General features: G+C 72.6%; 87 protein-coding genes (1 of these 87 running past the window's edge). 47 read left to right on the forward strand and 40 right to left on the reverse strand.

The genetic code is table 11. The features are described 5' to 3' along the window. The first annotated feature begins 200 nt into the window (after nt 1-200). Entirely contained in the window at nt 201-2,021 is a 1,821-nt protein-coding gene (locus WMF34_RS40600; RefSeq protein WP_437991145.1) for a right-handed parallel beta-helix repeat-containing protein, read from the forward strand. Between the two features lie 258 nt (nt 2,022-2,279). After that, the gene (locus WMF34_RS40605) at nt 2,280-2,951 is read left to right on the forward strand and encodes a hypothetical protein (protein WP_437991146.1); all 672 of its coding nucleotides are present in this window, start codon (nt 2,280-2,282) and stop codon (nt 2,949-2,951) included. A gap of 357 nt (nt 2,952-3,308) precedes the next feature. Here WMF34_RS40605 and WMF34_RS40610 read toward each other — a convergent pair whose 3' ends face one another. Beyond that, nucleotides 3,309-3,488, reverse strand: coding sequence for a hypothetical protein (locus tag WMF34_RS40610; protein WP_437991147.1), 180 nt, complete (start codon nt 3,486-3,488; stop codon nt 3,309-3,311). Between the two features lie 255 nt (nt 3,489-3,743). Here WMF34_RS40610 and WMF34_RS40615 point away from each other — a divergent pair, with 255 nt between their 5' ends. Further along, the gene (locus tag WMF34_RS40615; RefSeq protein ID WP_437991148.1) at nt 3,744-4,823 is read left to right on the forward strand and encodes a formylglycine-generating enzyme family protein; all 1,080 of its coding nucleotides are present in this window, start codon (nt 3,744-3,746) and stop codon (nt 4,821-4,823) included. A 206-nt stretch (nt 4,824-5,029) separates the two neighbouring features. Then, nucleotides 5,030-6,067 (forward strand): M28 family peptidase, encoded by a 1,038-nt coding sequence (locus WMF34_RS40620; RefSeq protein ID WP_437991149.1) that lies wholly within the window; start codon nt 5,030-5,032, stop codon nt 6,065-6,067. 21 nt (nt 6,068-6,088) lie between these two features. Here WMF34_RS40620 and WMF34_RS40625 read toward each other — a convergent pair whose 3' ends face one another. From WMF34_RS40625 to gloB, 3 genes are all read right to left on the reverse strand, one after another. Then, nucleotides 6,089-6,997 (reverse strand): NAD(P)-binding domain-containing protein, encoded by a 909-nt coding sequence (locus WMF34_RS40625; RefSeq protein WP_437991150.1) that lies wholly within the window; start codon nt 6,995-6,997, stop codon nt 6,089-6,091. Nucleotides 6,998-7,029: 32 nt separating this feature from the next. Beyond that, on the reverse strand, nt 7,030-8,820 hold the full coding sequence (locus WMF34_RS40630) for a 1-acyl-sn-glycerol-3-phosphate acyltransferase (protein WP_437991151.1): 1,791 nt from the start codon (nt 8,818-8,820) through the stop codon (nt 7,030-7,032). Between the two features lie 66 nt (nt 8,821-8,886). Further along, a complete protein-coding gene (gene gloB, locus WMF34_RS40635; RefSeq protein WP_437546607.1) occupies nt 8,887-9,642 on the reverse strand; it encodes a hydroxyacylglutathione hydrolase in 756 nt (251 codons plus the stop codon). Nucleotides 9,643-9,836: 194 nt separating this feature from the next. On the opposite strand from gloB, the gene WMF34_RS40640 reads away from it, so the two are divergent. Next, nucleotides 9,837-10,859, forward strand: coding sequence for a hypothetical protein (locus WMF34_RS40640; RefSeq protein WP_437991152.1), 1,023 nt, complete (start codon nt 9,837-9,839; stop codon nt 10,857-10,859). Nucleotides 10,860-10,961: 102 nt separating this feature from the next. Then, on the forward strand, nt 10,962-12,116 hold the full coding sequence (locus tag WMF34_RS40645; protein ID WP_437994700.1) for a bifunctional methionine sulfoxide reductase B/A protein: 1,155 nt from the start codon (nt 10,962-10,964) through the stop codon (nt 12,114-12,116). 76 nt (nt 12,117-12,192) lie between these two features. Here the strand turns inward: WMF34_RS40645 and lpdA are convergent, their stop codons facing one another. From lpdA to WMF34_RS40675, 6 genes are all read right to left on the reverse strand, one after another. Continuing rightward, nucleotides 12,193-13,599 (reverse strand): dihydrolipoyl dehydrogenase, encoded by a 1,407-nt coding sequence (gene lpdA, locus WMF34_RS40650; RefSeq protein WP_437991153.1) that lies wholly within the window; start codon nt 13,597-13,599, stop codon nt 12,193-12,195. A 161-nt stretch (nt 13,600-13,760) separates the two neighbouring features. After that, a complete protein-coding gene (locus tag WMF34_RS40655) occupies nt 13,761-14,954 on the reverse strand; it encodes a thiamine pyrophosphate-dependent dehydrogenase E1 component subunit alpha (protein ID WP_437991154.1) in 1,194 nt (397 codons plus the stop codon). A 114-nt stretch (nt 14,955-15,068) separates the two neighbouring features. Next, nucleotides 15,069-15,344 (reverse strand): hypothetical protein, encoded by a 276-nt coding sequence (locus WMF34_RS40660; protein ID WP_012240611.1) that lies wholly within the window; start codon nt 15,342-15,344, stop codon nt 15,069-15,071. Between the two features lie 38 nt (nt 15,345-15,382). Continuing rightward, nucleotides 15,383-15,994 carry a DUF4149 domain-containing protein gene (locus WMF34_RS40665; RefSeq protein WP_012240612.1) on the reverse strand — a complete coding sequence of 204 codons (612 nt, stop codon included), beginning with the start codon at nt 15,992-15,994 and terminating at the stop codon, nt 15,383-15,385. Continuing rightward, nucleotides 15,991-16,947 carry a HEAT repeat domain-containing protein gene (locus WMF34_RS40670; protein WP_437991155.1) on the reverse strand — a complete coding sequence of 319 codons (957 nt, stop codon included), beginning with the start codon at nt 16,945-16,947 and terminating at the stop codon, nt 15,991-15,993. Before WMF34_RS40670 ends, WMF34_RS40665 begins: the two co-directional genes overlap by 4 nt. Nucleotides 16,948-17,072: 125 nt before the next feature. Beyond that, complete coding sequence (locus WMF34_RS40675) at nt 17,073-17,831, reverse strand: hypothetical protein (RefSeq protein WP_193790766.1); 759 nt, start codon at nt 17,829-17,831, stop codon at nt 17,073-17,075. A gap of 168 nt (nt 17,832-17,999) precedes the next feature. Between WMF34_RS40675 and WMF34_RS40680 the strand changes: the two genes are divergently transcribed. The 4 genes from WMF34_RS40680 to WMF34_RS40695 all read left to right on the forward strand — a co-directional run bounded on the left by WMF34_RS40680 (nt 18,000) and on the right by WMF34_RS40695 (nt 22,443). Then, entirely contained in the window at nt 18,000-18,305 is a 306-nt protein-coding gene (locus tag WMF34_RS40680; RefSeq protein ID WP_012240614.1) for a YfhL family 4Fe-4S dicluster ferredoxin, read from the forward strand. Between the two features lie 73 nt (nt 18,306-18,378). After that, on the forward strand, nt 18,379-19,167 hold the full coding sequence (locus WMF34_RS40685) for a hypothetical protein (protein WP_437991156.1): 789 nt from the start codon (nt 18,379-18,381) through the stop codon (nt 19,165-19,167). Nucleotides 19,168-19,373: 206 nt separating this feature from the next. Beyond that, nucleotides 19,374-20,354: a hypothetical protein gene (locus tag WMF34_RS40690; protein WP_437991157.1), complete on the forward strand. Its 981-nt coding sequence runs from the start codon at nt 19,374-19,376 to the stop codon at nt 20,352-20,354. Nucleotides 20,355-20,376: 22 nt separating this feature from the next. After that, entirely contained in the window at nt 20,377-22,443 is a 2,067-nt protein-coding gene (locus WMF34_RS40695) for a protein kinase domain-containing protein (RefSeq protein WP_437991158.1), read from the forward strand. A gap of 113 nt (nt 22,444-22,556) precedes the next feature. On the opposite strand, the gene WMF34_RS40700 is transcribed toward WMF34_RS40695, so the two are convergent. Beyond that, nucleotides 22,557-22,913 (reverse strand): hypothetical protein, encoded by a 357-nt coding sequence (locus tag WMF34_RS40700; RefSeq protein ID WP_437991159.1) that lies wholly within the window; start codon nt 22,911-22,913, stop codon nt 22,557-22,559. A gap of 183 nt (nt 22,914-23,096) precedes the next feature. Between WMF34_RS40700 and hutU the strand changes: the two genes are divergently transcribed. After that, nucleotides 23,097-24,770, forward strand: a complete 1,674-nt coding sequence (gene hutU / locus WMF34_RS40705; protein ID WP_012240619.1) for a urocanate hydratase — start codon at nt 23,097-23,099, stop codon at nt 24,768-24,770. Here the strand turns inward: hutU and WMF34_RS40710 are convergent. Further along, complete coding sequence (locus tag WMF34_RS40710) at nt 24,685-25,647, reverse strand: deoxyribonuclease IV (RefSeq protein ID WP_044967015.1); 963 nt, start codon at nt 25,645-25,647, stop codon at nt 24,685-24,687. The two genes, hutU and WMF34_RS40710, sit on opposite strands and share 86 nt — an antisense overlap. A 283-nt stretch (nt 25,648-25,930) precedes the next feature. Here WMF34_RS40710 and WMF34_RS40715 point away from each other — a divergent pair, with 283 nt between their 5' ends. Together WMF34_RS40715 and WMF34_RS40720 are read left to right on the forward strand one after the other, a co-directional pair. Continuing rightward, nucleotides 25,931-30,514, forward strand: coding sequence for an AMP-binding protein (locus WMF34_RS40715; protein WP_044967017.1), 4,584 nt, complete (start codon nt 25,931-25,933; stop codon nt 30,512-30,514). Beyond that, nucleotides 30,511-31,512 carry an NAD-dependent epimerase/dehydratase family protein gene (locus WMF34_RS40720; RefSeq protein WP_012240622.1) on the forward strand — a complete coding sequence of 334 codons (1,002 nt, stop codon included), beginning with the start codon at nt 30,511-30,513 and terminating at the stop codon, nt 31,510-31,512. The genes WMF34_RS40715 and WMF34_RS40720 overlap by 4 nt, the downstream gene beginning before the upstream one ends. A 44-nt stretch (nt 31,513-31,556) precedes the next feature. Here the strand turns inward: WMF34_RS40720 and WMF34_RS40725 are convergent, their stop codons facing one another. Both WMF34_RS40725 and WMF34_RS40730 read right to left on the reverse strand, forming a co-directional pair. Beyond that, nucleotides 31,557-32,477 carry a DUF2267 domain-containing protein gene (locus WMF34_RS40725; RefSeq protein WP_437991160.1) on the reverse strand — a complete coding sequence of 307 codons (921 nt, stop codon included), beginning with the start codon at nt 32,475-32,477 and terminating at the stop codon, nt 31,557-31,559. A 195-nt stretch (nt 32,478-32,672) separates the two neighbouring features. Next, nucleotides 32,673-36,566, reverse strand: coding sequence for a transglutaminase domain-containing protein (locus WMF34_RS40730; protein WP_437991161.1), 3,894 nt, complete (start codon nt 36,564-36,566; stop codon nt 32,673-32,675). 405 nt (nt 36,567-36,971) lie between these two features. On the opposite strand from WMF34_RS40730, the gene WMF34_RS40735 reads away from it, so the two are divergent. The 6 genes from WMF34_RS40735 (at nt 36,972) to WMF34_RS40760 (ending at nt 45,269) form a co-directional block, all read left to right on the forward strand. Then, on the forward strand, nt 36,972-37,415 hold the full coding sequence (locus WMF34_RS40735; protein WP_157907261.1) for a hypothetical protein: 444 nt from the start codon (nt 36,972-36,974) through the stop codon (nt 37,413-37,415). 87 nt (nt 37,416-37,502) lie between these two features. Continuing rightward, nucleotides 37,503-37,934, forward strand: a complete 432-nt coding sequence (locus WMF34_RS40740) for a hemerythrin domain-containing protein (protein WP_012240626.1) — start codon at nt 37,503-37,505, stop codon at nt 37,932-37,934. A gap of 55 nt (nt 37,935-37,989) precedes the next feature. Next, on the forward strand, nt 37,990-40,866 hold the full coding sequence (locus WMF34_RS40745; RefSeq protein ID WP_437991162.1) for a protein kinase domain-containing protein: 2,877 nt from the start codon (nt 37,990-37,992) through the stop codon (nt 40,864-40,866). A gap of 51 nt (nt 40,867-40,917) precedes the next feature. After that, complete coding sequence (locus tag WMF34_RS40750; RefSeq protein WP_437991163.1) at nt 40,918-41,613, forward strand: class I SAM-dependent methyltransferase; 696 nt, start codon at nt 40,918-40,920, stop codon at nt 41,611-41,613. Then, nucleotides 41,610-42,659, forward strand: coding sequence for a lysylphosphatidylglycerol synthase domain-containing protein (locus tag WMF34_RS40755; RefSeq protein WP_437991164.1), 1,050 nt, complete (start codon nt 41,610-41,612; stop codon nt 42,657-42,659). The genes WMF34_RS40750 and WMF34_RS40755 overlap by 4 nt, the downstream gene beginning before the upstream one ends. A 15-nt stretch (nt 42,660-42,674) precedes the next feature. Further along, a complete protein-coding gene (locus WMF34_RS40760; protein ID WP_437991165.1) occupies nt 42,675-45,269 on the forward strand; it encodes a hypothetical protein in 2,595 nt (864 codons plus the stop codon). Nucleotides 45,270-45,330: 61 nt separating this feature from the next. Here WMF34_RS40760 and WMF34_RS40765 read toward each other — a convergent pair whose 3' ends face one another. The 5 genes from WMF34_RS40765 to WMF34_RS40785 all read right to left on the reverse strand — a co-directional run bounded on the left by WMF34_RS40765 (nt 45,331) and on the right by WMF34_RS40785 (nt 48,780). After that, nucleotides 45,331-46,374 carry a glycosyltransferase family 2 protein gene (locus WMF34_RS40765; RefSeq protein ID WP_044970173.1) on the reverse strand — a complete coding sequence of 348 codons (1,044 nt, stop codon included), beginning with the start codon at nt 46,372-46,374 and terminating at the stop codon, nt 45,331-45,333. 258 nt (nt 46,375-46,632) lie between these two features. Further along, the gene (locus WMF34_RS40770) at nt 46,633-47,058 is read right to left on the reverse strand and encodes a hypothetical protein (protein ID WP_437991166.1); all 426 of its coding nucleotides are present in this window, start codon (nt 47,056-47,058) and stop codon (nt 46,633-46,635) included. 118 nt (nt 47,059-47,176) lie between these two features. Continuing rightward, entirely contained in the window at nt 47,177-47,485 is a 309-nt protein-coding gene (gene nuoK / locus WMF34_RS40775) for an NADH-quinone oxidoreductase subunit NuoK (RefSeq protein WP_012240633.1), read from the reverse strand. Between the two features lie 3 nt (nt 47,486-47,488). Then, nucleotides 47,489-48,004, reverse strand: coding sequence for an NADH-quinone oxidoreductase subunit J family protein (locus WMF34_RS40780; RefSeq protein WP_012240634.1), 516 nt, complete (start codon nt 48,002-48,004; stop codon nt 47,489-47,491). Nucleotides 48,005-48,135: 131 nt separating this feature from the next. After that, a complete protein-coding gene (locus WMF34_RS40785; protein WP_012240635.1) occupies nt 48,136-48,780 on the reverse strand; it encodes a NuoI/complex I 23 kDa subunit family protein in 645 nt (214 codons plus the stop codon). Between the two features lie 287 nt (nt 48,781-49,067). Here WMF34_RS40785 and dapA point away from each other — a divergent pair, with 287 nt between their 5' ends. The 14 genes from dapA (at nt 49,068) to WMF34_RS40855 (ending at nt 71,153) form a co-directional block, all read left to right on the forward strand. Next, on the forward strand, nt 49,068-49,973 hold the full coding sequence (gene dapA, locus WMF34_RS40790) for a 4-hydroxy-tetrahydrodipicolinate synthase (protein ID WP_012240636.1): 906 nt from the start codon (nt 49,068-49,070) through the stop codon (nt 49,971-49,973). A 71-nt stretch (nt 49,974-50,044) separates the two neighbouring features. Beyond that, entirely contained in the window at nt 50,045-50,842 is a 798-nt protein-coding gene (gene dapB / locus WMF34_RS40795) for a 4-hydroxy-tetrahydrodipicolinate reductase (protein ID WP_044970175.1), read from the forward strand. Between the two features lie 105 nt (nt 50,843-50,947). Beyond that, nucleotides 50,948-53,410 (forward strand): hypothetical protein, encoded by a 2,463-nt coding sequence (locus WMF34_RS40800; RefSeq protein ID WP_437991167.1) that lies wholly within the window; start codon nt 50,948-50,950, stop codon nt 53,408-53,410. A gap of 50 nt (nt 53,411-53,460) precedes the next feature. Then, nucleotides 53,461-55,560, forward strand: coding sequence for a glycine--tRNA ligase subunit beta (gene glyS, locus WMF34_RS40805; RefSeq protein WP_437991168.1), 2,100 nt, complete (start codon nt 53,461-53,463; stop codon nt 55,558-55,560). A 234-nt stretch (nt 55,561-55,794) separates the two neighbouring features. Further along, nucleotides 55,795-56,862, forward strand: coding sequence for a DUF2169 family type VI secretion system accessory protein (locus WMF34_RS40810; RefSeq protein WP_437991169.1), 1,068 nt, complete (start codon nt 55,795-55,797; stop codon nt 56,860-56,862). Nucleotides 56,863-56,865: 3 nt separating this feature from the next. Continuing rightward, on the forward strand, nt 56,866-58,149 hold the full coding sequence (locus WMF34_RS40815; RefSeq protein ID WP_012240640.1) for a hypothetical protein: 1,284 nt from the start codon (nt 56,866-56,868) through the stop codon (nt 58,147-58,149). After that, entirely contained in the window at nt 58,146-59,366 is a 1,221-nt protein-coding gene (locus WMF34_RS40820; protein ID WP_437991170.1) for a DUF2169 family type VI secretion system accessory protein, read from the forward strand. The genes WMF34_RS40815 and WMF34_RS40820 overlap by 4 nt, the downstream gene beginning before the upstream one ends. After that, on the forward strand, nt 59,363-60,523 hold the full coding sequence (locus tag WMF34_RS40825) for a hypothetical protein (RefSeq protein WP_012240642.1): 1,161 nt from the start codon (nt 59,363-59,365) through the stop codon (nt 60,521-60,523). The genes WMF34_RS40820 and WMF34_RS40825 overlap by 4 nt, the downstream gene beginning before the upstream one ends. Before the next feature lie 157 nt (nt 60,524-60,680). Beyond that, nucleotides 60,681-61,853, forward strand: a complete 1,173-nt coding sequence (locus WMF34_RS40830) for a hypothetical protein (RefSeq protein ID WP_437991171.1) — start codon at nt 60,681-60,683, stop codon at nt 61,851-61,853. Between the two features lie 15 nt (nt 61,854-61,868). Further along, nucleotides 61,869-62,486 (forward strand): hypothetical protein, encoded by a 618-nt coding sequence (locus WMF34_RS40835; protein ID WP_437991172.1) that lies wholly within the window; start codon nt 61,869-61,871, stop codon nt 62,484-62,486. Nucleotides 62,487-62,514: 28 nt separating this feature from the next. Beyond that, on the forward strand, nt 62,515-64,674 hold the full coding sequence (locus WMF34_RS40840; protein WP_437991173.1) for a type VI secretion system Vgr family protein: 2,160 nt from the start codon (nt 62,515-62,517) through the stop codon (nt 64,672-64,674). 58 nt (nt 64,675-64,732) lie between these two features. Further along, nucleotides 64,733-65,602 carry a hypothetical protein gene (locus WMF34_RS40845; RefSeq protein WP_437991174.1) on the forward strand — a complete coding sequence of 290 codons (870 nt, stop codon included), beginning with the start codon at nt 64,733-64,735 and terminating at the stop codon, nt 65,600-65,602. 74 nt (nt 65,603-65,676) lie between these two features. Continuing rightward, complete coding sequence (locus WMF34_RS40850) at nt 65,677-68,793, forward strand: hypothetical protein (RefSeq protein WP_437991175.1); 3,117 nt, start codon at nt 65,677-65,679, stop codon at nt 68,791-68,793. 761 nt (nt 68,794-69,554) lie between these two features. After that, the gene (locus WMF34_RS40855) at nt 69,555-71,153 is read left to right on the forward strand and encodes a TolB family protein (RefSeq protein WP_437991176.1); all 1,599 of its coding nucleotides are present in this window, start codon (nt 69,555-69,557) and stop codon (nt 71,151-71,153) included. A 42-nt stretch (nt 71,154-71,195) separates the two neighbouring features. Here WMF34_RS40855 and WMF34_RS40860 read toward each other — a convergent pair whose 3' ends face one another. From WMF34_RS40860 to WMF34_RS40875, 4 genes are all read right to left on the reverse strand, one after another. Further along, nucleotides 71,196-72,080, reverse strand: coding sequence for a zinc metalloprotease HtpX (locus tag WMF34_RS40860; RefSeq protein ID WP_437991177.1), 885 nt, complete (start codon nt 72,078-72,080; stop codon nt 71,196-71,198). A 260-nt stretch (nt 72,081-72,340) separates the two neighbouring features. Then, a complete protein-coding gene (locus WMF34_RS40865) occupies nt 72,341-72,994 on the reverse strand; it encodes a hypothetical protein (RefSeq protein WP_437991178.1) in 654 nt (217 codons plus the stop codon). Beyond that, nucleotides 72,991-73,923: an ABC transporter permease gene (locus WMF34_RS40870; protein ID WP_437991179.1), complete on the reverse strand. Its 933-nt coding sequence runs from the start codon at nt 73,921-73,923 to the stop codon at nt 72,991-72,993. Before WMF34_RS40870 ends, WMF34_RS40865 begins: the two co-directional genes overlap by 4 nt. Before the next feature lie 47 nt (nt 73,924-73,970). Next, nucleotides 73,971-76,163: a MopE-related protein gene (locus tag WMF34_RS40875; protein ID WP_437991180.1), complete on the reverse strand. Its 2,193-nt coding sequence runs from the start codon at nt 76,161-76,163 to the stop codon at nt 73,971-73,973. Between the two features lie 152 nt (nt 76,164-76,315). Here WMF34_RS40875 and WMF34_RS40880 point away from each other — a divergent pair, with 152 nt between their 5' ends. Continuing rightward, a complete protein-coding gene (locus tag WMF34_RS40880; RefSeq protein ID WP_437991181.1) occupies nt 76,316-77,728 on the forward strand; it encodes a sensor histidine kinase in 1,413 nt (470 codons plus the stop codon). A 33-nt stretch (nt 77,729-77,761) separates the two neighbouring features. On the opposite strand, the gene WMF34_RS40885 is transcribed toward WMF34_RS40880, so the two are convergent. The 3 genes from WMF34_RS40885 to WMF34_RS40895 form a co-directional block, all read right to left on the reverse strand. Continuing rightward, the gene (locus WMF34_RS40885; RefSeq protein WP_012240653.1) at nt 77,762-78,202 is read right to left on the reverse strand and encodes a hypothetical protein; all 441 of its coding nucleotides are present in this window, start codon (nt 78,200-78,202) and stop codon (nt 77,762-77,764) included. A 33-nt stretch (nt 78,203-78,235) separates the two neighbouring features. After that, nucleotides 78,236-78,652, reverse strand: coding sequence for a hypothetical protein (locus tag WMF34_RS40890; RefSeq protein ID WP_012240654.1), 417 nt, complete (start codon nt 78,650-78,652; stop codon nt 78,236-78,238). 85 nt (nt 78,653-78,737) lie between these two features. Beyond that, the gene (locus WMF34_RS40895) at nt 78,738-79,859 is read right to left on the reverse strand and encodes a site-2 protease family protein (RefSeq protein ID WP_012240655.1); all 1,122 of its coding nucleotides are present in this window, start codon (nt 79,857-79,859) and stop codon (nt 78,738-78,740) included. A 285-nt stretch (nt 79,860-80,144) separates the two neighbouring features. Here WMF34_RS40895 and WMF34_RS40900 point away from each other — a divergent pair, with 285 nt between their 5' ends. Continuing rightward, nucleotides 80,145-82,208 carry a carotenoid oxygenase family protein gene (locus WMF34_RS40900; RefSeq protein WP_157908034.1) on the forward strand — a complete coding sequence of 688 codons (2,064 nt, stop codon included), beginning with the start codon at nt 80,145-80,147 and terminating at the stop codon, nt 82,206-82,208. On the opposite strand, the gene WMF34_RS40905 is transcribed toward WMF34_RS40900, so the two are convergent. Further along, the gene (locus WMF34_RS40905) at nt 82,190-82,810 is read right to left on the reverse strand and encodes a hypothetical protein (RefSeq protein WP_437991182.1); all 621 of its coding nucleotides are present in this window, start codon (nt 82,808-82,810) and stop codon (nt 82,190-82,192) included. The two genes, WMF34_RS40900 and WMF34_RS40905, sit on opposite strands and share 19 nt — an antisense overlap. A gap of 1,034 nt (nt 82,811-83,844) precedes the next feature. Between WMF34_RS40905 and WMF34_RS40910 the strand changes: the two genes are divergently transcribed. Continuing rightward, nucleotides 83,845-84,534 (forward strand): hypothetical protein, encoded by a 690-nt coding sequence (locus WMF34_RS40910; protein ID WP_437991183.1) that lies wholly within the window; start codon nt 83,845-83,847, stop codon nt 84,532-84,534. 216 nt (nt 84,535-84,750) lie between these two features. Here the strand turns inward: WMF34_RS40910 and WMF34_RS40915 are convergent, their stop codons facing one another. From WMF34_RS40915 to WMF34_RS40925, 3 genes are all read right to left on the reverse strand, one after another. Further along, nucleotides 84,751-86,580 carry a glycoside hydrolase family 15 protein gene (locus WMF34_RS40915; RefSeq protein ID WP_044967034.1) on the reverse strand — a complete coding sequence of 610 codons (1,830 nt, stop codon included), beginning with the start codon at nt 86,578-86,580 and terminating at the stop codon, nt 84,751-84,753. A 65-nt stretch (nt 86,581-86,645) separates the two neighbouring features. After that, nucleotides 86,646-87,194 (reverse strand): response regulator transcription factor, encoded by a 549-nt coding sequence (locus WMF34_RS40920; RefSeq protein WP_012240660.1) that lies wholly within the window; start codon nt 87,192-87,194, stop codon nt 86,646-86,648. Further along, nucleotides 87,191-88,492 (reverse strand): sensor histidine kinase, encoded by a 1,302-nt coding sequence (locus tag WMF34_RS40925; RefSeq protein WP_437991184.1) that lies wholly within the window; start codon nt 88,490-88,492, stop codon nt 87,191-87,193. Before WMF34_RS40925 ends, WMF34_RS40920 begins: the two co-directional genes overlap by 4 nt. A gap of 170 nt (nt 88,493-88,662) precedes the next feature. Here WMF34_RS40925 and WMF34_RS40930 point away from each other — a divergent pair, with 170 nt between their 5' ends. Further along, complete coding sequence (locus tag WMF34_RS40930; protein WP_437991185.1) at nt 88,663-89,349, forward strand: hypothetical protein; 687 nt, start codon at nt 88,663-88,665, stop codon at nt 89,347-89,349. On the opposite strand, the gene WMF34_RS40935 is transcribed toward WMF34_RS40930, so the two are convergent. The 4 genes from WMF34_RS40935 to WMF34_RS40950 form a co-directional block, all read right to left on the reverse strand. Next, nucleotides 89,334-89,834: a hypothetical protein gene (locus WMF34_RS40935; protein WP_437991186.1), complete on the reverse strand. Its 501-nt coding sequence runs from the start codon at nt 89,832-89,834 to the stop codon at nt 89,334-89,336. The two genes, WMF34_RS40930 and WMF34_RS40935, sit on opposite strands and share 16 nt — an antisense overlap. After that, nucleotides 89,831-90,211: a phage holin family protein gene (locus tag WMF34_RS40940; RefSeq protein ID WP_437991187.1), complete on the reverse strand. Its 381-nt coding sequence runs from the start codon at nt 90,209-90,211 to the stop codon at nt 89,831-89,833. Before WMF34_RS40940 ends, WMF34_RS40935 begins: the two co-directional genes overlap by 4 nt. A 213-nt stretch (nt 90,212-90,424) precedes the next feature. After that, a complete protein-coding gene (prmC, locus tag WMF34_RS40945) occupies nt 90,425-91,303 on the reverse strand; it encodes a peptide chain release factor N(5)-glutamine methyltransferase (RefSeq protein WP_231864513.1) in 879 nt (292 codons plus the stop codon). Nucleotides 91,304-91,305: 2 nt separating this feature from the next. Then, nucleotides 91,306-92,733: a phosphomannomutase/phosphoglucomutase gene (locus tag WMF34_RS40950; RefSeq protein ID WP_437991188.1), complete on the reverse strand. Its 1,428-nt coding sequence runs from the start codon at nt 92,731-92,733 to the stop codon at nt 91,306-91,308. 263 nt (nt 92,734-92,996) lie between these two features. On the opposite strand from WMF34_RS40950, the gene WMF34_RS40955 reads away from it, so the two are divergent. From WMF34_RS40955 to WMF34_RS40980, 6 genes are all read left to right on the forward strand, one after another. Then, entirely contained in the window at nt 92,997-94,139 is a 1,143-nt protein-coding gene (locus WMF34_RS40955; protein ID WP_012240667.1) for a PEGA domain-containing protein, read from the forward strand. 37 nt (nt 94,140-94,176) lie between these two features. Further along, entirely contained in the window at nt 94,177-94,722 is a 546-nt protein-coding gene (rsmD, locus tag WMF34_RS40960; RefSeq protein ID WP_437991189.1) for a 16S rRNA (guanine(966)-N(2))-methyltransferase RsmD, read from the forward strand. Nucleotides 94,723-95,034: 312 nt separating this feature from the next. Continuing rightward, a complete protein-coding gene (locus WMF34_RS40965; protein ID WP_157907267.1) occupies nt 95,035-95,577 on the forward strand; it encodes an AgmX/PglI C-terminal domain-containing protein in 543 nt (180 codons plus the stop codon). A gap of 10 nt (nt 95,578-95,587) precedes the next feature. Then, nucleotides 95,588-96,007, forward strand: coding sequence for a hypothetical protein (locus tag WMF34_RS40970; RefSeq protein ID WP_012240670.1), 420 nt, complete (start codon nt 95,588-95,590; stop codon nt 96,005-96,007). A 21-nt stretch (nt 96,008-96,028) separates the two neighbouring features. Further along, the gene (gene truA, locus WMF34_RS40975; protein ID WP_231864515.1) at nt 96,029-96,907 is read left to right on the forward strand and encodes a tRNA pseudouridine(38-40) synthase TruA; all 879 of its coding nucleotides are present in this window, start codon (nt 96,029-96,031) and stop codon (nt 96,905-96,907) included. A gap of 79 nt (nt 96,908-96,986) precedes the next feature. Next, nucleotides 96,987-98,189, forward strand: a complete 1,203-nt coding sequence (locus WMF34_RS40980) for an exo-beta-N-acetylmuramidase NamZ family protein (protein ID WP_012240672.1) — start codon at nt 96,987-96,989, stop codon at nt 98,187-98,189. Nucleotides 98,190-98,205: 16 nt separating this feature from the next. Here the strand turns inward: WMF34_RS40980 and WMF34_RS40985 are convergent, their stop codons facing one another. Beyond that, nucleotides 98,206-98,592: an SPW repeat protein gene (locus tag WMF34_RS40985; protein ID WP_012240673.1), complete on the reverse strand. Its 387-nt coding sequence runs from the start codon at nt 98,590-98,592 to the stop codon at nt 98,206-98,208. 442 nt (nt 98,593-99,034) lie between these two features. Continuing rightward, the gene (locus tag WMF34_RS40990) at nt 99,035-99,583 is read right to left on the reverse strand and encodes an HD domain-containing protein (RefSeq protein ID WP_012240674.1); all 549 of its coding nucleotides are present in this window, start codon (nt 99,581-99,583) and stop codon (nt 99,035-99,037) included. Nucleotides 99,584-100,405: 822 nt separating this feature from the next. Here WMF34_RS40990 and WMF34_RS40995 point away from each other — a divergent pair. Both WMF34_RS40995 and WMF34_RS41000 read left to right on the forward strand, forming a co-directional pair. Then, nucleotides 100,406-102,238, forward strand: a complete 1,833-nt coding sequence (locus tag WMF34_RS40995) for an OmpA family protein (RefSeq protein ID WP_437991190.1) — start codon at nt 100,406-100,408, stop codon at nt 102,236-102,238. After that, nucleotides 102,235-103,965 carry a DUF3344 domain-containing protein gene (locus WMF34_RS41000; RefSeq protein WP_012240676.1) on the forward strand — a complete coding sequence of 577 codons (1,731 nt, stop codon included), beginning with the start codon at nt 102,235-102,237 and terminating at the stop codon, nt 103,963-103,965. The genes WMF34_RS40995 and WMF34_RS41000 overlap by 4 nt, the downstream gene beginning before the upstream one ends. A gap of 15 nt (nt 103,966-103,980) precedes the next feature. Here WMF34_RS41000 and WMF34_RS41005 read toward each other — a convergent pair whose 3' ends face one another. From WMF34_RS41005 to WMF34_RS41015, 3 genes are all read right to left on the reverse strand, one after another. Then, nucleotides 103,981-104,979, reverse strand: a complete 999-nt coding sequence (locus tag WMF34_RS41005) for an Rpn family recombination-promoting nuclease/putative transposase (RefSeq protein ID WP_437991191.1) — start codon at nt 104,977-104,979, stop codon at nt 103,981-103,983. 724 nt (nt 104,980-105,703) lie between these two features. Then, nucleotides 105,704-107,686 carry a zinc-ribbon domain-containing protein gene (locus tag WMF34_RS41010; RefSeq protein WP_437991192.1) on the reverse strand — a complete coding sequence of 661 codons (1,983 nt, stop codon included), beginning with the start codon at nt 107,684-107,686 and terminating at the stop codon, nt 105,704-105,706. A 212-nt stretch (nt 107,687-107,898) separates the two neighbouring features. Beyond that, entirely contained in the window at nt 107,899-109,332 is a 1,434-nt protein-coding gene (locus tag WMF34_RS41015) for a hypothetical protein (RefSeq protein ID WP_437991193.1), read from the reverse strand. Between the two features lie 819 nt (nt 109,333-110,151). On the opposite strand from WMF34_RS41015, the gene WMF34_RS41020 reads away from it, so the two are divergent. Together WMF34_RS41020 and WMF34_RS41025 are read left to right on the forward strand one after the other, a co-directional pair. Then, the gene (locus WMF34_RS41020) at nt 110,152-112,473 is read left to right on the forward strand and encodes an SdrD B-like domain-containing protein (RefSeq protein WP_012240680.1); all 2,322 of its coding nucleotides are present in this window, start codon (nt 110,152-110,154) and stop codon (nt 112,471-112,473) included. A 441-nt stretch (nt 112,474-112,914) separates the two neighbouring features. Next, nucleotides 112,915-113,385: a response regulator gene (locus WMF34_RS41025; protein WP_437991194.1), complete on the forward strand. Its 471-nt coding sequence runs from the start codon at nt 112,915-112,917 to the stop codon at nt 113,383-113,385. Between the two features lie 64 nt (nt 113,386-113,449). Here WMF34_RS41025 and WMF34_RS41030 read toward each other — a convergent pair whose 3' ends face one another. Next, on the reverse strand, nt 113,450-115,343 hold the 3' portion of the coding sequence (locus WMF34_RS41030; protein ID WP_437991195.1) for an Eco57I restriction-modification methylase domain-containing protein. It continues 1,025 nt past the right edge of the window; the window shows 1,894 of its 2,919 coding nt (coding positions 1,026-2,919); its start codon lies beyond the right edge, outside the window; the stop codon is at nt 113,450-113,452.

Raw genomic sequence — 115,343 nt, forward strand, 5'->3', positions numbered from 1 at the left:
GCATGACGGCCGCCGCTGGAAGGCGATGTCGCACCTCGCTCGGCCCGCCGCGCGCGGCGCGGGCGGGGCGCGCGCGGGTCCTGGCCGAGGCGCGGGCTCGTCTGGCTGAAGCGCGCGCTTTGGGGTAAGCCGGGGTAGCCAGAGCCGAGCGCCGCACGCGCGGCGCAGCTCGGAGGGGCGGCCTTCCCCGGAGCGTGGAGATGAGAGGATCGACAAGCGTCATCCAGCTGGCCCGCGGCTGCGCGCGCATCGGCGGCGGGCTCGTCGCGGTCGCCGCGCTCGCGTGCAGCGGCACGATCCAGGTCGCGGGGCCGCCGCCCGAGGACGCGGCGCCCCCGCCGGCGCAGGCGAAGAAGCCGCCCGCGCCGGCGGAGGCCCCCGAGGCGCCAGAGCCGCCGGCGCCCGCGGCAGCCGAGCCGTTCGTGACCACGCGGGACTCCGACGAGTGGGTGCGCCAGACGCTGAAGCTGCAGGCGCGCTACGAGCGCGTCCTCGTCGTCGGCGCGCCGGCCCCCGCCGCGATCCGCGTGGCCGCGCTCGATCTGAACGCGCGGGGCGCCGCGGCCGAGCCGCGGGACCTCCCTGTCACGCGCGCGTTCGCCACGCTCCAGGAGGCGGCGGACGCGGCGCGCGGCGGCGACCTCATCGCCGTGTTGCCCGGGACGTACGCGGGGTTCTCGGTTGGCGACAAGCCGAGCGCCGGCCAGGAGCGGTACATCCATTTCAAGGCGATGGGGAGCCCGGGCGAGGTCGTGATCCACCGGGGGTGCGCCGCCGACCCGAACTGGATGATTTACCTGAAGGCAGCGCACCACGTCGTGATCGAGGGCTTCCGTCTCGCTGGCAGCAGCGCGCCTGGCAGGCAGAGCGCGGCTGATCCGAAGGCGGGGATCATGATCGACGGCGCCTTCGGCGAGACCAGCAGGCTCGCGCACCACATCGCCATCGTCGGCAACTTCGCTCATCACCATCGGACGTGGGGGGTTCACTCCACCGACAGCCACACGGTCCTCCTGCAGGACAACCTGTTCGCCTTCTCGGCGGGCGAGCACGGCGCCTACATATCCGACGGATCGGACAACTACGTGGTCCGTCGCAACGTGTTCTTCGGCAACAACGCGAGCGGGTTCCAGGCGAACCTCGATCCGGAGGCCTCGCTCGACGCGGTGCTGGAGCACCCGTCGTTCCGGGATCATCCGCGGAGGGAGCCGACCCGCGCCTGGGCCGCGGAGCTGATGAAGCGCGCGACGGAGCGGTTCGGCGAGCACGGTTTTCCGGACGGCCGCGGCGTGAACTTCATCATCGAGCAGAACGTCATCAACGGCAACGGGCGCAGCGGCGGGGGGGCGATCAACCTCGCGGGCGTGTCGGACTCGGTCGTCCAGAACAACCTCATCTATGGCAACCTCGCCAGCGGGATCGCGCAGTGGGACAACGCGAACCCGTTCGACCGGGCCTATGTGGAGCCCGGCCCGCGCGCTCCGGAGCAGGTGACAGGACCTGACGCGCTGCCGCTCTGGGGCTGCCGCAACAACCTGATCCGCAACAACACCGTGGTGCTGAGCGCGAGGGGCCGGCCCGCGCTCCAGTGCGGCAATGGGAGCTGGGGTTGCCGCCTGCGGAACAACATCCTCGTGAGCGACGCCTCGCCGTCGATCGAGGTGCTGAGCACGAGCATCTACCGGTTCGACGCCGGCCACAACGTGGTGACCCAGGTGAGCTACGGCGGCATGCCGGAGGGGCTGAAGCGCCTCGCGGCGGCGCTGCCGGAGACGCGGGCGATCACGGGCATCACGCGCGCGCGGTTCGCGACGGAGGTGGTGCGCGCGAGCGAGGAGCCGTGGGTGATCCTCGAGGGGGGCTGGTGGAAGCTCAACCCGAACCGGCCGGATTTCAGGCCGAAGCGGTCGTCGAAGATGCTGATCGGGCAGGGCGACGCGCGCGAGGTGCCCGCGCGGGATCTGCTCGGCGTGGAGCGCAGCGGCGCGGAGCTCGGGGCCCTGTCGCCGGGGCCGAGCTGAAGGGAGGCGGCGGCGAGGGATCGTCGAGCGCGGCGTGGCGAGCCGGGGGGCGCGCAGAGCGCGGCCGCACCGCGGAGGGCGACGCCGGGGCCCGGGAGCTGGTCGCGGGGATGCGCGCGCCCGGGCATGGGCTCCTCGGCGAAAAACCTTGCCGGGGGAATGAAGCAGGCGAACGATCCCGCGCCGTCGGGGCAATCACGTGGAACACCCGCGGCGTGCCCAAGGAGAACGGCGATGCGCAGCAGGACTTCTTCTTTGGTGTTCGTATTCTGTCTCGCGGCGGGCGCCGCGTTCGCAGCGTGCTCGGGCGAGACGACGGAGAACCCTGGCGGCGACGGGGGGAGCGGAGCGAGCGGCAGCGCGGGAACGACGAGCAGCACGACAGGGGCGAGCACGACGGGGGCGAGCACCAGCTCGACGACGGCCGCGACGTCGAGCGGAGCTGGCGGGGACGGCGGCGGCGCCACCGTGTGCGAGCAGGCCTGCGACAAGGCAGACGAATGCGGCTTGCCCGTGTGTGACGCCCTTCCGTTCGACTGCGCAGATCCAGCAGCGGAGTGCAGCGCTCAGTGCGTGGTCGGCGCGACGTGCGAGCAGCTCGAGTCGCTGGAAGAGGGCCCCGCGGATCAGGAGCTCACCGACTGCCTGAACGAGTGCCAGGGTAGCGAAGGGGGCAGCGCCGTGGCGTGCCTGAGTTGCGCGAACCAAAACGGCTGCATGGATGCCTGCAGCGACGACATTTCATGTCAGCTCTGGCTACTGTGTGCGCTGGGGTGCATGAGAAACGATCCGCAGCCCCAGTGCTTCAGCGGCTGCAACGCAGACTACGTTGGCACACCGACGGAAGAGATGATTGACGCCGTTTACGCATGCACCTGCACAGATTGCAACGAGAGCTGCAATAGCGCGGTGGATCCGTGCAATCAGTAGGCGATTCAGCACTACTGCTAGAAGTCTGAGGGGGAAGCAAACCGCCATGACGCCAAGAAACCAGGGAAATGGGGGGAATGCCGGGACGGCACTTCTTCTTATCCCGTGGCGACCTTGGCGCCATGGCGGTTTTTCTGCCGATCCGGGGCAACTTCCCGCAGTGGTGTTAGCGCTCGCGGGCTCTGATCGAGCGACCGATCGTCTCGCCCCGGCGAGCTGGCACGCCATTGCAGGATCGCCGGCGAACGAACCACGTGCCGATCAGGCTCGCAGGCGGGGCTACGGCGAGAGCTTCGCGACGAACACGTCTGCACCGCCGTTCGTCGCGAGCGCGCCGCCACCGAAGTCGACGGACTCTCATGCCGTCCCCACGAGCAAAGGATTTCCAGAAGGCTCACTCTTGACGGCGATCGCGGCATCACCCTCAGGACTACCGAATCGTCGGCTCCACAGCGGCACCCCAGCCGCCGTGAGATTCACCACAAACACATCGCCCGCGTCTCCTGACGCAGACAGCTCATCATCACCGATCGACATGACCCCATCGAAAGCCCCAGAATAGTACCGGTTGCCAGCGCTATCGTAAGCAAGCTCTCCACTCCTCACATCGCCCGTGCCACCAAACCACTGCGGGCAAGATGGAAGGGCGCACCGCAATCTCACGCCGCCGCGCGAGACGCGTGTACACTCCGTCCCGTGCCGTCTGCGCCGCCCCGCGACCGCCCCCGGGCTCGCCTGTCGAAGAGATCCTCGCCGCCCCGACACCGCCCGTCACGTCCCGCAGGCTCCGCCTTGCTCGCCGCGCTGGTAGGGCTCACCGCGTGCCCCGTTCCGAACGACGGCGGCGCCGGCCCGGCGAAGAAAGCGGACGCCCCCGGCGCCCCCGCCATGTCGGACGCCGCCGAGGGGACGGCTCCCGCCGCGGCTCCCGCGCTCATAACGCCGGCGTCCGCCGGCAGCGCGCACGCCGGCGCCGCCATCCCGGGCGGCGCAGCGCCCGATGCCACGTCCACCGCGGTCAGCCCGGGCGCCGCCCCCGCAGAGGCGCCCCCGCTCGGCTCGACCGGCGCCCCGCCGCTCGCCCCTCCCGCCCCGCTGCCCGGCCCCTGCCCCGCCGACATGGTCCTCGTCGGCGGCTTCTGCATCGATCGCTACGAGGCGCACCTGGTCATCGACGCCGGCGGGGAGCTCGCCGTCCATCCGCACTTCAAGCGCCCCGAGCCGGGCGTCCGCTACCTCGCCCGCAGCGCGGCCGGCGTCTTTCCGCAGGCGTACATCAGCCGCGTCGAGGCCAAGGCCGCCTGCGTCGCCGCCGGCAAGCGCCTCTGCACGCGGCGGGAATGGCAGCGCGCCTGCCGCGGCAACGGCGCCCACCGCTACCCCTACGGCCCACGCGGCGAGCGCGGGCGGTGCAACACCGGCAAACCCCACCTCCTGCGGGAGGTCTTCGGCGAGCACCCGCCGGGCGGGTGGAGCTACGAGCGACACTTCAACAGCCCTGACCTCGACCAGAAACCAGGCTTCCTGGCGAGGAGCGGCGAACACGCCGGCTGCGCCAGCGAGCTCGGCGTCCACGACATGGTCGGGAACCTGCACGAGTGGGTCGGCGACATGGTCGATGGCGAGCTCGTGATGCGGATGAGCACCGAAGGCGTCGAGCGCCGCGACCAGCCGTGGCACGAGGGCAACGGCGTGTTCATGGGCGGCTTCTTCAGCACGACAAGCGAGCTCGGCCCCGGCTGCTACTTCACCACCATCGCCCACGAGCCGGCCTATCACGACTACTCCACGGGATTCCGCTGCTGCGACAGCGTCGACCTGCCGGCCGCTCCGGGGGCGATCAACGCGAGCCAGCGAGACGGCGGCAGCTGACAGCGCGGCCGGCCGCGACGCGCGGCTCGGCGCCGAGGTCCCCGGCACCAGCAGGCGCGGCGAGCTCGCCCGCGGCGCGATCCCAGCGACGCTGCGCCCAAGGACGGCTGCGGCGCGCTATCACGGGCAGCCCTCTCGGAGGATCGCCCGTCGATTCCTGCCCGCGCCAGGAACAGAGCACCTCCTCCAGATGTCCTGCCCTCTCGATGACCACGAGCGCAGCGACGACCACGGAAGGCGCTCGCGCGATCACGAGGCTTCGCCCCCGCTACGGCCGGTGGGCCGCGGCAGCCGCGGCGCTGCTCCTCTCCAGCCTCGCGGCCATCGGAGCCTGCGTCAGCCAGCCCCTCGTGGCGGCGCTCCCGCCGCCCGCTCCGGCGCTCTTCGCGGACCCCGCGCGCATGGAGCGCGACGTCCGGAGGCTCGTGGAGGAGTTCCGCCCGCGGGGCTATCGGCAAATCGAGCAGCTGGACCGCGCCGCGGCGTACCTGCGCGCCGAGCTCAGCGCCGCCGGAGGACGCGTGGCCGAGCAGCTGTACGATGTCGAGGGGCGGACGTACCGCAACGTGCTCGCCCGGTTCGGCCCGGACTCGTCGGCGCGCGTCGTGGTCGGCGCCCACTACGACGCGGCGAACGACTTGCCGGGCGCCGACGACAACGCGAGCGGCGTGGCAGGGCTGCTCGAGCTCGGGCGGATGCTCGGCCGGACGCCCCTCCGGGGCGAGGTCGAGCTCGTGGCGTTCACGCTGGAGGAGCCGCCCTATTTCCGATCTGAGCACATGGGAAGCGCCCATCATGCGAGCGCGATGCGCGCAGCTGGCGTGAAGGTCCGGGCGATGATCAGCCTGGAGATGATCGGATATTTCACCGACGAAGAGGACAGTCAGGCGTTCCCGCTGGCGCCGCTCTCCATGCTCTATCCCACGAAGGGGAACTTCGTGGCCGTGATCGGCAACCTGGAGGGGCTCTCGCTCGTTCGCACCGTCAAGGGGGCGATGCGCGGCGCGACCGATCTGCCCGCCTATTCCCTGAGCGCTCCGGCGCTCGTCCAGGGCGTGGACTGGTCCGACCACCGGAGCTACTGGGAAGCGGGTTATCCAGCGGTCATGATCACGGACACGGCGTTTCTGCGCAACCGGCGTTACCACACCGACAAGGACACGCCGGATACGCTCGACTACGCGCGCGCTGCAAAGGTCGTCACCGGCGTGGCCCAGGCCGTCCTCGCGCTCGCGAACGAGTGAGCGCGCTGCCGTCACCATGCCTCACGCCGCGAACATCCGATCGAGCACCGCCCTCGGCGCGCCGCCCTTCAGGATCGTCTCGAGCGCCTCGAACACCCCCGCATCCACCTTCCGCGCCTTCGCGAACGCCACGACGCGCGGGATCAGCGGGATCGCCTCCACCCGCAGCCTGGCCTCCGCGACCGCCTCGTCGAGCGTCCGCCCGCGCGCGAGCGCCTTGCCGAGCACCACCTCGGGGCGGCTCTCGAGCCGGATCGAGGCGAGCAGGTCGCCGTAGCCGCCGAGCCCCAGCATCGTCCGCTCCTCCGCGCCCGCCGCGGCGGCGATGCGGGCCGCGCTGTCGACCGCCCTCGAGATGAGCGCGGCGAGCAACCCCGGCCCCGCGCCCGCCTGCTCGGCGAAGCCGACACCGACGGCGAGGCAGCCGACCAGCGCCGACGCCCACTCCAGGCCCTGGAGATCCGGCGTCGTGTAGACGCGGAGCGCCTCCGACTGGAACGCCGCGGTCACCGCGGCGTGGACCTCCGGGAAGCGCGAGCCGCACACCATCGCCGAGGGGCGGCCCTCCCGGAGCTCGTCTTCCTGCACCGGGCCGCCCAGAGCGCCCACCCGGCGCGCCGGGGTCTCCTCGCGCACCAGGTCCGAGACGGTCTTCAGCGCCTCCCCCTCGAGGCCGCGCACGCCGTGGATCACGAGGTGCGAGCCGTCCATGTGATCGCCGAGCGCGCGCAGCGCCGTCCGCGCCGCGTTCGACGGCACCGCGATCACGAGCAGCCGCGCCCGGGCGACCTCCGCGTGGTCCCGCACGATCCGCGGGCCGCCTTTGATCCGCGGCTGCTCGCGGCGCGAGTACAGGAGGACCTCCGCGCCGGTGCGGCTGGCCGCGAGCGCCAGCGCCACGCCCCAGAAACCGCCGCCGATGACCCCCACCGAAGGCGCCGGAAGCGCGCTCCCCGGGGCGCTCACTGGCCACCCCCGGCGCCGTTCATCGAGCCCACGTGCGCGTCCGCCTCGCCCACGCGGGACGAGGACGACGGGGACGACGAAGCGGACGAGGCCGAGCCCCGCGGCTCATCCAGAGGCGGCGGCGACGAGGCGGGCTCGAGCGGCGGGAGCGGCGGCTGGACCTGCAGGCCGGAAGGGACGCCCGGCGGGGCGATGACGTCCCACGCCACCCCGTGGGCGGCGAGGCGGTTCTGGTAGTAAAAGAGCAGGTTGGTGTCGCAGAGCGCGATGCCGTCGGGCCGCGAGTCGAGCACCGGCGACGAGTGGTAGCCCGCGAAGGCGCGCAGCGCGCGCTCGACGATGTCCCCGCCCGAGCCGAGCCGGACGTCCTCCCCCAGCACGATGCACCCCCGCTGCTCGAGCTCGCGCAGCCGATCGCAGAGCGCCACCACGTCGGCCGCGAGGTCGTCGCGCGGCACAGTGAGCACGTCGCGCTGCCGGAGCACCGTGAAGAGATCCGCGGCGGGCGCCTGGCTGCGAAGCCGGGCGAAGCTCGCCGCCGCGACGACGTGCGTCGCCATCACGACCGTGTCGCGCGCGTACGCCCGGCAGATCTCCTCGCCGAGCTCGCGCGCGTACTGGGCGTCGCGCGCCGCGTCGATGACCGCCCTGCCGCCCTGATCCTTCACGTAGCTCGCCGGATCGACCTCGCGACCGCGGGCGTCGAACGAGCGGCCCAGCTCGTCGACCCGGTTGCCGAACGGATCGAGCGGCTCGGAGAAGCGGATGACCACCGCGGCGTTCATCGCGAGGAGCTTGCGCAGGAACGAGGCGATCCGGCCGATGCGGCTCGACTCGTCGTCCTCGATGATGAAGCGGCCCTTGCCGGCCTCGGAGAGGAAATCGGCGATCAGCGTCTCGGCCTCGAGCGTGATGAGGTAGTTGATCGTGGCCGGGACGAAGAAGACGCGGCGCTCGCGGCCGCTCTGCAGCGTCCGCGTGTAGGCCTCGAACGCGCTGCCGACCAGGCCCAGCTTGAGCTTCCGCTCCACGCCGCCCGAGCGGGACCGCGTGCCGCCCGGGAAGAACAGCGAGTGGTAGCCGCGCTCGAGGAGCACGCCCGAGTACGTCTTCAGCACGTCCTTGTAGAGGTTGTGCCGGATGCGCCGGTCGACGCGGTAGGCGCCGAGGTTGTGCATGAAGAACGAGAGGACCGGGTTCGTGAACAGGTTCTTGCCGGCGCCGTACGTGGCGGGCGGCAGGCCGGCGCGCTCGAGGGCATAGCCGAACACGATCGAGTCCATGTTCGACAGGTGGGTCGGGACGTAGACGGCCGTGCCGCGCTGCACGAGCGAGCGGAGCTTCGCGAGCGGGCCCTCCACGAGCACCCGGTCGGCCAGGAGCTCGAGGCTGACGAGCTTGAGCGGGTCGCGGACCACGGTCATGAGCTTCCGCGGCGCGAGCAGCGCGCTCACGACCGGCGGCAGGAGCCGCGACGACAGCTGGTAGACGCGCCGGTCGAAGTTCCCCGCGATGTCCCACGCGTACTCCTCCGACAGCTCCCGCAGGCGGCGGCGGCGCTCGGCGTCGTGCATGCGGCCGAGCGAGCGGGCGAGCCGCTGCCACTCGGCGAGCTCGCGGACGTCCTGCGGCTTGCGGGACCCCTCGAGCCGCTTCGACTCCTGATACGCCGCCTCGTTCATGGCGAGCAGCGGATCCCTCGTGGAGCCGACGACCCGGTCGACCACGGTGCGCACGATCTCGTCGCGCGCGTCGTTGAACCCGAAGATGGGAGCGCGGGAGTCCATGGGCCTAGTCGTATAGAAATCGGACGGCGGGCGCGAGCGGAATACGGCCGCGGGCGACGCCGAAAGTCAGCGGTAATCGTCCTTCGCGCGACGCACGGCGGCGAACACGTCGGACGGCGCGGCCCCCGGGAAGCGCGCCCTCAAACTCGGCTCGCCACAGCGCAGGAACGGGTTCGTCGCGAGCTCGTCGGCCATCGTGCTCCCGACCGTGGGCTCGCCGCGCTCCCGGGCCGCGCGGGCGGCCGCGAGCTTCTTGCGGACAGCCTCGTTCTCGGGCTCGACCGCCTCGGCGAAACGCAGGTTGTTCACGGTGTACTCATGACCGCAGAAGACGCGCGTGTGCGCCGGGAGCGCGGCGAGCTTGGAGAGCGAGGCGTGCATCACCTCCGGCGTCCCCTCGAACATGCGGCCACATCCGGCGATGAAGAGCGTGTCTCCGGTGAAAACAACGTCCTCGACACAATACGAGACGGCGCCGAGCGTGTGGCCGGGGACGTGCAACGGCTGGAGCGTGAGGCCGGCGACCTGGACCGGCGTGCCCTCCTCGACCCGCTCCGTCTGCGCGGGAACGCGCCCGACGTCGCTCGAGTGCGCATAGACCGGGAGGTCGCCGTAACGCTCGCGGAGCGCCTCGTTGCCGCCGACGTGATCGTGGTGATGGTGCGTGTTGACGATGGCGACCAGACTGAGCTTCTCGCGCTCGAGCGCCGCGATGATCGGCTGGGCCTCCGAGGGATCGATGACGATCGCCTCGCGCCGCCCGTCCGCGGCCACGAGGTACGCGTAGTTGTCGCTGAGGCAGGGCACGGGGAGGATGCGCATGAGGCGTCGACTATAGCGGCGCTCCCGGCGAGAGCCGGGGAAAAGGTGCGCGTGGCGCGGTGGATCGCGCATGAGCTCGAGAAAGTTTGAGAATTTTGCGACCGAACCGGCAAGTGGTCCCGAGCGGGACGGCGGGCGGCCTGGCGGAGATCCGCGCGGTGACGCGGGCGCGATGGTGTGGCAGAGGGGCCGGCATGACGTCCGCCGAGCCTTCCGTCCGCTACCGCATCGGCGTCGATGAGAACGGGCTGGGCCCGCGGCTCGGCCCGATGGTGGTGACGGCGGTCCTCACGCGCGTCACGGAGGCGGGCTGGCAGGTCGCCGGCCGCGCCCCTCGCGGCGCCCTCGCCCAGCGGCTCGGCGACTCGAAGCAGCTCGTGGCGCACGGGGATGTCTCGCTCGGCGAGGCCTGGGCTCGCGCGCTGGTCGCGCGCGGCTGCGGCCGCGGCCGTGAGAAGACGGCCAGCGGCGCGTCGTCGGTGGACGAGCTGCTCCACGCCGTCGCGCTCGAGGATCGCCCCGCGCTCCGCGCGCTCTGCCCGAGCCACGTCGAGGAGCAGTGCTGGTCGGCGGAGGGCGAGGCGTTCACCGCGCCCGACGAGCTGGTCTGCGCGATCGGCAAGGACCTCGACAAGCTCTCGGGGAAGGGGGTCGAGGTCGTCGCCGTGCGCTCGGTGCTGCTCTGCGCGAAGCGGATGAACGACGGGGCGCGCGCCGGGAAGAACAGGTTCGTGCTCGATCTCCACGCGATGGAGCGCCTCGTCCTGGAGCTCCGCGGCCTCGCCGGCGCGGAGGTCTTCGCGGTGTGCGGCAAGGTCGGCGGCTTCGGCAAGTATGGCGCCGTGTTCGGCCCGCTCGCGGGGAGGATGCACGCCGTGCTCGAGGAGGGCCGCGCCCGCAGCGCCTACCGCTTCCCCGGCCTCGGCGAGATCGCGTTCGTCCGCGACAGCGACGCCTCGGATCTGTGCGTCGCGATGGCGTCGATGGTGGGCAAGTACGTCCGCGAGGCGCTCATGGAGCGGGTCGCGCGCCATTACCAGCGCGCGGTCCCGGGCCTGCACGGGGCGAGCGGCTACTACGATCCGGTCACGTCGGCGTTCATCGGGGCGACCCGCCTCGTCCGCCGCGCGCGCGAGATCCCCGCCGAGTGCTTCGAGCGGGGCGCCGGCGAGAGCGACGGCGAAAGCGACGCCTCACTCGAGAGCGGCGGCCCGTAGCGCCGAGGCCGGCGCCGCGCGGCCGCGCTCGCCGGGCGAAACCGGCGGCGCCGCGGGGCGTAGGAGGGTTAGGTGCGCTACCCTCGACAGGCCAGGTGGATGATGAAACGGCTCCGCGCTGCTGGTCTTCTCTTCGCGCTCGCCCTCATTGCGTGCGCCGCCGTGTTCGCGTGCTTTCGCGCTGGCGATGCAGGGAGGGCGAGCAAGGTGATTCCGGGGTCCAAGGAGGCTGTGACGATGTCGGACAGAAGCTATCGCAAACCGTCGGATGAGGAGCTGCGCAAGCAGCTCACGCCGCTCGCATACGAGGTCACCCAGCGCGACGCGACCGAGCCGCCGTTCCGCAACGCCTTCTGGGACAACCACGAGGCGGGCCTCTACGTGGATGTCGCGAGCGGCGAGCCGCTCTTCACGTCGCTCGACAAGTTCGACTCGGGCACCGGCTGGCCGAGCTTCACGCGCCCCGTCGAGCCGGAGCGGGTCGTGGAGCGCTCGGACAGGACCCACGGGATGGTCCGAACGGAGGTGCGCTCCAAGGCTGGCAACTCCCACCTCGGGCACGTCTTCGAGGACGGGCCCGGGCCCGACGGGCTGCGCTATTGCATCAACTCGGCGTCCCTCCGGTTCATCCCGCTGGCTCGCCTCGAGGCGGAGGGTTACGGCGCTTATCGGGCGCTGTTCGAGGGCCGCGGCGGGGCGCCTCGGCAGCAAGCGAGCGCGAACGCCTGCGCGGTGCCGGCGCCGGGGGAGGCGCCTGGGTGCCAGACGACGCTGGAGACGGCCGTCCTGGCGGGCGGCTGCTTCTGGGGGATGGAAGAGCTCCTCCGGCAGATCCCCGGTGTCCTCGAGACGGAGGTCGGTTATGCCGGCGGCCGGACGAAGGCGCCGACCTATGAAGACGTGAAGACCGGATCGACGGGCCACGCCGAGTCGGTGCGCATCGTCTTCGATCCCGCGAAGCTGTCCTATGCCGAGCTGCTCGAGAAGTGGTTCTTCCGCATGCACGATCCCACGACGCGGAACCGCCAGGGCAACGACGTCGGGACGCAGTACCGCTCAGCGATCTTCGTCACGACGCCCGAGCAGCGCCGCATCGCCGAGGAGGTGAAGGCGCGCGTCGACAAGAGCGGCAAGTGGCGCGCCCCGCTCGTCACCGAGATCGTGGAGGCCGGGCCGTTCACGCGCGCCGAGGAGTATCACCAGAAGTACCTGGAGAAGTACCCGAGCGGGTATACGTGCCACTTCATGCGCGACTGATGAGGGCGGTGGCCCGCGCCGTCGACTCGATGGTTTCGTCGACGGCGCAGGCTGGTGATGCTCGAGAGCGGGCGGGTCAGCGATTGGCGATGTGGATCGCCGCGCCCATGGCGTGGGCGGCGGCTTCCATCAGCGACTCGCCGAGGGTCGGGTGGGGGTGGATCGTGAGCGAGAGATCCTCGAGGAAGGCCGCCATCTCGAGCGAGAGGGACGCCTCGCTGATCATGGTGCTGGCCTCCGGTCCGACGATGTGGACGCCGAGCACCTGCTTCGTCTTCTTGTCGGCGACGATCTTCACGAAGCCCTCGGTCTCGTTCATGGCCATGGCCTTGCCGAGCACCGAGAACGGGAACTTGCCGATGCTGACCTCGAGGCCCTTCGCCTTCGCCTCCGCCTCGGTGAGCCCCACCGTGGCGATCTCCGGATCGGTGAAGATCGCGCCCGGGATCGCGACCCAGTCCTTCTCGGCCTTGTGCCCCGCGATGACCTCAGCGGCGATCTCGCCCTCCTTCGTCGCCTTGTGCGCGAGCAGGGGCGGCCCGCTGACGTCGCCGATGGCGTAGATCGACGGCACGTTGGTGCGGCAGAACTTGTCGGTGGGGACGAACCCGCGCTGATCGACCGTCACGCCGACCTTCTCGAGGCCGAGCCCCTTGCTGCTCGGCCGCATGCCGACGGCGACGAGCACGGTGTCGACGACGATCGTCTGCTCCTTGCCGTCGACCAGGATCTTCACCCCGACCGAGCCGTCCTTCTGCTTCTCGTACCCGAGCGCCTTGGCGTTCTTGTGGATCGTGCCGCCGCGCTTCAGGATCTTGCGCTCGACGATCTTGGTGCAGTCGGGGTCGACGCCCGTGAGCAGCTCCGGCAGCGCCTCGACGACGATGAGCTCGGCGCCGAACGCCTGGTAGACCATGCCGAGCTCGAGGCCGATGACGCCGCCGCCGATCACCATCAGCCGCTTCGGGACGCGGCGCAGGCTGACCGCCTCCTTGGCGCCGATGATCGTGTCGCCGTCGAACTTGAACGTCGGGATCTCGATGGTCGTCGAGCCGGTCGCGATCACGATCGCCTTGGTCGCCTCGAACTGCTCCACGGAGCCGTCCGCCCGCGTCACGTCCACGCGCTTCGGCCCCACGACCGTGGCGGTGCCGTTCACGACGTCGGCGCCGTTGCCCTTGAGCAGCGACCCGACGCCGCCGGTGAGCTTCTTGACGATGCCTTCCTTCCAGTCCTGCATCTTGTTGGCGTCGAGCTCGACGCCGCTGACCTTGATGCCCATCGCGGCGCCGGCCTGCGACTTCTCGTAGAGGTGGGCGGCGGAGATCAACGCCTTGGAGGGGATACACCCCCAGTTGAGGCAGACGCCGCCGACGTTCTCCTTCTCGATGCAGAGCACCTTCTGCTTGAGCTGAGCGAGCCGGATGGCGCAGGGGTAACCGCCGGGGCCGGCTCCGATCACGATTGCGTCGTAGGTCTTCATCCTTGTCCTTTTGTGCGCTTCGAAGACTGGAACTAGGGGCGCCGGGGTTCGTCAGGCAAGCCCCTCGCCGACAGCCCTGAGGCCGCGCCCGCCACCGCGAGCCGTCCCTGGGTGCCCGGGGCTTACACGACCTCGCAGCGAGGGGAAATCCCTCCCCGAGGTCAGCGCCCGCCGCCGTGCGGCGGCGCTTTCGGGGAGCGCAGGAGCTCTGCGCGCTGGTCGCGCAGGTGCCAGGGCAGCTCCGCGTAGACGTCGTCGAACAGCGTCTCTCGGGCAGGCGGGCCCATCGCCTCGACCTCGGCGACGGCGGCGGCGATCTCGGCGTTGAGCTCCGCCTCGAGGGAGGACTCCGCGGCGTCGTCGAGGAGCCCGCGGCCGGCGAGGTGGCGCCCGAGGCGCAGCAGCGGGTCGCGCTGCGTCCAGCGATCGACCTCCTCCTGCGACCGGTAGCGGCTCGGGTCGTCGCTCGAGGAGTGCGCGCCGACGCGGTAGGTGAGCGCCTCGATGAAGCTGGGGCCGCCGCCGCCACGAGCCCGCGCGACCGCCTCGGAGACGGCGCGGTAGACGGCGATGACGTCGTTGCCGTCGACCCGCACCGACGGCACGCCGTAGGCGCGCCCCTTGACGGCGATCGTCCTCGAGGCCGTCTGCCGGTCCGTCGGCACGCTGATGGCCCAGTGGTTGTTCTGGCAGATCAGGACGCACGGCGCCCTGAAGACCGCCGCGAAGTTCATCGCGCTGTGGAAATCGGGCTCGCTCGTCGCGCCGTCGCCCATGAACCCCACCACCACGGTGCTGTCGCGCCGCAGCTTCGCGGCCCACGCGGCGCCGACCGCCTGCGGGAGCTGCGGGCCGATGCAGCTCGACCAGGACACCTGGTTCACCTGCCGCCCGCTCATGTGCGACGGCATCTGGCGCCCCTGGAGGAGGTCGCCCGCGTTGCCGAACACCTGGGCCACATAGGTGCGGAGCGGGAAGCCGCGCACCAGCATCATCACGCTCTCGCGCAGCGCGGGGAAGATCCAGTCCGTGGGCTCGACCGCGAGCGCCGTGGCGATCGGCGTCGCCTCCTGGCCGGTGCACGCGCCGTAGAAGCCGACCCGCCCCTGCCGCTGGAGCAGGAGCATGCGCGCGTCGAGCAGCCTGAGGCGCTTGATCTCGCGGTACGCGCGCAGCAGCAGCGCGTCGCTGAGGCAGGGGTCGGTCGCGGGATCCAGGGATCCATCGTCCCGGAGGACGCTGAGCAAGCCCTCGTCGGCCCCCTCCCCTGGCCGGGACGTGGGCGCGTGAGGTGGAGGGGCGTCGGCGGCGGACCTCGCGGAGGCGCCGGGCGGCGTGGCTTCCAGCTCGCTCATGACCGGACCATACCGCGAAACGACCGCGCTCGCGGCCCCTTCGGCCCGCGGGGACGCCCCTCCCGCCCCCGCGGCGCGCCGGAGCGAAGCGGCTCACATCGCTCGCGCACGAGCTCAGCCGAGCAGGACGCGGAACATCCGCTTGCTGTCCGAGAGGTAGTAGTAAGCGGCGCGGTCCGCGTCGCCCATCAGATCGAGGATGGCGCGCTCCATCTGATCGGGGCTCAGCGTGTTGGACACTTCCCACGTGTCGGGCGTGACCTCGTCGCCCTGCCACGGTCCGGCGCAGAGCGCGACGAGGCGCGACCGGTTCGCCTCGTCGGCGATCGAGAAGGTGAGGATGTAGTCGTGGTTGACGAAGCCGCTATAGAGCTTGTTGTCACGCGGCATCGGATCCCTCCGTGTCGTGGGCGCGACGCGCGGCGTCCTCACCGCGGGCCGGGCGGCAGCGGGGCGGCCGCTTCCTCGTCGTCGTCCTGCTCGGGGCGGCGCGCGCCGAGCGTGAAGACGTGCAAGAGGACCAGGCTCGCGCCGAGGAACACCTCCGACTTGCTCACGAGCTCGGCGCGGCGATGGACGCGCTCGAGCTCCATGCCGAGCTCCCCCTCGCCGCGCCGGACGCCCTCGCGGTGGAGCGCCGCGATGCGGGGGGTGAGCGCCAGGCCGACGTACGCGGCGCACCCGGCCAACACCATGGCGACGAGCCGGCGCACGCGCGCCGCGCGGCCGGCGCCCTGACGGTACGCGGCCCAGGTGCGCGCCACCTCCGCGCCGAGGAGGATCACCGCGGCGCCGAGCGCGAATTGATCGAAGCGCGCGAACGCCGCGCTCATCGCGTCACCGGAGAAGGGGGCCGGGGCGAGCCGGAAGACGAACGGGGCGGCGCAGGCGCCCAGCGCCACGATGCCGCCGACCCAGGCCCCCGCCGCGAGCGCGGCCACGCTCGCGGCCACGCGATCGATGAGGGAGCGGCGCGACGCGGCGCGCTCCTCGGGGCTCGGGGCGAGGTCCGCCTCGCTGAACTGGGCTCCATCGTTCATGCATCCACCTCCGCAGCGATGGCGGCGAGCGCCTCCTCGACGGCCCCCTGATCGGCCTTCCGCTCGTCTCCCCGCATCGCCGCGATCGCGGCGCGGGCGGCCGAGAGGCGGGCGCGACCGGCGGCCGCGACGGCGAGCGTGCGCTTGTGGCGGTCCCACGCGCCGAGCTCGCTGAGGATGTCGCGGATGGCCCGCTCGTGGCCCATCCGCGCGAGCGCGACGCGCGCGTGCCAGCGCAGCGGATCGCGGCCGAAGCCGAGCCTGAGCCCGAACGCGCGCCGCTCCAGGGCGCTCCGCGAAGCGGCGAGGCCGAGCTCGCCGCAGAGCTCGATGGCCGCGGCCTCGTCCTCGCGATCGACCCCGTCGAGCTTTCCTCCCACGATCTCGGCGAGCACGGGGTGGCCCACCGGATCGCCGAAGCGCGCGGTGACGACCGCCGCCGCCGCCCGGACGAGCGGGGACGCGTGGCCGAGCAGCGCGCGGGCCCGCTCCATGGCCGACGGAGGCAGCTCGCCGCTGGACTCACCCAGCTCCTCGAACATCCGCAGCGCGATGTGGCAGACGAGCGGGTCGTCGTCGTGGGTGGCCTGCATGACGGCCTCGATCGCGTCGGCCTGCTGGGCGCAGACGCGCGGGAACGCGATCACCGCCTGGAACCGCACCTCGGGCCGCTCGTCCGAGAGGGCGCGCCGGAGCCGGCCCGTGGCCCGCATGTCGCCGATCTCCCCGAGCGCCGTGATCGCCATCTGCCGGACGTAGGGATCCGCGTCCTCGACGGCGAGGAGCAGGGCCGGGAGCGCCTCGACGGCCTTCGTGTCGGCGAGGCCGATGGCCGCCGCCGCGCGGACCGCCGCGTGCTCATCGACGCGCAGCACGCCCTCGATCGCGCGCACGACCTGCTCCCGTGCCGTCGCGGCGTACGGGACGAGGTCGCTCACGGCCTCCGCGCGCACGGCGGGCTTCTGCGAAGCGACGTCGCGCAGCGCAGCCTCGAGCGTCCTTTTCGCGGGGGCCGGTCCGAACACGCGGCCAACGCTAGCACGGTCGATGCGCAAAGCCGGGCCGCACGGAGCGGCGCTCAGCCGCCGCCCGAGCCGCCAGCGCCGCCCGAGCCGCCACCTTCGCCGCCCGAGCCGCCGCCGCCAGCGCCACCCGAACCGCCAGCGCCGCCCGAGCCGCCACCTTCGCCGCCCGAGCCGCCTTCGCCCTCCGAGCCGCCGGCGCCTCCCGCACCACCCGACCCTCCAGCGCCGCCGGCGCCTCCTGCGCCCGAGGCCTCCGGCGTGTAGGGGGTCCATTCCTCCGTCTGTTCAGGAGCGGCCCTGCACACGCCAGGCTCGCTCTCGACGCCGCCCGGCGGCTCGCTGGCGACGCTCGACGCAGACGGCGGGTTCGGCAGGCAAGCCCTCGAGCCGTCCGGCCTGGCGTCGACGATCGCGGCGTTGCGCTCGCCCGGCGCTATCCCGGCGGCCTCCTGGATGTTGCCCAGCGCGACGCACGAGTAGCCCTTGCGGCAGTCGTCGTCCTCATCGCAGGTGGCCATGCAGAAGGTCCGCTCGAAGCGCGGCCAGCGGACGTTCTCGAGCTCGCTGCACGCCGGATCGATCACCGGGTTGAACGCGACGCAGACGCTGCTCCCGGAGCAGCTGTCCGGCTCGCAGTTGAAGACCGTGCAGTAGCCGCCAGGCTGCGTCCCATCGCAGAGGAGCTGCTGCTCTGCCTGCACGCAATCGAGCGACGAGGTGCACGGATCGCCGATCTGGGGGCCACATCCGGCGAGCAGCGAGGAGGCGCCAAGGACGACGAGCAGGAGGGCGGGCTCGGTGAGGCGGAGCATCGAGGAGGGCGCTTAGTACCGGCGGGGGCGCCCGCGCGCAAGCGCAGGCCCACGACGCCCACGATGCCGTCCCGGAACCGGCGCTGGCTTCCGCCCGAATTGACACCTTGCGGTCAGGCCTCTACAAACGAGCGGACCGGGGTGACCCCGGAGAACGAAGCGAAGGCCATGGCGACTTACATCACCGAAGACTGCATCAACTGCGGCGCCTGCGAGCCCGAATGCCCGAACGAAGCCATCAGCGAGGGCGACGAGATCTATGTGATCGATCCGGAGCTCTGCACCGAATGCGTCGGCTTCTATGATCACGAAGCGTGCCAGGCCGTATGCCCGGTCGAGTGCTGCCTGCCCAACCCGCAGATCGTGGAGACCGAGGAGGTCCTCATCGCGCGCGCCGTCAGGCTGCACCCCGACGATGGGGAGCTGAAGAAGCGGGCCGCCGCCAACGACTACCCCTCGCGCTTCCGCAAGTAGCGCGCCTCTTCGCGCACGATCGCGTCGCCTCTCCGGCCGCGCTTCCCATGCCTCCGCCGGCACCGTCGGTTCGATGCGGCGCCCGGGTCACACCGTGATCCGGCGCTGGGCCGCAGTGGTCCTCGCGGGTGCCTGCGCGGGCTGCCATGGCAGCGGTCCGCTGCTCCACCCGGCCCACGTCCTCCGTCCGGGCGCCGTGCGCCTCGGCGGCGGCCTGTCGGGTGACATGGTCGTCGCCGGAGCGGCGGACGCAGGGGCGAGCGCCACAGGCCCGGCGACGGCGGAGGGCGCCGCGCGGCGAAAGCTCTCCGAGATCACCGTGTCGCCGGGCGTCGCGCCCTGGGCCAGCGCCCGCGTCGGGATCGCGGGCGAGAACGAAGCGGGGCTGACGTACACGGGGCGAGCCATCCGGCTCGACGGGCGCCACGCATTCCCGCTCGGCGACGCGGCCCTGTCGATCGGCCTCGGCGCCTCGGCGCTGCTCGCGGGCGGGCCGGGCCCCAGCGCAGAGGGGATCGACGTCCACGGCGCAGGGCTCGACGTCCCTCTCCTGCTCGGCTTCCGGTCGGACGCGGATCTCTACGCGCTCTGGTTCGGTCCCCGGCTCGGCTTCGAGCTCCTCGGCGGCGAGGTGCGGCTACCCGCCGCCGGAGCGCCGCTCCGAGGACCGCTCGTCGACGCGTCGGGCCAGCATCTCCAGCTCGGGTTCGTGCTGGGCATCCGCGCGGGCTTCCGCCATGTGCACGTCGCGATCGAGGCCAGCGCGACCTACCACCACGCCGAGGGCGAGATCGCCGGCGATCCGGTCGCGATCGATCAGGGCACCGTCGCCCCGGGCGGCGGCCTCACGGTCACCTTCTGACACGGTCGAAACAAACGCAACGACGTTGCAACGTCGTCAAGCACGACGTCGGAGCGTAACTACGCGTAACCACGCGTAACCACGCGTGACAAGCCGCGGCAAAGCGCGCAAAACGTAGCAAAACGCAAGGATACGGATTCCCTGCCATTTCCGGTGGCAAGCACAGGCGCTTGCCCGGCCGGAGGACCCGTCTTAGACTCGGATCTATGCGTCCCCACGGCGCCCTCGCCACCTCATGCCTGCTCGCCGGTGCGGCTCTCGTCGGCTGTTCGGCGCCTGTCGCGGGCGATGCGACGGAGGTCAACGGGGTGGTCACCCAGGGGGTCGTGCGCGTCGAGCGCGCGATCAACCTGAGCCGGGACGCCGCCGCGGCCGCCACCTCCGGTGAGCTCGACGAGGCCGCGCTGCCGAGCGCGGGCGCCGAGGGAGCGGGGGCGGTCACGAACGTGCTGGCGAAGTTCATGCGGCTCTCGTCCGCGATGGATCCCGAGCTCGCCGAGGGGGCCGTCGGGAAGCCGTTCGTCCTCCCCTCCGCCGGCAGCTGCATGGTCCTCTCGCCCGCCGCCGACGACGAGGCGAGCAGCTTCAGCTCGCTCAGCCCCATCGAGCTCCTCGACGCGGGCGACGTGACGATGAAGACCGAGAGCACCGAGATGCCCCTCGCCGCCCGCGCGTTCCCGGACGTGGGCGCCCTGGTCTTCGGCGTGTTCTACACGTCGCGCGACGCCACCAGCGATCTTCCTGCGCCGGCGCGGTACGTGTTCGAGAGCTCCGGCTCCGGGCAGCTCGACCGGTTCGCGTTCGAGGCCGATGCCCCCGCGGGTCCCGAGGAGGTGCGCATCGGCGACGCCGAGCTGGCCGACGGCGTCGATCTCGACGCAGGGGTCGGCGCGGTCGTGCAGTGGCGCGCGGACGAGGGCGGCGGGGCCGGACGGACGCGGGACATCATCTACGTCGACGTGACCTCGGCCCACGGCGCGACCGTGCGGTGCGCGTTCAAGGACACCGGGCGGGGCGTGATCCCGGGCTCCTTGCTGGATCCCTCGACGCTCGGGCCTCTGCCGGCGAACGCGACGCTCGCCGTTCACCGGACGCGGCAGGTGCCGATCAACACGTCGGGGATCGACCTCGGCGAGGTGCGCTTCGACCTCTCCGTGAACGGCCGAGCGCGCATCGCCGCGCGCTGACGGCGCTCCGACCGACATCGGCGTGGCGTACGAGGATCTGCGACGTCGCGCGGCCGAGCTCGCCGCGATCGGGCAGCGCGACCGCGGCGCCGCGCTCCTCGCGGCGGCCGGCGATCACGCGGGCGCCTCCGAGCTGCTCGAGCGCGTCTGCGACTTCGCCGGCGCGGCCCGGGAGGCGCTGGCAGCCGGGGACCCGGCCCGCGCCGCGCTGATGGCCGCGCTCGGCGGCGACGAGGCGCTCGCGCGCGAGGCGCTCGAGCGGATCGCTTCCACGTCGCCCCGGGACGCCGCGCTGCGCGCCGCCGCCGACCTCGCGGCGCGCGGGTTCTCGCGCCACGCGGGCGCGCTGTTCGCGGCGCTCGGCGCTCACGCGGCGGCCGCGGAGGCGTTCACCGCGGCCCACGACGCGTGCCGCGCCGCCGAGAGCTTCGAGCTCGCCGGCCGCCCCGCCGACGGCGCGCGGGTGCTCGAGGCCGCGCTCCGCCGCCGCCCGGGCGACGCGGCGGCGTGGCTCGCGCTGGGCGAGCTGCTCGCGCGCCACGGCCGCACCGAGGCCGCCGTGCGGGCGCTGCAGCAGCTGCCGCCCGCCGCCGCCGAGCGGGCCCGCGCGCTGCCGCTGCTCGGCCGCTGCCTGAGCGAGCTCGGGCTCGAGGACGCCGCGCGGACCGTCCGCGACGAGCTCGCCCGGCTCGATCCGCCCGGCCAGGAGGCGCTCTCGTCGCGAGGCGCCGCTCCCGGCAGCGCCGCCGCGGGCGCTCCTCCCGCGGGCCCCGCGCCCGTCGGGCCGCTCCTCTTCGGGCGCTACGAGACCCTGCGCGAGGTCACGGCCACGCCCCACGCGCGCGTGGTGGAGGCGCGCGACCGGATCACGGCGGAGCGCGTCGCCGTGAAGATCTTCGCGGGCGCGGCGTTCGGAGCGGGCCGCGACGCGCTCCTCCGGTTCGAGCGCGAGGCGCGCGCCCTCGCCCAGCTCCGGCACCCGAACGTCGTCGCGCTCCGCGCGTACCACCCCGAAGGGCCGGCCATGGTGCTCGCCTGGATGACGGGCGGGTCCCTGATCGAGCGGCTGCGGGGAGAGCCGGTCACGCCCGCGCGCGCCGTCGAGATCGCGGGCGCGCTCCTCTCCGCGCTCGGCGAGGCGCACCGCCTCGGCATCCTCCACCGCGACGTGAAGCCGAGCAACGTGCTCTTCGACGAGATCGGGACGGCTCACCTCGCGGATTTCGGCGCGGCGCACCTCGGCGATCTCTCGTCCACCGCCACGGCGGGCGCGATCGGGACGTTCGCGTACATGTCGCCGGAGCAGCGCATGGGCCGACCGGCGACGCTGGCGAGCGATCTGTACGGCGTCGGCGCGGTGCTCGCCGAGCTGCTCACCGGAGAGCCGCCCGCCCCCGCCGTGCGCGGGCGGCTCGATCCCGCGCCGAGCGAGGTCCATCCGGACCTCACGGCGGCCCACGACGCGGCCGTGGCGGCGTTGCTCGCGGAGGACCCCGCCGCGCGCCCGGCCGACGCGTTCGAGGCGCGGCGCGCGATCACCGCGATGGCCTGGCCAGAGCGCCCGCGGCCGCGGCGGTCGCGCGGGAGCGGCCGGCCCCGATCGAGCGAGGCGCCGCCGGCGACGGCGGCCCGGCTCGCGGCGACCCTGGAGGTCGGCGACGGCCGGGACACGGAGGGGCGCTGGCACGACGCCTGGCTCGATCGCGACGTCCTCGTGCTCCAGCTCGACGACGCGACCCTCGCCCGGGCCCGGGCCTTCGCGCGCGCCGGCCACGCGGCCTTGACGTCCGTCCTCCGGGTCGATCTCGCGAGCGGCGAGGTCTGGGTGGCGCTGCCCCAGGGCCGCGCGCTCGCCGACGAGGCGCGCGCGCTGACCAGGGCCCAGCGCGCGCGCCTCGGCGAGGCCATCGCGGCGCTCCACGCGGCCGGAGGCGCGCACGGGTGCATCGACAGCCAGCACCTTTACGTCCACGACGGCGAGCTCACGCTGGCCTATCCGCGCGAGGCTCCCGGCGACGTGGAGGAGCTCGCGGCGCGGGATCTCGCGGCGCTCCAGGAGCTCGACAGGAACGCGCTGGACGAGCTCTAGAGGAGCTCGACAGGAACGCGCTGGACGAGCTCTAGACCGATGAACGAGGGCGGAGGCGGCGCCAGACGCGAGGCCCGCGATGCGCGGGCGCGGGGGGTGTCCGGAGCGCCGGCTCAGTTCGGCGGAGACGGGGCGGGCGCCGGCTGCGGCGGCGAGATGCGCCCGCCAGGCGAGGTGCAGGTGCCCCCGTACCCGTCGCGCTTGGTGATGTCGTAGCAGCAGTAATCGCCGTCGTACTCGGCCTCGCTGTCGACCGACGCGACCTCGCCGCCGCACGAGTCGCTTCCGAAATAGGCGAGCGCCTCTTCCTGGGAGGGGCATGCCCGCCCGTTCTCGGTCCACTCGATCTCGGTGTATTCGAAGCACCCGACCTTGTCGCACCCCGTTGTCGCGAGGGTGAGCGCCAGGGCTGCGAGCTGGAGGGCCCGGACCGGACAACGCGCGAGGGCCGAACGGATCGTCGAGATCATGGATTCTCCCGGACACACGGGCGCTGCGCGCGCCCCGAGCAAGCATACTCCGGTTCGGACGAAGCCGGCTGCCCCGGAGAGGATCGAGCAGGGTCGCGTCGCGCGGCGGCGTGCGCCTCGCCGCGCGGCGCGGCGGACGCCGCGCCTCCTGGTCGATCAGGACCGGGTGGAGTACACGACAGCATGACGACCGGAGAACAGGGGGCCCGGGTGGTGCGCGCGCCGCGGGGAAGCGAGCGGAGCTGCAAGGGGTGGATCCAGGAGGCCGCGCTCCGGATGCTCCACAACAACCTCGATCCGGAGGTCGCGGAGCGCCCCGACGATCTCGTCGTCTATGGCGGCACCGGGAAGGCGGCGCGATCGTGGGAGGCGTTCGACGTGATCGTCCGCGAGCTCCGGGAGCTCGCGGACGACGAGACGCTCCTCGTGCAGTCGGGCAAGGCGGTGGGCCGCTTCCGCACGCACCCGGACGCGCCCCGCGTGCTGCTCGCGAACTCGAACCTCGTGGGCCGGTGGGCGACGTGGGACGAGTTCCGCCGGCTCGAGGCGCTCGGCCTGACCATGTACGGGCAGATGACCGCGGGCTCCTGGATCTACATCGGCTCGCAGGGCATCGTGCAGGGCACCTACGAGACGTTCGTCGCGGCGCGGAAGGCGCACGCGGCGCGCGCCCCGGGCGGCGGGCGCTGGGTGCTCACCGCGGGGCTCGGCGGCATGGGCGGCGCGCAGCCGCTCGCCGCGACCATGGCGGGCATGGCCTGCCTCGGCGTCGAGATCGACCCGGCGCGCATCGAGAAGCGGCTCCGCACCCGCTACGTCGACGAGCGCATCGACGATCTCGACCGCGCCCTCGACGCCGTCCTCGAGAGCGTCCAGCGCGGGGCGCCGCGCTCGATCGCCCTCTGCGGCAACGCCGCCGACGTCTACCCGGAGCTCGTGCGCCGCGGCGTCACGCCCGACCTCGTCACCGAGCAGACCGCGGCGCACGATCCGCTCGTCGGCTACGTCCCGCCGGGGCTCACGCTCGAGCAGGCGGCGGAGCTCCGCGCCCGCGATCCCGTGGAGTACGTCGCGCGCGCGAAGGCGGGGATGCGGAGGGAGGTCGAGGCGATGCTCGCGATGCAGCGGCGCGGGGCCGAGGTCTTCGACTACGGCAACAACATCCGCACCTGCGCGATGGAGGCGGGCGCCGAGGACGCGTTCGCGATCCCCGGCTTCGTGCCGGCGTACGTGCGCGAGCTGTTCTGCCAGGGCAAGGGCCCGTTCCGGTGGGTCGCGCTCTCGGGCGATCCCGAGGACATCCTCGCCACCGACCGCGCGGTGCTCGAGGCGGTCCCGGGCGACGCCGATCTCCGCCGCTGGATCGAGCTCGCGGAGCAGAAGATCGCGTTCCAGGGGCTCCCGTCGCGGATCTGCTGGCTCGGCTACGGCGATCGCGCGAAGGTCGGGCTCGCCTTCAACGAGCTCGTCCGCGCCGGCCGGGTGAAGGCGCCGATCGTGATCGGGCGCGACCACCTCGACTGCGGGTCGGTCGCGTCGCCGTTCCGCGAGACGGAGGCGATGAAGGACGGCTCCGACGCGATCGCCGACTGGGCGATCCTCAACGCGCTCGCGAACACGGCGGGCGGCGCGTCGTGGGTGAGCTTCCACCACGGCGGCGGCGTCGGGATCGGCAACTCGCTGCACGCCGGGATGGTGATCGTCGCCGACGGCACCGAGGCCGCTCGGCAGAGGCTCGAGCGGGTGCTCACCATCGATCCGGGGATGGGGATCATCCGGCACGCCGACGCGGGCTACGAGACGGCGTGCCGCGTGGCGGAGGAGAAGGGCGTCCGGGTGCCGCACCGGGCAGGGTGACCGGCTCCGCCGCGCCCTCGAGGGCGCGCAGCCGCGCGATCTCCTCCAGGTAGCCGCGCCGCTCCTTCGAGAGCGGCGGCAGCTCGATCACCGCCGGGACGCGCGCGAGCCGCGCGTCGTTCGCGAGGCGCCAGAACGGCGCGAGCCCCATCTCCCCGTCGCCGACGCGCTCGTGCCGATCGACCCGCTGGCCGAGCGCCGCCTTCGAGTCGTTCACGTGCATGCACTGCAGCCGATGAAGCCCGAGCAGCCGGCCGAAGTCGCTCCAGAACCGCTCGTAGCCGGCCTCGCTCCGGAGGTCGTGCCCCGCCGCGAAGGCGTGCTGCGTGTCGATGCAGACCCCGAGCCGCGACCCCTCCGGCCCGGCGCGCTCGATCATCGCGGCGATCTGATCGACGCGGTCGCCGAGGGTCGACCCCTGCCCGGCCGTGTTCTCGATGCACAGCCGCGCGCGGAGCCCCTTCCCGCGAGAGAGCACGATCGACAGGCTCTCGCCGATGCGGTCGAGGCCGGCCTCCTCGCCGAGGCTGCGGTGCGCGCCCGGATGGAACACCACGAAGTCGATCCCGAGCGCGTCGCACCGCGCGAGCTCCTGGAACAGCGCTTCCCGCGAGCGCTCGAGGATCGCGGCGTCGTCAGCGCACAGGTTGATGAGGTAGCTCGCGTGGGCGAGTGTTCGGCCCACGCCCGCGCCCGCGCCGGCCCAGGCCGCGCGCGCGGCGCGAAACGCGGCGATCTGCTCCGCGCTCAGCGCCGGCTCCCGCCACTGGCCCGAGACCTTGGTGAAGATCTGCACCACCTCGCAGCGGTCCTCCCCCGCCAGCGCGATCGCGCGGTGAAGGCCGCCAGCCACGGACTCGTGCGCGCCGAAGATCATGGGCCGCACTGCTTGGGGCGCTTCCCCGCCGCCGGCAAGGCATTGCCCCGAGCCCACCGGATCTGCCACGGCCCCCGCCATCCGCGCGCACCCGCGCGCCCTCACGCAGGCGGGCAACGCCCGGGCCGCCTCGTCCGTCCCCCTGCGATGACCCCGATTCCGCGAGCAAATCGAGCAAACCGCATGCCGGCAGGGCGCGAACCCCGGTTCGCGGCACCTCACCCTTGACGCGTTCCTGCCCAGGCGCGAATTGAGCGGCCTTCCTGGAGTCTCGATGAGCCATATGGGTGTTACGAACGGGGCCGGCGCCGGAGAGGCAGCGCCGGGGTCGCCGGGTGGGGCCAAGGGCGAGGAAACCGCGGCGGCCCCGCCGCTGGTGCCGTCGCACGTGCTCTCGGGCAAGCGGCTCGTGGTGGTCGGAGGGACCGGCTTCCTCGGCAAGGTCTGGCTGGCCATGCTGCTCGCGAGGTTCCCGGAGATCGCCCACATCTACCTGCTCGTCCGGGCCAAGGAGAACCAGTCGCCGGAGGAGCGCTTCTGGTCGCAGATCGTGACCTCGCCGGTCTTCGACCCGATCCGCGAGCAGTACCCCGGGCCCGCCTTCGAGGAGTACCTGCGGCAGAAGATCACGCCCATGAACGGCAACGTCGGCCTGCCGCTGCTCGGGCTGGGCGACCGCGTGGGTGAGCTCACGGGCAACATCGCCGCGGTCGTGAACGTGGCCGGCGTCGTCGACTTCAACCCGCCGCTCGACGAGGCGCTCGAGGTCAACGCGTTCGGCATCAGCAACCTCGTCGAGCTCGCGCGGACCCTCGGGGCCAAGGTGATGCACACGAGCACCTGCTTCGTCGCAGGCTACCGCTCCGGGCTCATCGAGGAGAACCACCCGTCCGAGATCCCCTTCCCCCGCGCCGCGGGCGAGACGTGGTTCGGCGCCGCCTGCCCGAAGCGGACCCTCGATCGGTCGCACTGGGATCCGCAGCGCGAGATCAGCGAGTGCCTCGACCTCGTGCAGCAGGCGCGCCAGCGGTGCGAGGACGCCTTCCGGCAGAGCGCCTTCCTCGACGAGGCCAAGGCCAACCTGGCCGCGCGCAGCGAGCCGTGCCGGGGCAGCGCGCTCGAGAACGAGCTCGCCAGGGTGAAGCGCAAGTTCATCAAGGACCGGCTCATCGAGGCCGGCAAGGAGCGCGCGCTCTTCTGGGGGTGGACCAACATCTACACCTACACGAAGAGCATCGGCGAGCAGGTCCTCGCGAGCTCCGGGCTGCCCTTCACGATCGTCCGCCCCGCCGTCGTCGAGACCGCGGTCGAGTTCCCGTTCACCGGCTGGAACGAGGGGATCAACACCTCGGCGCCGTACCTCTACCTCGCCTCGAAGGGGCAGGTGCAGTTCCCGGGCGACCACGACGTACGGCTCGACCTCATCCCGGTCGACATGACCGCGAGCGGCATGATCGCCTCGCTCTGCGAGCTCATCGAGGGCCGCGCGCCCGCGGTGTACCAGTACGGATCGACCGACACGAACGGCTGCCGCGTGACGCGCTACCTGGAGCTCGCCGGGCTCTACAAGCGGCGGCAGGTGTTCGAGGGGAAGAAGACCTCGCTCTTCGACGTCGTGTCATCCCGGTTCGAGCCGCGCGGGCTGACCCGGCAGCAGTACGGCGCGCACGGCGCGCGCGCCATCGAGGGCGCGCTCCGCGGCCTGGGCGGCCTGCTCAAGACGGCGAGCGTCGGCCCCGCCGCGGCCCTCCTCAAGCCGGCGGCGGCCGCGCTCGAGAACGCCGCCAGGACCGAGCAGAAGACGGCCACGCTCCTCGAGGTCTTCATGCCGTTCGTCGCCGAGGGCGACTGGGTCTACTCCTGCGCCAACACGCGCGCGGCGATGGCCCGCATGCCCCCCGAGGAGCGGGCGCGCTTCGTCTGGGCCCCCGAGAAGATCGACTGGCGTGACTACATCTGGAACGTCCACCTCCCCGGCCTGGAGAAGTGGGCCTTCCCGCTCATGGAGGAGATGCTCCGCCGGGAGATCAAGCCGCTCCGGCCCTACGACAGCCTGGTCGACCTGCTCGACGAGGTCGCCGAGCGCTTCGATCACGCGCTCTCGGTGCAGCGGTTCGAGCAGGACGGGCTCTCGCGCACGAGCTACCGCGAGCTCCGCGACGCGGCCTGCATGACCGCCGCGCGCCTCGCCGCGCTCGGCGTCCGCCGCGGCGACCGCGTGGCGCTCTCCGGCGCGAACCAGCCGGCGTGGCCCGTCGCCTACTTCGGCATCCTCCGCGCAGGCGCCGTCGCCGTCCCGATCGATCCCGGGCTCGACGCGAAGGCGTTCGCGGACGTCCTCCGTTCGTCGACGGCGAAGGTCGTCCTCTGGGACGGCGGCGTGGCGGAGAGGCTCGGCGCCGACGTGCGCGCGGCGCTGCCGAACCTTCACGCCTTCGACATGGTCGGGTTCGCCGAGGGCCAGGTGCCCGACCTGGGCCCGGCGTCCGGCGACGGGCTCGCGCCCCCGGACGTGCGCGTGGGCAGCCAGGACGTCGCGAGCGTCGTCTACACGAGCGGCACGACCGGGGAGCCGAAGGGCGTGCTGCTCACGCACGGCAACTTCACGGCGCTGCTGGCCTCGCTGGCGCCGCTGTTCCCGCTCAAGGCGAGCGACCGCGTGCTCAGCGTGCTGCCGCTCCACCAGACCTTCGAGGTCACCTGCGGCCTGCTCCTGCCGCTGTCGCAGGGCGCGCGGATCATCTACCTCGACGAGGTCTCGGCCGATCGGGTGAGCGACGGGCTGAAGAAGGCGCGCGTCACGGCGATGGTCGGCGTGCCCGCGCTCTGGCAGATGCTGGAGCGCCAGATCGTCGCCAGGGTGAAGGAGCAGGGGCCCGCCGCGGCCACCGCGTTCAGCTGGGCCATGGAGCTGAACCGCATGCTCGGCAAGCGCCTGGGCCTGAACGCGGGGCGCCTCTTCTTCGGCAGCGTCCACGACGCGCTCGGCGGCAACGTCCGCTTCCTCATCTCGGGCGGCGCGGCGCTCCCCAGGGACACGGCCGCCGTGTTCAAGGGGCTCGGCCTGCCGCTCGCCGAGGGCTACGGCCTGACCGAGGCGGCGCCGCTCCTGACCGTCACCAAGCCCTCGCCGGCGGCGAGCCCGGGGAACGTCGGCAAGCCGATCCCCGGGGTGAAGATCAAGATCGCGAACCCGGACGCGAACGGCGTCGGCGAGGTGCTCGCGCGCGGCCCCAACGTCATGAAGGGCTACGCCGACGACCCGGACGCGACCCAGGCGGCCCTCGACGCGGACGGGTGGCTCCGCACGGGCGATCTCGGCAAGCTCGACAAGCAAGGGCGGCTCGTCCTCGTCGGCCGGCAGAGCGAGGTCATCAGCGCGGCGAAGGGCGAGAGCCTGTACCCGGCCGACATCGAGCGAATGCTCGGCAAGATCGAGCACGTCAAGGAGCTCGCCATCGTCGGGATCGACAACGGCCGCGGCGGCGAGCAGGTCGCCTGCCTCGCCGTCCCCACCGCGCCGGGCGCGAAGGACGGCGAGGGCGACCCGGCGCTCGCGCGGGCCGCGCAGCACGAGCGCGCGCTCGACGCGCTCCGGACGGCGATCCAGGCGCTGCCCAAGCCGTGCCACCCCATGGCCGTCCACCTCGACGACGCCGACCTGCCCCGCACCGCGTCCGGCCAGGTGAAGCGCTCCGAGGTGAAGGCGATCGTCACGCGCCTCGCCGCCGAGGCCGCCGCGGCCGGCGCGGGCGCGGCGGCCGTCGCGCAGGACGCCGGCGCGGCGACCGCGGAGCCGAAGGCGCACAGCGCGGGCGACGAGCCGATCCACATCCCCCGCCCGGTGGCCGACTTCGCCAAGCACTGGATGAACAAGGTCCAGTCCGGCTTCTACGGGAACGTCATGCGCCCGAAGGTCTACGGGCGCGCGTTCATCCCGCACAACCGCAACACGATCGTCGTCTCGAACCACGCGAGCCACCTCGACATGGGCCTCGTGAAGTTCGCGCTGGGCAGCTACGGGGACGGCCTCGTCTCGCTGGCCGCGCAGGACTACTTCTTCGAGGGCAACCGCTGGCGGCGCGCCTACTTCGAGAACCTCACGAACCTCGCGCCCTTCGACCGCAAGGGCGGCCTCCGCACGGCGCTGCGCCAGACCGGCGAGATCCTGGACCGCGGGCGGACGGTGCTCCTCTTCCCGGAGGGCACGCGCAGCCCCGACGGCGGCATCCTCGAGTTCAAGCCGGCGATCGGGCACCTCGCGCTCACCCACAACGTCGACATCCTGCCCCTCTACCTGGGCGGCACCTTCGAGGCGCTCCCCAAGGGGCGCACCGTCCCGATCCGCCGCGACCTCGTCGCGCGCATCGGGCCGCCGCTCGCGATCGGCGACCTCCGGCGGCTCACCGCCGGGATGAAGTACGCGGTGGCCTGCCGCAAGGTCGCGGAGCTCACGCAGCTCGCCGTCATCAAGCTCAAGGAGGGCGGCGCCCTGGATCTGAGCCGGGTCGAGAGCATCGATCAGGCCGCCACCACCGCCAAGGAGCACCCGCTCACGCTCCTGTTCCGCGAGCTCGAGTCGAAATACGTGGCGGGGCGGGTCGCCCAGCCGATCACCTACTACGTGACGCTCGGCACGGAGGACGAGGCGAAGTGGACGCTGCGGATCGACGCGGCCAGCTGCGAGGCGCGGATCGGTAAGCCAAGCCAGCAAGCGGACTGTGTCCTCAAGACCACGCCCGAGATATTCACCAAGATCGTCCGCGAGGCCTACACACCGAGCCCGATGGAGTTCATGACGGGCCTCGTGAAATCGAACGACATCTCCCTCCTGCAGACCTTCCAGAAGGTTTTCGACCTCGCATGAGCCGCTATCTCGTCACCGGCGCGACCGGTTTCCTGGGATCGCACCTCGTCACGGCGCTCCGTGGGGGTGGCCATGACGTGGTGGCGCTCTGCCGGGCAGAGGCGCCCGCGCTCGCCGCGCAGGGCGTGGAGCTCCGCCGCGGAGACATCCTCGACGCGGCGTCGGTGCGCGGCGCCGCCGAGGGCTGCGACGGGGTCTTCCACTGCGCCGGGCGCGTCTCGCGGCGCCGCGAGGACGCCGAGGCGCTCTACCGGACGCACGTCGAGGGGACCAAGATCACCCTCGACGCCTGCCGCGACGCGGGGGTGAAGCGCGCGGTGATCGCGAGCACGAGCGGCGTCGTCGCGGTCAGCAAGGACCCGAACGACGTCCGCGACGAGGCGGCGGCGACGCCGATCGACCTCATCGCCGGCTGGCCCTACTACCGCTCGAAGCTGTACGCCGAGCGCGCGGCGCTCGATCGCAGCGGGCCCGGCTTCGAGGTCGTCGCCGTCAACCCGAGCATCCTGCTCGGCCCGGGCGACGTCCACGGCGCCTCGACCGGCGACATCGTGAGCTTCCTCGAGCGCCGGCTCCCGTTCACCCCCGCGGGCGGCCTCTCCTTCGTCGACGCCCGCGACGCGGCCCAGGGCATGGCGCTGGCGATGGACAAGGGCCGCCCGGGCGAGCGCTACCTGCTCGGCGCCGCCAACATGAGCCTGGAGGTCTTCTTCCGCCGCCTCGCGCGCATCTCGGGCGTCCCGGCCCCCGCCCTGCGGCTGCCGCGGAGCATCGCGCTCGCGAAGGCGGGCGCGCACCTCATCGAGCAGGCGCGGAAGCGGCTGCCGTTCGATCTGCCGGTCGATCCCGTGTCGGCCGAGATGGGCCAGCACTTCTGGTACCTCGACGCGACGAAGGCCCGGCGCGAGCTCGGCTGGACGCCGCGCGACCCGCTCGAGACCCTCGCGGACACGGTCGCCGATCTGCGCGCCCGCGGCGTGGTCTGGCCGCAAGCGTAGGTGGAGCGCGGCGCGCGGCCTCGTCGCGCCGGGCCGATCCCCGCTCAGACGGCCCGGCGGAGCGGGGTCGGCGGGAACAGGTCCTTCATGTCGAGCGGGAGCTGACCGCGGAACCCCTCGATCTCCCCCGCGGACACGCTGTCCGCGACGGCCTCGCAGATCGCCTGCAGCACGAAGCCGGCGGCCTCGCGGTCCATGCGCAGCTCGCGCGCGACGTCGGCCTCGATGGTCGCCGTCGTGATGCGCTTGTCCGGCCCGTCGAGGAACGGCTCGAGCGACGGGTGGAGCTTCGAGGGCAGCTGCGCGACGAGGTGCCGCGCCTCCTGGGGCGTCACCCTGCGGCAGAGGCAGCCGAGGACGATCTGCAGCGCGAGCTCCGCGCGGTCGCGCTGCTGGAGGCCGCTGTGGCGCTCGACGGCGTGGATCAGCCGGCCGTAAGCGCTGTCGGCGCGCGCCTTGCGCCGGGTGAGGGCGCGCACGCGGCCGTGCGAGCGCTCCGGGCGCGCGGTCCCCTCGGGGTGCAGCGCGCCTTCCGGCTTGAACCGGGCGGCCACCTCGAGCTGCGCCTTCACGACGGAGCCGGCGGCCTCCGCGTCGATGACCCCATCGGCGAGCAGATCGTCGAGGGTCACGAGGCCGACGGGCCGCCCTTGCTCGGTCACCGGCACGCGCCGACACGCATGATCGCGCATGATGCGCACGGCGTCGTCGATCGACGCGTCGAGCTCGAGCGTCGCGATCTCGTCCGACATGATGTCGCGCAGCATCGTGCTGCGCGCGTCGAGGTCGCCTGCCACGATCTCCAGCGCGATATCGCGGTCGGTCACGATGCCGGCGAGGCGCTGGCCGTCGTGGACCAGGACCGCGCCGACGTGGTTGTCCATCATCGCCCTCACGGCGTCATAAGCGGTCGAGCGCGGGCTAAGAACGATCATTCGCGGGCGTCGGTACTCTTCGAGCGACATGGCGAGTCCCTCCCCTGGGCAGCGCGTTCGGGGTTGTGCGTGCGTACGCCAGGGCGCGGGTAGCCAGAACGGTACCAACCGAGACGGCGCGCGTGGCCGGCGGGTGGACGCGGCGCGCGGGATCGCCGATCGCCGCCGCGAGCGGACGAGCAAGCGCCTGGCGTGCCGCCGGCGCGAGAGGGGCGAAGCCGCTCGTCAGCGGATCGCGCCGCGCGCCCGCGGCGGCGCGCCGGCGCCGCCGCCCGCCCCGGTGTCCGGCGCGCTGCGCGCCTGCTTGCTCGCGGGCGCGACCGGCGCGAGCCGCACCATCCGGTGCAGGAGCCCGTCGACCCGCTGCAGCCAGCCGCGCCAGGCGGCGTACTGCGCCACCGGGATGGTTGACTGATCGAGGATCACGCGCTCCTTCACCACCACGGCGTTCTTGCCGGGCACCTTCGCGAAGGAGATCGTCGCCCGCCCGAACGCGCCGCCGTTCTCGTCGCCGCCCGGCGGGAGCTCGGCGAATGCGTACCCGGGCGGGGCGGTGATCGTGATCGTCCGGCTGTGGTGCCGCGGCGCGAAGCTCGGCGGCAGGACCACCGGCAGCGTGCGCTTCACGAGCGGCGCGAGCTGCGACGTCATCGTGGACGCGCCCGAGAGCGGCACGGAGAGCTCGGCGCCCTCGCGGCGGGCGAGCCCCTCGGAGCGCGCCTCGTACTCGAGCGTCGCCGCGCCGTGCGGGAGATCGGCCTGGAACGCCACCTTGGGCTTCACGTCGACCGTCGGGAACCAGCCGTACGCGAGGTACTGCTCGACCCACTGCGCGCGCGCGTCGGCCTCCGCCAGGTTCGACCGGAGCTCGAACGCCGCGTCGCCGATGTGCCGCTCCTTCGCCGCGAGCTCGCCCGCGCCGGAGGGGAGCAGCGCGATCGTCCACTCGGCGTCGACGCCGTGATCGGCGGGCGAGCTCGCCGGCGTCTCCACGATCTTCGGCGGCCCCTCGTCGACGAACAGCGCCAGCGTGCGCGCGTCCATCGCCGGCAGCGGCCCCAGGCGGCTCTGCGGGCTCGTCGCGTCGAGCCACAGGCCCGGCGCGCCGCCCGCGCCCGGGAGGTAGGCGATGCCGTGATCGAACACCGGGATCGCCGCCACCTCGCTCCGGAGCAGCGAGGGCTGGCCCGTGTAGCGCGTCTGCACCAGCACCTCCGTCGCCTCGATGCCGATCGACTTGAGCAGCGTGATGAGCAGCATCGCCTTGTCGTCGCAGTCGCCCTGGCGCCGCGCGAGGAGCTCCTGCGGGCGGTTCGGCAGCCACCACTCGCCCGACACGAAGTTCACGTACCGGATGTCGTCCGCCACGAAATCGAAGAGCGCCCGCAGCTTTGCCTCGCGCGTGGCCTTGCCCTTGGTGAGCTCCGCGGCGAGCCGGCGGACCTGATCGTCGGGCTCCATGAAGCCGGCGACCGCGCCCCGGTACCACTCCCGGAAGTCGTGCCAGCCGTGGAACGTCGAGCCCACGACGACCGGCAGCACCTCCGCGAGGTGCGGGGCGAGCGGCTCCTCGGGCACCTCGGGCGGGTCGTCCCAGATGTACCGCGTCACCTGGCGGCCGTCCTTCTCGGACCTGAGCACCCGCTCGGCCTTGCCGTTCAGTACGTCGATCGCCAGGGGATCGCTCGCCGGCGAGTCGACGACGACCTCGTTGTAGAGGATCGGCCGCGTGTCGGTCGAGCCGACGTAGTCGATGAAGTAGAACGGCGCGTCGCCCCGGCGGCCGACGGGGCCCCGGGTCCACGAGCGCACCGCGACCTCCACCACGTCCCCCGCCTTGAGCTCGGGCCAGCGCACGAACGGCTTCTGCCCGCCCGCGCCCTGCTCGTCCGGCTGCGCCACCGTGCCGTCCTTGCGGTGGACCCGCGCGAGCAGGAGCTCCGTGTCCTCCCCCTCGGCGGGGATGTCGCGCTCGTAGAGATCCTGATCGGTGCGCGGCTCGATGACGATCTCGCGCGCGTAGTGCATGAGCTGCGAGACGCGCTTGTCCGGGTGGTACGTCACGACGCGCACCCAGTGGAGCTGCCGGTCGGCCACCTCCCCCTTCTTCGCCGGGGTCTGCCGGGCGCGCGCGAGGAAGACGCCGGGCGCGACGAGGTGCTGCTCGTCGCGCATGCGCTGCCGGCCCGGCGCGCCGGCCGAGCCCTCGCCGAGGCGGAGCGCGAGCTCGGCCTTGAGGTACGGATCGCCGGGCGTGAGGTCGCGCGCCCGCGCGAGCGCGGCCGTGGCCACGCGCGACGCGGCGGCGTTGGCCTGCTGCCGCGCGCCCGCGCCGCCCGCGCCGCCCTCCCGGACCGCCGCGAGCGCCTGGAACGCGGCGGGCTGGTTCGGCGCGACCTGCGTCGCGTACGACAGCACCTCGCGCGCCCACGCGACGCGGCCCGCGTCGTGGAGCGCGCGGCCGATCCGGATGACGTCCTCGGCCGACGTCTGCTGCGCGAGCGCCCCGGCGGCCGCCACCTCCAGCGCGGCGCCGCCGTCGGGCTCGAACGCGAGCACGTAGGGCGCGCCCCGCGACTCGGGCGCGATCTCGGCGAGCCTGCGCGCGGCCCGCAGCTCGAGCGCCGGGTCCAGCCGGGCCGCGGCCGCGATCTCCTGCCAGACGACGACCGGCGTCCGGTCCTTCTGCTCGCGCTCGACCGCGAGCAGCTCCTCGAGCCCGGCCCGCGTGAGCCCCGCCGTCGCGAGCTTCTTCTTGACGAGCGCCCTGAGGACGCGCGCCTCGGGATCGCGCGCCGCGCGCAGCGGCTCCTCGCGGAGCGCGGCCGCGGCCCAGTCGACCCGCTCCGAGGCGAGGTGGGCGGCGACCAGCCGGCGCTGCGCGAACGCCGCGGTGGCCCGGTCCTTCTCGGCGAGGCCCCGGGCGCGCGCGGCCTCGAGCCAGCCGCTGCGGTTCGCGCCGAAGGGCGACACCCACCCCGCCAGCGCGAGCGCGTCGGCGGAGATCCCGGGCGACCGCGTCACGCGATCGAGCAGCCCGGGCGCGCGGGGCGACCGCTGGTCGTCGGCGCCCCCGAGCGTGCGCGCCACGACGGCCGTGAGGATCTGATCGAGCGACTGCGACGCGCCCGCGTCGAGCGCCCTGTCGAGCGCCGTCGCGACGGCGGTCGCGGCGCGCGCGCCTGGCGGCAGCTTGAGCGGCGTGAGGTCCGACGAGGTCGCGAGCGCCACGGCCCGGCGGTCCTCGTCGGTGAAGCGCACGCGGACGCGCCCCTCGTCGGCGATGGCCCCGGTGCACACCTTGAGGGCGAGCAGGTGATCGCCGGCGGGCGCCTCGATGCGCGCGGCGATGCGGTCGAGCACGAGGCGCTCGTGCGCCGCGTCGCTCGCGGCGACGTCGGCGCCGTCCCACAGGAGCCGCACGGCGCCGGTCGCGGCGACGTGAGCGAGGATCGGCTTGCGATCGAGCGCGGCCGGGACGGTCACGCGCGAGGCGAGGTACGTGCAGGTCTCGGTGCGCGGATGGATGTAAAGATCGAGCGGCACGCCGCGCGCCGTCGACGCGGCGGGCAGCGCCCTGCGCCACGCCACGTCGTACACCCCCCAGGCGTAGCGGGCGCTCATGTCCGAGAAGCGCTGGCCTTCGGCCTCGGGCCCCTCGCGGAGCGCGAGCCCGCCGCCCGAGTTGTCCTGAAACGGGCCGAGGACGGCGAACGCCTTGACGAGCCCGGACGGGTCCGGGGGCGCGTCGTACGAGACGGCGCGCGCGCCGGGCCACGTCGCCGCCGGCGGCTCCGGGGCGAGCGAGGCGGCGAGCCAGCGCGCCTCGTCGGCGAGCGGCGAGGAGGACGCCCCGATCTGCGCGAGGCCTTCCCGTGCGCGGCCCTGCGCGGCGCGGTCCGCGAGCGCCGCCGCGATCACGAGCCCGGCGAGCGCGTCGTCGCCGCCCCGCCGGGCCCGGGTCAGCGCCGCGCCGAGCATCTCGTCGGGCGTCGCGGCGGTCCACCGCAGCGGCAGCACGATGGGCGCGCGCTTCTCGGACGCCGGCGCGCTGCCCGCCGCGGGAGCGCCCGCCCCCGCCTTCGCGCCTACCGGACGCAGCGTCGGCGCGCTGCCCACCGCGGGCGCGCTCGCGCCTCCCGGACGCGGCGACTGTGCGCTGCCCGCCGCGGGCGCGCTCGCGCCTCCCGGACGCGGCGACTGTGCGCTGCCCGCCGCGGGCGCGCTCGCGCCTCCCGGACGCGGCGACTGTGCGTTGCCCGCCGTGGGCGCGGCGGCGATCGCGAGCAGCGCGGCGAGCCACCCGCCCCCGCGGAGCGCGCGGGCGCGCGCGCGTCGATCTCGTCCTCGTCGATCCCGTCGATCTCCCCCCGGCGAGCTGCGCTCCATCGAACCTCGCTTCCCCGCCACGGCATAGCGCGGGCCCGATCGCGGCGCGAGCGCGGCGATCGCGCGCGGGTGCGGCCGCCGCGCGCGCCGTGCGCGAACTTGGCCGGCGAGCCCGCGGCCCCCTACCCTGCGCTCATGCGCCGCGCGTCACGATGGCTGCTCTCTGCGGTGATGGCCCTGACCACGCTCACGGCCTCGCCAGCATCGACCTTCGCCCGCGACACCAAGGTCGAATGGAAGAGCGTCGACGTCCCCGCGGGCGAGGGCCAGGCCCAGCGGGCTCGGGCGCTGCGCGGCATGCTCTCCAGCGCCGCGAAGAAGGCGGACTTCGGCAAGGCGAAATCGGTCGTGCTGAGCGCGCGTGTCGTCGAGTTCACCTCGGCCACGCGGGGCGACGTCCACCGCGTGAGCTGCACCGTCGTCGGTCGCGTCGTCGGCGGCCCCACCGCCCGGTCGCGCATCTCGTTCGGCGGCAGGCCGAGCGAGCGACAGGCGCTGGAGAAGCAGGTGCTCACCATGGTCGCGAACGGCGTCGTCGGCCGGCTCGCCGCGATCGTCCGCGCCCGCGCGCACGACTGATGCGCACGACGGACCTGCGCCGCCGCGGGATCGCGCCGCGCCCCGCTCGACCCTCGACGGGATCTGGACTACGACGGCCCGCACCTCATGGAACTGGACCGGATGGTGAGCGAGCTCTTCCAGGAGGAAGAGCTCGCTCGCGCCACGGCGAAGAAGCTGATCGAGCTGGCGCAGCGCTCCGCGGACGAGGCGCGCGCCGAGCGCGCGAGCCTGCTCGCGTTCCTGCGTGGGCCGATGGAGCGGCACATGCGCTACGAAGAGACCGCCATCTTCCCGCATTTCCAGGCGCGCGGGCTCGCCGAGGAGGTCCAGGTGGCGCTGAAGCAGCACGCCGCCGTGCGTGAAGCAACCGACGCCCTGGCGGGCGTTGCGCAGGGCGGCGACGTCGCGCGGGCCATCGTCGATGTCGCCCGGTTGCTCCTGCACCATACAAATTTCGAGGGCGACTACATTTATCCAGAGCTCACCCACGACGAATGGCGCGAGCTGATGAAGGAAACCGTTCCGCAGGGCATCTGAGGTGGTACGCATGAACTCGACACGGATGTTGTCCTCGACGTAGGCTTTTGCCGCCGTGTCTATTGCAGCTGGTCAGGTGCTGAGCGAGCGCTACCGCCTCATCCGACCCGTGGGGCAGGGCGCGCAAGCGGCGGTGTGGGTCGCCGAGCACCTGGCGCTCGGCACCCATGTCGCGGTCAAGCTGATCGATCCGGAGCTCGCGAAGCAGGAGGACGCGCGCGAGCGGTTCCGCCGCGAGGCGACGGCCGCCGCGCAGCTGCGCAGCGCGCACGTCGTGCAGATCATCGATCACGGCATCGACGGCGAGCAGCCGTTCATCGTGATGGAGCTGCTCGAGGGCGAGGACCTCTTCGATCGGCTCGCGCGCCGGCGCCGCCTCTCGCTCCAGGAGACGTCGAAGATCGTGACGCAGGTCGCGCGCGCGCTCACCCGCGCGCACGGGGCCGGCATCGTGCACCGCGACCTCAAGCCGGAGAATTTTTTCCTCTGCGCGAACGAGGACGACGAGATCGTCAAGATCCTCGACTTCGGCATCGCCAAGGTGAAGGGGCAGGGGAAGCGGGTCGCCCAGCGCACCAGCGTCGGCACGCTCATGGGCACGCCGCACTACATGAGCCCGGAGCAGGTGAAGGGGCTCCGGGAGGTCGACTACCGCGCGGATCTCTGGGCGCTCGGCGTGATCGCGTACCAGTGCGTGACGGGCGAGCTCCCGTTCGACAGCGAGGGGGTCGGCGACCTGCTGATCAAGATCTCGCTCGGCGAGATCCCGGTCCCGTCGAGGGTGAACCCGGAGCTGCCGGCGAGCTTCGACGGGTGGTTCGCGCGCGCCTGCGACCGCGACCCGTCGCGGCGCTTCAGCAGCGCGCGCGATCTCGCGGAGTCGCTCGCCCGCGTCGCCGACCTGTCGACCGAGGCCCCGAGCAGCATCCGATCGCCGCAGCCGCCGCCGCCGCCGCTGCCGCCCCGGGCCTCGCCCACGCGCCCGCCGGCGGCCCCGCCGCGGCCGGCGACAGGCTCGGTGATCCCGAAGGCGCCGCCGCTCCCCCGGGTGGCCGACCCCACGGGCGCCGCCTCGACGCGATCGCCCGAGCGAGGATCGGGCGAGCCGCCGGCGGACATGGCGGCCGCTCCGTCGTCGGCCAGGCCGAGCGCGAGGATCCCCGCCGTGCCAAGCGAGCGGCCGCAGACGCCATCGCGGCTCACCGAGCGGCCTCCGCTCAGCGAGCGCCCGCCGCTGTCGTCTCGGCTCGGCGAGCGGCCTCTCGCGCCGCCGCGGGCCACCGAGCGACCTCCGGCGCCGCCTCGGCCCACGGCGCGGCCTCAGACGCCGTCGCTGGCGCAGATCGGCGAGCAGACGATGGGCTCGTCCGAGCTCGGCGAACGGCCGCCGCTGAGCCAGCGGCCGCCGCTCTCGGCTCGGCCAGGCGATCGACCTCCGGCGCCGCCGCAGCACAGCGACAGCGCATCGCAGAAGCCGCCGGTCGCTGCCGAAACGCTGGTCGCCACCGGTACGCCGGTCGCTGCCGGGACGCCGGTCGCTGCCGGGACGCCGGTCGCTGCCGGGACGCCGGTCGCTGCCGGGACGCCGGTCGCTGCCGGGACGCCGGTCGCTGCCGGGACGCCGGTCGCTGCCGGGACGCCGGTCGCTGCCGGGACGCCGGTCGCTGCCGGGACGCCGGTCGCTGCCGGGACGCCGGTCGCTGCCGGGACGCCGGTCTCCGCGCAGCCGAGCAGCGCATCGTCCGCGACGACAGACGGCGCGGACGCCCCACCCGGCGCGCCTGCACCGGCGCTGGCGTCCAGCGACACGTTCCGGAAGGCCGCCGACAGCGCGTCCTCGCTCGTCGACGTCGACATCGACGAGTTCGAAGAGGACGCGATCGACACCGACGTGGACGAGCCCTGGAGGGCGCCGGCCGCAGCCGCAGCGGTCGCTCCGCGCGCAGACGCAACGCCGGCCGCGGCCCAGGCGCCGGCCGAGCCCGCGGCCAATGTGCCGGCCGAGCCCGCGAGCCATGCGTCGGCCGAGCCTGCGGCCAACGTGCCGGCCGAGCCCGCGGCCACAGCCCATTCGCCGGCCGAGCCCGCGGCCAATGTGCCGGCCGAGCCCGCGATGGCTGCGCCCCAGAGCGGCGTACCCGTCGCGCCAGGCGCCACGGCCGAGGCGCCGCTCTCCTCGCAGACGCCACACGTGCTCTCGCCACAAGCGGCCGATCCACACGCGATCGCCCCCGAGCACGAGGCGCCGCCGAGCCAGGATCCGTCGTCGGAGAAGCTCCGCGACAACGTCAGGCGGGCGGTCGCGGCTGCCGCGCCCCCCGCCTCGGTGCGCGAGCCGTCCCCGCTCGATCCACCGCTCGCCCCTCGGGCTCGCGCGTTGCCCTCCGGCCAGCCGCCGGATCAATGGATGAAAGGGTCCAGCGTGAGCGGGGTGGCGCACGAGGCGCGCGAGAGCGTGCTCCCGGAGTTCGACCCCGGCTCACGTCGGCGCCGACGCGCCCGCCTGGTAGCCCTCGCGCTGGTGGCCCTGGCCGGCGTCGTCGCGTGGCAGATGGTCGTCCGCTCGCAGCGCCTGCCGCAGAGCACGCCGGCGGCCGAGAGCGAGGCCCCGCCGCCGCCCGCCGTCACGGCAGAGCCCGCACCGCCGCAAGAGCCCGCGCCCCAGCCGACCGTGACGGCGAAGGCCGTGGAAACGGCCACGGTGACGTCCGCGCAGCCGTCGGCCAGGGCCGCCACGACGACGCCGCCGCGGAAGCGGCGCCCGCCGCCGCCACCGCCGAAGAAGCCGCGGAAAGAGCCGGGCAAGGTGGACGACCTGACGATCGAGATCCCGACCCCCCCGGAGCCGGCCGAGGCGGAACCGACCTCACCAGCAGAGTCGCCGCCCCCGGCCGGATCGCCCCAGGGCGATCCGGCCCCGCATGCAGAGTGAAGCGTGGAAACGACTGCGTATCAGCAATATTCTGAGGAATCCGGCGACTGGTTGAGAAAGGGGAGGGCCCGGCTGCTGGCCCATCTGGTGCGCGAGTTCGGCCCGGAGCGGCGGCCGCTCGAGCTGCTGGAGGTCGGCGCCGGGGTCGGCCAGAACCTGAGTGTCCTCGCGGAGTTCGGGGCCGTCGACGCCAACGAGGTGAGCCCCCTCGGACAGGAGGCCATCGCGAAGGCCGGCGCGGCGAGGACGCTCTACGGCACATCCCTCCCGTTCCAGCTCGACCGGCGCTATGACGTGATCTGCGCGCTCGATGTCATCGAGCACATTGAGGACGACCGCGCCGCTCTCCGGTGGATCCACGACCACCTGAGCCCTGGCGGAATCTTCGTCGCGACGGTGCCCGCGTATCCGTGGCTGTTCAGCGACCACGACCGCGCGTTGCAGCATTTCCGCCGGTACACGGCTGGCAGCTTCCGCGCCGCGCTGCCGGACGAGCTCCACGTGGAAGCCTGTGCCTACTTCAACCAGCTCCTCTTCCCTGCCGCGGTCGGCTCGCGCGCCGTCTGGAGCGCCGCGCGCAAGCTGCGCCCTCGCAAGACCAGCATGAAGCAGCCCTCGCCGAAGTCGGGCCTCGCTTCGTCCGCGCTCGAAGCCGTCCTCGGCGCCGAGGTCGACCTCATCGCGCGCGGCTACCGGCCGAGCTTCGGCCTGTCGGTCTTCTGCGTGGCGAAGCGCCGGGCCGCATGAAGGACAGATCCGCGTCGCTCGCCGATCTCCCCAGCACCCCGCCCACCGGCGCCCCGCCCGCCCCCCCGAGGATCTCGGCGGATCCGCCCGACCCCGCGCCCGGCCCGCCGCAGCGGATCGGAGGCCCGCTCGCCAGGGTGCGCACGGCGCTGCGCCCGATCATGGTCGTCGTCGCTGCCCTGTTCATCGGGCTCGCCGCGCGGGACCTCGCTCGCAGGTGGGAGAGCGGCGCGCCGATCGACATCCGTCCCGCGTTCGTGGCGCTCTCGGTGCTGCCCCTCGCGCTCGGCCTCGTCGTGCTGGGGCTCGCCTGGGCCTTCATCCTGGAAGAGCTGACCGGCCGGCCCATCCCTCGCTGGCCGGCGATCGCGCTGCACATCGAGTCGCAGGCGGCGCGGTACATCCCAGGCAAGGTCGGCGTGCCGCTGTTCCGCATGCTGGGCGCCCCGCGCATCGGGGCGACCAGCGCGGAGGTGGGGTCGTCCTTCGCGATCGAGTTCACCAGCTTCATCGCGGTCGGCGCCATGGTGGGGTTCGGCCTGCTCGCGGCGGGCGGCGAGCAGTTCGCGGGCGCGAACGCGCTCATCGGTCGATGGAGGCTGCCCGTGCTCCTCGCCCTGGGCGCGGTCCTCGTCGCGCTCATGACCGTGGATCGTGCCCGCGCGCCCGAGCGCGTGCGCAAGCTCCTCGCGCCCGAGGGGCGCGGGCCGCTCATGCCGGCGCGATTGCCGCTCGTGCACGCGGTGTACTCGCTGACCTGGGCCGCGCACGGCGCGTGCGCCGCGCTCGCCGTCGGCGCGACGCCGGGCGCGGCGATCGGCGGCTCGGGCCTGTTCGTGCTGGCGCCCATCGCCGGTTTCCTCGCGATGGCCACGCCGGGCGGCATCGGCGTGCGCGAGGCGCTGCTCTCCGTGGGCCTCGCCCCCGCCGTCGGACCCGCCGCGGCGCTGGGCGCCGCGCTCATCTCGCGCGCCACCTCGCTCGCCGTGGACGTCGGCGGCTTGCTCATCGCGCGGCTGCTTTGCCGACGCGCCGCGCCTCGCTAGGATGCGCCCCCTCTCATGCTGGCCCGCCTGCGTGCTGCCCTGAACTCCGACTCCCCCCTGGCCCGCTTCTGTGCCGCCCTGACCTCCGGCTCGCCCCGAGAAAGGCTGCTGCGCAACGTCTTCGCGGCCGTCGCATGCCTCACGGGCCTCGTCGGCTACGCGCTCGTGGTCCACGCGCACATTCCAGTCCAGCACTGGCTCCTGTGGCGGCTCGTGCCGCTCTGGGGCTATTCGCTGCTGTTCCTGCTCTCCAGCCTCGGCATCGGCCTCGTGCTGTTGCGCCGGGTGCTCCGCCTCACGCACTTGCCGCCGGTCGAAGAGGGCCTGTTCGGCATGACGCTCGGCTCCATCGCCTTCGTGTTCGGCATGTACCTCGCCGGCGTGGTCGGGTGGATCCGCCCCTGGTACGGGCTCGTGATGCCGGCGGCCCTCTTCGCGGGCGGTCTCCTGGAGCTGCCACGCTGGCTATCGCGGCTGAAGCACGATCTCGACGCCTCGACGACGCCGAAAGGGACGATGCGCTGGCTGTGGCTCACGGCCACGGGCGTCGGCGCCGTGTGCATCGTGCTCCTCTACCTGTTGTCGCTGACCCCGGATTCCATCAGCTTCGACGCGACCTGGTATCACGTGCCGATCGGGCAGGACTATGCGCGCGCCGGCCGCATCGTGCCGTTCTACGGCGACGTGAACCGCTCGTTCCCCCACTTCGCGAGCATGCTCTACGCGTGGGGTTTCAGCGTCCCCGGGATGCTCGTGGAGCAACGGTGGATGATGGCGCTCCACCTGGAGTTCGTGTTCGTCCTGGGGAAGGTGGTCGGCGTCGCGGCGCTGGCGCGGTACCTGCTCCAGGGCGAGCGCGTCCCTGGCCTCTGGGCGGCGTTCTTCCTGTTCCCGTCGCTGTTCCTCCAGGACCAGAACCCCGGCGCTTCGGCGGACCATTTCCTGGGCTTCTTCGCGGCGCCGGTCCTGCTCGCGTCCATGCGCTTCGCGGAGCGCTTCGACAGGCGGTATGCCGTCCTGCTCGGCGCGTCGCTCGGGGGCGCGATGCTGGCGAAGTACCAGGCGGTCTATCACCTGGCCATGGCGGCGGCGGTCGTCGTGCCGCGCGCCGCGTACCTGCTCGCGCGCGCGGCCTCCCGCGCCCTGAAGAAGCGCAGGCGGCCGCTGCTCTCGGCGCGCCGCGTCCTCGTGGCGGGGCTCATCGCGTCGGGCGTGGCGCTCGGCACGGCCGCGCCGCACTTCATCAAGAACACCATCTACCATAACAACCCCGTTTATCCGTTGGCCCAGCGCGTGTTCACGCGGTCGTACCCGCAGCACGCGCGCTCCGCGGAGTTCATGGAGAAGGCGTATCCCAACGCGCCTTACCTGCCCAAGGGGAAGGGGCTCGAGCGGCAGCTCATCGCGGCCGGCAACTTCTTCACGTTCTCGTTCTCCCCGCACTACTCGTTCACTCGCTACGTCCCCTCGATGGGCTCGCTCTTCACGCTGCTCCTGCCGATGCTGCTGGTCATCCGCGGCCGTCGCAGGCCGGCGCTCGCGGCCTGGGCGACGTTCGCCGGCGTCTGGATGTGGAGCAACACGTACACCGCGGACCGGTACCTGCAGGGCATGCTCGCGGTGCCGATCGCCGCCGCCGCGGCGCTGCTCGTCCGCACATGGCAGCTCGGGACGGTCGCGCGGCTCGGCCTCGTGCCGCTCGTGGTGTTCCAGATCGTGTGGAGCGGCGATGTGCCCTTCTACTCCGGCCCCCGCCGGCTGGAGAGCGCGCTCTCGCTGATCCGCTCCACCTACGAGAAGCGATGGAGCGACGCGCAGCGGTTCAAGTTTCGCGCGGATCACCGCGCGATCAACCAGGCTACCCCGCCCGACGCGCGCATCCTCGCGCGCAACTACCGCACGACGCTCGGTATCGAGCGCGAGATCATCTTCGATATCCAGGCCTGGCAATCGCTCATCTTCTACGAGCCCGTGCGAGGGCCGGCCGAGCTCTACGCGCATTACCGGAGCGTCGGCATCACCCACATCCTGTACCCGCCGAACCAGCGCCCGCCGGACACGCTCCAGGCCGCCGTGCTGTTCAACGAGCTCGTGCACCGCTACGCGACCGAGAAGCGCCGCTTCGGCGGCCTTCAGCTCGTGACCATGCCGAAGGAGCCGCCGCCGGCCGACGAGCTGCCTTATCAGGTGCTCGCGCTCGGCGCGCCGGGCTACACGGACGGGCTCTACCCGGTCGAGGCGCTCCACATCCTCCCCAAGCTCCAGCCGCCCAAGGGCCAGGAACCCAAGCCCGCGCGGGCGTGGCCCAGGGATACGAACGCGCAGGCCGCGCTCCTCGACGCCGCGGACGCGGTGGTGCTCGGCAAGAAGGCCGCGCGGGGCAGCCGGAACGTGAAGCTGGACGGCGTGTTCTTCGCGGCGGAGCGCTTCAAGAACTACACGGTCTACCTGCGGCAGCAGCGCGACACCCCCCGGGCGGAGCCGCCGCCCGAGCCCGCGGCCGCGGGCGCGCCGCCGGAGCCCCCGGCCGCGGACACGCCGCCCGAGCCGGAGCCGACCGACCCCGTGGCTCCCCCGGAGGACGACGATCCGGAGGACCCGGACGGCTGAGCTCCGGCCCGGGACTACGAGCGCTGTTCGACCAGCGGCCCGGTCCAGGGGACCGGGCTCTTCACCTCGCGCTCGCCCGCGCCGGTTGCACCTGCTGGTTGTGCCACGGCTTCGCGCCCGTGGACTGGATCCCCTCCAGCCGGAGGGCCGGCTCCCGCTCGGCGAGCTCGGTCTCGATCCGGCGCACGCGCATCAGCACCTCCTCGACGAGGCGGCGGTTCGTCGCGATGAGCTCCGCGAGCAGCGCCACGGCCACCAGGATGCACGCCATCACGACGGCGCCCGTGCCGACGATGAGCGACTGGATGTAACCGCTGTAGTCCGGATTCCGCAGGTAGAAGTAGAGGAACCGGACGCCGATCGCGACGCCGAACACGAGCAGGACCGTCGCGACCCAGCCCACGAGCTGCACAGGGCGGTACATCGCATAAGCCCGGAACATGACGGGACCGGCGCGGCGCAGGTAGTCGGGGATCGAACGAAAGAGCCGCGACTCGCGCGTCTTCGGGTTGGTCGTGATCTTCACGTTCTCCAGCGCGAGGCCGCGGCGGCCTGCCTGGATCACGGTCTCCAGCGTGTAGGTAAAGCGGTTGTGCACGAAGAGCTGCAGCGCCGCCTTCCGGCTCACCGCGCGGAAGCCGCTCGGTGAGTCGGCCACCTCCGTGGCGGACAGGCGCCGGATGAGCCGCGAGCCCCACCGCTGCAAGACCTTCTTGAGCGGCGAGAAGTGCTCGATCCTGTCTGTCTGCCGATCGCCGATCACCAGGTCGGCCCGGCCGTCGAGGATGGGAGCGACGAGCCTCGGGATCTCCGCGCCGCGATACTGGTTGTCCGCGTCGGTGTTCACGATGATATCGGCGCCGAGCCGCAGGCACGCGTCGATGCCGGCCATGAACCCGGCGGCGAGGCCTCGATTCTTGGCGAAGCGGACGATGTGGTGGATCCCGAGCTGCTCGGCGAGCGAGCTCGTCCCGTCCGTGCTGCCGTCGTCAATGATGAGGACCTCGATCTCGTCCACGCCGTCGATCGACCGCGGCAGGTCCGCGAATGTCTGCGCGAGCGTGTCGCGCTCGTTCAAGCAAGGGATTTGGATGATGAGCTTCACGGGCGATTTCGCGGCGCAGCGTAGCACGACGTGCGTCGAGAAATTCACCTCGGAGCGCAGCGGGCTCCCCCGCGACGCGAGGCTCCAGCGCGGGCCGGAACGCCGCCCCGCTCGCGCTGAGCGTCGGGCGGCCAGCAGAAACCTGTCCACACCGCTCCGCCGGTGCCCCGGGGCACCGTACATCGCGGAACATCACGGAACATCGCGGGGACGATGGCCCGCAGCCCTGCGCCGGGCCAGCGGGACCATCGCTCCGCTCTAGTTGAGCAACTTCTTCGAGAGGTGCTTGACCGCCTCCTGCGCCGCGTTTCGCAGCGCGACCTCGACCGCCTTCGAGGACGTGTCGCCTCGCACGAGGATGGCGCAATTGTCCCCTTCAGCCTCGAAGGATGCGAGCGGTAGCTCTGTCGCCGCCGCTGCGGCGCGGATCGGCACCTGCACAGCAAGCGAACCGACCTCGAGCTCCACGAACCCCACCAGCTCCGTCTTGGATAGGTTCTGCATGCCTTCGAACGTGGGTCGTCCGCTGGGGCTTAGCAAGGTCAGGTTTTTCCTGCTTGTCGCTGGGATTGAGCTCCACGTGAAGAGGCAGAGCGCGGGAGCGTCGAGCACATCGCCTGGTCGGCGGTCGGCGGTCGGCGGTCGGCGGTCGGCGGTCGGCGGTCGGCGGTCGACGATCGGCATCGGCGTGGGGCGCGCGACGCGGCGGCCGCCGGTCCGAACGTCGCGCGCGTCACGCCCATCCCGCCCATCCCGCGCGGCACGTCGACCGCGCGCTTCCGCACGGATGACCGCTCTCGCGTCAGTTCTTCAGGGAGGTCAGCTGGTCGGCCATGATGCTCCGGTGATTGCGGTAGACCTGAAGCACGATGGCCAGCGCGATCGCCGCCTCGCTCGCCGCGAGGACGATGATGAAGACCGTGAACACCTGGCCAGCCACGCCGCCGGCGACGAAGTGGTCGAACGCGATGAAGTTGAGCGCGGCGGCGTTGAGGATGAGCTCGACGCCGAGGAGGATGCCCACCGCGTTCTTCCGCGTCATGACGGTGAACAGCCCGAGCCCGAAGAGCACCGCGGCGACGGTGAGGTAGTGGATGAGACCGACCTCCATCGCCTACTCCCTCTCCCAGGCGCGCCTGACGGCTCGACGCGCGAGCACGACCGCGCCGATCATCGCGGCGAGCAGCACGACCGAGCCGAGCTCGAACGGGAGCAGGTACTCTCCGAGGAACGCGTGCCCGAGCTTGGCGGTGGACGGCATCGCCGGCTTGGCCTCGGCGGGCCAAGGGGTCTGGGTCGCCACCCTGCCGAGCAGGAGCAGCACCGCCGTGACCAGACCGAACGCCACGGCCGGCCCGCCGCGCGGGTTCGAGATCTTCATCTCCGCGATGCGGCTCGTGAGCATCACGGCGAAGAGGATGAGCACGAGCGTGCCGCCGACATAGACGAGCACCTGCGTCGCCGCGATGAAATCGGCCGAGAGCGAGACGTACAGCCCGGCGATGCCGAGGAACGTGCCGAGCAAGGCCAGCGCGGAGTGGATGATGTTCCTGGAGAACGCCACGAGCCCGGCCGAGCCGAGTGTCAGCGCGGCAAGCCCGAGGAAGACGAGTGCGCTCAGGGAGGGCATGGGGTGAGGGCCGCGACGTTAGACCGCTGCCCACCGCCCATCAAGGGCGACCCCCGCGCGTCGCTCGCGGCGCGCTCCTGCGCCGTACTGCGCCCCTCTTGCTCGCCGCGCGCCCTCGCTCGCCCCCGCTCCTACGCCCCTCCGGCCCCCCCGCCCGCGGGCTCCGCGCCCTCGGCGCCTTGCTGCTTCTCGCGCTCCTTGCGCCAGATGGCGCGCAGCTCCTCCAGCGCGGCCGGGTTGTCGCGCATGGCGCGCTCGCGGGCCTCCCGGGCGTGCGGCCCGTACTCGCCGACGGGCACCTCGCCGAGGTCCTTCGGCGCCTTGTACAGCGGCACGAGGCCCTCCGGGATGAAGCGGAACGTGAGGTGGTCGAGCGTCGGCGCCGCCCCCTCGAACTCGCGGGTGTGGCGGATCGCGCCGGTCGACTCCGTCTTGCACGCCTCGACGCACAGGCCGCAGTACATGCACTTGCCCATGTCGATGTCGAAGCGGCTCATCGCCTGCTTCTTCGTCGCCGGGTCCTTCTCCAGATCGATGGCGATGCACTCGATGGGGCACGCGCGCTCGCAGCGCTTGCAGCCGGTGCAGATGTCCATCTGCACCTCGAGGAAGCCGCGGTACCGCGGGGGGAGCATCTCGCTGACGGGGCGGTCCGTCTTGTCGGGGTACTGGACGGTGATGGGCTCCCGGAACAGATGGGAGAAGGTGACCGCCATCCCCTCCAGGATGGTATTGGCCGCGCTGGAGATGCTCTTGATGTACTGGGCGAGATCCATGGCCGGTGCCTCTCAGGGACCTGACGCGCCCGGGCAAATCCCCCGAGGGAGCGAGGCGCTACACCGCAGACGATAGCAGACGCGGACCTGCCCTGGAGCGTCCAGCCCGCTCCCCGCGGGTCCCGCCAGCCCGCGCCGTACAAGCCCCGCGGGCTCCCGCCAGCCCGCCCACAACGCCGCGTCCGTTCGGCGTCTCCCCGCGCGGGAACCAGCGGAGAGCGGGGACTCCGCGGGGAACCTGTCCTCTCCTGTTGACGCGCACCCGGGGTGGCGATCATGGTCGTCTGATGTCGCAGCTCCCCTTGTCGGGAACGTTCACCGCCCTCGTCACGCCATTCACGCCCGATGGCGAAGCCGTCGATTTCGACGCGCTCGACGCGCTCGTCGAGGCGCAGATCGCGGGCGGCGTCAGCGGGCTCGTGCCGTGCGGGACCACGGGCGAGTCGCCGACCCTCAGCGAAGCCGAGACGACCGCGGTCATCCGGCGCGTCGTCGAGGCGGCGCGCGGCCGCGTGCCGGTGATCGCGGGGACGGGCTCGTTCTCCACGAAGAAGACGATCGAGGCCTCGCGCGCCGCGCTCGCCGCTGGCGCGGCGGGCGTGATGATCGTGATGCCGTACTACAGCAAGCCCTCGCAGGACGGGCTCCGCGAGCACACGCTGGCCGTGGCCAGGGCCGTCCCGGCGCCGATCGTGCTCTACAACATCCCGGGGCGGACGGTGGTCGACCTCTCCGCCGAGACGACCGAGCGCATCTGCGCCGCCGCGCCGAACGTCGTCGCCATCAAGGACGCCTCGGGCAACGTGTTCCGCTGCCAGGAGCTCGTGCGGCGCCTCGGCGACCGGCTCACGATCCTGAGCGGCGACGACGCGCTGACGCTCGCGATGATGGCGCTCGGCGCGCAGGGCGTCATCAGCGTCACGTCGAACGTGCTGCCGCGCGAGACCAGCGCGGTGACCCGGCGGTTCCTGGCCGGCGACCTCGCGGGCGCGCGCGCGGCCCACCTCGCGCTCCTCGAGCTGCACGGGCTCCTGTTCGTCGAGCCGAACCCCGCCCCCGCGAAGGCCGCGCTCGCTGCCCTGGGCCGCATGAGCGCCGCCGTCCGGCTGCCCCTCGTGCCGGCCGGAGAGGCGACCCGGCAGCAGATCGCCGAGGCGATGAGGCGGCTCGAGGCGAGGCGCGAGGCGTCGTGAAATCGAACGGAGATCATCGAGGCGTGCCGGTGAGCGCGCTCATGGGGACCCCCCAGGGGGACGACGCCCGGCTGCTGAAGGTCGCGATCCACGGCGCGAGCGGCAAGATGGGGCAGGCCATCGTCCGGCTCGCGGCGAACGAGCGAGCCCAGGTCGTGGGCGCGATCGTGTCGCGCGGCTCCTCCCGCATCGGCCGTGACGTCGGCGAGCTCGCGGGGACAGGCACCATCGGCGTCGCGATGAGCGACGACACCAGCGCCGGGCTGCTCGGCGCGGACGTGGTCATCGACTTCTCACGGCCCGAGGCGCTCCCCCGCCTCCTGCACCTCGCGATGCGCGCCAAGGTCGCCGTGGTCAGCGGCACGACGCGCCTCGACGGCACGTGCGAGCGGCTGCTCGACGAGACGGCGCAGCACGTCCCGGTCCTCTGGTCGCCGAACACGAGCATCGGCATCCACGTGCTCGCGGAGATCGCGGCGAGCGCGGCGCAGCGGCTCGGGCCCGGCTACGACGTCGAGATCGTGGAGGTGCACCACCGCGCCAAGGTGGACGCGCCGAGCGGCACGGCCGTGCGGCTCGCCGACGCGGTTCGCGCGGCCCGCGAGCCGGCCGGGACGCTCGACGACGTGCACGGCCGCGAAGGCAACGTCGGCCCGCGCAAGGCGAACGAGCTCGGGATCTTCGCCGTGCGCGGCGGCGACGTCATCGGCGACCACACGGTCCACCTGCTCGGCCCCGGCGAGCGCCTCGAGCTCACGCACCGCGCGACCAGCCGCGATCTCTTCGCGCGCGGGGCGCTGCGCGCGGCGTGGCACCTGCACGGGAAGCCGCCGGGCCGATACACGATGGCCGACGTGATCGGCGGCTGACCGCGGCGCTCCAGGGCCAGACGCGGGCGATCCGCGATCCGGCGTGCCGCGGGAGAGCCACAATGTGGTCAGCGGCGGTTCGCCGCACTACGCTGCGGCGCTCGTATGGAGACGCTCGCTGCGAGGATCGCACGCGCCGGTCCGTTGCCGGACAGGGACGCGGTCGGCTGGGTCGTCCGCCTGGCGAAGCGCGTCGAGAGCCTGCACGCGCGCGGGACGGTGCACGGCCGCCTGTCGGCCGCGTGCGTGGTCATCGAGGGCGAGCCGTGCACGTCGACGGGGTGGCTCTCGGACCCGCTCGCCACGCCCGCCTTCGTGGGTTACCGCTCGCCGGAGCGGGCCGCGGGCGAGGGGCCGTCGCGCCGGGACGACACGTGGGCGCTCGCGGTCACCCTGTACACGGCGCTCTCGGGAGCGCTCCCGTTCCCTGCCGAGAGCGACCAGGAGCTCCGCCGCAAGCAAGGCGCCGGCGCCGCGCCGCGGGTGACGCCGCCCGGCGCGGCGGGCGACGCGCTGTGGCGCGTGCTGGAGCAGGCGCTCGCGCGCCGCGCCGAGCAGCGGATCACCGAGGTCGCGGCGCTCCGTCGCGCGCTGGAGGCCGCGCGGCCGGGCGAAGGCCTGGAGGAGCTGCCGCCGCTCGATGAGCACGCGCTCGCGGCGCCGGCGAGGACCATTCCAGCGCCGCGCCCGTCGAGCAGCGGGGTACGGGGGACGTCGAGCTCGCAGCCGCCCCGCAAGAGCACGCCGCCGCGCGAGGGCACCGGCTCGCAGCCGCCCCGCAAGAGCGCGCCGCCGCGCGAGGGCACCGGCTCGCAGCCGCCCCGCAAGAGCGCGCCGCCGCGCGAGAGCACCGGCTCGCAGCCGCCCCGCAAGAGCGCGCCGCCGCATGGCCACTCGAGCTCGCAGCCGCCGCCCATCGCGAGCGCCTCGGCCCGCCGGACGCCGTTGCCCCTCCACGGGCTCGCGAGCCTGGGGCTCCGGTCGACGCTCAGCGTTCCGACCACCCCGGCTCCGGAGGCGCCAGACCGTCCGTCGAAGGCGCAGACCGCGTTGCCTTCCGCATCGCCGCGGCTCGCCGGCGCAACCACGGGGGACGGCTCGCGCGCGGACGCAGGGGCTGCCCCGACCGCGAACGTGCAGCCACCGCCGCGGCCGCCCGTCGCGCCCGCAGCGACGGCGCAGCCGCCCGTCGCGCCCGCAGCGATGGCACAGCTGCCCATCGCGCCCGCAGCGACGGCGCATCTGCCGTTTGCGCCCGCAGCGACAGCGCAGCCGCCCGTCGCGCCCGCAGCGACGGCGCAACCGCCCTTCTCGCCCACCGCGGTGCCCCTCTTCGACGCGGATGCCCCGGCGAGCCCGCGAACGATCGACGATCTCCCCTTTCTGGGCGAAGACGACAGGCATGAGCCGTCGCACCCCTTCCCGATGGCGCCCGGCAGCGTCGCTGCGCGCCTCGGCGCGCCCGGGCCCGGCGCGCCGACGCCCCACGTCCCGGCCGTCGATCTCCCCTTTCTGGGCGAAGACGACAGGCATGAGCCGTCGCACCCGTTCCCGGTGGCGCCCGGCAGCGTCGCCGTGCGCTTCGGCGCGCCCGGGCTCGGCGCGCCGAGGCCCCACGTCCCGGCCGTCGATCTCCCCTGGCTGGGCGAAGACGACGCGCATCGGCCGTCGCACCCGTTCCCGATGGCGCCCGGCGGCGTCGCCGTGCGCGGCGGCGCGTCCGGGCTCGGCGCACCGCCGCTCCGCGCGCCGGCGCCGGCGCCCGGAGCGGGCCGCGAGACGCCGTCCCCGGCGCGCCGGTGGGTCACGCTCGCCCTGGGGGTCGTCGCCATCGCGGGCGCCGCGGGGGGAGCCTGGTTCTGGCTTCGCCACCGCAACGCCGCGCCGCCGTCCCTCCCGGCGCCGCCGCCTGCGGAGGCTGCGCCCGCCGCATCCGCCGCGCCCGTGGAGCCGAGCGCCCCGGCGCCCGGTGACGCGGGCGCGGAACAGGCAGGCACGGCGGCGCCGGCGGACGCGGGCAGCGCGAGCGCAGCGCCGGATCCTGCGGCCACGGCGGACTTCGCCGCATGCGCGATGCCGCTCTTTCCCGGCAAGAGCGTCGACGCCGCCATCGCGGGCCAGCTGTCGTTCGTCTGCGCCGAGACCGACCCGATGAAGGGCGTCGCGGCGCTCAAGAGCCACCTCGCCCAGGCAGCTGGGCCCAAGGGCGTCTCGGACGCCACGAAGGAATGGGCCGTGCTCGGCTGGCACGACATGGCGACCGTCGCGACCCTGCGCGCCCGCTGCTGCCACGCCCCGCCCCCCCTCCAGCTGCCCCCCACGCCCGAGGGCTGCGCGCCGCTCGACGAGGCCCTGAACGAGCTCGGCGCGGCCGTCGCGTCGGCGTCTGCTCCGGGCGATCGGGCGGTCGCGAAGGCGGCGCGGCGGTACATGCGCGCAGCCCAGTGCGTCGCCCGGGTCGGCGCAGCGACCCGTTACGGGCGCAAGAGCAAGCCGAATGGAGGCGAGGCCAGCGCCTTCAAGAAGGTGCTCTCGCGCGCGCTCCGAAGCGCGGCGCAGGATCGCTGAGCGCGACCACCTCGCCGAACGAGCGGTTCTGGGGTAGCGTCCGCGGTCCCATGTCCAACGAAGCGAGCGATCTCCTGCTCGAAATCGGCGTCGAGGAGCTCCCCTCGTCGTTTGTCGAGGCCGCGCTCCGCGCGCTCCCGGATCTCGCAACGAAGCGCCTCGCGGAGCTCAGGCTCCGCCACGGCGCGGTGCGCGCGCTCGGCACCCCGCGCCGGCTCGCGCTGCTCGTCTCCGGGGTCGCGGCGCGCCAGCCGGACCTCGAGGAGGAGGTCACCGGCCCGCCGGTCAAGGCGGCCTTCAAGGACGGCGCGCCCACGAAGGCGGCCGAGGCGTTCGCGCAGAAGCTCGGCTGTACCGTCGCGGATCTGCGCCGCGTCGAGGGGCCGAAGGGCGAGTACCTCGCGGGCACCCGCCGCGAGGCCGGCAGGCCCGCGGCCGAGCTCCTCCCGGAGGTCCTGGCGTCGCTCGTCGCGGCCATCCCCTTCCGCAAATCGATGCGCTGGGGGCAGGGAGATTTCGCGTTCGGCCGCCCCATCCAGTGGCTGGTCGCGCTCTCCGGCGGCGAGGTCATCCCCGTCGAGATCGCCGGCATCCGCAGCGGGCGCACGAGCCGCGGCCACCGCTTCCTCGGGTCGGGCGAGATCGCGATCGGCGCCGCGAAGGACTACGTCGAGGCGATGCGCGCGGCGCACGTGCTCGTCGACCCCGAGGCGCGCGCGCAGCTCATGCGCGAGCGCCTGCTCGCCGCGGCGCGGGACGCGGGCGGCGCGCTGATCGAGGACGACTTCCTGATCGGCGAGAACCTCTCCCTCGTGGAGGAGCCGCACGTCATCGTCGGCAGCTTCGAGGAGCGGTTCCTCGAGCTGCCGGAGCGGGTGATCCTGGAGGTCGCGCGCGGCCACCAGCGCTACTTCGGCGTCCGCGACGCGAGGACGGGGGCGCTGCTCCCGAGGTACCTGGCGGTCGTGAACACCGCGGAGGCGCCCGAGAAGATCAAGCGCGGCAACGACAACACGATGCGCTCGCGCCTGTCGGACGCGCAGTTCTTCTACCGGGAGGACGTCAAGATCCCGCTCGCGAACCGCCGCGAGAAGCTCGGCGGGATCGTGTTCCAGAAGCGGCTCGGCAGCGTGCTGGCGAAGGCCGAGCGCGTCGAGCGGCTCGCCCGCGAGCTCGGCCTGCTCCTGATGCTGCCCGAGCAGACGCTTGTGGCGGCGGCCTCGGGGGCGCACCTCGCGAAGTGCGATCTCGTCGCGCTGATGGTGGGCGAGTTCCCCGAGCTCCAGGGCGAGATGGGGCGGGCGTACGCGCTCGCCCAGGGGGTCAGCCCGGAGGTGGCCGACGTCATCCGCGATCACTACCTGCCCAAGGGCGCCGCGGACGCGACGGCGCCGACGAACGCCGGCGCGCTCGTCGCGATGGCCGATCGGCTCGACACGCTGGTCGGCTGCTTCGCGATCGGGCTCGTCCCCACGAGCACCGCCGACCCGTACGGGCTGCGCCGCGCGTGCCTCGGCGTGCTGCGCACGCTCCTGGATCGCGATCTCGATCTGCGCCTCGGCGCCGCGTTCGGCGCCGCCTACGACGGCTACGCCGGGGTGGAGCTCAACGTCGCCCGCGACGAGCTCGCGACCCGCCTCGGCGAGTTCTTCTCCGAGCGGCTGCGGGGCCTGCTCTCCGACCGGCTCCCGCAGGACGCGGTCCTCGCGTGCCTGCGCGTCGCCGCGGATCGCCCGCTCGATCTCAGGGCCCGCGTGCGCGCGATCGACGCGCTGAGCCCGGAGGTGCGCGCGCGGGTGGGCGAGGTCTTCAAGCGGGCCACGAACATCGCCGACAAGGCGCCTGCCGGCGAGCCGGTGGCGCCGTTCGGACAGGACGTGCACCCGAGCGAGACGGCGCTCTTCGCGGGGTACCTCACGCTGCGCGAGCAGATCGCGTCGGACGTCCGGAGCGGCTCGTACGACACCGCGTTCAGGGCGGTGGCAGACTTCGCCCCGCTCTTGCACCAGTACTTCATCGACGTGTTCGTGATGACCGACGACGCGGCCGTGCGGGACAATCGCCTGCGGCTGATGCGCGCCCTGTCGGAGACCTGCGGGAGCCTGGCCAGGCTGGAGCTCCTCGGCGAGGCGCCGCGCGCGGCGTCGTAGCGAGGAAGCGGCGACGCCAAAAGCGCCGTGAAACCACGTCCATACACCTCGCTTCGCGGAACCAGTAAACAACCCGTAAGCCCACTGTGGACGATGAGCAGCGCCTCTGGCGCCTCGTCGAGCCGCCGGGCGTCTGGACATGCACGCTGGCGAGGCGCCGGAAGGTGGTGGGAGACCCTCGCACAATCGGCTTGACACATCGCGGCGGGCTCCGGTCTCCTAGCCAGTCGCCTCATGCATCTGGTCAACGCAACCGCCGTCCCTGCCAGGCTGATGACGTCGCGCCTCTTCGGCGCGACCCACCGAATCGGCATGGTGGTGGCGAAGGCAACGTTCCGCATCGGGCCGCGGGGGACTGAGCTCGATACGCAGGATCCGTGGCCGCTGCTCGACGAAGATCGCGAGACGGAGCTCGGTCTCGTGCCGCGCGACGACCTGCCGCGGCGCGACGACGCCTTCGAGGTTGTCCTGCTCGGCGCGGCGCACACGATCGACGGCAGGCCGGTCGACCGGAGGACGGTGTCCCTCGCTGTCGGCGACGAGCGGCGCGAGCTCCTGGTCTCCGGAGATCGCACCTGGGAGCGCGGCGGCAGCCCGCGGATCAGCGCGCCGGTGCCGTTCACCCGGATGCCCCTGACCCACGAGCGCGCCTTCGGTGGAACCGTCGAGGTCGAGGTCGACCGGGAGGCGTTCGTCGAGGCGATGGACGCCCGCAACCGTGCCGGACGCGGCTTCGATCCAGCACCCGCCGTGAGGTCGCTGGTGGAGATGCTGAATCCGCCCGAGGGCTACCCGCGCTACGACGAGATCCGCCGGCTACCCAACATCGAAGATCCCAGGGCGCCGATCAGCCGCCCGGAGGACTCGCCGGATCCGGCGTACTGGGGCGCGGTGCCGGTGGACTCCGCCATCCAGGCGGCGCGCACCGTGGCGCCGCCGCCCGCGGGAGCCGCGCCGGGGCTGCCCGAGTTCGGCGAAGGCACGTATCACCGGGCGCACCCGCAATGGATCATCGCGCTCCCGCCGGCGAGGAGCACGGTGATCATGACGGGGCTGACGCCGGGGCCGGAGCCGCTCTCGTTCGCGCTTCCGGCGGTGCGGGTCGTCATCGACTACGTGTCCGGAGTCCGCACCGGTACGCGCGAGCTGCGGCCCCACGCGCTCGTCCTGCTCCCGGAGGAGCGACGCTTCTACGTCGTGTTCCGCCACGCCTTCACCTACGAATACCTCAGCGCGGAGCGCTCGATGCGGCTGCGCGTCGAGCGGGGCGGCTGGTACGAGCCGTCCGGCCGAGGAGGTTGAGCGATGCGCGTTGCAGTTCCCATCACCCGGTCGAACGACCTCAGCGCGGGCTCCTCGAGCCACCTCTTCCTGGCGATCCCACCCGCGCCGCCACCGACGTTCGTGCCGGCGATCGAGATCCCGATCCCGCACGGGTGGCCGCCGGGTGAGAGCGCGGGGAAGGTCCAGAAGACGACCACCGTGTTCGCCAACGGCAGGAACGTGATGCTCGATCAGCACGACTGCGGGCCCCTTGTGTCGCAGATCACGATCCCGCCGGCGAACTCGTTCATCCCGATACAGCTCTTGCAGTCGAAGCGCGCGGTGATCGTGACCTGCTTCTCCGTCCGGATGAACGGGAAGACGACGGCGTGCACGAGCCACTGGCCGCCGCTCCCGCTGCTCACCTGCGGTCAGCCGATGTCGATGCCCGCGACGTTCACGTTCACCAACGTATGCACGAACGTCCACGTCGGCATGTCAGGGACCGACCTGATCGGCGGGATCGTCCGGACAGCCGCCACGATGGCTATCGAGCGCTACTACGTCAGGACGCCTGGGGTGAGCCTGACGGCGCAGGAGGAGTCCGAGAAGAGCCTCGCCGGAGCCGCCGCGAGCCTCCTCGCGAGCGTCGTTCAACACGCGCTCGATCCGCGGTATCCGATGCGCGTCGATGCCGCGACGAAGGGTCCCTTCGGCACCGAGATCAAGATGAGCGTCTCTACGGGATCTGCGGACACGCGCAATAATCCACAGAAGTTCTCGATCAGCATCGAGAGGAAGTGGGAAGATCCATTCAAGAGCAGCGCGGCGAGCATCGGCGCCTCCGGCGAGTACACGTGGGACGCCGGCGGCGACACGACCAAGGAGGGGTACAAGGGCCAGGTCGGCGTAGCGACGGCGGCTCCTGGCCTCGGCGGCAAGGCGACCGCCGGCGGCGAGTACCACCCCGACGCTCCCGAGGGACAGCGTGGCAAAGCGACGTTCAAGACAGAAGCGGCGACGCCCTTCTGGTCGGAGTCCGAGCAAAAGGACATCAACCCCGGAGCCCCTGACGGACAACGGACATCGAGCCAAACGGAGACGGTGGCGAAGACTTGGAGCGGCGATCGGCGGACGACCACGGTGAACAACCCCGACGGAAGCAGGACGACCACGGTCGTCGAGAACAGCGACGGCAAGATCACCCTGACGACCCGTAAAGAGCCGGGTGAATCCGTGGCGCTCCCGGAGCAGGCTGGCCGCGGCGGCAGCCCGCCCCGTGCCGTGGGCACACCGGCATCCGACATCTGGGGTCCTCCGCTGTGAGCATCGAACGCCCCCCCGCGCGCGAGGCCTATGACGCCGTCCTCGAGCTCGGCCCCTGGGAGGGGGTTCGACCGACGGCGTACGTGCTGGTGAAGAAGACGTTCACGATCGCCGGGCGGAGATGCATGCCCGCGCCGCCGCGACCTCTGCTCAACGATCCCCGGGACGAGCGGCTCGCCCCGCGCCTCCCTGCCCGCGTCGAGTTCTGGCCCAGCAAGGCGGCGACCGACTTCGTCGTCCGCGGCGCCGCGTACGCGCCCTCTGGCCGGCCGGCGGCGCAGATGCTCGTGGAGGCCGCCATCGGTGCCACGTCGAAGCGCATCGCGGTCTTCGGCCGGCGAGAGATCCGCTGGACCGCGGCAGGTAGGCCGGTCATCGATGACCCGGAGCCGTTCACCGTCATGCCGGTGATCTGGGAGCTCGCCTACGGCGGCACCGATACGCGCGTGGAGCTCCGGGGCGAGGTGTCCCTGTCGCAGATCGCGCTGGCGTCGATGGGCGCGGATCACCCGGGCACGTACCCGCGGAATCCGCTCGGCAAGGGCTACCTCGTCGATCCCGCGCCGCTCCATGGAGCCGAGATGCCGAACCTCGAAGATCCGCTCGATCGGCTCACGCCCGAGCGGCTCGTGACCGGCGACCCGGCGCTCTGGTACCGGCAGCCGCTCCCCGCGTGCTTCGACTTCGTGCCTCCGCTCGCGTTCCCGCGCCACCTTGGCTTCGGGCCCTCGGTCGAGCCGTGGTTCCCCGCGCCGGACGACGAGCGCTTGCCCGAGGTGCGCCTCGGCGTGCTCCCGGCAGGCTACCGTGCTGCGCGCGAGCCCGGGGTCTCGCGCCGGTTGTTCCAGGAGGCGCCGCAGGGCTTCGTGCTCGACGCGGTGCGCGGCGACGAGGTCGTCCGCGTCGACGGCATGCACGCGGAGCGGCCCTCTGTCGAGTTCACATTGCCCGGCTCACCGTCGATCGAGTTCACGCTGGAGGGCCGCCGCGTGCCCGCCGCCCCCCGCACCCATACGATCGTCGTCGAGCCCGCTGTCGAGCGCGTCTCCATCGTCTACGGGGCCACGGTGGATCTGCCGCGCACCTTCATCCCGGGCATCCACAAGTACATTCCGATCGCCGTGACGATCGACGGCGATCGACCCATCGAGTACCAGCCGCCGCCCACGCACCGCGCGAGGACGCCTGCGACGGTCGGCCGCGGAGGCCGACCGTGAACGCCGCAGCCCCCTCCTCGCACCTCGATGACATCGCCTGGAACCGCGCGGGACGGCTCTCCGCGGCGCAACGAGCCACGCTCCAGGAGATCCTATCCATCCACCCGAATGAAATGATGGCGTGGTTGTTCTCCACGACGCTCGTTGGCGTCGCCGCGCTCATCGTGGTGCAGAAGGATGGAAGCCAGAGCCGCTTTCATTGGGGCATGTGCGCGCTCATGGCAGCGGGCGGCCTTGCAGCGGCGTGGATGCCCCTGCGCCGCATCTGGCTCCGCGCCCGTCTCCGTGCTGACATCGCCGCCGGCGACGTCGCCATGTTTCCCGGTCGTGTCGTCTGGCGCGTGCGCCGCCTTTACGGCGATTACGTGATGGAGCCGGCGGACGGGTCGGCGCCGGTCCGTGCCGCCGCGGCGCCGCTCCCGCCCGGACCGTACCGCGGTTATCTCCTCCCCCGCTCCCGGCTGCTGATCGCCGCCGAATCGACCGTTGTTCCAGGGGGCGCCTGGTCCATCTCGCTCGGCGTCCCCGACGTCGAAGGAGGGGTCTTCGCCGGACGCCCTGGCCGAACCGCGCTCGCGCAGCCTTTCTCCATGGCGCCGCACGTCGGCGACCGCATCGAGCTGTTCCGCGCGCTCGCCAGCGCGCTCAGATTCAACGCCGAGGATCTCGGACACAACCGCCGAGGGAGGATATCCTTGCGACAGGTAGGGCATCGCCTCACCTCATCGGCCGGATTCTTGGCCATGACCCTGTGCGTCTCGGCAAGTGGGGCGCTGTTCGCGTTCTTCGCGGGATTCAATGACTCTTCCACCTTCATAAGCCCTATCGTCGTGGTCGCCGCCCTCCATTACCTCTGGAGCATCCGCGACGTGTTCACGCGGCGCGTCGTGACCGTGGACGGGATCGTGAAGCGTCACCTATGGGTCACGCCGGGCTCCAACGTGTCGGATCAGTCGACAACTACGTATTACTTCGTCGTCCAGCATCAAAAGTTCGTGGTGAAGAAGCGAGCCTATCGCGCCCTGGTGCCCGAGCTCCCTTACCGGCTCTACTTCACCAAGCACACGCGTGCCCTCCTGAGCGTCGATCCCCTGGACACGTCATCGAGCCACCCCCGCGGCGCCCCGCGCGCCGGAGCGGCCTGGGAGGCGACGTGACCACGCAGCGCATCTCCGACCCTGGATCCGCCGTGCTCTGCGAGGAGCGCTCCCCCGCGGTCCCGGTGACCATCGACGGCGCTCGGCCCATCCACCACGAGGCTCCGCCCACGATGCGCGAACGGATCTTGTCGAGGGATGAGCCGCGGGAGCGGGCGTGAGCCAGCGAGCCGCCGCTTCCTCGCTGGCCCATGATCTCGCATGGAACCAGCGGGGGTGTATCTCGCCGGCGCAGCGGGCCGCGCTCGTTCAGGCGGCCTCGGTCCAGATTACCTCAGGCCCAGTGCGGCAGGCCATCGTCGGCTGCCTCGTCGGCGTGGTCATAACGGCTGAGGCCATGCTGTGGGATTTCGGGTCCGGCGAAATGTTCACGGAGGAACGTCTGCTAGGCATGGCCATCCTCCTGACATGCGCTCTCGCGTGGGCATTGGTGCTGCTGCGCGCAGTGGCGCGCCGCGCAGCGCTTCGCTCCGACATCGTCGCTGACCAAGTGGTACCATTCGCCGGCCGGGTCGTCTGGCGACCCGGCATCTCTCGTAATGACTACGCCCTCGAGCCAACGGATGGAGCGTCGCCCGTCCTCGCCGGATGGGCACCGCTCCCGCCCGGTCCGTACCGCGCCTACTGCCTGCCTCGCTCCCGGGTCGTTACCGCCGCCGAGTCGACCGTCGTCCCCGGAGGCGTCTGGTCCATCTCGCTCGCTGACGCCAACCAGACGGGGCTCAGCTTTCACTTCACGCGGGACGCGGGTAGGGTGCTCGCTGAGCCGTTCCCCGCAGCGCCGCACATCGGAGATCCTGCCGAGCTGCTCCGCGCTATGGCGGCGGGGCTCGATTTCGATGCCGAGGATCTCGGACACAACCGGCGGGGCACCGTGTCGCCACGGCAGGTGCGTCGACGCCTCGCCTCCGCGGCCATTCCCTTCGTCCTCATCACCAGCTGCGGGATGCTCCCGGCAATGTACGCGACGCTCGCGCTCCGCCTTTACCCGTCGATTCTCGCTATACCTTTCCTCCTCGCCGCGCTCATCTGCCTCCGGCTGCGTCGTGATGTATTCACGAGACGCGTTCGTTGCGTGGAAGGCATCGTGGAGCGCGATGTTCTCAGCAACAGGTTGAACTGGACGGTGACCAGGAATCTAGATGACCCATATCACCTTCTCGTCCAGGGACGCAGAATTCCTGTCGGCAAGCCCATCTTTCGTGGCATCGTGCCCAAGCTGCGGTATCGGCTCTATCTGGCCGAGAGCACGGGAAGGGTGCTCAGCGCGGAGCCCCTGGATACCTCATCGGCCCCTCACCTCGGCGCCCCGCGCCCGCAAGCAGCCTGAAAGGCAGTGTGACCCATGCAGCGCAGCTCTGACCGCGAAAGCGCCGTCCTCTACGAAGCGCCCTCCTCGGTCGACGAGCTCGTCGCCGCCTCCCCGCCGCGCCCCGACGATGCGCCGCCCGAGCCGATCACGGGCCTGCGCCCGGGCGAGGTGCTCGTCGGCGAGTGCCTCGACGCGCGGCACCCCACGCTGGCCGGCCGGCTCCTCGTCCGCTGGACGACCTCCCGCGGCGCACTCGAGCGCTGGTTGCCGTCGCTCCACGGCCTCGCCGTGCGCGCGCAGGATCGCGTGCTCGTCTCCCAGCCATCCAACTGGCCCGAGCCCCTCGTGACCGGTGTCGTCGACGGCTTCGCCTTGCGGCCAGAGCCCCCGCTCGCCGAGGCCGCGCGCCTCACCCTCCACGGCGACGAGGCGCTGCGGGTCGCCGCCGCCGACGGCAAGCCGCTCGTCGAGGTGTTCGCCTCCGAGACAGGCCCCGTGATCCGGCTCATGACCGAGGACGCCGACATCGAGCTGAAGGGCGCGCTCCGCATCAGCGCCAGGAGCATCGATCTCGTCGCGCGGCAAGGCGAGGTGCGGGTGAACGCGGCCGACGACGTGATCGTGCAAGGCGAGAACATCCACCTCAACTGACACCGGAGACGGCGGGAGAACAACCAGCATGGCCAGCGACTTCACCTTCGCCTGGGAAGGGGCGAACCTCTCCGACGACGGCCCGTGGCACCACCTCCGCGTGCTGGAGATCCGCGGGCGCGAGGCGATCAGCGCGCTCTATTCGTTCGAGATCGATCTCGTGCGCCCGCACCACACGCCGGACGTCGACGTGACCGATCTCGTGGGGAAACCCGCCTCGCTGCGGATCGCGACGAAAGACAACCCGCCTTTCCGGCTCGTCCACGGGCAGATCGCGGCCGCCGAGGAGCTCGGCGAGGTCCAGCTGGGCACGCGGTACCGCGTCACCCTCGCGCCGCCGCTCTGGCGCGCGACGATGCTGAAGAAGAGCATCATCTACCTGGACAAGACGATTCAACAGATCGTCGAGCAAGCGCTCACCCGCACCTCGTGGGGCGCCGGGCTCGTCGCCTCGTCGTGCCAGCCGGCCGAGGACGACGGCGACGAGAGCGCGTTCCGCCCGGCCAAGGCGACCTTCGCCTGGCGCGTCATCGACATGGGCCGGATCGCCGACGTGGCGGCGCGGCCGTACTGCGTGCAATACCAGGAGAGCGACCTCGACTTCGTCTCTCGCCTCCTCGAGGAGGAGGGTATCTCGTACCACTTCGAGCACACGAAGGCCGAGTGCATCCTGGTGCTCATCGACAACGACGGGGGCCGCCCGCGGCTCGATCCTGCGCGGCCGCTCGGCCCAGGCCTGCTCGGGCGGGAGGTGAGCGACGTCCGGATGGGGAGCCGGGTGCGTCCGACGTCGGTCGTCCTGAGCGACTACAACTGGCGCAAACCGAAGCTCGATCTCCTCGCGTCCGCGCCGGCCGGCGCCACCGATGCCGCCGTGTACGAGCACCCGGGCCGCTACGAGGAGTCGAAGGAGACGGGCGAGCGCCTCGCCGAACAGCGGGCCCAGCGCCTCGCCGCCGAGCGGGCGTGGGCGACGGCGAGCGGGGCGTGCCGGCTGCTGGGCGCCGGGGCGCTGTTCACGCTCGAGCACCCGACCTCGAAATGGAACGGGTCCTACCTCGTCACCGCGATCGAGCACCTGGCGCACGAGCGCGGCTACTTCGCGGCTGGAGGCGGCGAGCAGGAGCCGTACCGGTGCCGCTTCGAGGCCATCCGCTGCGGCCAGGACGGGGAAGAGGCCGCGTCGCGCTTCGTCCCTGCCCGGATCACGCCCCGGCCGCGGATCCACGGCAGCCAGACGGCGATCGTCACCGCGGAGCCGTCCGATCCGGAGGCCGAGATCAACGTCGGAGGGCCCTCGGCCATCGGCTGCGTGCGCGTGCGCTTCCACTGGGACATCGACGTGGGCCGCCACGAGAGGGAGGCGACGTCGTGCTGGGTGCGCGTCAGCCAGATGTTCGCCGGCGGGCGCGGGCACGGCGCGGTCTGGCACCCGCGCGTCGGCGACGAGGTGGTCGTCGACTTCCTCGAAGGCGACCCCGATCGGCCGCTGATCACGGGGCGCGTGTACAACGGGATCAACCTCCCGCCGGAAAACGCGACGAAGCGCCCGACGTACAGCGCCATCAAGAGCTACACGAGCCCGTTCGACGGCAACTACAACCTGCTGTCGTTCGAGGACGCCCGGGGCGAGGAGGAGATCCGCCTGCACGCGGCGCGCGATCTCACGACGGAGATCACCCGCAACGCGAGCCGGACCGTCGGGGTCGACGACGCGACCGAGGTGGGCGGGGACCAGAGCACCCGCGTGGCCGGATCCCAGTCGACGAGCGCGGGATCCATCACGCAGAGCGCCGGGACCACGGTCGGCGTCCACTCCGGCGCCGGGATGACGCTCTCGGCCGGGACGACGTTCGTCGGCTCGGCCGGAGAGAACATGTCGCTCGGCGCGAGCGGCAACAACACCCTCACGGCCGGATCCCACCTGTCGCTGGGCGCGCCGATCATCGAGATCACGGGCGAAGGGAACATCAACGTGGGCGCCCCCTGGATCGACATCAAGGGAGGCCCGAAGCTCCGGGCCGGCGCCGCGCTCGTCGAGGTCAATGGCGGCGCGACCGTCCTGATCAACGGCGGAAGCTCGATCTCGATCAAGGGCGGCACGATCAACGTCTCCGGAGGGACGGTCAACGTCACCGGAGAGGGGACCGTGACGATCAAGGGCGCGGTCGTGAACCTCAACAGCTGATCGGCTCGACCGGAGAGGACGCGCGCCGCGGTGGGGGCGCGCCGGAGGAACCAGGAAGATGGCGAGAGACGCAACGAAGGCGTCCGGAACGACCCCGGCCGATCCCCCCGAGACGACGCACGGCGGGCTGACCATCGAGCGGTATGGCGAGATCTCCGCGCACCTGCGCCGCTTCCCGCGATCCGCCAAGGCGGAGGTCCTCGCCCGCCTCAACGTCGCGGACGCGGACTGGGACGCCGCGGTGTGCGGGTGGACCGACGCGCTCGCCGACGAGAGCGCCGACGGCGGCGAGGCCCTCTCGAACCGCTTCTGCCGGGCCTTCGCCGGCGCCGAGGCGCGCCTTCAGCGCGAGCAGCCGGCGCTCGCGTCGCTCGGCGCGCTGCCGGCGGCGATCGCGCCGGGGCTGGCGGCGGTCCCGCCGGGCATGCGGCACTTCACGAGCCTGCGGGAGACCGTGGAGGCCTCGGCCGACGCGCTGCGCAGACCGACGCTCCCGTTCGCGCCCCGCGCGCCCGGAGGACCTGGCGAGGGCGACGCGCGCGCGACATCCGTCGCGGATCGCGCTCGGTCGTCGACGTCGCCCGCCCGAGCTGCGGCCCCGCCCGGGGGCGAGACCGCCGACCTGTCGACCGCCGTTGCCTCGGCGCTCGGCCAGCAGAATCCGCTGCCCTTCCCCAGAGCGCCCGCCGGCGCTGCACCCCCCGCCGCGGTGCTGTCGCTCCAGCGGCATGCGGCGATGTGCGCGGAGATCGCGATAGCCCCCGACAAAGCGGCGGAGATCATCGCGCGTTACGGGCTGACGGAGGCGACACGAGCGCAGGCCGATGAGCACTGGCGAGCGCGGATCGCGGCGGAGGCAGCGACGGGCGAGGCATGGCGGCGGGCCTATATGCTCCACCGGGACTGGCTGCTGGGCCGCTCCTCCTGAGAGGGCCCGTATCGACGCCGGCGGCGCGCCTGACGCCTGCACGCTCGCCAGGAGCTGCGGTACCGTCCGCCCCCATGCCGGGATCTCCGCCCTATCCGTTTGCGTTCTTCGGGGCAGCGCCGAGCGACTGGTTCGACCTCGAAGGGGACCTGTTCTCCTATGAGCTCTGCTTCGTGGCGCCCCCGGACGCGGCCGCGCGGCGCGCCGTCGGCGAGGCGTGGGAGCGGGCGCTCGACGCGCGCGCGGTGGAGCACTGCGAGCCCTTCCAGTGGGCCGATCGCTGGGCGCTCGTGCGGGTGCGGCCGGCGGGGTGGAGCAAGGCGTGCGTCGCCGACATGGCGCGCGCGGTCCAGCAGGCCCTCACCGCGGTGCACGGCGCGCACCCGATCGAGGTGGCCTCCCTGGCCGAGGCGATCGAGAGCGACAGCGACTGGGACGCCTGGTCCGCCGAGCAACGACCCGAGCCCCCGACGGGCCCGAGGTGGCCCGTCGAGCTGCCCCGCTTCGGCGGCGGCAAGCGCTTCGCGGCCGCGTGCGCGGTGGATCCGGCGGTCGAAGCCGCGCGCGAGGCGGCGCGCGCCGCGCCCCCCGAAGAGGAGCGCTCGTCGGAGCGCGCGGCGGGCGACGATCACGACGCGGACGAGGCGGAGGCCAGCGACGACGACGACAAGCCCAGGGTCATCTCCGGCGGGCTCCGGCTGGAGCGCGTGCCGGGGTACAAGGCGCCCGAGCCTCCCGACGAGCAACGGAAGCTCTTCGGGCGGAGCGGCCAGGTGCAGATTGCGCCGAACGGCCTCGTCTTCGGCGTCGCCAAGCCGAAGCGAAAGCCGCCTGTCGCCGCGTGGATCGAGCACGGCGAGCTCCGCACCGCTCAGGGCGATCCGCTTGCCACCACGACCGGCGCTCACGTCGCCGCACGCGACGACGGCGGCGCGGCGCTGATCGGGGAGGATTCGGAGGCCGTATGGGAGGTCGTTTTCGCGGAGGGCTCCGTGCGGCGCCTCTTCGAGCACGACGAGCCCCTCTCCGACGTCGCCTACGGCCCCGAGGGCCGGGTGCTCGTGCTCGCGGGCTCGATCGACGCCTACCGGCGGGAGGGTTCGGACGTCGCGCTCGAGGGGCGCTGGGACCTCGACGGCTACGGGATGCACTCGGTGTTCGGCGGACGCCTGCTCCTCGTGAAGTGCTTCGACGACGAGGACGAGAGCGCGGACGGCGTAACGATCCTCGGTTACGACGGATCCACGATGCGCCGGCTGGCCCGCGTGCGCATCTCGATCGGCGACATCGTGATCGAAGGCGCCCGCGTCATCGTGGAGGACGGCAGCGAGTACTACGCGCTGCTCGGCCTGGAGGAGCTCGCCGCGCGCTTCGCCGCGCAGCCGGACGCCTTCCCCGAGCTGAAGAAGCGCAAACCTGGCGACGAGGACGAGGACGGAGACGAGGACGAGAGCGCCCCCGGCGAGGGCGACGACGAGGACGGGAGCGCATCCGGCGAGGGCGACGAGGACGAGGAATCCCGGCCAGAGGTGCTGGAGGGCGCGCTCCGCCTGGAGCGGCGGAGGTCGCGCGAGGTGCCCCCCGAGCCCGAGATCGAGCGCGCGGAGCGCGATCTGTTCGGGTCGAGCTCCTGCGTCGCGGTGGCGCCCGGCGACCGCGTCTACGGCATCGCGAAGCTCCGGCGCAAGCCGGCGGCGGCCGCCTGGATCGAGGGCGGGGAGCTCAAGCGCGCTGAGGGCGACGCGCTGCCCAGCCCCCACGGCTACATCGCGGCGCGAGAGGACGGCGGCGCGGTGCTGTACGGGTTCGACTACAAGCTCGTCGCCGAGCTCTCCTTCGCGGACGGCAAGCTGCGCCGCCTCTTCGAGCACGAGGCGTCGATCTCCGACATCACCTACGGCCCGGAGGACCGCGTCATCCTCGCCACGGGCGAGTCCCTCGACGTCTACCGCCGCGAGGGAGAGGGCGCCGTCCTCGAGCAACGCTGGGACGTGGGCGGCTACGGCCTGACCCCCGCCCTCGGCGGCCGGCTGCTCCTCGTCAAGAGCTACGAGGGCGAGGACTCCGAGGACGGGTTGACCTTCGTCGGCTTCGACGGGAGCAAGCTGCGCCGCGTGGGCCGCGTGAAGGCCTCCGTGGGTGAGGTCCGGATCGCCGAGGGCCGGGCCTTCATGGATCACATCGGCGACACCTACGAGCTGCTCGGCCTCGACACGCTGATCGAGCGGCTCGCCACGAGCCCCGACGCGTTCCCCGAGGTCGCCGTGTACGCGCCGTCCGAGGAGGAGGACGACGACGAGGCGCCGGAGTCGGGCCCGAAGAGGGCGCCCGAGGAGTACGCCATCGAGCCCGCCCCGGGCCGCGTCGGCCTGCGTTACCTGGGCAAGCAGCGCCCGCTGCCGGAGGACGAGGAGGACGTCCCGAAGGACGTGCGCGCGCGTTTCGGAGCGGGCGCGCGGGAACTCGAGCGCTACCGCCCCGCCGACGTGTACATCGGGTGGAAGAAGGAAGCCCGGCGCTCCTTCGTCTTCGCCGTGCTGAAGGACGGGGAGCTCATCGAGACCGCGGTCAAGGCGAGCTCGCCCTCGTCGATGGGCCTGGTGAACGCGGATCGGAGCGCCGCCCTCGTGGCGACCGACGGCGACGCCAAGCTCTGGTGGGTCGACCTCCCGCACGGCAAGCCGATCCTCGTGCACGACTTCAGCAAGGAGGAGAGCGAGGACGAGATCTACACGCTCGATGCGCTCGCCTCCGGGCGGGTGATCGTCGGCACCTCGTCGGAGACCTGGATCTTCTCGGTCAGCGGCGGCGCCTCCAGGCTGGAGGCGCGCGGCGACCTGGATCTGCGCGTCGTGGAGAGCGCCGCGGGGGGCCGCGTGGCCGTGCTGGAGGTCTCCGAGGGCAAGCCCATCCGGGTCTGGGGCGTCTACGACGACGGGGTCCGCACGCTCGCCGAGCTCGAGCCGGAGCCCCTCAGCTTCGAGCCGAGCGCTGACGGCAGGTTCTTCTTCGAGGCCGTGAATCGCCTGGGCTGGTATGAGCTCGTCAACCTCGAGGACGCCTGGGAGGCCGGGCGCCGTGACACCTCTGGCGAGCACTACCCGCGCGTGGCGCTCGCGCCGAAGCCCCCCGAGCAGGACGAGGACGAGGACGACGACAACGACGACGATGATCCGCAGTCTGGGGAGTGAAGGCGGCTCCCTCGATGCGTGGGTGAGCGGTCGAACGAGCGTCGCTCTTCCAGGAGGGGGAATCGCATCCAATCTCCTCCGTCACGGGCAGCAAGCGTGACGCATCGCGGTTGAGAACCACTTCAGCGCCGAGCCACCCACAGCGAATGGTAGTGATGGCCAGCGCGGACGGCTCCGTGATTGGAATATGGACTAACAAGCAACCTCGTAACACGAATCACCGCCAGTGAGTCGACGCTCGGCACTCGCTTTACTCGCGTGCAATACCCGATGTAGCCTGTCGGAATGGGGGTCTCGCCGATCCCCGTGGGAGGGCGCCGATGCGGTTCTCGCTGTTTCCGGTCGTACTCACGTTCTGCATGGGGGGCTGCTCGTGCGGGAGCGACACCGAGGCGGAGGGGATGCCCACGGGCAGCACAGGTGTCGTTCCAGGCAGCACAGGCGGTGCAGATGGCGGAGGTGGCGCAGGTAGCACAGGCGGCGCAGGTGGCGGACACGTAACGTGCATCCCAGGGCTGCAGTCCATCGCTCTGTCACCTGACGACTCCACGGTGGAGATCGATGGCCACTCCGCTGCACCGATCACGTTTACGGCCACCGGGACGCTCTCCGACGGCACCACGAGGGCGCTCGCGCCGGGGGCGCTCATCTGGTCAGCGACGCGCGGCGACGACACACCTCCGGGGACGATCGCGGGCGGTGTTCTGGCGCCTTTCGCCTCAGCGGGCGGCACGGTGCGAGTCACTGCGAGCGATGGATGCGTGACGGGAGAGACGACCGTCGTGCTCCACCTGAGCACGGTCCTCGGTACGCCGAGCGATCAAGGCGCCTGGGCGGGGACCCCCGTCACGGGCGCTCCTGCGCCAAGCATCGTTTACCCGAGCGATCAAACGCGCTTTCCGCGGAACGTCTACCGCACGCTGTTCCAATGGCGGAGCCAGGGGTTCACGGAGTTCCGACTCGTATTCACGGGCGCGAGCTCCACGGTCACCATCTTCACGGACGGCGCGCACGGCCTCTGCAAGGAGGCCAGCCCCGCCGCCGGGTGCTGGGAGGTGGACGAGACGACCTGGAACTACATCGCTGGCTCCAACGCCGGCGGGACCGCGACCTGGACGGTCGACGCGCTCGATACCTCGACGACGCCAGCCACCGTGCGCCGCTCGGCCGCCATCGAGATAGGCTTCTCCAGGCAGGACGTGAAAGGCGCGATCTTCTATTGGTCGACGACCTCTGCCGGAGTGCGGCGCGGGAAGATCTCTCGCCAGGCTCCGGAGGACTACATCGTGGGCAAGCCCCCGACGACGTACGCCGACGGCGACAAGGTCAAGTGCGTCGCATGCCACGTGGTCTCGCGCGATGGCAAGTACATGGCAGCCCCGGTGTCCGCCGACTCCGGGAACAGCCTGTGGATCCTCGCGGTAACGCCGGACGCGCCGCCCGAGCCGCTCGTCAAGAGCGTGAAGGACACGGACGGCCACGTCTTTGCGACGATCTCTCCCGACGACGCGCGGGTCGTCGCCGCGTCGAAGGGAGCCATGTGGATGGTCGAGCGGGAGACCGGCGCCTATGTCAACGATCTCCCGACCGGTGCGCTGAAGGGGACGCACCCGGACTGGTCCCCCCTCGGGACGGAGGTCGTCTTCGCCACGGGCGACGGCGATGCTCCCGGCGGCTCATCGCTCGCGCATATTCCGTACAGCAACGGCGTCTGGGGGCAGGCATCGGTCCTGCTCGCGCCGCCCGCCAAGAAGAGCGACCTCTTCCCGAGCTTCTCTCCGGACGCGGCATGGATCGCGTTCTCGCGGGGGAAGGGCGGCCACGGTGACAACACGGCCCAGCTCATGGTCCTCAGCGCGAGCGGCGGCCAGCCGGTGGAGCTTCTCAACGCGAACCGCGTCACCTCGAACCAGATGACCGACGGGCAGTATCAGAACAGCCAGCCTACCTGGGCGCCGCCAGGCGATCTCAATTGGATCGCGTTCAACACGAAGCGGGAGTACGGCGTCGTGCGCCCCAAGGGGACCCAGCAGATCTGGGTGGCCGCCATCGACGTCCAGAAGGCTGCTGCAGGCCAGGACCCGAGCTACCCGGCGTTCCGCGTGCCGTTCCAGGGTCTCGACGAGAACAACCACCGCGCCTACTGGACCCTCGACATCGACGAGGACAGCGGCGGCGCGGGCGGGAGCGGCGGCACAGGCGGCGCGGGCGCGGGGGGAAGCCCGACTGAGCCCGTATGCTCGAAGATCCTCGACGTTGATGCTATCTGCGATCCTGTGAACGACTGTTGCCAGACCGGCGCTTACTGCGACACATCGGATGATGGCGAGACGTACACCTGCATCGCAGCGATCAGGTAGTCGCGCTGCCGCGCATGGGCGCCAAGAGGGCAGCGCCCTCCGTCACGCCATCACGCTGGAAAACCCCCGCGCCGTCCGGCCGCTCGACGCCATCGAGAGCAGCCGGCTCACGCGCTCCTCGGTCGTCGGGTGCGTCGAGAACCACTTCAGCACCGAGCCAGCCCCGGCGAGCGGGTTGACGATGAAGAGGCTAGCCGTCGCCGGGCGCGCCGCCTCGGGGGGCACGAGCGCCACGCCGTGCTCCAGCTTGGACAGGGCGCTGGCGAGCGCCTCCGGGTCCCCGGACAGCCTGGCGCCGAGCTCGTCCGCCATGTACTCGCGCGACCGCGAGATGCCGAGCTGCACGAGGGTCGCCGCGATCGGCGCCACGATCGCGAGGGCCAGCCCGCCGAGCGGGCTCGCGCCGTCCTCGTCGTCCGACGATCCGCCGAATATCCCGGCGAAGCTCACGGCGTGGGCGACCCACGTGATGCCCGAGGCGAACGCCGCCGCGATCGTCGATACCAGGATATCGCGGTTCTTGATGTGCGCGATCTCGTGCGCCAGCACGCCGCGCAGCTCACGCTCGCTCAGGATCTGCATGATGCCCTCGGTCACCGCCACGACGCCGTGCTCCGGGTTGCGCCCCGTGGCGAAGGCGTTCGGCTGCGCGTCCGGGATGACATAGACGCGGGGCTTCGGTATCCCCGCCCGGCTCGAGAGCTCCTCCACCATCCGGTGCAGCCCCGGGGCCTCGAAGGGCGAGACCTCGGCGGCCCGGTGCACCGCGAGCACGATGCGGTCGGACATGAAATACGCACCCAGGTTCATCGCGAGCGCGAGCACGCCGAACAAGACGAGGTACCCGGGCCCCAGTGCCCCGCCGATGGACACCAGGATTGCCGACATGACGCCGAGCAACAGGATCGTCTTGATCTGATTCTTCATGAACTTCGTATCCTCCTCGGAACGGAGCGCTGCAAGAGCCGCTCCCCCGAGATCGATGTGTCGCGCGCGTCGCATTGCAATACCGCGCGCCCCCGATCAGCAGACGTCGTGTCCGGTGGATTCCCGCCTGTGGCTCTGCTGACCGCCACCCCTGCTGGCCCGCCCCGTTTCGCCCCGCCGCCCCATTTCGCCTCGCGGTCCATTCCACCTCTGGCACCGCGATGCGCGAGCTCAGCGTGGAATGCGCCCGCCAGCGCGCCTCACGCCTGCCAGATCGCGAGGAGCCACACCGCGACGCCCGCCGCGCACACCGCGAGCCCCGGCGCCGCCCGCGGCCACACCCACTGCCCCGTCACCGTGATCCCGCGCCGCACCACCCAGACGGCGCCCGCGACCCACGCCGCGAACGCCCCGACGAGGGCGACGACCCAGCCGACCCGCGGCGCCTCGTCGCGCGCGAGCGCCGCGAGGTGCTGCCGCTCGACCGCCGCGGCGGGCTCCGTCCGGGTGCCCGGCGGGCGCGGCGCGGCCGCCGAGAGGCGGGCGATGGCCGCGTTGGCCAGCTCCAGGTCCTCCGCGTGCGGCGTCGTGAGCCACCGCGTCTCCAGGGCGGCCGTGCGCACCGCGCGCCACGCGAAGAGCGCCGTGTCGGCCCGACCGAGGCCCTCCGCGGCCGTCGCGAGCGCGATCAGCCGCTCGTACGCCACGCGGACGTGCGGCGCCCCGGGGGCATACCAGCCCGCCGCCCGCCGCGCGTGGAGCGCCGCCGCGTGCGCGTCGCCGGCGCGCAGGGCGTCCGTGCTCTCCGCGATCTCCCGCTCGCCCGCGGCCACCACCCGCAGCGACGCCGCGCCGACGAGGAAGCCGGCGACCGCCAGGCCGCGCAGCACGCCGAGCACGACCGAGAGCCTCACAGAAAGTCGCGTCTCTTGAAGACGAACGCCGCCACGAGCAGGAGGATGAGCGCCCACCCGGCGCACGTGATCGCCGCCCAGCCCAGGTACACGAGGAGGTTCGCGTCGGCGACCTCGCCCGCGAGCAACGGGCGCGGCGGCACGTAGATCTGAAGGTTCGGGATCACCTTGGAGAAGGCGCGCGCCGCGGCGCTGATCTGGGGGCCGAAGTACTTCACCGGCAGCCGGGCGAGCGAGTCGGCGTTGCGCCCGATGAGGAAGACGCCCAGCGTGAGCAGCGAGGACAGGAACGGCGTCGAGAACGACGAGAACAGCGTCGCCACCGCGGCGACGATGCCGACCTCGAGGAACGCGAGCGCGCTGCCCGCGAGCACGACGCGCCGCTCCGTCGGCGCGCCGTCCGAGAAGAGCGCGCCGAGCACGAGGAAGACCGCCGCCCAGGGGATGAACCCGTACGTGCGCGCCAGCGGCGAGCGCCACGCCACGAGCCCGAGCGCCGCGAGCGAGGCGGCCCCGGCGCCCGCCACGAGGGCCAGCGAGCGGCCGGCCAGCACGGCGCTGATCTGCAGCACGAGCCCGGCGTCGGCCAGGATGAACACCCCGAGCGTGAGCAGCGTGCCGAGGTACTTGCCGACGAGGTACTCGCCGCGGCGCACCGGGCGGGCCAGGATCGGGAAGATCGTCTTCTGCTCGAGCTCGCGGTACAGCGACGTCGCGCCGATGATGACCGCGACCGCGATGCTGAAGAGCGAGATCGACGCGACGCCGAGGTCGCTCACGACGCGCGCCCCGTTGCGGAGCGTGTAGGCGCCGACGATGATCGAGTAGAACGCGACCGCGAACGCGACGCCCGCGAGGCCGATGAGGATGCGCGCCCGAAGCGATTCCCGGTAGGTGTTGAGGGCGATCGCAGAGATGCGGCCGAACATCGGGGCGACGTTAGCAAGGGACGGGGGCAGCTTGAAAGGGCCGCCGGTCAGGGGCCGGCGCCGTCCCCGGGGTCGACGACCCGCACGTCCAGGAACCAGAGGCCGTGCGCGAGCGCGTGGCCGTCGATCTGGAGGTAATACACGCCAGGATCGAGCACGAGATCGAGGAAGCTCCGCTGGGGATCCGTACCGATCGTGCAGGAAAGCGGCATTTCGACGCCGGGACAGCCCGGGCCGCGGCGGACCGAGAGCAGCGTGTCGTAGCTGGAGCCGGCCATGTCGAGCACGACCCGCCTGCGCGCGGTGAGCGTGAGCCGGAGGAGCTGGTCCCGGGCGCCCCCCTCCGCCGTGCCGGCGCGATCGCAGCCGGCGTTGAAGTCCGCGGCGGCGTTGGCCGTGTTGCCCTGGAAGAAGCCGCCGCTCTCCGGGATCTCCAGCGCCCCCTCGCACGTGTCGGAGAAGGGCACCAGCGTGGGCGGCACCGCCGGCCGGACGAACGCCGTCACGCTCACGGGCTGGCCGAGCTGCGCCTCGGCCACGACCCGGTACGACCCCGGCGCGACGTTGCGCCGCGCGCTCCGGAGCGGCGTGACGTTCCCCTCGCCGCACGCGAGCCGATCGCCCTCGCCGCCGCACGCCGGCGCGGACAGGGCGATCGCGCCGGAGTCGCCGGCCGACAGCTTCTCGACGAGCAGCACGTCGGACGCGACCGGCAGCTCGAGCGCGTACACGGCGTCGACGGCCGCCGGGCCGCAGCCGAGATCCACGTCGTCCTGGTGGCCGAGCAGCGACACGGAGACCGTCCGGTTCGGCGCGAGCTCGGCCGCCCCTTCGCACGCCTCGTCCGGCGGCGGCTCGGTCGGCGGCGAGAGCTCCAGCGTGACGAGCACCGAGGTCGGCGCCGTCGCGGAGACCGCCACGGCGTACACCCCCGCGGGCAGCGCGCGCCGGAAGAGGTGCGGCGCCGCCGCCGTCTGGCAGGCGAGCTCGTCCTCCGGCAGCGCGCACGCGGCGCTCCGCAGCGAGAGCGAGGGATCGCCGTCGCCGTCGGTCGAGATCGCGTAGAGGTCGACGTCCTGGGGCTCGGCGAGCTCGAACGTGTACACGAGCTCCCCGAGCCCCGTCTCGCACGCGGTCCCGAGATCCAGGGCGGCGTCGAGGATCGTCGCCAGCGCCGGCGCGCCCGGCGAGAGGGGCACCGCCGTGCCGCACGTCTCGTTCTCCGGCGCCGGCGCCGGCGGCAGGAACGCCACGTCGACGATGACCGGCGCGCCCACCTTCGTCGTCACGTAGAGCGGCAGCGCCGTCGCCCGCTCCGGATCGCCGAGGCCGCGGGCCCGGAGCTTCGCGAGCTTGCCGCCGTCCGCCGTCTCGTGGGGCCCCCCGCACGCGAGCTCGGTCGCGGCGTCGCCGCACTGGCCGGCGAGCGTCACGGCGACGTCGGTGGCCTCCGTCTCCGCATCGGGGGCCTCCGTCCGCGCGGTCACCTCCACGTCGACCGGCGGCCCCGGCGGCAAGATCACCGCGGCCACGACGTCGTGCGTGCTCGCGGGGCGGGGCAGGCCGCACGAGCTCGCGTAGTGGAAGCCCGCGCCCGCCGTCGTCATCGCGTACGAGCCCGGCGCGGAGATCTCCAGCGCGTCCAGGCACGTGTCGTGCTCCGGGGACACGCAGTCGCCCTCGTCGGTGCGCCCGTCGCAGTCGTCGTCCCGATCGTTGCCGCAGACCTCGGGCTGCGCCGACGACACCGTGGGATCGGCGTCGTCGCAGTCGCCCCCGCCGCAGTGCTCGTCGGGATCGCCGTCGAGATCGGCGTCGCGCGGCGCGCTCGAGCACGTCCTGGTCGCCTCGTCGCAGGCGTCGATCGTGCATGTGCTCTGATCGTCGCACGCGACCGGCGCGCCGGGCACGCAGCCGAGCCGCGGGTTGCAGCGCTCGACGCCGTCGCAGTAGACGTCGTTCTGGCAGGCGCTGTCGTCCGGCGTGAAACGGCACCGCCCGAGGGCGGTGTCGCACGCATCGAAGGTGCAGGGAAATCCGTCCTCGCACTGATCGTCGTCGACGCACGGGCCGCCCAGCGTCGGGTCCGCCGGAGCCTGCTCGCCGCCGGCGCCGCCCTCGCCGCCCTCGCCGCCCGCCCCGCCGGCCGACGGGAAGGGGCTCGGGGCGCTCGAGGCGCAGGCGGCGCCGGAGAGCGCCGCCGCGGCGGCCGCTCCGCAGAGGAGAGCGAGACGCGTCAAGGAGGAAGGCGTCAAGAAGGAGGAAGTGTGAGTCCGCATCGAACGAGGTGAGCGGCAATGAGCGTAGCAGGGCACCGCCACGTCTGGCATCATGGCGCGCGATTCCGCCGAGCGTCGCGGATAGAGGGAAAAACAGGGTGACCAGCGACAGATTGACCCGACCCGAGCTGACGTGGCTGCTGGCGCAGGAGGCGCGGAGCGCCGCCCAGAAGCTCCGCCAGGGCGTGGGGATGATCGCGACCGAGAGCGCGCCGCCGCCGACGCCGTCGCCCGACGACGGCTCGGGCGGCGTCGAGAGCACGCTCAACCGGCTCGACGAGGCGGTGAGCATGCTCGCGTCGCTCCACGGCCGCCCCCTGCCGCGCGGGCGGCGCGGCCGCGTCGACCTGACCGCCCTCCTCTGGGAGGTCGCGCCCGAGGCGCGGGTGCAGATCGAGATGGGCGAAGGGACCACCGTGTTCGGCGACGAGACCGAGCTCCGGCGGATGCTCCAGGTGCTCATCGCGCAGGGCGGCGACCCCACGAGCCTGACCGGGGCGCCCGACGTGAGCATCCACCGCGTCGGCGACGAGGTCAGCGTCCGGGTCAACCTCGGCCCGGAGACGCCCGTGAACTTCGAGACCGAGCGGGTGTGGCTGTCGCGCATGGCGCTGCGCTACGGCGGCCGGCTCGAGCTCGACGGCCAGATGCAGACGCTGACGCTGCCCGCCGAGGTCGATCTCCAGCGCCTCGAGGTCGAGAGCCTCAGGAAGGAGCTCGCCGCGGCGCAGGCCCAGGGCGAGGCGTACGCGCGCGAGCTCGCCGCGGTCTTCTCGCGGGTCGAGGGCGAGCGCGAGCGCGGGTCGCTGTCCGGCGTCATCTCGCGGCTCGGCGGCAGCGAGCCGGTGTCGCACCTGCCGCCGAGCGGCGACAGCCTCGCGGTGCTCGTCGCCGCGGTGCGCGTGCTCGGCACGCAGCTGCGCGGCATCCTGTCGGCGATCGGCCGCGACATCGCGCCGCTCCGGACCCACGGCGGCGACGCGGGCGAGACGGCCTCGTCGGTGGGGCGCCACGTGACCGCGGCGTCAGAAATCGTCAGTGATCTCGCCAGGTTGGGGGCATGTCCGCTCCACGAGTTCCCGCGCCACTGCGACGTCGCCGACGTGCTGCGCGACGTCGTGAAGGACGATCTCGCGCGCGCGGCCCGCCACGACGTGCGCGTGGTGGTCGAGGCGCCGGAGACCACGCAGGAGGTGGTGCCGCAGGGCGCGCTGACGGTGCTGCTGCACGCGCTGCTCGATCACGCCATCAGCGCGTCGCCGCCGGGCAGCGAGGTGCTCGTCTCCCTCTCCGAGGGCCCGAGCGGGGTCGAGATCACCTTCGACGACGCCGGTCCGCCGCTCCCGGCCGCGGCGCGGAGCGTCGTGCTGAGCCGCGACTTCGAGGCGGTCGCGCAGGGCCGCCCGCCGGCGCTGCCGCTCATCGCGGCGCACGCGATCGCCGCCCACACGAACTACGGTATTGCCATCGAGGACGGGCCGCGCGGCGAGACGCGGGTGCGGCTCACGATCCCGCGATCGGGCTGACGCCTCGCCTTCCACATCCAATCGAGCGATCTGCTATCGCAGGAACGAGCTCGGCGGGAAATCGACGTCGAGGTTGAGCGTGGCGCCGCGCACGATGTGGATGTCCTCCACCTGCAGCGTCGTGGTGACGGGGCGGTCGTTGCCGCGCTCCACCAGCGTCGCCGTGGCCGTGTACTCATCGGGCGGGAGATCCACGGTGATGCTGAAGTCGTCGCAGCGCGCGTAGTCTCTCGCCACCTCGCGGCTGCCCCGGTAAACGATCAGCTCGAAATCCGCTCCTCCGCGGCTGTGCTGGGAGCACGCCCGCGAATCGATCCGGCTCGCCACGGTCCACTCCATCGTCAGGCTCCCGACGGCCTGCACGGGCCGCGGCCGGCGCTGGGAGCTGGGCTCCACGTCGACGATGCACCCCAGGGCCAGGAAGCTCGATAACGCGAGGCCGCACAGGGGAAAGACGCTCTTGTCCTGATTCATCCTCGTACCCGTCCTTTCGCTGCTGCCCCGCTGTCAACGCGGTGTGTAGTAACGGCGCCCCCGCTCGCGCGGATAGCTCAGCTCGCGCTCCGGCACGTACCGCGGCGACGTCCGGTACGTCTGCCTGTAGTGCTGGAGCTCCGTGGGCTCCTCCTCGAAGATGACCCAGCCCCGGTTCGTCGGGTAATACCAGCGGCCGTCGACCAGGTACGCATACGTCCCGCGGAAGAAGACGCGCGGATACGCGGCGATCTCCACCGGGACGATCTCGGCGCGCACCGCCGGAACGCCGGACACGACGAACCCCCCCTCGGTCCCGACCGTGCCCATACACCCCATCAGCAGCGAGGCGCCGGCCGCGAGCGCAGCCGCGGCGAGCGAGGCCCTCGTCACACCGAGAGATCTGGACCGCCCTCGCACGGGCGGAGTCACGCTGTTGCTCTGCTTCACGTCATTGCTCCTCGGAGCGCAACTCAGCAACGCGAGTGCCAGCGCGGCGCGACTCGAGATCTCCGGATCTCCGCCGGCGCGGCGCTCACCGGGCCGCGCGGAGCGCGCCGGCGAGCGCGAGCGCGCGCTGGATCTCCGCCGACGTCACCAGGCCGATCACGCGCTCGCCCTCGTCGAGCACCGCGATCACGCTCGCCTCGCCGCTCGCCAGCGCGTCGAACGAGCGGGACGCGTCGTCGTCCGCGTGCGCCCTCGGCACATCCACGGGCATCACCGCGCCGACCGTCGCCGGCGCGGCGCCGCCCTGCAGCTGGCGCGCGAGATCCCAGACCGTGACGACGCCGATCTCGCGGCGCCCCGCGCCGTCCCGGGGATCGTCGATGACCCGCGCGCCGACCAGGTTGTGGCGCAGGAGCCGCTCGGCCACCGCGCGAGGGCTCTCGTCCGCATACGCCTCGCCGAGCCGATCGGTCATGAGCCGCGCGACCGGGATGCCGCGGAGGAGCTCGTTCGTGTTGGTGCGCGCCTGCTCGGCCGACGCCCCCATGTAGACGAACATCGCGATGAGCACCAGGATCAGGTTCCACGAGAGCAAGCCGAAGAGCCCGAAGGCCACCGCCATCACCTTGCCCGTCGTCGTGGCGATGCGCGTCGCGCGGGTCCGCCCGAGACGGCGCAGGAGCAGCCCGCGCAGCACCCGGCCGCCGTCCATCGGGAAGGCCGGCAGCAGGTTGAACGCGCCGAGGAGAGCGTTCGTGATCGCGAAGGCCACGAGCGCGGCGCCGATCTCCGCCGGCGCCGGGAGCAGCCGATACGCGACGTAGCTGGCGAGCGCGATACCGAAGCTCATGAGCGGCCCGGCGAACGCCATCCACGCCTCGTGCTCGGGATCGTCGCGCTCCATCTGCGAGACGCCGCCCAGCATCATCAGCGTGATCGCGCGGACCCGGATCCCGTTCTTGAGCGCGACGAACGAGTGGGCCAGCTCGTGCACGAGCACCGCCACGAACAGCCCGACAGCCAGGATCGCCCCCCAGGCGAGCGGCGGCAGGTGCATCTCCTCGCGCGGAATCCCGAGCGACGACGCGATCAACGAGAACTGCGACGACGCCACATAGGCCACGTACGGCAGGAAAATCAGCAATGTGATGTGCAGCCGTACCGGGATTCCGCGGATCCGCAGGACTGTCAGCCCCTGGTCGAACATGTGCCTCCTGATCCACAGGTACAGATGGGGCCGACAAGCACCTTCGCAAGCCGCCGAGACAGCGCCAATCGCGGAGGACCAGGTCAGCCGCGCGGCGCCGCCGCGCAATGCAGAGAGGCGCGCGGCGCTGCGAGGGCGCCAGCGCGCGTCCGTCCCAGGCGGGAGTCACGGGGAGGGGAGTGAGTTCGGAGGCGCGCGGCGCTGCGCGGCGCCCACGCGGCGCGCGGATTGGCGTAGCTTGGTGTGACCGAGGTCGTCATGCGCCAGCGCGTCCCCGATGCATTGATGGCAGCGAGCACGGAAGAGCTGACGAAGGTCGAGCTCGTGGTCCTGGAGTCATCCCACTCGGGCGGCGTGCCGAGGGACCTCACGGGCCACGTGTTCGCGATCGGGCCCGTCGGCTCGGTGGACGGCGACCTGCCCAGAGCGGACGGCGCGCCGATCCTCAATGGCAATGGGATGATCTACCGGCTCGACTTCGGCCGCGGCGGGGCGGTCCGGCTGACCTCGAAGATCGCGCGCACGCCCTGTTATCACGCGGACGCCGCCTCGCGCCCCGGCACGCGCTTCGAGGCGCTGGGCTTCCGCGACGCAGGGCTGCTCCGCTTCTCACCGCACCTCGGCCTGCGGAACCACCTCAACACCGCGTTCGTGCCCATGCACGCGCCGCGCGCGCCGGCGCGCCTGCTCGTCACGAGCGACACGGGCAGGCCCTACGAGATCGACCCGGCCACGCTGGAGCTCGTCACGCCGGTCGGGCGCAACAGCACGTGGTACCCGGCCGCGCCCGTCGATCACCCCTTTCCGATGACGCTCTCGAGCGCGCACCCATGCTTCGACGCGGAGCGGGGCGAGCTCCTCACCGTCAACTACGGCCGCTCGCTCCTCCACCTGTTCGTCGCGTCGCTGCCGCGGCTCGACGAGCTCGGCGCGCTCCCGCGCTCGTGGGATCGGCTCGCCGCGGCGGCCGCGTCGATGATCGAGCAGCAGCTCGTCCGCCCGAGGGCGGACCGGATCGAGGCGTTCGCCAAGCGGGCGCTCGAGCTCCTGCCAGCGCGCCTCCGCCCGAGCGCGCCGCCTGGGCCGGGCGACCTCCTCGCGCGGCAGGCGGCGCGCTTCGGCGGCGTGGCGCTCGACGAGCCGGCGGGCGACTTCGTGCATCTCTTGCGGTGGGACGGCCACAACGAGCCCGAGCGGCACGCGCTGGTCCTGCCGAGCGGCGCGCCGGTGCGCATCGAGCAGAGCGTGCACCAGATCGGCCTGACGCGGCGCTGGGTCGTGCTCGCGGACACGGCGTTCAGGATCGGCCTGGAGAGCGTGGCGTTCCGGGGCTCCAAGGAGAGCCCCGGGGTCGAGCGCCTCGTCCGGTCGCTCCTCACGATGCCCCACGAGCCGAGCACGACGTTCTACCTGGTCCGGAGGGACGCGCTGCGGCCGGGCGGCGGGCCTGTCGTGGTGAAGCGGGTCGCCGTCCCGCTGGAGACTCTCCATTTCCTCGTCGATTACGAGGACGCGGGGGACCGCATCACCGTGCACGCGGCGCACAACTGCGCGACCGATCATGGGGAATGGCTCCGGCCCTGCGATCGGCACGCCGCCGACAAGACGCCGGCGCCGCCGCGCCTGCGCGGCCTGTTCCCGCTCGGGCAGGCGGACGTGAACCGGATCGGCCGGTATACCCTCGACGCGGCGGCCGAGCGCGTCGTGGACCAGGCGGTGTTCGCCGATCCCGCGCGGGCGCTCGGCGTCGGCCTCTATGCGTACCGGGAGACGGGCGCGTCGTGGATGCCGCCCGATCGCCTCGTGAACGTCTACTGGCGCGGCGGCGGGATATGGGATGAGCTGTCGACCGAGTTCATCGACAGGCTCTATGCGGCGCACCCGCACAGGTCGCTCCCCCTCCCGGCGCTCCGCCGGATGCGCGCGGAGGGCGGCCACCCGGACAGCCTGTTCCGGTTCAACCACCGCGCGATGCGGATCGAGGATCGCTACGAGTTCCCGCGGCGCGCCGTGGGGTCCTGGCTCAGCTCGCTGCAGTTCGTCCCGCGGCGCGGCGGCAGCGGGGCCGACACGGACGGGTACGTCGTGGCGATCGTCGCGACGCCGTGCCGCGCGGAGGTCTGGATCTTCGACGCGACGAACCTGGCGCGAGGGCCGCTCTGCAAGCTGGGACACCCGACGTTCCGGCCGGGGCTGACCCTCCACACGGCGTGGCTCAACTCGGTCGCGCCGTGGAGGGGTGGATACAGGGTGCCGGTGCGGGAGGATTACGAGGAGTTCGTGGCAGAGGCCCCCGGCGACCAGGTGAAGGCGCTCTTCGAGGAGGAGGTCTATCCGCGGTTCGCGTGAGCCGCGGAGAGGAAAGGCTGGGAGCCGCGCGACGACGAGGGCGGCTCGGCGCAGCGCGGGGGGACCTCGGCCCCGAGGCCGTCGATCCGCTCGAGCAGCACGCCCGTGGCGCCGTCTCCCAGGATCTCCGTGATCTGGTGGTTGCCCCACGGCTGCCCCTCGCGCAGGCGCCGCGAGCGCACGTCGCTCGCCACGATGAGCACGCGCCGACACCCCCTGTCGAGGTGCCGATTCGCCAGCTCGACGGCCGCGGCAAAACCGCCCTGAGCGGGCGTGAGATCGATCGTCAGCGCGGGCACGAGGCCGGCCATGCACGCGGCGAAGGCCGCCCCGCCGCCGTCCCCGCCGTCGTCGCCCGTCATGATGAGGACATCGACGAAGGGCTCGCGGAGCCGCCCCGCCTCGATGAGCTCCCGCAGCACCGCCGCGGCCATGGAAAGCGTGGTCTCCGTCGGGCCGGCGAAGCGACGCTCCGCGACCCCCGTCGCCTCGTGCAGCCAGTCCGCAGCGTGAGGGAGACCGTAGCTGGTGATGAGCTCCTGGTTCGTGACGACGCGCTCCGGCAGATAGGCGGCGACGGCCGCGATGCGACGCTGGACCATGTTTCTGCTCTGTTACGGCGCCGCGACCGACGCGCGCCGATCCTGCAAACCTTGGCCAGGGCAGCTCGATCCGGCGCTCCACCACCGCCGTTCGGCCAACGCCGAGCACGCTGGGGAGCCAGCGTCCTGGACGACATGAGACAACCCACCACCGGGTCGCCGAGAGCCGTGGGGCAAACTACACAATCAGATGCTCCCTCCCCGTCACCGACATCCTCCACTGGACCATTTACAGAACGTCCTGCGCAAGTGGGAATAACAGCCGATTCGACTCCGTCCGCCGCCGGAGCAGGAAAGCGGCGCAGCGGGAGTGGCTTGTTGCGACGCGGGCGGTCCCGTCGCCCGCTCGCCGCGTCGCGTCGCGCCCCAGCGGACAATTCCGGCCAGAAGCGATAATTCCGCTCTCACGGGCAGAGGGATGCACAAACGTGTCGGAACGCGAGGCGCTGAGCAGGCAGGGCGCAGGGCGCATGTCTCGCCTGGACGGCGCCATCGAATTCGCCCGATCGCGTCCGGTTGTGTCCGATCCCATCCGCCTGCGTCCGATCACGTCCGATCACGTCCGTTTGGGTTCGATCACGTCCGTTTGCGTCCCGTGATGTCGACGCGTCGTGAGCCCGCTCTTTTCTGGATCCGGAGGGAGGTTCACCCTGTCTTGAAGACACCCCCGCTCGCCACGGCCATCGCGCGGGAGCGCGCGATCCGCGCCGCGGGGCCGCGCTCGCGTCTTCCTTCTTCCCGCGCGGCCCCGCGGCGCGCGGCGGGGCGCCTTCTATCCTATCCATCGTCATCGCGACGCCGCTCCAGCGAGCGCCGCGCTCGCCCGGATCCATCGCGATTGAATCGCGGAGAAATCCCAGGGGAGCGCAGATGCGAGGAGCGCCTGATTCGCGGGCGCCATCCCGCGAATCCATGCTGTGCGAAGCGGCAGCCTCTGCACAGAAGAGCGAGGCACACAGCCTGCTCTTGGGTGCACCAAGGTGTTCGGGGGCCGCAAGGCTCATCAGGAACACCGGGGAGGACCAATGATCTCGATGCACAAGACGATGGGTTTCGCGATGATGCTGGCGCTCGGTGCCGGGTGCGCGGTCGGCGCGGACGACGACTTCGATATGGATGACGAGAGCGTCGACTCCGCGAACAGCGCGCTGGAGGCGGACGAGCGCGGTGGGTACGCGACCCAGTCCCAGGCTCAGGCTCAGATCGGCCAGATGGGGCCCAGCAAGCTCGGTCTGCCCCCCAGCAAGGGTCTGCCCTCGAAGGGCGTTCCGATGCTCCCCGGCAAGGGCGGGCTGCTTCCCAGCAAGGGTGAGTTTCCGACCAAGGGCCTCCCGACCAAGGGCGGCTACCCGACCAAGGGCGGATACACGCATCAAGGCCCGGCGCAGCTCGGCCAGGCGTCCGACCTCTCGCAGGCGCAGATCGGCCAGGCGGGACAGGCGCAGATCGGCCAGGCGGGACAGGCGCAGATCGGCCAGGCCGGCCTGGGGCAGGTGGGCGTGGTCGGGCAGGAGACCGGGCAGCGTGACGGCGAGCGCTGCTTCGGCGGCTTCGGCGGCTTCGGCGGCTGGGGCGGCTTCGGCTGGGGCGGCTTCGGCGGCCTCGGCTGCGGCTTCGGCGGCGGCGCCATCGTGTCGTCGTTCACGAACTGCACGACGGCCATCGTGCCGTTCGGCGGCTTCGGCGGCTTCGGCGGCTGCGGCGGCTTCGGCGGCTTCTGGTGATCTGATCCCCGTCACGCTGGCCGGCGCCAGGGGCTCCACGTCGCAGGATCCCTCGGCGCCGCGCCAGCCCCTCCTTTGACGAGGCTCGCGCGCGCCGGCCGCCCGGGGTTGGATATCCCGAGCTGCCGGTAGCCGCCCGCTCCCCTCCACCGCTCGCGCATACGCCAGGCCCCGCCGCTCGCCGGCGGAGAGCGCGCGAGGACCCAGATCCGACCTTCAGCCGCCCTGACCGAGCGCGCGATCCAGGTAGAACGCCGCGCTGACCAGGCCGAGGTGGGTGAACGCCTGGGGGAAGTTGCCGAGCAGCTCTCCGCTCGGCCCGATCTGCTCGGAGTAGAGCCCGAGGTGGTTGGCGTACGTGAGCATCTTCTCGAAGATGAAGCGCGCGTCGTCGAGGCGGCCAGCGCGCGCCAGGGCCTCGACGAGCCAGAAGGTGCAGATGCTGAACGTGCCCTCCTTGCCGGTCAGGCCGTCGCCCGCGCCCTTGCCGAGCTCGTAGCGGTGGACGAGCGTGTCGCTCGCGAGCTCCTCGAGCGTGCGGTCGAGCGTGCCGAGCATGCGCGGATCGGTGGGGGAGATGAAGCGCATGAGCGGCATGAGCAGGTTGCTCGCGTCGAGCGCGGCCCCGCCGAAGGCCTGCACGAACGTCCTCCGCTGCGCGTCCCAGCCGCGCGCCATGATCGCCTCGTAGATGTCGTCGCGCGCGCACGCGACGCGCTGCCGGTCGAGCGGCAGAGAGCGCTTGTCGCTGAGCCGCAGCGTCCGGTCGAGCGCGACCCAGCACTGGAGCTTCGAGTAGACGAACTGCTGCTTGCCGCCGCGCACCTCCCAGATGCTCTCGTCCGCCTGCTCCCAGCTCTGGCACACCCAGGTTGCCATGCGCCGGAGCTCGCGCCAGAACTCATAAGAGATGGGAGATCCGTATTTGTCGAAGAGATATACCGAGTCGATGAGCTCGCCGTAGATGTCGAGCTGGAGCTGGGTCGTCGCCCCGTTGCCGACGCGGACCGGCCGCGACCCGCGGTAGCCGTCGAGGTGGGTGAGCGCGACCTCGGGCAGCTCGTGGCGCCCGTCGATGCCGTACATGAGCTGCAGCGGCCCGGTGGGGCCGTCCTCCTCGGAGACGCGGGCGCTCAGCCATTCCATGAAGCGCGCGGCCTCCTCGGTGTAACCGAGCCGGAGGAAGCCGTAGAGCGTGAACGCGGCGTCGCGCACCCAGACGTAGCGATAATCCCAGTTGCGGATCCCGCCGATCTCCTCGGGCAGGCTGCTCGTCGCCGCGGCGACGATCGCGCCGGTCGGCTCGAACGTGAGCAGCTTGAGGACGAGCGCCGATCGGTCGACCATCTCGCGCCAGCGCCCCTTGTAGCGCGAGCGGGCGAGCCACGACCGCCAGAAGGCGACCGTGCGCCGGAGGGCGTCCTCGCCGTCGATCGGCGTGGCGAGCAGATCGGCGCTGGCCGTCCAGTCCTCGACCTGGCGCAGCGAGAACGTGGCCGACTCGCCGGGCTGGAGCACGAAGTCGGCGGTGACGCCGCCGGCGCCGTCGCTCGACAGGGGGACCGGGCTGATGAGCGCCAGGTCGACTCCATCGGAGTCGAAGACGGCGCCGCGCGGGTCGTCGAGGATCAGGCGGTGGGGGCGGCGGGCGAAGTCGATCGCGGGGCGGCAGGCGAGCCGGAAGCGCACGGCGCCGCGGACGGCCCGCGCGACGCGGACGATCTGGTGCATCCCGCGGCGGTAGGCGCCGTACGTGTCCCGGTGGATGGGCATGAGATCGCAGACCTCGCCGACGCCGTCCACGTCGAGGAAACGCGTGAGCAGGACGTTCGTGTCGGGCATGTACATCTGCTTGTTGCGCGACGTGCCGTTCGCCGCCGAGAGCGCGAAGCGGCCGCCGCGCTCGTCGTCCAGGATGGCCGCGAACACGCTCGGGGAGTCGAAATGGGGGAGGCAGCACCAGTCGATGGATCCATCCATCCCGACCAGCGCGACGGAGTGCATGTCGCCGATGACGCCGTAGGACTCGATCGGTTTGTAGGGCATGGCCTCTCCATAGGGCCCGCTCGGCCGAGCGGAACCGCCTCTCGTCGATCCTCCCCGCCCCGCCCTCACGATCTCGGCGGCAGGCGCGAGAGCTTCCGCTGGAGCGAGCGTCGGTGCATCCTGAGCTTGCGCGCCGCCTCCGAGATGTTCCCCTCGCAGTCCGCGAGCACGCGCTGGAGGTACTCCCACTCCACCCGATCGAGCGACGGCAGGTCCTCGTCGCCATCGCCGCGCGCGGCCGGGGCGACGCCGAGCAGCGACCGCGCGCACTGGGCGGCGTCCACCGGCTTGGTCAGGTAATCGACCGCCCCGGCGCGGATCGCCGCCACCGCGTTCGCGATGGTGCCGTATCCGGTGAACACCACGATACGGATGCCGTCATCCATGCTCCGCAGCGTCCCCACGAGGTCGATCCCGCTCTGCCCTGGCATCCGGACGTCCACGAGCGCGTACTCGAACACGTGCCCTCGCGCCATCGCCGCGGCCTCCTCGGCGCTTTCGGCGAGGGACACCGCGAACCCGCTCTTGGCGAGCGCCTGCCCGAGCGCGGTCCGGAAGGTCGCGTCGTCGTCGACGATGAGCAGCGTCGGCTCGCCGGCGGCCTCGGAGCTCATGAGTCCACCGGCGCGAGGCGCAGGGCGACGCGCGTGCCGCGCGCGCCGCGCTCGCCAGACCCCTGCCTCGGCGACACCGTGAGGCAGCCGCCGACCTGCTCGATGAGCGTCCGCACGAGGTAGAGCCCGAGGCCCATGCCCTCGCCGGGCGCCTTGGTGGTCACGAACGGCTCGCCGAGCCGCCCTTCCAGGCCCGGCGCGACGCCCGCGCCGCTGTCCTCGACGCTGATCACCGGCGCGCCGCCCTCGTCCCCGACGGTGACCACGATCGGCTCCGCGGCCGCGGGGCTCGGCCCGAGCGCCTCGAGCGCGTTGTCGAGCAGCGCGAACAGGGCCGCCTCGACGTCGGCCGCGTCGAGCGGCACCGTGCGGCGCGGCGCGAGATCGCCGCGCACCTCGACCGCGACGCCGGGGTGCGCCGCCTGCCAGGCCTGCACGCCCCGCCGGGCCGCCTCGCCGACCTCGACCCCGGCGCGCAGGTCGCTCGCCCGGACGTCGGCCCGCATGCGCGCGATCACCACGCGGCAGCGCTCGACCTGCTCCGCGATCGTCCGGGCGCGGCGCCGCGCGGCGTCGCTCGATCCGGGGTCGCAGAGGCTCTCCCCGGCCAGCACCGCGATCGTGCCGAGCGGGGTGCCGAGCTCGTGGGCGGTGCCGGCCGCGAGCGCGCCGAGCGCCTGGAAGCGGGACGCCTCCTCCGCGCGCCGGCGCAGCGCCGCGTTCTCGGCCGCGCTCTCGTCGAGCGCGCGGCGGATCTTCAGGAGGACGTGGGCGACGAGCGCCGCGCTCAGCACGAAGGCGAGGAGCATCCCGTAGAGGTGGGTGGAGAACGCGCCGTGCTCCGGGTGGCTCGGGCAACACGCGCCGGCGGGGAGCGCGAAGAGCGCGGCGAAGAGGCAGGCCGCGAGCGCCGCGAGCGCGAAGGTCGTCCGTGGCGGCAGGAGCGCGGCGGCGAGGGCGACGTGCACGAAGAAGAGGGCGCTGAACGGGTTGCCCGCGCCGCCCGACGCGGCGAGGACCCCGGCGATCGCGACGAGATCGAGCGCCACGACGCCGGCGACGAGGGCCGTCTGCGCGCCCCGCTCCGAGCGCACCCGCCGGTCGAGGGCGAGGTTGAGCCCGGCGGCCAGCGCCAGGATGGGCACGGCGATGGCGTACCGGACATGATAGCCGAACAGCGCCTCGTCGACGGCCAGGGTCGCCGCGAGCAGCGCGAACACCGCCCAGCGCAGCCCGACGAGCCACCGGAGGACGATCCCGCCCGCCGGCGCCCGCTCCAGGGAAGCTTCGTGCGTCACGGCGGGATCATAGCGCGAACGCGGAGGGGGCCGCGCTCACCGCGGCGAGGACGCGGCACGAACACGGGCGATCCTCCCGTGCGACGGCGCGCCATCCGGCCCGCGCCGGTCCGCGGCGAGCGGCGGATTGCGATGCCGAGCCCCGCGTCATCGTATAGGAAAGGGAGCCCATGGCGACGTGTCCCCACCTCCGACGCCCACGCGCGTTCGCGCTGCCGGCGCTCCTTGGCCTGAGCCTGCTCCCCGCGGCCGCCGCGGCGCAGCCGGCGGCGTCCGGAGAGACGCCCGCCGCCGACCCGCTGTTCGCGCCCAGATCAGCCGTGCGCCGCGGCGGGCTCGCCGCGGGCATCGCCGGAGGCCTGGCGCTCGGGAGCGCCGCCGGCTTCCCGAACGACGTCCAGAAGATCGGATTCCAGCGTCATTACACCGAGACCGGCGTCGGGGTCGGCGGCGGAGGCTACGTCTGGATCGGCGGCGCGCTCGCGGACTGGCTCACGTTCGGCGCGGCCTTCGGCGGACACGGCCTGAGCGCGGCGGACCACACCTCCCTCACAGGCGGGTTCATGCTCCACACCGAGGTCTTCCCGCTCTTCTCGCTCGCGGATCGGTGGAGGGACGTCGGCGTCACCTTCGACGCCGGCACGGGCGTCGCGTACACGACCGCCGACGCCGACGGCGCCGAGGTCATCGACGGCGCCCTGCCGGCCCGCATCGGAGGCGGCGTGTTCTACGAGGGGATCCGGCTCTGGAAGGTCGCGATGGGCCCGTGGCTCTACGCCGACTACACGTGGAGCACGTCCGTCCGCCAGCCAGGGTTCTACCTGGGGTGGCGCACCGCCCTCTACACCGGGCCCTGACCGGACGGCGGCCTGGTCCTCGACGCCGCGGCGCCGAGCGCGAGCGGGCTCCGCCGCGCCTGCGCGTCCCCCTCCGGGAGCGCCAGCGTGAGCCGGACGCCGCGCCGGATGAGCTGCATCGCCACGTACGACGCCATGCCCACCAGGATCCTCCGGCCGATCTCGCGGGACACGCTCGGCTTGCCGCGCGGCGCCACCCGCTCCGGGTGACGCCAGAAGCGCACGAGCGCGCGGAGGTGCTCGGCGCCCGGCCGCTCGTCACGCGCGCGCGCCTGTCTGATCAGCGCGATCGCCGCCGCGCCGCCCGCGATCGCGAGCAGGAGCCCGCCGGCGAGCACCTCGGGGCCGTGCCGGCGCACCCGGGAGCGCACGTCGACGAGCGCGTGGCGCCGCCGATCGAGCGCCTCGATCGTGTGCATCAGCCGGTCGCGCAGCTCGTCCGCCCTGCGCTCGAAGTCCGCGCGTTGACCGTTCAGCCCCTTCATACGAGCTCCCGGACCAGCCGGACGTCCGCCCCGAGGCGGCCCCGGGTCCTCTCGAGCGGCCTCCTCGGCACGCGCTTGTAGCCGACCACGCCCACCACGATCGCCAGCGCAATGAACGCGAGCCCGATCAGCAGCGCCGGCAGCGACTCCGGCGCGATCGCCAGCGCGATCGCGACGAGCACCAGCGCGACCCCGAGGAGCGCCGCGGCCGCCGCGGCGCCGAGAGCGACACACGACGCCTTCGCCCGCGAGATCTCCTCGTTCATCTCGTCGCGCGCCAGCGCGACCTCGACCTGCATCAGCTCCCTGGCCTCGGTGATCGCCTCCTTCACGAGATCTGCCGTCGAGCTCTCCGGCCTGGGATCCACCTGCCTCATGGGACACCTCTTCGCCTCGCGGCGTGAACGCGCTCGGGGGCGGCGCAGGCAGCGGCGCGCGGGTCACCACCGAGCCCCCGCCACCGACTGCGCCACGCCACCCTCGCCGTGCGTCGCTGTGCATACGGCGCGCCAGCCCCATCCTCGCGGAGGCACGGGCGCTGCGCGGCCCCCGCGGAGGCGCGCGCCGCCCGCCCACCGGGCGGCGGGCGATCAGGGCAGGACGCCGGAGACCACGCGCTCGTGCCCGCCGTAGTCGAGGTGCCTCGAGACGCCGCCGAACCCCGCCGCGGTGAAGAGCTCTGCCACCGCGCCCGCCTTGCCGGCCTCGACCTCCATGGCCAGCACTCCGCCGGCGGCGAGCAAGGCCGGCGCGCCCGCGACGATCCGGCGCGTGAAGACGAGGCCGTCCGGGCCCCCCGCGAGCGCGAGGTGGGGCTCGTAGCCGCGGATGTCGATCTGCAGCGCGGCGACGTCCTCGTCCGGAATGTACGGTGGGTTCGCGGTGATCAGGTCGTAGCGAAGGCCGGACGGCACGCCGGCGAAGAGATCCGAGCGCAGGAACCCCGCGTTGACCGCGCCGAGGCGGAGCGCGTTCTCGCGGGCGACGGCGAGCGCGCCGTCCGAGATGTCGACGCCGAGGACGCGGCTGGTCGGCCGCTCGCACGCGAGGCTGATCGCGACGCAGCCGGACCCGGTGCACAGGTCGAGCACGCGCGCGGAGAGGGCGAGGTGCCTCGTCCGGGCGAGGGCGACCTCGACGAGAATCTCGGTGTCGGGGCGGGGGATGAGCACGCGCGGATCGACGCGGAACGGGCGGCCGTAGAACTCCCGCACACCGAGGAGATAGGCGACCGGCTCTCCGGCGCGGCGGCGCTGGTGCAGCTCGCGGTAGGCGGCGAGCTCGGCCCGGTCGAGCGGCCGCTCGGCGTCGATGAGCAGCCCGACGCGATCGATGCCCAGCACCTTGCCGAGCAGGAGCTCGGCGTCGAGGCGCGCCGAGGACGCGCCGCGCTTCTTCAGGTCGCCCGTGGCCCAGGTGATCACGCGCCGGATCGTCCAGGCCTCGCTCTGCTGCTCGCCTTCGGACATGGTCACGGGAGCGGGGCGGCGCCGACGGCGTCGCGGACGGCGGCGGTGACGACGGCCTCGACCTCGGCGCGGGCCGCGTCGCGGTCCGCGACGGACCGCCCCTCGAACCGCAGCACCAGGATCGGGCCGGTGTTGGAGGCGCGGCAGAGGCCCCAGGCCCCGCCGCCGAAGTCGATGCGCGCGCCGTCGATGTCCACGACCGGACGGGCGCGGCGGAAGTGCTCGGTCACGCGGCGGACGACCGCGAACTTCACGGCGTCGGGGCAGTCGACGCGGATCTCGGGGGTGGCGAAGGTCTCCGGCACGTCGGCGAGCAGCTCGCCGAGGGGCCGCCGCGCCCGGGCGACGATCTCGAGCAGGCGGACCGTCGCGTAGATCGCGTCGTCGAACCCGAACCACCGATCGGCGAAGAACATGTGCCCGCTCATCTCGCCGGCGAGCAGGGCGCCCTCCTCTTTCATCTTGGTCTTGATGAGCGAGTGGCCCGTCTTCCAGAGGATGGGGCGCCCGCCGCGCGCGGCGATGTCGGCGTAGAGCGTCTCGGAGCACTTCACCTCCCCGAGCACGGCCGAGCCGGGGCGCTCCGCGAGGAGCGAGCGCGCGAAAAGGAGCAGCAGCTTGTCCCCCCAGAGCACCTCGCCGCGCTCGTCGACAACGCCGATCCGATCGCCGTCGCCGTCCCACGCGACGCCGAGCGCGGCGCCGGTCGCGAGCACGCGGGCGCGGAGCGCCTCGAGGTTCTCGGGCACGGTCGGGTCCGGGTGGTGGTTCGGGAAGAGGCCGTCGATGTCGCAGAAGAGCGCGTCCGGCGCGAAGCCGAGCGCCTCGAGCGTCCGGACGCCGAGCGGGCCGGCCGCGCCGTTGCCGGCGTCGATCACGAAGCGGACGTCGGTGCCGGACAGGCGGGCCGCGGCGCGCACCGCCGCGATGTAGTCCTCCGCGAGATCGACCTCGGTGAGCGCGCCCCGCCCCGCCGCGGCGCTCCGGCCGTCGGCGCCCCCCTGCTCGATGAGGTCGGCGAGCGCCTGGATGTCCGCGCCGAAGAACGAGGCCTTGCCGCGCATGAGCTTGAACCCGTTGTCCGGCGCCGGGTTGTGGCTCGCCGTGATCATGATCGCGCCGTCGGCGTGGAGGTGGTGCGCCGCGAAGTAGAGCAGCGGCGTCGGCCCGACCCCCGCCGAGATGACGTCGGCGCCGCCCGCGAGCAGGCCGTCCGTGAGGGCGGAGAACAGCCGGTCGCTCGAGAGGCGGCCGTCCCGGCAGACCGCCACCTCCGGCCGAGCCCGGCGAGGAGGCGCCCCCGCGGCGAGCTCGCGGCCGAGGCGCAGGGCGAACGCGGCGCCGAGCTCGCGCGCCAGCTCGCTCGTGAGGTCGCGCTCGGCGGCGCCGCGGATGTCGTACTCGCGGAAGATGTGTCGGGGGACCTTCATGGACCAGGCAGAGGAGCGCGCGGCGCCCGCGCCTACGACGCTCTGACACGGCGCAATCGTGGGCGAAACGAAAAACGCCGCCCGCGCAGCGTGGGCTCGCCGGCTCGTCGTCGCGCTCGCCGCCGCCTCGCCGCGCCGTCACCGCGATCGCGCCGCCTCGCCTCGCCGTCACCGCGATCGCGCCGCCGCGCCGCCTCGCCGGCTCACGGATTGCCTTCCTGGCCGCCGGGCGGGTAACTTGGGCGCGTGGAGCCCAGGACCACATGATGACGCGCGCCCAGAGGACCGGTCTCGCTGCCGTGGTGGCCCTCCTCGCCTGCAGCAACGCCGCCCTTGCGGCGGAGCCGTCGCCCACCGCCCTACCGATCACCGTCGTCGTCCTCCGGACAGACGACGCCTACGACCAGGCCGGCGCGCTGACCCAGGCGCTCCGCTCCGCCATCAAGGAGGCCCCGGGGTGGTCGGTCCGCGAGGAGGATTTCTCGCTCGAGGTCCTGACGCTCTCCCTCCAGTGCGACGATCGTCCGGACGCGGGCTGCCAGGCCCGCATCGCCGATCAGATCAAGAGCGACCGCTACATCTGGGGCATGCTCCGCAAGAGCGACACCGAGGTCGAGGGCGAGCTGCACCTCTGGACCCGCGGCAAGCCCGAATCGAGCGTGCCGGTGAAGTACAGCGCGAACCTCACCGAGGCCAACGACGAGCCGCTCCGCAAGATCGCCGCGGAGGCGATCGCGAAGCTGACCGGCGGGCCGCCGAGCGGGGCTCTCCGCGTGAGGACGGGCGCCGCGCAGGCGAGCGTCTTCATCGACGGAAAGCCCGCCGGCAACGTGCACAACGGCGAGGCGACCTTCACGGTCGCCGCCGGGCCGCACGACGTGCGCGTGAAGTCAGCCGGCTTCCTCGACTCCCAGGCGTCGGTCGTCGTCCTGCCCGTCGCCACGACGGACGTCGCGCTCAGCCAGATGCCAGCCGAATCGACGCGGACCAACTGGAAGCGCATGGGCGGGTTCATCGGCCTCGGCGCGGGGGCGGTGTTCGGCTCCGTCGCCGTCATCAGCTCCGTCCAGGTCGCGAGCATCCAGAGCGACGCGCGGTACGTGGCCTATCGAGGGCTGTTCACGGAGAACGTCGAGGACGTCTGCGCGCTCGAGAACCGCAGGGCCATCCAGGACGACTTCACCGCCGACGCGAAGACGGCCCGCAAGGGCATCGAGCTCTGCGAGAGGGCCGACACGTTCATGGCGCTCCAGTACGTCTTCTACCCGCTGGCGGTGGCGTCCGCGGGCGTCGGCGCGTACCTGCTCGTGACGAGCGACGGCCAGACCGCGGAGCGCGCCGGCTGGAGCGTGCAGCCCAGCGTCGGCCTCGGCGGCGGCGGCGTCGACCTGACGTACCGCTGGTGAGCGCTGCCTCGCTGCCCGCGATGACGGGGGGACGACCGTGCGGGTGATCGCCGGCCGGCTCGGCGGCCGGAGGCTCGCCGCGCCGCGCGGCGAGGGCACGCGGCCGACGGCCGACCGCGTGCGCGAGGCGCTCTTCTCCTCGCTCGGCGACGTCACCGGCGCGCTCGTCTGCGACCTGTACGCCGGCACCGGCGCGCTCGGCATCGAGGCGCTCTCGCGCGGCGCGCGGCGCGCGGTCTTCGTCGAGAGCGGCCGCCCCGCGCTCTCCGTGCTCCGCGAGAACCTCGCCGCGCTCGGCCTCGACGAGGCGGCGCGGGTCGTCCCGCTCCCCGTCGAGCGCGCGCTCGAGCTGCTCCGCGACGAGGGCCCCTTCGACCTCGCTTTGCTCGATCCGCCCTACGCCGTCTTGGCCAAGGCCGCCGCCGCGGCCGCGCGCCTCGCCGGCCCGCTCGGCTTGCTCGCCCCGGAGGGGCGCCTCGTCCTCGAGCACGCGCGCCGCGATCCCTCCCCGGAGATCGCCGGGCTCACCTGCGCCGCGAGCCGCGCCTACGGTGACACCGCGGTGTCGTTCTACACGCGCTGAGCCGCCTGCGCGCGCCAGCCACGCGCACTGAGCCGCCTGCGCGCGCCAGCCACGCGCGAGCAGCCCACCGCGCGGCGCTGTCGTGTTCATCCGGGGCGCATCCAGTTTCCTGGCGCGCTTCCCTGCCCGCCCTTGTAGACTCGCCCCCGCCGGACGCGCCCGCGTCTCGGCTCCGGCGCACGACGGTCCCGCCGACGCGGCCGGACCTCGCGCGTCTCTCCGGGAGGACTTCTCAACGTGTCCGCATCGATGCCTCCGTCGTCCCAGCAGATCCCGGGAAAATCCGGCGGCCCTGGGCCTTACATCGCAGGAATGGTCGTCCTTGCTGCGCTCATGGCGGGCCTGCTCTACTGGAAGCTCCGCCCGGAGCCGGCCGCGCCGCCTGCCGCGCCGACCGTCGCTGTCCCCGCCGAGACGAAGCCCGCGGAGCCTCCGCCGCTGTTCGCGCCCCCGCCGCCGCCGCCCGTCGAGGAGGTCGAGGACGCCGGCGTGGACGCCGGCAAGGTCGCGTCGGGGCAGGGCCCGGCCACCACCGGCAAGTCGCCTTGCTCCGGCAAGTGCGGCGACGGCGCGACCTCGCCCGAGCTCGACTCCGCCGTCCTGGGGCTCGCTCGCTCGGCGCAGGGTTGTTATAACCGCGCGCTGCGCACCTCGGAGGTCTCCGGCAAGCTGACGGTGAGCGTGCAGGTCGCCTCCAACGGCGCGGTGTGCAGCGCCTCGATCCTCAACGACACGGTGGGCTCGGGCGAGATTGCGTCTTGCGTCCTGGGACGTTTCCGCGGCAAATCACTGCCTCCGCCGCAGAGCGGATGCGTCGTGGTGAACGTTCCGATCAACTTCACCATCAAGCAATAGGAAGCAGCCGATGCGAACGCTCCCCCCCCGGATGGCCAGCTTGCTCCTCCTCGCGCTCGCGCTCGCGCCGCTCGCCGTGCAGAGCGCCGCGTGCCACGTCGATGAAGGAACCACGGCGCTCTGTGACAACAACCTCAACGCCGACCAGGGAATCGAGAACGATCCGGCCGGTTGCTATCAGCTCCCGTCCTGCGTGGTGAATGGCCAGCTGGCGGCCCCGGAGGAGTGCTGCAAGAACGCGGAGGGCCTCGTCAACCTGGAGTGCGTCAAGGGGTATGCGTCGCGGACCTCCTCGGCCAGCACGGGCGGCGACGGTGGCTCGGACGGCGATGGGGGAAGCGGCGGCTCGGACGGCGACGGGGGAAGCGGCGGCTCGGGTGGAGCGGGCGGCTCGGGCGGCGCGGGCGGCGCCGGGGGGAGCGGCGGCTAGGCCGCGCGCGTCGATCGCGCCGTGGCGAGGAGCGCCGCTTCGAGCCGGGGGATCCTGCTCTCGGTCGCCTACGATGGGCGCCCGTTCGCGGGCTTCGCTCGCCAGCGCGACCAGCGCACGGTCTCGGGAGAGCTGCTCGGCGCGCTGCGCGTCATCGACCCCGGCATCCGCGAGATCCGCGGCGCGAGCCGCACCGACGCGGGCGTCCACGCGCGCGACCAGCGGGTCGCCTTCGACACGACGGCGCCGCTGCCGCCGCGCGGCTGGGTCCTCGCGACGGCGCGCCACCTCCCGGACGAGATCGTGATCCGGCGCGCGGCCGTGGTGCGCCTCGGCTTCTCGCCGCGCTTCGAGAGCCTCCGCAAGCGCTACCGCTACCTGATCCTCCGGGATCTGGTCCGCGACCCGTTCCTCAGCCGTCGCGCCTGGCGGGTCGAGGGCATCACGGACGAGGCGATCGAGCGGGCGCGCGCCGAGGCGCTCGCGGCGAAGGGCACCCACGACTTCGCCGCGTTCCGGACGAGCGCGGACGAGCGGACGACCACCGTGCGGACGCTGTACGGCGTCGAGCTGTCGCTCGATCCCGCGGACCCGCGCGTCGTGCGGATCGACGTCGAGGGGAACGCGTTCCTGCACAACATGGTGCGCATCCTGGTCGGCACCTTGATGGACGTGGCGCGCGGCCACCTCGCGCCCGGCGCGATCGCGCGCGCGCTCTCGTCGCTGGACCGGCGCGACGCAGGGATCACGGCGCCGCCGGACGGGCTCTACCTCGAGCGCATCCACCTGCGCGACGACGGGCAGGAGGCCTGGCCGGCGGGGCCTTCCGACGGAGGCTCGGCGGACGACGCCGCACCGGTGGACCTCGGCGCGCCGGCGGAGCGCGCCCCCGAGGAGTGACGCCGCCCGTCGCCGCGCGTCACACAGAATCCACCGCGGACACATGGACGGCCCGCGCTCGCCTTGGTAGCACAGCGACGTGCACGTCGGACTGGACCGCCTCCCGGATCTTCCGCAGCTCCAGCGCCTCCGTTCGACTCGCCTGGGGGTCCTTGCGCACCCGGCGAGCGTCGATCGCGAGCTGACCCACATCGCCTTCGTCCTCGAGCGCCTCGGCGTGCGCCCGCGCCTCTTCTTCGGCCCGGAGCACGGCTATGGCGGCGAGGCGCAGGACATGGCGACGGTGATGAGCAGCGTCGACGCGCGCTCCGGCGCGGGCATCGTCAGCCTGTACGGCGACAGCTTCGAGGATCTCTCGCCTTCCGCGGCGGATCTCGCGCAGATCGACGTGCTCCTCATCGATCTCGCCGACGTCGGCGCGCGGTACTACACGTTCGTCTGGACGGCGCTCCTCGCGCTGCGGGCGGCCCACGCGGCGGGCGTGCACGTCGTGCTGCTCGACCGGCCGAACCCCCTCGGGGGCGCGGCGGAGAGCGTCGAGGGCGCGACGCAGGCGCCGGGGTTCCTGTCGTTCGTCGGCCTGGAGCCGGTGCCCATCCGCCACTCGCTCACGGTGGGCGAGCTGGTCGCGCTCTTCGCGCGGCGCGAGGGCATCCCGCTCGGCGACGTCGCCTGCGGGCTGCAGGTCGTGGCGGTCGAGGGTCATCGCCGGGAGGCGCTCGCGTCCGGGTGGGATCGCCCGTTCGTCTTGCCGTCGCCCAACATGCCGACGGCGGACACCGCGCTCGTCTACCCGGGCGGCTGCCTGCTGGAGGGGACGAACCTGTCGGAGGGCCGCGGCACGACGCGCCCGTTCGAGATCGTGGGCGCCCCCTGGCTCGACGGCCGCGATCTCGCCGCGCGCCTCGCGTCCACGGCGCTGCCGGGCTTCGTCGCGCGGCCGCTCACCTTCCGGCCCACCTTCCAGAAGCACGCGGGCAAGATCTGCGGCGGCGTCCAGATCCACGTCACCGATCCGCGCGCCTTCCGCCCGGTCGCGACGTACGTCGCGCTCATCGCGTTCGCCTGCAGGCAGCAGCCCGAGCAGTTCCGCTTCCGCACCGAGCGGTACGAGTACGTCGACACGATCCCGGCCTTCGATCTGCTCACCGGCTCCGCTGCCGCGCGCCTCGCCATCGCGGCCGGCGAGGATCCGCTGGCGATCGCCATGGACGTGTCGCGCGCGGATCCGGCCTGGCCCGAGGTGATGCGGGAGGCGCAGGCAGCCGTCTCCGCCTGCTGAGCGCCGCCCGCGCGGCTCAGCGATCGTAGCGGTCGTACGGCTCCTGCCGGGAGGCGGCGCCGGTCGAGTACCTCGTGCCGAGGGCGACGAGCACGATGGCGAGCCCGGTGACCACGAAGAAGGTCCGCGCCGGGAGCTCGGCGGAGAACCCGAACAGCCAGGGCGACGCGAGGAGCGCGGCGGCGAGGGAGGTCTCCAGCGCGCCGTGCACCGAAAACGGGATCATCCTGGCGGCGCCGAGCGGCTGATCGGACAGCAGCGTCACGACGAGCTGCGCCACGGCGGCGACGTAGCAGACCGCCGTGGGCACCGGATCGAGGCGGAGCGCGAGCGGCGCGAGCGCGAGCAGGACGACGACCGCGTAATCGACGTATCCATGGTGGCGGGGAGATAGAAGCTTCATCGGTGCCTCCTTGGAGGAGCTCCCCTCACCCGGTGCATCGCATGTGCCGGTGAGCGGCTGTCGGCGCGCGCGCCCCGGCCGCTCCGGAACGCAGCGCCGGCCAGGATCAGCGTGGTTGTCGCTCGCCCGGGACGGGCAGGAGGGGTGCTCGTCGTGCTCACACGGAGGGAGCGGAGGGCGCGAGTGGACCCGATCCGGCACGGAGCGGGGCAGGGTGGCTCACCGGAGCTCTGGACCCTTCACGCTTGCTCTCGCCGCTCGCGCAGCCTCGAGAAGGCCTCTCCGGGGTCCAGCGCGCGTCGCCGTCACCTCGCGCACGTTCGAGACACACGGTGTCTCCGAGGCCTGGGTCTTCAGGATCTCCTGGCCGCGGGCGGAGCTCCGCTCGCCGCCGAGCCCGTGGCCCCGGAGCGCGTCGCCGAGCCCCCCGCGGATCCGGCGCTCAGCCCGTCGACAGCAGCTCGTCGAGCACGGCCCCGTACTCGTCGAGCAGCGGGTGCGGCGGCAGGCCGCGGCACATCGCGCGCAGCTCTTCGAACCTCGCGATCTGCATGTCCCTGCCGCGCTTGAACATCGACCACGGATCGCCGTGCTCGCGCGCGCAGACGATGATCGACTGGAAGTTGTCTATCTTGTCAGCCAGCGTGATCGCCTGCGCGTCCCAGGGCTTCTTCGGGAACGCCTCGAGATAGAGCCGCTTGCGGTCTTCCCAGGGCAGCGCCCTGTCCTGCTCGGTCACGTGGCGGACGAGCGTGGCGACGCGATCGCCGAAGCGCTGGCTCAGCTCGTCGAACGTGACGCCCTGGTCCTCCATGGCGTCGTGCAGCGCGCCGGCCGCGACGACCTCCTCGTCGAAGCCGTGGCGCGCGAGCAGGACCGCCACGCCGGCGAGGTGGCTGATGTAGGGGACGTCGGCGTTCGGATACTTGCGCTTCTGGGCTCGATGCCAGACCGCCGCCTGGTCGAGCGCGCGCTTGAGGAGGGTGCCCATCGCGATGTCCCGCCAACCATAGCCGCTCGGCGTCCAGAGCGCCCCCTGTCCCGTCCAGCAGGTCCTCCGTCCGGATCGGAGCCCGCGGCCTTCGAGGCTCGCCCTTGAAAGCCGCGGCGGTTCGAGCGCCCCGCGTGCCATGCGCTCGGTGAGCGGCGTGCGCCGAGCGTGCTCGCTGCGCGCCGGGCAGGCGCCACGAGGGGCGCGCCGGGCAGGCGCCACGAGGGGCGCGCCGGGCAGGCGCCACGAGGGGCGCGCCGGGCGAGGTGTGCGGCGCGCCGCCGCACCGCCGGCGATCCCGCGCCGCCGGCCCGAGCGCCCGCCTCGCGCCGGCGCGACGGGGCGCCGGAGCGGTCGCGCCGCCGCGCTGGCCGTTCGAGGGTGGCTGGAGCGACCGACCCTGGAGTCGGACCGCATCGCGCCGGGGCCGCCGCGACGACAGCGGCTCTCCCGGCCCTCTCTGCGGCTCGACGGTCCCTCTCGTTCAGTCGTCCGGCGCGCAGCGCGGGATATCCGCTCTTCGACGAGGTCGACTTCGCCCGCGCGGCACAGCCCGCTCGCGGCGGCGTCGCTGCGATGAAGCGCGCGCCGCCTGCGCGCGATCGCCTCTCGTTCGTTCAGCGGATCGGGGAATGCGCTGGGGGTGGCGCGGAATACTCGGGGAATGGTCCGGGGAATGGTCCGGGGAGGTACGCGCAAGTCCTACGAACATGCGGACGACGTCGCTCGTTGCTCAAGACTCCGCACTTGCCGACCTGTATACTCATCCGCGACAGCGTCTTATATCGTCATGCGAAACCCGCCGATGCAGGGTGCCACCTCATGAGACTTTGGCCTCTCCGTTCGCTTGCCGCCGCGCTGGCCGCCCTCGTCGTCGTCCCTCTCCTTCCCGCGCCCGCGCACGGGCAGGACGCGCCGGTCAACCCCGGAGGCATGGCCCTGAGCCGCTTCGTGCCGGCGCCGGCCGGGGACCGCATGTTCAGCGTGCCGTCGCCGTTCGTGGCAGGGCACCTCACACCGCATGTGATGCTGCTCGCCGATTACGCGAGCAACCCGCTCGTCCTGCGCCGCGAGCGCGACGGCGCGGAGATCGGCGCGGTCGTCAGCGATCAGCTCACGTTCCACCTCGGCGCGTCGCTCCCGCTCTGGAACAAGCTGAGCGTCGACCTCGATGCGCCGCTCACCGCGCTGCAGTCCGGCGACAGCCCGAGCGGCGGCGGCCAGCAGTTCCCCTCGCCGAGCGGCGCGGCGCTCGGCGACGTGCGGCTCGGCGCGCGCCTGCAGCTCCATGGCGCGTACCATGACCCGTTCCAGCTCGCCGTCGGCGCCTACGTCTGGTTGCCGACCGGCGCGGACGACTCGTTCGTGAGCGACGGGAGCGTCCGGGCGATGCCGTACGTCGCGGCCGGCGGCCGCATGGATCGGCTCGTCTGGTCGACCGCGCTGGGCACCGAGGTCCGGCGCTCCCAGTCGTTCGGCGGCGTGGCGCAGGGGACGATGCTCACGCTGGGCGGCGGCGTCGGGTTCCTCGCGATGGACGGCCGGCTCCAGGTGGGGCCGGAGCTCAGCGCCGCGATGGTGCTCGAGGACATCAGCAGTCGCTCGACCAACGCGGAGCTCCTCCTCGACGCGAGGTATCGATTCCTGCCCTTCATGGAGGCGGGCATCGGCGTCGGGCCGGGGATCACCTCGGGCATCGGGACGCCGGACGTGCGCGCCGTCGCGATGGCCGCCTTCACGCCGGAGCAGCCGACCGATCAGGACAGGGACGGCATCGGCGACCTCGAGGACGCGTGCCCGAGCGTGCCGGGCGTGCGCAGCGGCGACCCGAAGAAGAACGGCTGCCCGCCGCCGCCGGACCGCGACGCCGACGGCATCGTCGACGCCGAGGACGCCTGCCCCGCCGTCGCCGGCGTGCGCAGCGACGACCCGAAGAAGAACGGCTGCCCGCCGCCGCCGGACCGCGACGCCGACGGCATCGTCGACGCCGAGGACGCCTGCCCCGCCGTCGCCGGCGTGCGCAGCGACGACCCGAAGAAGAACGGCTGCCCGCCGGACCGGGACGACGACGGCGTGGCCGACGCCGAGGACGCGTGCCCCGACGTCAAGGGGGTCCGCTCGAAGGATCCGGCGAAGAACGGCTGCCCGCGCGACACCGACGGCGACTCGTTCCGCGACGACGTGGACGCCTGCCCGAGGGAGAAGGGCTTCGCGGATCCGGATCCGGAGAAGAACGGCTGCCCGAAGGCGGTCCGCGTGACCGAGAAGCACGTGGTGATCCTCCAGCAGGTGCAGTTCGACACGGACAAGGCCACCATCAAGCCGGTGAGCGATCCGCTGCTCGACGAGGTCGCCGAGGTGCTGAAGGAGCACCCGGAGATCGTGCTCATCGAGATCCAGGGTCACACCGACAACCGGGGCACGGTGGAGCACAACAGGATCCTGTCGCAGAACCGCGCCAACTCCGTCATGGCCGCGCTGGTCCGCCGCGGCATCGATTCGACGCGGCTGACGGCCCAGGGCTACGGCCGGGAGCAGCCCATCGACGACAACGCGACGGAAGCCGGGAGGCAGCGGAACCGGCGAGTCCAGTTCAACATCATCAAAAAGGCCGCGTACAAGCCGCAGGCTGATGAGACCGGAGAGGATCGATGAGAAAGCAGTTGAGCATCACGGGGCTCGCGTCCCTCACGCTGATCGGGCTCACGACCGCCAGCGCGACGGCCGAGCCCAAGCTGCGCATACAGGTCGATCAGCAGGGCGACTTCGCTCTCATCGGGAGCTCGATCGGGCAGGAGTGCCGCTCCGCGACGCCGAGGCCCACGGAGGGCACGATGGGCGCATGCGGCCAGTCGACCGTCGAGTCGGGGCCCGATCTCTTCTGGAGGTCCGACTCGCCTGCTGACGGCATGGCGGAGGCGAACCTCGATATCACCCCGGAGATGGCGCGCACGACCGCGGTGCTGACGCTGCCCGACGGGGCGACGGTGACGCACGCGTTCCTGTACTGGGCCGCGCGCAACACCGCCGGCGCCGATCTGGAGGTGGAGCTCCACCACGCGGGCGGCTACGACGGCACCGTGACCGCCATCGACTCGGTCGAGACGGTGATCAACCAGGGGAAACCCAACGAGTCGCACAACTACCAGTCGGTCGCCGACATCACCTCGATCGTGAAGGAGAGCGGCGCCGGGGCTTACCGGGTGGGCGGCGTGGACGTCGTCGACGTGAGGGACAGCGACGACGACGTTGTCTTCGTGGCGTGGTGGATGGTGGTGTTTTACGAGGCGCCGAGATCGCCGATGCGCAACCTCGCGCTGTTCGACGGGCTCGACCGGGTCTCCGACGTGGGGTGGCAGCAGGTCGAGCTCTCGGGCTTCAAGGTGCCCGACGCCGGCTTCGTGGCGAAGCTGGGCATCGTCGCGTTCGAGGGCGACAACTCGAACACCGGTGACAGCGTGTTCTTCAACCCCAAGAACCCGGGGAAGCCCGATCTGGCCGAGGCGCTGAGCGACGAGCTGAACCCCGCCGACAACTTCTTCAACAGCACCCGTTCGGCGCTCGGAAAGGCGGTGTCGGTGGAGGGCGATCTCCCGAGGATCCCGGGAACGCCTCAGAGCATGTCGGGGGTCGACATCGACATCGTGGATGTCAGCGCGAAGCTCAAGCCGGGGGACGATCGGGCCACGCTCGTCGCCACGAGCAAGGACGAGCTCTATTTCCTCGCGGGGTGGGTGACGTCGATCTCCAACTATGGGCCTGATTTCAGCAAATCGAGCAAGGTGGCCACGGATCTCGGCGGGCTGCCGACCTACCGCGGGGACACCGTCGAATACCGCATCACGGCGACGAACACGGGCAATGACGAGGCCGTGGGCGCGGTGCTGACGGACGCGCTGCCTGCCGGGGTGACGTTCGTCCCTGGCTCGCTGTCGATCGTCGATGGGCCGAACGCTGGTCCCCAGACGGACGCGCCTGGTGACGACCTCGGGCAGTACGATCCCGCGACGCGGACCGTCACGTTCTGGCTCGGGGATGGGGCGGACGGCGCGAAGGGCGGGAGCATCCCTGTCGACGGCAGCGTGACGGTGCGCTTCGAGGTGACGGTCGACGCGGACGCGCCGGACCTCATCAAGAACCAGGCGAAGATCGCCGCGGCGGGCGCGTTCGGCGCGCCGGTCAGCGACGATCCGACGGACGGCAACGGCGACGCCCCGGGCGCGCCGCCGACCGAGGTCGCCGTGGAGCCGGAGTCTTTCTACGCGGCCGGCAGCGGCATGCTCGGCCCCTGCGCGGCCAGCCCGCGAGGCCGGGATGGGAGCGCCGGCTGGCTCGCGGGGCTCGCGCTGGCGGGTCTGCTCTGCCGGCGGCGCAGGGGGTAGACGATCACCGCCGCGTCAGCGCTCAGCCAAGGCGTCGTCGAGCGTGGGCGCGGTGAGCACACGCTCGGTCCAGCCTTCGATCTGCGCGGCGTCGGCGGCGCGGATGCGCGCCTCGATCGGCTCCGGCAGCTCGCCGAAGCGCAGCCGGAGCAGCTTCAGCAACGTGCTCCGCTGCCCCTCGAGCCGGCCCTCCCGCTCGCCTGCGAGCCGGCCCTCCCGGCGCCCCTCTTCGCGAAGGTAATCTGCGATGGTCACGATCTCCTCCTCGGCATCCGGTCCCGCCGCCACGAGCAGCCTCGACAGCAGCTTGTCGGGCTCGCGCGGGTCGGCGATGCTCAAGATATACCGCCACACGCGCACGAGCGCAGCCCCTCCGTGAGGCGCCCGACGCACCTCCCGGACCACGTCGCGCCACGCCGACAGGCGCTCCACCAGATCCTCGGGATCGCGCGCATGCCGGAAGCACCACAGCACCAGCCGCCCCAGCGCCGTCATCGCCCGCGCGCGCAGCGCCTCGTCCGTCTCCTGGCTGATGTCGTCCAGCACGAACCGGAACTGCGGCACATGCTCGGCCATCAGCCTCAGCGTTTCCGGTGGCACGTCCAGCAGATCCTGGAACGAAACCGCCGCGCTCCAGCCACCCTCGCTGTGATGCAGCACCACCGGCAGGATCGCCGGGAGGAGCGTGGCCCTCGGGTGGCGCTCCAGGTAACCCTGCCAGATCCGCACCATGTATGTGAGCAGCCGAAACGCCATCAGCGGATGCGTCGTGCTCTGGTGCTCGAAGAGCACGTAGACGAACAGCGGCGCTCGCTCCAGCCTGGCGGTGAAGAGCAGATCGCTATGGCTCGCGGCGAGCGCCTCATCGATGAAGCTGCCAGGTTGCAACGCCAGCGACGCGAAGTCGATGCGGGCCGCCAGGGCGGCAGGCAGCGCCTGGCGCAGCGCCCCAGCCGCGTGCTCCGGCTGTCCAAACGTGGACTTGAACAGAGCGTCATGAGGGGTAGGCGTCATCGTTCACCACCGCTGCCGGCGCGCACCTTGGCTGCGAGCTCGCCGAGCTCACACATCTCCCGCTGGTCACGGCGGCGCGCCGTCTCTGAGACCGATTCGCTAGCAAGTCGCAGACAGATTGGCCATGAAAAAGAAATTTATTTCTGGATACGATTCATGAGATGACATCGAGCGGTGTCGCCCAATTACGACAATACAAGCCATCTCGTCTCAAGATCGTCCCTCACACGCGCCCGTGCTGCTGGCGCAACCTGGCTCGGTTGCCTCAGGACAACGTTGCCGTCCCGCAGGCCAACAAGGAGAAGTGGGTGTCATCGAGTGCCCCCGAAGGCGCCGCGCACAGGCGACGTGGCGCCACCCATGAATTACGGGGATATCTGCCGAGTGATTTGGGATTGCGCTGAACAGGCGCTTTGCTCGCCATGCCCGGGGACCGTCCCCCTGGACGGCACCGTGGCTGCCCGCCCGAGCCGCTCTGCCCTGGTCACGAGCACCGCCATGTCGTCTCTTCTTCCCCGATGAGACGGGAGCTCCGGGCGCGCATCGGAGGCCGTACCGCGCCGCTGGCAGAGACCTTGGAGCGCGCGTCAGGAGCCTCCCGGCGCGCAACGCAGGCTCTTCGCGCGACAGGAGCGCCCCCGCTGCCGCGGGCGCTCGCGCCTGAAGAAAGCCCTCCAACACGCCGCGAGGGCCTCTCGCGGGAGCGCCCGCGCTCGGGCCGCGATCAGTTGATGGTGAAGGACTTGCTGACGGCGACCGAGCCCCCGCCGAAGGCAGGCACCCGCGCGCTGCGGAACAGCCTGGCGACGCAGGCGCCGACGCTGGTCCCGGCGAACGGCGCCCCCTGGACTTCAGCCGACGTGACGCTGCCGCTCGGCGCGAAGGTGACCTTGACCCTGCCGGTCCCGGTCGGTCCGCCGGCCTTCTTGCAGCTCTTGGCGGAGCCAGCGGCCGCGCCGAGCGCCGAGCTCGCGGCGCCACGGTTGAACTCGGCGCCTCCGGACGCCGCCGGCTCCGGCTTCGAGGCCGCCGGCCTCTCCGCCGCGGCGGCGGGCGCGGACGCCGGCTTCTCCGCAGCGGGCGTCGCCGCGGCGGGCGTCGCGGCCGCGGGCGTCGCGGCCGCGGGCGTCGCAGCGCTCGGGGCCTCGGCGCTGGCGGTGGGCTCCGCGGACGGCGCCGCCGTCTCCGCCGTGGACGGCGTTGCGGCCGCAGCGGTCTCGGCAGGCGTCGGCGCCGGCGCCGCCGTCTCCGCAGGGGTCGGCACCTCGGCGGGGGCGGTGTTCGCCTGCTCCGGCGTGGCCGTCGACGCCTCCGGCGCCGGCGACTGCATGAAGAAGAAGGCGACGCCGCCGATCAGCACGACCGCGGCGATCGCGGCCGCGATCAGACCCGTGCGGCCCTTCTTGGTCGAGGCCTCCGGCGCCGTGAGCGGAGAGAGCGACGAGAGCGACGCCGGCGGCACCGACGCCTTGGACGGAAGCGACATCGAGGGAGGCGGCCGCGAGTCCGTCACCGGCGCCAGCAACGGCGGCGGCGCGAGCATCGGCGCGGAGGCGATGGGGCCGCCGCCGAGGTTCAGCAGGTCGTCATAGCCGGCTCGACCGTTGTTCTTCGAGGGGCGGTTCGAGGGACGCCGGCCCGACGGGAGCTCGTCTTCTTCCTTCTGCTTGGCCGCCGCCGCGTTCTCGGTCGCGGTGAGCGCCGAGAGCGAGAAGAGGACCGAGTTCTCGTTGCGCTCGCCCACCTGGCGATCGAGGCCCGGCGGCGGGGCGGACCCGGGTTCCTCGGCGCGCTCCGCGGCGCTGAAGACGTCGACCGCGGCCCCCCGGGCCGCGCGACGCGCAGCCGACGGCGCCGGTGCGCCGCCCGGGGCCGGCGCCGCGGCCGCTGGGCTCGCCGGCGCCGCGGCCGCTGGGCTCGCCGGCGCCGCGGCCGCTGGGCTCGCCGGCGCCGCAGCTTCCGGGGCCTTCGCCGCGACGGCTGCAGGCGCCGGGGTCGCGGCCCCCGCTTGGTTCAGGGCGCGCCGCGAGTCCTTCATGACCACGGTCCCCTCGGGCCCGAACCTGAGCCCAGCAGGCGCCGGAGCCGTGGGGACCGGCGCAGCGGCAGCGGCAGGCGCCGGAGCGGCGGCCGGCGCAGAGACCGCTGCGGGCGGAGCCGCCGCTGCGGCCGCCGGTGCCGCTGCAGCAGGGACGGCCGCGGCAGCGGGCATGGGCGTCGCGATCGCGGGCGCCGCCGCGGCAGCGGGCGCCGCCGCGGCGACGGCTGCCGCGGGCGCGGGCGCCGCGTCTTCCTGCGAGGAGAATCGCTCCTTGAGCTCCGGGACGCTGGCGATCGGCAGCCAGTCGCCCATCCCGTCCTTCCACACGTACGTGTCGTTGCTCAGGCCTCCGCGCGCGTACTCGGCCACGAGCTCGGCGGTCGTCATGGTCCGCTCGTCGCCCTCGGCGACGTTGACGGTCCACGTGTCGGGCGCCGCCGCGGGCGCGCCGCCCACGTCGGCCACGAGCTTCGCCTCGGCGTCATCCGACAGGTCGCCCTGCTGCTCCACGGTCGCGTCCTGCGGTGCGGCCGGGGCAGCCTCATTCGCGCCGTGGACCACCATGGAGTGGTTGCACTTCTTGCATTTGATCTTGACCGTCTTGCCGGCGACTTTCTCGTCGGCAATCGTGTACTTGGCCTGGCACGACTCACACGTAATCTTCATGCGACTGTCGCCCTTCCCGTTCCGGCATGCGGGCATGGGTTCAACGACCACACACGCGCACGATCACGCGGCCCGGTCGGTCGACGCAGAATAGCGGGACGGCGCGAGGCCGATCAAGGCGGCGACTTCTTTTATGATCGCCGCCGGCGCAGCGCCGCGCGATGACGCAGCGCGCGTCCACGTCCTCGCGCAGCGCGCGCAGTGTGGCGCGATCAATTGAGCAGCAGCAGCTGCGTGCCGTCCTTCCCGCAGAACATCGCCTCGCTCGGATAGCGGTCGCCGCAGGTAGGGCAGATCTTTCCACGAGCCCGCAGCGTCGGCCGGACCGGCCCAGCGGCTGGCCCTGCGGCGCCCGCGAGCGAGGCCCCCGAGGGCGCCGGCGCGCCCTCGGCGCCTGCGCTGTCGCGCTCGCCGGCGGCGCCGGCCGTGGAGGCCGGGCCTTCCACCTCGCCTCCTGTCCGCCGGCGGCCTCGGCGGAGCAGGATCAACCCGGCAAATCCGAGGCAGGCCGCGACCCCGCCCACGATGGCCACGAACAGGTTCTTGCGCTGGCGTCCCAGATCCTCGCCCGAGGTCGTGCGCCCGCCGATGGTGCCGGCCGCGATCACCACGACGGCGGCCTGCTCGCTCTCGCCGGCCTCGTTGAGCCCGCTCGCCGCGAGGAGCGCGTCGTAACGATCGGGGCTCGTCACCTCGATCGCGACGGTCACCCCCTTGCCGGCGACGGACGCGACGAGGCCGAGCGCCCCCTCGCCCGCGCCCGCGCCGAGCGAGAGGGCGCCTGTCGCGTCGACCGTCGCGGCGGACGCGAGCGGCCCCGGCGCGATCGACCACGTGGGCCTCGTCGGGAGCGCGCACCCCTCCGCATCCATGACCAGCGCGCGGAACTGAAAGCGCTCGCCCGGCCGCATGAGCTTGCGCGACGGCGTGACCTCGAGGCGCGCCGGCTCGCCGGGGGCGTCGCAGGTCCGCGAGGCCGCGGGCTTCTTCTCGGCTGCGGCGGGCGCCGCGGGCGGAGCGCTCACGACCGGCGGCGGAGCGCTCGCCACCGGCGGCGGGGCGCTCGCCGCGGGGGGCGCTTCGCCGTCGCGCCGGACGAGCGTGTAGGTCCGCGTCCTCGTGACGGACGCGCTGCAGGTCGTGTCCTGGATGATGAACTGGTACTGCCCCGTCTCCACCATGTTGATGCTGGCGTCGGTCGCCTGGGTCGTGGTGGTGACCACGGCGCGGCGGGGATCGCTGGCCGGCGTCGTGCAGCGGGTCTGCCAGGAGCGCGCGTTGCCAGACGCCGAGTGCTTGCTCCGCGCGAGCCCGGGCATCTGCTCCCAGCACTCGGCGGTGCTCCACGACCGTCCGGCGCCCGAGATCGAGAGCTCCGAGCCGTGCTGCTGGATCTGCACGGCGCCGCCCGGGGCGCCCTGCGGGCGAGGCCTGGGCCCGCACGCCTGCCCCCAGGCGGAGATCGACCACTGTTCCGTGAGGGCGCTCGCGGTCCAGGACCCGCTCAGCGTCGGCGGGTCCTGCGCGGCGCCCGCGCGAGGGATGGCGACGGCGAGGGCAACGTACGCGAGCGACGCGAGCGACGCGAGCGACGCGAGTCGAAGCGCGTGGGTCAGGGCCGACGAGGCGAGCAGCGGGCGTCGCACAGGCGAACCGTAGCAGCGCCCGCGCGCGGGCGGCAGCCGGCAGGCCCGGAGCGCCGCCCGCGCGTTCAGCCACGGCGTCCCGCGCCCGACCATCGACCGACCACCGCGCCCAGGGCGGCGGGGCCCCGGCGGGCGTGAGCGACGAGCGACGCGTGACACGCAACCGCCGGGGGCCACCCTCACCAGCGCCCGAGAGCACCCGAGACCGAGAGCCGTACAAAAATGCTCACGCCGCGAAAAGGATCTAGACAGGCAAAATAAAGATTCGTTACATTGAAAAATGGTCCCGTGCGCATTCTGCATCAAATCTCGTCAGGCACTCCCGCGTACCTGATCCGATCCTGCTCGTCCCTCGCCCCCTGCGGAGGGTCGGAGAGGACTGCTGAGCGTCGCCGCACGCCGCCGCACGCCCTCAGCGGACCGCGAGCTGCGCACCGACCGTCGAGCTGGCGAGTGATCTGGCCATCGAGCTCGACGCGCCAGACTGCGCTCGTCTTCGCAGACCGCGAGCAGCCCAAAAGCGTCACCGCACGACCCAAAATTGTCACCGCGCAACTCGACACTTTTCTCGCACCTACCGCCAAAAAGATCTGGACATCTCCACCTCTGAGTTGCTAGCTTACACACTGTTACCTTGCGCATCCGCTCTCCGATCGAAGCACAAGCACCCGCGTACTTGATCCGATCCTGATCAGCCCGCGGGGCTCATTCCGACCGGAGCCCGCGAAACCGACCTTGCCTGACCCGTGTGTCATGGCGCCTGCTATCCGGATGACGCTCCAGCAATGGTTCACCCGTGAGGACCTCGAGGAGCTACCAATGAAGCAGTTCGCACTCGCATCTTCTGTCGCGCTCGCCACGCTGTTCATCACCGCCACCAGCCTCGCCAACACGACCGCTCCGTCTCCCACGTGCACCGTGATCAAGCGGGGTGTCCTCGGCGACGTCTACAACGCGGAGATCTGGAGCCTCGCCCCGAGCTACCATGTCCCGACCCCGTTCGAGGTCAACACCGGGTACTCCAGCTCGGTCGGAGAGAAGCGCGCACTATTCCGCTTCGATCTCAGCCCCATCCCCGCCGGCTCTCTCGTCACGTCGGCCACGTTCTACGCCCAGACGTACACGAGCACCGCGCAGACCGTGTACGTCCACCAGGTGCTCGCCCCCTGGAGCGAGGAGCTCGTCACGTGGAACAACTTCGGCGGAATGGACCCCGCCGCGTTCACCTCGTTCGTGCCCAACGTCACCGGGTGGAGCTCGGTCGATCTCACCGGGATCGTGCAGGACTGGGTGAACGGGACGGCGCCGAGCCACGGGATCCTCCTCGAGGAGGGCGCCAGCGGCAAGACGTCGTACAAGGGCAGCGCCCACACCGATGAGTCTTACCGGCCTCTCCTCGAGGTCTGTTACACGGCGCCGAAGGGCTCGATCGGCGACAAGGTGTGGTTCGACGCCAACGCGGACGGCATCGAGGACCCCGAAGAGCTCGGCATCTCCGGCGTCGTCGTCGACCTCTTCGGCGACGCGAACTGCGACGGCGTCGCCGACGGCGCCCTGCTCCAGACGGCCGTGACCGGCGCGAACGGCGTCTACCGCTTCACCGAGCTCGAGGCGGGCTGTTACGTCGTCGACGTCGACGACACGACGCTCCCGCTCGGCCATGTCCTGACCAGCGACGACGAGCCGCTCGGCGTGTCCCTCGACGCGGGTGAGAACGTGGCCAACGCCGACTTCGGCTACGTGACGTACTCGTCGATCGGCGACACGGTGTGGCTCGACAGCGACGCCGACGGGCTCTACGAGCCGGAGACCGGCGAGCTCGGCGTCAACGGCGTCCGTGTCGAGCTGTTCCAGGGGGCACAGCTCATCGACTTCACGATCACCGGCACGAGCCCTTACACCGGCCAGCCCGGCTTCTACCTCTTCGACACGCTCCCGGCGGGCACCTACTCGGTGGTCGTCACGCCAGACAACTTCATGGCGAGCGGTCCGCTCGCTGGACAGGAGCCGACGGCCGACCCCGACGGCGGGCTCGACAACGTGGGCGTTGTCTCGCTCGGCTGGGCACAGGACCTGCTCGACGCGGACTTCGGTTACCAGCTCTCCTGCGGCAACGGCGTCTGCGGCGGTGACGAGAGCTGTTCCAGCTGCGCCGTCGATTGCGGCACCTGCCCGCCGGTCTGCGGCAATGGCACCTGCGAGGCCGGCGAGGACTGCGGGAGCTGCAGCGCCGATTGCGACGTCTGCCCGCCGGTCTGCGGCGACGGCACCTGCGACGCCAGCGAGAGCTGCAGCACCTGCGCGGACGACTGCGGCGCCTGCCCGCCGGTCTGCGGCAACGGCACCTGCGAGGCCGGCGAGGACTGCGGCACCTGCTCGGACGACTGCGGCGCCTGCCCCGCGGTCTGCGGCAACAACGTCTGCGAGAACGGCGAGGACTGCTCGAACTGCACCGGCGACTGCGGCGCTTGCCCCGCGGTCTGCGGCAACGGCGTCATCGAGCCCGGCGAGAACTGCCTCGAGTGCCCGAGCGACGTCGGCGTCTGCCCGCCGGTCTGCGGCAGCGGCGTCTGCGAGGCCGGTGAGACCTGCTCGAGCTGCGCCGCCGACTGCGGCGCCTGCCCGCCGGTCTGCGGCGACGGGGTCTGCAAGGCGGGCGTCGAGAACTGCTCGAGCTGCGCGGCCGACTGCGGCGTCTGCAAGTGCTCCTCCCCCGGCACCGGCTCCCCCGGCTACTGGAAGAACCACGCGAGCGCCTGGAAGATCACGAAGCTGACCATCGGCGGCAAGACCTATACGAAGTCGCAGCTCCTCGACATCATCAGCCGCCCCACCAAGGGTGACGTCACTTACATCATCGCGAAGCACCTCATCGTCGCCAAGCTCAACGTCGGTATCGGCAACCGGTCGAGCTGCATCGAGGACACCATCGCCAAGGCCGACGCCTGGCTCAAGAAGTACCCGCTCGGCAGCAACGTGAAGGACAACTGCAGCAGGAACGCGCCGTGGGTGACCGGCAAGCCCCTGTCCGAGATGCTCGACAAGTACAACAACGGCTATCTCTGCGCCCCCCACCGCGACGACCTTGACTGCGAGGACAACCGCAACGATCGCGACCATCACCGCGGCTGCGGCCGCTGAGACGTAGACGCGAGCGCCCCCGGGCCAGCGCCCGCTCCAAGCGACCAGCCTGGAGAGCCGCCGTGGCTGGCCCAGCCCCTCCCCGCCTCCCCCTCCCCTCCCTCCGCCGTCGCTCTCCTCACCCCTAGCAGGGGGGCCGCCTCGTACTCGGGACGGAACGTCCCTCGACGCCCGCAGGCCCCCCGCACACCCCCGCATGGGCGTGTTCTGCCCCTCCCGCGACAAATTGCCCCTGCCGCCCCGAACGGGGGCCCCTGCAGGCGCCGCCTACGCCTCGAACAGCGCCCCGCCAAGGAGCGGGGTCGAGCCCGTCGAGGCCGCTCCACCGCAAGATAGGACAGCATGGCACGGGCGCTGCAAATCCTGCGGGGCTGAGCTCCGAGGACCGCGTAAACGGTCCAATGACGCAGCGTTGGCGGGCCAGAAGAAGGAGAAGTTGCCATGAACCTGACGGAAAGCTGGATTGGCGATAAGCCCTTGGTCCCGCCTTGCGGCTTGTTCGGCAAAGGTCAGCATATCGTCCTGGCTGAAGACGACGACGATTTCCGGTCCACGATCGCCATGGCGCTCCGCAGCGACGGGTTCGAGGTGTCCGAGGCGCGCAACGGCCTCGAGCTGCTCGACAAGGTGGCGCCCTGCCTCGGTGGGAACGAGCCGCCGAAGCCGATCGACGCGATCGTCAGCGATATCCAGATGCCCTGCTTCTCAGGGATGGAGATCCTGGAGGGCCTCGCCGAGGTGAGGCGGCGGCCGCCGGTCATCCTGATCACGGCGTTCGGCCACCCGCACCTCCACGCGACAGCGCGCAGCCTGGGCGCCTCGGCCGTCTTCGAGAAGCCGTTCGATCTGGACGATCTCCGCAGCGTGCTGTTCAACCTGAAGGACGCGCCCGGCTTCGAGGGCGGTTACTGACGAGAGCTGACGAGGGCTGACGAGGACTGACGAGGAGCGCTCCTCCGCGTGCCCAGGCCGCCGCTCAGCCGTCCGGCCGCGGGAGGGGGGTCGCCGCGGCCCAGCGCGCGACACAGCCCCGCTCCTCCTCGGTCATCTCCAGCATGTCCGCCACCATCCCGTCCAGGTGGCGCCGGGCGTCGGCCGGCAGGCCCGCGTTCGCCGGGCCGAGCTCCCGTCCGAGCGCGTCGAGCGCCGCGATCAGGGCGGCTCCCGCCGGCGGGGGCGCAGGGATCGCACGCAGGTGCGCAATCTTCACCTGCGGCATGCCCTCGCGCGCGTCCCGGTGACGCGTGTAATGCCACCAGCGGACGGGAGAGGAGTTGAGGTAACAGAGCAGCGCGAACTCGCTCCAGGTGGCGTCGGAGAAGCCGGCCAGGATCGAGTTGCGGAACGGGAGGCCGTCGCTCAGCGCGGCGATCGGATAGCGGGCGGTCTGGCGGATGAGGAGCCGCACCGCCTTCCAGTCCTCGTCCTTCCGGAAGCGGCCCTTCACGCCGGCGCGATCGACGTGGTGGCGCGGCGCGCGCGCGATCAGCTCGCCCACGTCGGTGCCCTCCCGGATGGGGCAGGTGTACGGCGGCTCCGGGGCGTCCGCGCGCCGGATGCGCTCGGCGTCCTCGGCCGTCGTCTGAAACCCGCGCTCGCCGAACAGGGCCGCCGGCAGCGGGGGCAGCGCGCCGAGCCGCTCGAGGAGCCGGCGGGACACGACGTCGAGATCCGAACGCGCGAGCGGCCACGAGGCGGCCTCCGCCGCCCGCGGGGCGGCCAGGGCAAGGCGGGTCGAGAGGAGGCCCATGCACGGCTGGAACACGCCGTCGAAGGCGTCGCTGCCGAAGCTCGGAAGATCGGAGTCCACGGCGCAGAGCGCGTCGTGCGCGCGCCGCGTCGGGCCGTATCCATCGAGATCCGACACCGACGTCGGAATGACGAGGCCGAGCCGCCCGCCCGGCCGCAGCAGCGACGCGGCCCTGTGCACGAACAGGCCGTGCAGCGATCGGTAGCCGTGGAACGCCGGGTTCCTCCGGAGGTGGAGGCGGAAGACCTCGGGCGCGATCGGCTGCGCCGCGCGGCCGACGTACGCGACCCAGGGCGGATTGCCGATCACGGCGTCGAAGCCCGGCTCGGGGCGATCGAAGACGCCGGGGAACGCGAGCTCCCAGTGCAGGAACCGGCGCTCCTCGGCGATGCGCCGCGACAGCGCCGCCCGCGGATCGGCCGGCTCGCGCGCGGCGGCCATGTAGCGCGCGAACGTGGCTGGCGCCGGCGCCAGGGCCGCGAGCTCGCCCGCCGGCGGCCAGAACCACAGGGCCATCCAGGCGTCGAGCGCCGCCTGATCCGCTCCCTCGGCGCCCTCGGACCCGTCGCGGGGCGCTCCGGCGGCGCTCTCCGGCGGCGCACCCTCCGGCGGCGCGCCCTCCCGCGGCGCACCCTCCGGCGGCGCGCCCTCCCGCGGCGCACCCTCCGGCGGCGCGCCCTCCGGCCGCGGGGGCGCAGGAGCCTGCCGCAGCAGGGCCCGCCGCGTTTGCCGCTCCCCGGGGCCTCCGGGCAGCCTCGCGGCGGACGGGAAGCCGCCGATCTCCGCGCGCTCGGCGCCGATGAGGCTATCGCCGCAGCGGAGCTTGCCGTCGAGGAAGCTCAGCGGGAAGCGCGCGTCCTGCACGACGAGCCACAGCGATAGCCTGGCGAGGTCGACCGCAAGCGGATCGAGGTCGACGCCGTGCAGGCAGCGCTCCGCCACGAGCGCCATGGCGCGAGGGAGCGGCGGCTCGCCGGGGGCGAGGGGCGGCGCCGCGCCGGCGCTCTGCCATGCGTCGACGAGGCGCGCGGCGAGCTGGCGGCATGCCTCCACCAGGAACGCGCCGGACCCCATCGCGGGATCACACACGGCGAGCGCGAGGACATCCGCGGGCGCAGCC

The organism is Sorangium sp. So ce145, from assembly GCF_051525985.1.
In the GTDB taxonomy this organism is placed as follows: Bacteria; Myxococcota_A; Polyangia; order Polyangiales; family Polyangiaceae; genus Sorangium; species Sorangium cellulosum_B.

What these genes read in the sequence shown, in the direction of transcription:
- WMF34_RS40600 (WP_437991145.1), top strand. Translation starts at nt 201, where the DNA reads ATGAGAGGATCGACAAGCGTCATCCAGCTGGCCCGCGGCTGCGCGCGC.
- WMF34_RS40610 (WP_437991147.1), bottom strand. Translation starts at nt 3,488, where the DNA reads ATGTCGATCGGTGATGATGAGCTGTCTGCGTCAGGAGACGCGGGCGAT.
- WMF34_RS40620 (WP_437991149.1), top strand. Translation starts at nt 5,030, where the DNA reads ATGACCACGAGCGCAGCGACGACCACGGAAGGCGCTCGCGCGATCACG.
- WMF34_RS40630 (WP_437991151.1), bottom strand. Translation starts at nt 8,820, where the DNA reads ATGGACTCCCGCGCTCCCATCTTCGGGTTCAACGACGCGCGCGACGAG.
- gloB (WP_437546607.1), bottom strand. Translation starts at nt 9,642, where the DNA reads ATGCGCATCCTCCCCGTGCCCTGCCTCAGCGACAACTACGCGTACCTC.
- WMF34_RS40640 (WP_437991152.1), top strand. Translation starts at nt 9,837, where the DNA reads ATGACGTCCGCCGAGCCTTCCGTCCGCTACCGCATCGGCGTCGATGAG.
- WMF34_RS40645 (WP_437994700.1), top strand. Translation starts at nt 10,962, where the DNA reads ATGAAACGGCTCCGCGCTGCTGGTCTTCTCTTCGCGCTCGCCCTCATT.
- lpdA (WP_437991153.1), bottom strand. Translation starts at nt 13,599, where the DNA reads ATGAAGACCTACGACGCAATCGTGATCGGAGCCGGCCCCGGCGGTTAC.
- WMF34_RS40655 (WP_437991154.1), bottom strand. Translation starts at nt 14,954, where the DNA reads ATGAGCGAGCTGGAAGCCACGCCGCCCGGCGCCTCCGCGAGGTCCGCC.
- WMF34_RS40660 (WP_012240611.1), bottom strand. Translation starts at nt 15,344, where the DNA reads ATGCCGCGTGACAACAAGCTCTATAGCGGCTTCGTCAACCACGACTAC.
- WMF34_RS40665 (WP_012240612.1), bottom strand. Translation starts at nt 15,994, where the DNA reads ATGAACGATGGAGCCCAGTTCAGCGAGGCGGACCTCGCCCCGAGCCCC.
- WMF34_RS40675 (WP_193790766.1), bottom strand. Translation starts at nt 17,831, where the DNA reads ATGCTCCGCCTCACCGAGCCCGCCCTCCTGCTCGTCGTCCTTGGCGCC.
- WMF34_RS40680 (WP_012240614.1), top strand. Translation starts at nt 18,000, where the DNA reads ATGGCGACTTACATCACCGAAGACTGCATCAACTGCGGCGCCTGCGAG.
- WMF34_RS40685 (WP_437991156.1), top strand. Translation starts at nt 18,379, where the DNA reads ATGCGGCGCCCGGGTCACACCGTGATCCGGCGCTGGGCCGCAGTGGTC.
- WMF34_RS40690 (WP_437991157.1), top strand. Translation starts at nt 19,374, where the DNA reads ATGCGTCCCCACGGCGCCCTCGCCACCTCATGCCTGCTCGCCGGTGCG.
- WMF34_RS40700 (WP_437991159.1), bottom strand. Translation starts at nt 22,913, where the DNA reads ATGATCTCGACGATCCGTTCGGCCCTCGCGCGTTGTCCGGTCCGGGCC.
- hutU (WP_012240619.1), top strand. Translation starts at nt 23,097, where the DNA reads ATGACGACCGGAGAACAGGGGGCCCGGGTGGTGCGCGCGCCGCGGGGA.
- WMF34_RS40710 (WP_044967015.1), bottom strand. Translation starts at nt 25,647, where the DNA reads ATGATCTTCGGCGCGCACGAGTCCGTGGCTGGCGGCCTTCACCGCGCG.
- WMF34_RS40715 (WP_044967017.1), top strand. Translation starts at nt 25,931, where the DNA reads ATGGGTGTTACGAACGGGGCCGGCGCCGGAGAGGCAGCGCCGGGGTCG.
- WMF34_RS40720 (WP_012240622.1), top strand. Translation starts at nt 30,511, where the DNA reads ATGAGCCGCTATCTCGTCACCGGCGCGACCGGTTTCCTGGGATCGCAC.
- WMF34_RS40725 (WP_437991160.1), bottom strand. Translation starts at nt 32,477, where the DNA reads ATGTCGCTCGAAGAGTACCGACGCCCGCGAATGATCGTTCTTAGCCCG.
- WMF34_RS40735 (WP_157907261.1), top strand. Translation starts at nt 36,972, where the DNA reads ATGCGCCGCGCGTCACGATGGCTGCTCTCTGCGGTGATGGCCCTGACC.
- WMF34_RS40740 (WP_012240626.1), top strand. Translation starts at nt 37,503, where the DNA reads ATGGAACTGGACCGGATGGTGAGCGAGCTCTTCCAGGAGGAAGAGCTC.
- WMF34_RS40755 (WP_437991164.1), top strand. Translation starts at nt 41,610, where the DNA reads ATGAAGGACAGATCCGCGTCGCTCGCCGATCTCCCCAGCACCCCGCCC.
- WMF34_RS40760 (WP_437991165.1), top strand. Translation starts at nt 42,675, where the DNA reads ATGCTGGCCCGCCTGCGTGCTGCCCTGAACTCCGACTCCCCCCTGGCC.
- WMF34_RS40770 (WP_437991166.1), bottom strand. Translation starts at nt 47,058, where the DNA reads ATGCCGATCGTCGACCGCCGACCGCCGACCGCCGACCGCCGACCGCCG.
- nuoK (WP_012240633.1), bottom strand. Translation starts at nt 47,485, where the DNA reads ATGGAGGTCGGTCTCATCCACTACCTCACCGTCGCCGCGGTGCTCTTC.
- WMF34_RS40780 (WP_012240634.1), bottom strand. Translation starts at nt 48,004, where the DNA reads ATGCCCTCCCTGAGCGCACTCGTCTTCCTCGGGCTTGCCGCGCTGACA.
- WMF34_RS40785 (WP_012240635.1), bottom strand. Translation starts at nt 48,780, where the DNA reads ATGGATCTCGCCCAGTACATCAAGAGCATCTCCAGCGCGGCCAATACC.
- dapA (WP_012240636.1), top strand. Translation starts at nt 49,068, where the DNA reads ATGTCGCAGCTCCCCTTGTCGGGAACGTTCACCGCCCTCGTCACGCCA.
- WMF34_RS40800 (WP_437991167.1), top strand. Translation starts at nt 50,948, where the DNA reads ATGGAGACGCTCGCTGCGAGGATCGCACGCGCCGGTCCGTTGCCGGAC.
- glyS (WP_437991168.1), top strand. Translation starts at nt 53,461, where the DNA reads ATGTCCAACGAAGCGAGCGATCTCCTGCTCGAAATCGGCGTCGAGGAG.
- WMF34_RS40810 (WP_437991169.1), top strand. Translation starts at nt 55,795, where the DNA reads ATGCATCTGGTCAACGCAACCGCCGTCCCTGCCAGGCTGATGACGTCG.
- WMF34_RS40815 (WP_012240640.1), top strand. Translation starts at nt 56,866, where the DNA reads ATGCGCGTTGCAGTTCCCATCACCCGGTCGAACGACCTCAGCGCGGGC.
- WMF34_RS40835 (WP_437991172.1), top strand. Translation starts at nt 61,869, where the DNA reads ATGCAGCGCAGCTCTGACCGCGAAAGCGCCGTCCTCTACGAAGCGCCC.
- WMF34_RS40840 (WP_437991173.1), top strand. Translation starts at nt 62,515, where the DNA reads ATGGCCAGCGACTTCACCTTCGCCTGGGAAGGGGCGAACCTCTCCGAC.
- WMF34_RS40845 (WP_437991174.1), top strand. Translation starts at nt 64,733, where the DNA reads ATGGCGAGAGACGCAACGAAGGCGTCCGGAACGACCCCGGCCGATCCC.
- WMF34_RS40850 (WP_437991175.1), top strand. Translation starts at nt 65,677, where the DNA reads ATGCCGGGATCTCCGCCCTATCCGTTTGCGTTCTTCGGGGCAGCGCCG.
- WMF34_RS40860 (WP_437991177.1), bottom strand. Translation starts at nt 72,080, where the DNA reads ATGAAGAATCAGATCAAGACGATCCTGTTGCTCGGCGTCATGTCGGCA.
- WMF34_RS40870 (WP_437991179.1), bottom strand. Translation starts at nt 73,923, where the DNA reads ATGTTCGGCCGCATCTCTGCGATCGCCCTCAACACCTACCGGGAATCG.
- WMF34_RS40885 (WP_012240653.1), bottom strand. Translation starts at nt 78,202, where the DNA reads ATGAATCAGGACAAGAGCGTCTTTCCCCTGTGCGGCCTCGCGTTATCG.
- WMF34_RS40895 (WP_012240655.1), bottom strand. Translation starts at nt 79,859, where the DNA reads ATGTTCGACCAGGGGCTGACAGTCCTGCGGATCCGCGGAATCCCGGTA.
- WMF34_RS40900 (WP_157908034.1), top strand. Translation starts at nt 80,145, where the DNA reads ATGGCAGCGAGCACGGAAGAGCTGACGAAGGTCGAGCTCGTGGTCCTG.
- WMF34_RS40905 (WP_437991182.1), bottom strand. Translation starts at nt 82,810, where the DNA reads ATGGTCCAGCGTCGCATCGCGGCCGTCGCCGCCTATCTGCCGGAGCGC.
- WMF34_RS40910 (WP_437991183.1), top strand. Translation starts at nt 83,845, where the DNA reads ATGCACAAGACGATGGGTTTCGCGATGATGCTGGCGCTCGGTGCCGGG.
- WMF34_RS40915 (WP_044967034.1), bottom strand. Translation starts at nt 86,580, where the DNA reads ATGCCCTACAAACCGATCGAGTCCTACGGCGTCATCGGCGACATGCAC.
- WMF34_RS40920 (WP_012240660.1), bottom strand. Translation starts at nt 87,194, where the DNA reads ATGAGCTCCGAGGCCGCCGGCGAGCCGACGCTGCTCATCGTCGACGAC.
- WMF34_RS40930 (WP_437991185.1), top strand. Translation starts at nt 88,663, where the DNA reads ATGGCGACGTGTCCCCACCTCCGACGCCCACGCGCGTTCGCGCTGCCG.
- WMF34_RS40935 (WP_437991186.1), bottom strand. Translation starts at nt 89,834, where the DNA reads ATGAAGGGGCTGAACGGTCAACGCGCGGACTTCGAGCGCAGGGCGGAC.
- WMF34_RS40940 (WP_437991187.1), bottom strand. Translation starts at nt 90,211, where the DNA reads ATGAGGCAGGTGGATCCCAGGCCGGAGAGCTCGACGGCAGATCTCGTG.
- prmC (WP_231864513.1), bottom strand. Translation starts at nt 91,303, where the DNA reads ATGTCCGAAGGCGAGCAGCAGAGCGAGGCCTGGACGATCCGGCGCGTG.
- WMF34_RS40950 (WP_437991188.1), bottom strand. Translation starts at nt 92,733, where the DNA reads ATGAAGGTCCCCCGACACATCTTCCGCGAGTACGACATCCGCGGCGCC.
- WMF34_RS40955 (WP_012240667.1), top strand. Translation starts at nt 92,997, where the DNA reads ATGATGACGCGCGCCCAGAGGACCGGTCTCGCTGCCGTGGTGGCCCTC.
- WMF34_RS40965 (WP_157907267.1), top strand. Translation starts at nt 95,035, where the DNA reads ATGGTCGTCCTTGCTGCGCTCATGGCGGGCCTGCTCTACTGGAAGCTC.
- WMF34_RS40970 (WP_012240670.1), top strand. Translation starts at nt 95,588, where the DNA reads ATGCGAACGCTCCCCCCCCGGATGGCCAGCTTGCTCCTCCTCGCGCTC.
- WMF34_RS40985 (WP_012240673.1), bottom strand. Translation starts at nt 98,592, where the DNA reads ATGAAGCTTCTATCTCCCCGCCACCATGGATACGTCGATTACGCGGTC.
- WMF34_RS40990 (WP_012240674.1), bottom strand. Translation starts at nt 99,583, where the DNA reads ATGGGCACCCTCCTCAAGCGCGCGCTCGACCAGGCGGCGGTCTGGCAT.
- WMF34_RS40995 (WP_437991190.1), top strand. Translation starts at nt 100,406, where the DNA reads ATGAGACTTTGGCCTCTCCGTTCGCTTGCCGCCGCGCTGGCCGCCCTC.
- WMF34_RS41000 (WP_012240676.1), top strand. Translation starts at nt 102,235, where the DNA reads ATGAGAAAGCAGTTGAGCATCACGGGGCTCGCGTCCCTCACGCTGATC.
- WMF34_RS41005 (WP_437991191.1), bottom strand. Translation starts at nt 104,979, where the DNA reads ATGACGCCTACCCCTCATGACGCTCTGTTCAAGTCCACGTTTGGACAG.
- WMF34_RS41010 (WP_437991192.1), bottom strand. Translation starts at nt 107,686, where the DNA reads ATGAAGATTACGTGTGAGTCGTGCCAGGCCAAGTACACGATTGCCGAC.
- WMF34_RS41020 (WP_012240680.1), top strand. Translation starts at nt 110,152, where the DNA reads ATGAAGCAGTTCGCACTCGCATCTTCTGTCGCGCTCGCCACGCTGTTC.
- WMF34_RS41025 (WP_437991194.1), top strand. Translation starts at nt 112,915, where the DNA reads ATGAACCTGACGGAAAGCTGGATTGGCGATAAGCCCTTGGTCCCGCCT.